The sequence below is a fragment of the Nitrosophilus alvini genome (assembly GCF_015100395.1).
GTDB classification, from domain to species: domain Bacteria; phylum Campylobacterota; class Campylobacteria; order Campylobacterales; family Nitratiruptoraceae; genus Nitrosophilus; species Nitrosophilus alvini.
Genome location: NZ_AP022847.1, coordinates 285,460 through 400,802, shown reverse-complemented (window position 1 = coordinate 400,802; position 115,343 = coordinate 285,460). Strand labels below are relative to the sequence as shown.

Sequence of the window (115,343 nt, the reverse complement as noted above, 5' to 3'; positions counted from 1 at the left end):
TTATATTTGTCAACTACTTTTAAAATCAGCTCGTATTCCCAGTTCTGTTCAAGTGCTATCTCATCTTCGGCAATCTTTTTCGCAATATCCTGAAGGGCCTCGCTTCTTTCGCTTTTTGCCATCGAGTTTATAGCATTATATATACTCTCTTTATATACCTCATCTATATAGACCCAGATATTTTCATTTATCTTTTCATCTTTGAGAGGAACTTCAATCATCTCTTTTGCAGACTCTATAAAAGTAGTTTCATATAGTTTGCAGGCCTCATTCAAAGCCTCTTTTCCGAAAAGAATAGCTTTTAAAAGTTCATCCTCATTGTAACTGTTCGCCTTTTTGACTACCACCACCTCTTCAGCAAGAGTCGGATCAAGCATAGGGTCAACGGCACTTGGAGGAATTATCTGCGGCTCTTCCGAAGAGATAGATCTCATCTCTATCATCAAAAGATCCTCTTTTGTTCCAGCAAGATACAGATCAAGTGTACTGTTTTGCAAATCGCTGAGTTTGGGATTTAAAACCAGTTCTCCGTTAATTTCGGCAACTCTTATACCGCTTACAGCCGTTCTTATAGGAATATCTGACAGATAAAGAGCGGCGGAAGCCGCATTCAGCGCAAGAACCTGCAGGTCGGACTCTTCATCTGCACTCAGAACAAGGACAGTAATTACAACAGGATTCATAAAACCTTTTGGAAACAGGGGTCTTAAAGCTCTGTCTACAATTCTTGATGTAAGTGTCTCAAAATCTCCCGGTTTTTGCTCTCTTTTTACATATCCTCCCGGAATTTTTCCTGCTGCATACGATTTTTCTATATATTGAACCGTTAAAGGGAGAAAATCCTCCTCTACAGGATTTTTATCCATAACTACTGTTGCCAGCAGAACGGTTTTACCGCTTTTAAGCAAAACGGAACCGTTTGCCTGTCTGGCAACTTTTCCGATATCATAACTCTCTTTGAGATTGTTCATCTCAAACTCATAAACACAATGCATCTTTTTCCTTTCAATCGTTTTTCAAAATCTTTTCTACCGCCTCGGCATCAAGTTGCGGCAGCTCTTTATAATAGTGGCTAGTTTCAATATACGCACCGATTTTATGAAGAGAATATATCTCATCGACCACCTCTTTCAAACTCTCTTCCACACTTGCAGGAATTAGAGGTGTGGCGATATATACATTTCTGGCGCCTGCGGCTATGGCTGTTTTTACAGCTGTCATAAACGTCATACCAGTTTCACATCCCTCGTCTAATAGTAAAACATTTTGCTCTTTAAGTGAACTTATCATCTCTCCTTTTCTATATTTGTATATATATTTTAAGATGTTTTCTTCATATTTTCTTCCTGCTTCTCCATATATAAAATCAAGTTTTATATCAAAAGAATCTCTCAATGCCTCATGTATGACTATCTCTTCCGTTTCACTCACCATTGCTATAACACACTCTTCATTATTCGGAGCACTTATGGGCTCAGTAAAGATAAAATCCGGCTTTATACCGACTCTTTTTGATATATATTTTGCAAAATAGACTCCGCCGGGAGAGACAGCGATAGGCTTGAATTTACGTTCTTTCAACTCATCCAGTGGCAATATCTCTATAAGCTTTTTAAGAGCCTCTTCTCTGTCTTCGAAAAATACCCTAGAATCTAAACTTGTCTGCATGATTTTCTCTCGGAAACTGTTTCATTATCTCTTCGTCACTAAATGAGAACCTGTAATTTTCTATATACTCTTTCAAAATTTTATACGCAATATTTATCTCTTCCATTTTTTTATTATTACCGCCCCTGTCAGGATGATATCTTTTTGCAAGCGTATGATACCGTTTTTTTATATCGTGTAAAGAGACCATAACAGGCAATTCAAGAGTTTCAAGAGCTTTCTTTATCTCCTCTTTTTTGCTCATTTCAGATATGTCCCGGCACTGCCAGCAGTTCCTAATAAGGCTTTGAGATCGTTGTCGATAAATCCTATTCCGATACCGAAATAGAAGTTGGCAGCTTTGGAATTCAAGAAATTATCATATCCTAAAACCGCATCAAGATGCTTTAAAAATCTGTATCTGAATCCAAGTTTTAAATGTGCCTTGTCTCCCCTTACATCATTAACGGCATTGAAATCATAAGCATCAAAAGATATTTTCATCTTATCATTGTACATAAAATAATCGATTCCAACTCCTCCCGTACTCTCAATCAGACCAAGACGCATCAAAACATCATCAAACCTTCTCCCGTACTGAGCGGATACAAGAACTTTCTGATCTTCGTGAAGAGTCGGTTCTATAATATTTCCGCTGCTATCTTTTCTCGTATAGTCATCCATAGATACAATATCGAGCATATAATACTTTGTAGGTGACGGAAGATAGTATATACTGGCATAATTTTTATAATAATCATCACTATTCATATATTCGGTCCTAAATGCAACCTGAAGCTGGCTCTGACCTATCGCAGTAAAATACTTATCAAGTTTTTTGAACGTCTCCCCGCCGCTGCTGAAAAAAGTATCTGCAGATTTAATTGCATTCGAAAGAGGTTTTTTGTTCTCTTTTATAATATCTTGAAGATCTTCTTCCAAACTCGCAAATCTTTCCATAATATCCGGCAGTTTTCTCTCTAGATTTTCTCCAACATTTTCCAAAGAAGATGCGATATTTTCAACTTTCTTCATTATTTGAGGCAATCTCTCATTTACGTTATCAGCAGTCAAAGCAAACTTATCAGACATCTCACCAAATTTGCGTCCCGCATCTGAGAGTTCTTTTGCCATGATTTTAAGGTTTCCAATCGACAGTTTCAAATTTTCCCTGTTTTCACCAATAATTGCTTTTATAGAATCGGTAATCTCTCTTAAATTCGCAATACTTTGTTTCAAATCATCCCCGTTGGCTCCTTTCATATCGGCTCTTAACTCTTTTATAAACTCTTTAAACTCTTTTGCCGCCTCATCAATACTGCTGCTTGTCTCATCAAAGGAGGCCATGATTTTTTGTTTTACCAGATTCTCTTCAGGCTTTACATATTCTTGGGAATTTCCTGGAATTATATTGAGATATTTATTGCCTAACATACCTTCTTGCATCAGCTGTAGTGTTGAATCTTTCGGAATTTTTACATTTTCATAGATAAAAAGGTCGGCTTTCACTTTTTTGCCCGCAAGAGACATATCTTTTACATATCCCACTTCCACACCGTTGATTCTGACTTTTGAATTCACTTCAAGGCCTGAAGCATCTTCTAGATATGCATAAACCGTATATCCTTTTTTGCCTAGATTGGCAAATTTGTTAACCTGTGTGCTCAATAAAAAAAGGAAAAGAAGTCCTATCGCTACAAAGACTCCCACTTTGGCTTCAGTTTTCATTAATTATTTCCTTTATCATACTGGGTCGACTCTTTAAATGTATATTCTACTCCACCCAAAGGAATAAGATTTATTTTCAAAAATATTGCCCTGTTGGTAATAGAAGAGCTTCCTGCTGATGTCAAAACAGGCTTGACCTCTTCTGCGTAACTGAATGTATAACTCCAGCATTTTTTAAACATACTCCAGCCGATTTTCCACTCTTTTGTATAACTTTCGCTGAAGTCGTAATCAATTTTAGCAAATAGTTTATATTTTTGGGATAAATTCTTAGAAATATTGGCTGAAACATAATTTGAATCTCCGGAATTGATATTGTCTTTATAAAAATGTGATAATCTAACACTATAATCTTTATCATTATATCTAATAGTAGTAGTCATAGAAGAGACTCTGCTATTCTCATGAGAATAGAATAGATCATTTACAAGACTTAGTGAAGAGTTGATCTTATATCCTATCTCATTTTCCAACTCTCCATATTTGTAATCTCTGCTATAGAAGACCGGTTGGATTATCCTGTGATAAAGAAATTCGTTTCCTTTTATATCGTAGAAATACTGTTTTAAAGAGACTTCCATCCTTTTTTCTTCACTGTTGACCGTTATGAAATCTGCCTTATACCCAATATCTTTTTCATAACTCGGCACAAATAGAGAAGATGTCAGATGCAGAGTATGCAAAAAGTTGTCATACGGCTTTATCAGATCAGAAAAAATGGAAAATTTGTGATAGTTTCTGAAAATCCTGGTATTTTCACGCCATATGTCTGTATTTGAGTAGTCAACATATGTAAAATAGATATTTTCCGAAACAGAAAATCCAAGATAATCATCCAAAATAGAGAAATAAAATCCTACAGGAATGTCAAACTCATGCTGCTGAGCATTTATTCCTTCTTCCCGGTAAAGATTTTTATATTTATAATCCAAAGAGTAGAGAAGATTTTTGAAAAGAAAACTGTTTAGATATTTATGATACTGCAAAGAGGGCAGCATCTGCATTGTATAATCATTGTCCGTTTTTGAGGTATCAATAAAATATTTGCTATAAAATCCTAGATAATGGTCTGCCTTATTATAATAGTAGTTCAATCTGGAAATCACTATATTACCCAAATTTTTATAGCTGTCGCTCTCCTGCAGATTGAGATAATCTATATCGTTCAACCAGTTTATATCGATATAAAGACCATCTTTCCCCCCCATTTTTTTTCTTGAAAAAAGTTCGCTTCTTTCATAGTTTGCTTCAAAACCTACATGATTTTTATATATGAGGTTGTGCTCCTGTTTATAATCGTCATTTTCCCTAAAGCCACCAAATCTGAAATAGCCTTTTGAAACAGGAGAGTCAACAAATCTAAACGTTGTATAGACTCCTTTCCCTCTTGTTGTTCTTATCTGAGGTACAATTTCAAGATCCCACTGCAGATCGGGTGCAAAATATATCGGCTGAAAGTAGAGAAAACCTTCGCTGCCGGACATTCCCATACTGGGTCTTAGAAGTCCGCTTTTTCTTTCTTTGGAAGTAGAAAATCCCAGATAAGGAGTATATAAAAGAGGTATATTACTGGCATACAGTCTCACATTGTAAAGATTGATCCATTTCTTCTTCGTATCGTACTCTCCGCTGCTAAATTCCAGTCTCCAGTCAGGGTCGGCCGGATCACAACTAGATACTATACTATTATCTAGTTCATATATACCTTTTTGAGCACAAGACTCCTCCGCGCTTATCCATAGCCTGCTATCAAGCTCCATATAAAAAAAAGGTTTTGTGTATATCTTTTCATTCGCAAGGTCAAAAAGAGCATAATCGGCGATTGCATGATAGCGTGACCCTTTTATAAAGTCTATATCACCAAAGAGTTCAATAGTAGAACTGTTTTTATCGTATATCGCCTTTTGGGCCTGGATGTAGAAATCCTCATAAAATATCACTACATCTTCCTGGGCTATTATCTTCCCATCAAGAGCAGATATATCTTTAGCAAGAATCTCTACAGGCACATCTTTTGCAAAAACAGCCACAAAAGATAAACATATAAGTACAAAAAATCGCAAACTACGCATCTACCACCAACGTTCCGGCTGTTTTATCGTGAAGTGCCTGATAAAATCTGTCAAAAAACGCCAATAGAAAACCGAGATAGAAAATCATCTCGCTGACTATTCTGAAAACTGCTCTATTGAATGCCTGTACAAAAGAGGGAGTCTCCAAGTCACCGACAGAAATAACTCTTTGTTTCATAAAAAATTTTCCAAGCGTTGCGGAATACTTCCATACAAAAAAAGTATGGTATGCTATTTTTATCGTTACTATTTCTAAAAAAAAAGCATTTGTCAAATTTATCATCTCTTCCACATTCCCGTTTTTGGGAAGCATATCCCATATAATCGCAAGAAATAGAAAAGTGACAATCATCTCATCTATTGCAAAAGCCAAAGAGCGTTTTGTAAGCGAACCTAGCCTAATACCGCTCTTATCAAGCTTTCTTTGCAGATCCGTCAAGATTTGTCTCTTAATGCCTGATATGCTATATCTGTTCTGAATTTTTTGCCAGCAAAGTGAACCTGTCCACAAAGCATATAGGCGTAATCCCTGGCCTCTTTGATACTATCGCCTATTCCTACGCAAACAAGTACTCTGCCTCCTGTTGCGAAAAGTTTCCCCTCTATTAAAGAGACTCCCGCATATGAAATATGCGCATGCTCTTTAAGTTCTTCATGCACTATTTCATCAACAATAATTTCAGCCGGCTTGCTTGATCCGTACGGATAGTTCTCACTTGCCATAACCACGCCCACGGCATATTTGTCATAAAACTCGATATTTAGCTCATCAAGCTTCTTGGTAGCTGCTTTCATAAAAAGCTCACTCGCAGGAGTTTTCATAAGCGGCATAAGAACTTCACATTCCGGATCTCCGAATCTTACATTAAACTCCAGTGTATAAGGTTCATTGTCTACTATCATAAGTCCGGCAAAAAGGACACCTTCAAAAGGGGTACCGTCCTCTTTCATACCTTTGATTGTCGGTGCGATGATGCGTTCTTCTATCTTTCTTGAAAGCTCTTCATTGATAAGAGGAGTAGGTGCATATGCCCCCATCCCGCCGGTATTTGGTCCTTTGTCTCCGTCAAGAAGTCTTTTGTGGTCCTGAGCAGCAGGAAGTATTACATAATTTTCACCGTCACTTATAGCAAAAACAGAAAGCTCAAATCCGTCAAGATACTCTTCCACTACAACTCTTTTGCCGGCTTCGCCAAAACTTTTTCCGCTCAGCATCTCTTCGGCAGCTTTTTTGGCTTCCTCTTTTGTCTGTGCTATTATTACGCCTTTTCCGGCACAAAGACCATCTGCCTTTACAACGACAGGCTCGGAAAGTGAATCTATAAATGCGGATGCCTCTTCAAAACTGTCGGTTTCTATATATCTTGCAGTGGGAATATTGTGACGTGCAAGAAAATTTTTCATGTATATTTTGGACCCCTCAAGAAGCGCTGCTTTTTGTGTAGGGCCAAATATTGTCAATCCTCTCTTTCTGAATATATCCACAATCCCTTCTACCAGAGGCGCTTCGGGACCGACTATCGTCAGATCGATTCCTTTTTCTTCCGCAAAATCCGCCAAAGTTTCGTAATCTTCGGTTTTTACATTCTGTCCAAGCTGAAAAGTTGCCCCGTTTCCCGGTGAAAAATAGATATTATTTACATTTGGGTCTTTTTTGAGGGCAAGTCCTATAGAGTATTCCCTGCCGCCGCTTCCAACTACCAGTACGTCCATCTTGTTCCTTGATTTTATAGTTGATTACCCGGGTTTAGTAGTTAACCCGGCTTTAAAAAGTCCAAGTCAAATAGTTAAACAGTGCATTATAAACCGCTTAACTATTTGACAAAATAAAAAACCCGAGCGGGCGTTCACGCTATGCAATGGTCCCAAATGACCAAAGATGAAGGAATGAGCCCTGCTTTAGGCGGCAGCTTCTCGCCTGGCGTCCCAGGCTCAAACGAAGTCACCGACACACCGCAGAGCTACGCTTCCCTCAAAAGTTCGATTGTCGGACCCCCATATCGCGGGTAGCGCACCGCTCAGGTTTTAAATATATTATATTAGATATTTGCTTAAAAGACAAAAAGAAGTCAACGAAGGGCTTTTTCTTCTCTTAAAAAATCGACGGTTCCCTGCAGAGTTTGAACCGGAGAAACGATACAATCGATATCCTTGGGAATAAATGAGGCCGTCTTTTTGCCGATTGCGACCGCTTTGTAGCTTTTATCCCATTTGAAACATTTGAAAAAGCATCTTATCGTTGAAGGTGAAGAGAAGATAATATAGGAGTTTTTTTCAGGTTTTTTCAGGCTTTTACAATCACTGCATCTCGTTTCATAAACAACCGCCTCCTCTACATAAAATCCATGTTCTCTTAAAACGGCTGTCAAATTCGAAACCACCTCTTTTGCTCTCAAATAGAGAAATTTTCTGTTTTTATCAAATTTTTCTGCAATCTCTTTTGCAAAATCGTCGCCGTAAAATCTTTTAGCGACAAATTCGACCCGGCCACCTAACTCTTCTATCTTTCTGGCAGTAGCGTTTCCAATAGCTAAAGAGGGGATATTTTTCCATTCATTACAAATTTTGTCAATGGCGTAAACACCGTTTTTTGAAGTAAAAATAAGGTAGTCATACTTTTGAAGGTCTACAGAGATTTTTAAAAAATCAATCTTGATAACGGGAAGCTTAACAGCTCCCGTTATCTCGGTATTAGACAAAACATAAACTCTCATCTTTCTTTCGCTGCTCAAAAAGAGGCTACTCCCACTCTATAGTCCCCGGCGGTTTAGAAGTTATATCAAATACGACTCTGTTTATTCCGTCAACTTCATTTATGATTCTGCCGCTGATATCTTCGAGTAGATCATGCGGAAGATGTGCAAAAGTAGCAGTCATTCCGTCGGTACTCTCCACACACCTGATTGCAACGGTATTTTCATAAGTTCTCTTATCTCCCATAACGCCTACACTTTTAACATTGAGTAAAACCGCAAATGCCTGCCAGAGTCTGTTGTAGTATCCTGCTGCCTTTATCTCATCAAGCAAAATGGTATCAGCACGCCTTAGCAATTCCAAAGACTCCTCTGTAACTTCTCCCATAATCCTTATAGCTAGTCCGGGTCCAGGAAACGGATGACGGTTTACCATTTCACTGGGAAGGCCCAGTTCAAGCCCCAGCTTTCTTACCTCATCTTTGAAAAGCTCTCGTAAAGGCTCTATAAGTTCAAACTGCATCCAGTCAGGTAGCCCGCCGACGTTGTGGTGAGACTTTATCGTCTCGCTCGGACCTTTGACGGAAACCGACTCTATTACATCCGGATAGAGGGTTCCTTGCGCAAGATATTTTATTCCTTTGTGTTTTTTTGCTTCCTCTTCAAAAAGTTCTATGAAAGTATGACCTATTCTTTTTCTTTTCTCTTCAGGATCTGTTATCCCTTTCAAAGCTTCCAAAAATCTCTCTTTACCATCAACGGTAATAAGAGGAACATGAAGAATATTTTTGAAAGTATGCTCTACCTTCTCCCTCTCCCCTGCCCTCAGAAGACCATTATCTACAAACACCGGAACAAGCTGATCTCCTATTGCTTCATGCAGCAGTGCCGCAACTACTGAACTGTCAACTCCTCCGCTGAGTGCACACAAAACTTTGTCTTTACCGACTTTTTTTCTTATCTTTTCAATCTGCTCCTTGGCGAAGTGTCCCATATCCCATACATCTTCTACTTTTGCTATCTCTCTTGCAAAGTTTCTGAGGATTTTGGTTCCCTCTTCGGAGTGTGATACCTCGGGATGAAACTGCAAAGCATATATATTTCTTTCCTCGTTTGCAATAGCCGCATAAGGGGAGTTATCGGTATGGGCAATTCTGACAAAACCTTCAGGCAGTTCCTCAACTTTGTCAGCATGGCTCATCCATACAGTCTGACCGTTCTTCGTATCTTTAAAAAGAGGCGAAATATGCCCGTGCACTTCATCAAAATAGAGTTTTGCCTTTCCGTACTCATGTGAAAGGGCTCTTGCCACACTGCCGCCGAAATCGTATGTAATAAGTTGCATACCGTAGCAGATACCCAATATAGGAAGACCAAGTTCATATATTTTTTTGTCAATTTTGGGAGCATCTTTTTCATATACGCTTGAAGGCCCTCCGCTTAGAATTATACCTTTGGGATTTTTCGATTTTATTGTTTCTATATCTTCAAAATAGGGATATATTTCACAATACACTTTCTCTTCTCTGAGCCTTCTGGCTATCAGCTGAGTGTATTGAGAACCGAAATCAAGTATTACAATGGGAACATTCTGCATTAATTTTTCTCCTTACTATCAATTACACATATATTATCAATAAATTCCCAGTATTTCAAACTGCAAATACCAGATTGCTATGGATACGATATATCCTATCGCTATAGTCCAAGCATATCTCATATGTGCACCGAATGTATAGATACCTCTGAGTCTTCCCATAACTCCAACACCCGCTGCACTTCCGAAACTTATCAGACTTCCGCCTATACCTGCAGTCAGAGTTACAAGAAGCCACTGGTCAAGACCCATTTGAGGATCCGCTTTTAAAATTGCACTCATAACCGGAACGTTGTCGACAATCGCCGATATAACACCAACACCTACATTTCCTATACTTGGCCCAATAATATCATAAAGTTTTACAATATACTCCAGATATCCCAAAAAGTGTAAAGCACCGACTGCAGAAAGAATACCGAAAAAGAAAAGAAGTGTATCGTTTTCTACGTGTTTCATATTTACAAAGACATCAAATCCGCCATTTTTATTTTTTCTTTTCAGCTGATATGAGTAGAGTTTTAGAAGCGAAAGTCCAAACATCATTCCCCACATAGCAGGAAAGTGGAAAAACTGATGTCCCATAACGGCGGTAAATATTGTAAAGATTCCCAGCCAGATAACAACTTTGGCTCCGGGTTTCAGTTCCGCTTTAGGCAAAGATGCATCAAAATGCGGCTGTCCGTCTGGAACAACTCTGGCAAGAAGCCATGCAGTAATAAGCCATCCTGCTATAGAAGCTGGAAATAGAAAAAGGAAATCTACAAATTCGCCTTTACCGGCGGTCCAAGCCATAAGTGTGGTAATGTCGCCGAAAGGACTCCATGCACCTCCCGCGTTTGCAGCCACCACTATATTTATAGCGCCAGGGACCAGAAATTGGTTATTTGTTTTATCAATAGTGAAAAGAACTGTAGATAAGATAAGAGCTGTTGTAAGGTTGTCCGCAACCGGCGATATGAAAAATGCCAACACACCTGTTATCCAGAAAAGTTTTCTATAACTGTATCCTTTCGATACAAGTTTGTACTTCAAAACATCAAAAACTTTTCTTTCTATAAGAGTTTCAATATATGTCATCGCTACAAAGAGGAAGAAAAATATCTCGGCAATCTCCAGTATCAGTTTCTCCATCTCATCATGGAGAGGATCCGGATCAAGACCGTTGATTGTAAAATATATTCCAATCAGCATAAATATAAACGTACCTATAAATAAAGCCGGTTTGGCTTTATTCATGTGAAACTTCTCTTCCGCTGCTATAAAGTAATAGCCTATCACAAATATAACTAAAGAAGCGTAACCCACCCAGGTATGGGACATTGCCAACTCATGCATAGAGTTTCCTTTCAATGAATGTTTCTGATTTTAAGCAAAACAATAACACTTTTTTCTTTAATCTTCAATCTTCGATATAATGAGCTCCGATCGATTCTTTTCTGGCAAGTGCGCTTTTTACTATCTCTTTGGCACAAAGCAGTCTCAGCTTCAAAAATCTTCCTATATCTTTTTTTTCACTCTCACATATAAAATCAAAAGCGCTTTGGAGTTTCTCTCTTTTTCTTATAATTCCTACTTTCTCCCACATAACCCGTCTGAGTTCATTTTTTATATCTTTATCATTTTCTTTGATTAGCTTCTCTCTCAAAACCGGAAATTTTTTGCTTTTCGGCTCAAAATTGTTAATTAAAGCAACTTCTACAGCCCTTCTGGAGAAAACTAATCCTTCAAGCAAAGAGTTACTCGCAAGTCTGTTTGCACCGTGCACCCCTGTACATGCCACTTCACCTATAGCATAGAGATTCTCGAAACCGGGAACTTTTCCGTAAAGATCCGTCTTAATGCCTCCCATCGCAAAATGAAAAGCAGGTGAAACCGGCACTTTCTGCCTGGGCACATTAAAACCAAGCTCTTTGAAGTTTTTATAGATAGTAGGAAATCTGTACCTGAAAAACTCCTCTTCAAAATTTTCAAACGAAAGATAGACTTTGTGACCTTTCAGTTTATAATCATATATTGCCCTGCTTACAATATCTCTTGAAGCAAGCTCTCCTTTAGAGTCATAATCGAAAAGAAACCTTCTTCCCTTTTCATCCACAACAGTTGCACCCTCACCTCTGAGAGCTTCTGTCAAAAGAAGCTTTCTTGCTCTGTGGCTGAGTATAAAAACGGTAGGATGAAACTGCAAGAATTCCATATCTGCAAGCTCTATGCCTTTTTCAAGACAGATTCCCTGCAGATCGGCACTTATAGTATTTGCATTGGTATGATATTCATAAAGTGACCCGACTCCTCCGCTGGCAATAAAGACATTTTTTCCGTAGATATTCTTAAGTTTTCCCTCTTTTTTTACAGTAACTCCGTAACACACCCCCTCTTCTACAAGCAGGTCAGCAACTTCAACGCTTTCAAAAACTTTATGGGAACAGTTCTCTATCAAAAATTTGTGTAGTAGTCTTCCAGTTGCATCTCCTCCTGCATGCAGTATCCTGTTTCTGGAGTGTGCAGCTTCTCTGGTAAACAGTAGATTTCCTTCTTCATCTGTATCAAACTCGAAGCCCCTGTTTATCAGGTCATTTATGACAAGGATACTGTTTTGGCTCATTATCTCGACTGCTTCTTTATTACAAAGTCCGCAGCCTGCTTTAAGCGTATCTTCTATATGGTCATTGATATCTTTTTCATCTCTGGCTGTCGCCACACCACCCTGTGCATAAAAAGTGTTGCATTCCCAGAGAGGCTCTTTTGAGAGAACTGCCACTTTTTTATTTTCGGGAATATTCAGTGCTGCATAAAGACCGGCTATACCCGCACCTACAATAATATAATCGTAAATCATTTTTTACCTGCTGTTTCGGTTTTGTCTTTGTCAGCGGGGTAATACGGGTCAGCTTTATATCCGCAGCCTGAAAAACTGAGTATTAGTGCTATAATTACAATATGAAAAATGCAAAATCTGTTGTGTCTCATCTTTTTTCCAAAAATCAAGATAAATTGAACGAACAGAGGTGTTTTAGAAAACTTCTGAATCTTCTTCCAAAAAGATTCAAAGATGCCGTTATATTTGGATACAAAAAACAGAATACCCTTTATATCGCACTAAAACACCCTGGAATGAAAATGGAGTTCAATTATAATCAAACTCTCATAAATGAACTATTAAACAAACTTAAAATATCTGTAGAAGAGTGCAAAAATTTTGATGTAAAACAGATAAAAACATTTGTAACAAACAAAAAACTTCCTGTTAGAGAAGAGAGAGAAACAAAACTGGCAACATATCTTGAAAAATCAAGCGGAAAATTTGAAAATATGGCTAAAACAGACACTGTTTCCGAAATGATAGAAAAAATAAGAGAAACCATCAGAAAAAATGTCGAAAGCAAATGAGAAATTGAAAAACGATATCAAAAACCTTCCTGACAAACCGGGAGTCTATCAGTACTTCAATAAAGAGGGCAGACTTCTTTATATCGGCAAAGCAAAAAGTCTCAAAAAAAGAGTCAAAAGCTATTTCAGATTTTCACCGCACTTCTGCCCCGCACCAAATCTAAGCCCAAGAATTTTCAAAATGGCAAGTGAAGTGGATGCTCTAGAATATATAATCGTTGAAAATGAAAACGATGCACTTATTCTTGAAAACTCCCTCATAAAACAACTTAAACCCAAATACAATATTCTTTTAAGAGACGATAAAACATATCCCTACATCTACATAAATATGAGCGAAGAGTTTCCCAGATTTGAGATAACCAGAAAAGTTATAAAAGGGAAAAATATCAAATACTTCGGGCCTCTTTCCACCGCAGCAAAAGATATACTCGACTCCATATACGAGCTTTTTCCGCTCGTTCAGAAAAAAGGATGCCTCAATCAAAAAAAAGCGTGCCTTTTCTATCAGATAAAAAGATGTTCTGCTCCGTGCGAAGGAAAAATTTCCACAAAAGAGTATAAAAATATAGTAGATGAGGCAAAAAAGTATATTCTGGACAAAAAAACACTCATAAAAAAACTTGAAGCTAAAATGTCCCGGTTATCGGCAGAGTTGAGATTTGAAGAGGCTGCCGAAATCAGGGACAGAATCGAACGGATCTCAAAAAGCGAAATACAGAGCAATATCGATCTTGCACGAGTAGAAGACATCGATATTTTTGCTGTATACAGCGAAAAAGGCAAAGCTTCTATTGTCAGAATGTTTATGCGGGAAGGAAGAGTGATTTCAAGCTCTTCAAATATAATCAGGTACGATGATACAAAAGGATTCGATGTTGATGAGGCCTACAAAAGAGCTATTCTTGATTTCTATTCTGTCGATTCACCTATAACTTCCAAAAAAATCATCACTGCACACGATTTTTCGGATAGAAAAACTGTAGAGTCTTTTCTTTCGCAAAAACTGGGGAAAAAAATAACAATTTCCACCCCAAAAAAAGGCAATAAGTTAAATCTTGCAAAGCTTGCAATACTTAACGCAAAAGAGCTTTTGAAAAAGCAATCCAAAGAAAAAGATGATATCCTGTTGCAGGTTATGAAACTTTTGAAGCTGGAAAATTATCCGTTTAGAATAGAAATTTTCGACAACTCCCATATTAAAGGGTCAATTCCGGTAGGCGCAATGGCTGTATACGAAAACGGAAAGTTCAAAAAAAATGATTACAGACATTACAATCTCTCTTCAAAAGATGAATATTCCCAGATGAGAGAGATACTTACAAAAAGATGCAACAGTTTTTCGAAAAATCCACCTCCCGATCTTTGGGTTATAGACGGCGGAGAGACACTAAGACGTCTGGCACAGGATATTTTACAAAGTTTCGGCGTAGATATTGATGTAGTTGCAATATCTAAAGAGAAAATAGATGCAAAAGCATACAGAGCAAAAGGAAAAGCCAAAGATTTGATATATACTAAAAATGAGCTCTTTAGATTACAACCGACAGACAAAAGACTTCTCTTTTTACAAAAATTGCGGGATGAAGCCCACAGATTCGCCATAAAGTTTCACAGAGAACAGAAACTAAAAGCCGATCGTCGCATTTCTATTCTAAAAGCAAAAGGTATTGGGGAAGCCAAGCTTAAAAAGCTTTTGGACTATTTCGGATCATTTGAAAATATAAAATCGGCCTCCTTTTCTGATCTTTGCAGTATCATCGATGAAAAAAGCGCAAAAAACATAAAAAACGCAGATTTTTAAGAAAAAGTTTTATAATTATATGATATATTAATCCCATCGTATTAAAATTAAATGTTAACTTTTATTTTAAGGCAAGCAGGCTGTCTGTAGCGGCTTTACCGGAGTACTGTCATGAATAGACCAACACCAAAAGATGAAGAGTTTGTTTTTTCTGAAGGTGTCATAATAAGCGAAACCGATCTTAAAGGTGTCATTACCTTTGCAAACAGAAAATTTTGCGAAATCGCCGGCTACGAAAAAAAAGAACTTATAGGAAAACCCCACAACATCATCAGACATCCAGATATGCCCAAAGCTGCATTCAAACAGATGTGGGAAACAATTCAAAATAATAAAGAGTGGCATGGGCTTGTTAAAAATCTTAGAAAAGATGGAAAATATTACTGGGTCGAAACCCATATAAAACCTATTATAAAAGAGGGTCAAAAAGTTGGATATATAGCGGCACGAAAACCTGCCAACAGAAAAGATATAGAAGAGGCTGAAAAACTTTACCGCTCACTTTTGGAAAAAGAGAAGAGAGAATAGTTAAAAGGACAAAAATTGATTTTATATACGAAGAACAGAGAGCTTGTAGGAATTTCAGACTACAGTCTACAACTATTGGGATACTCCTCCCTAGATGAACTGAAAGAAGATATAAAAGATATAGCCGAACTTTTTGAAGTTAGACCCGGATATGTTTACAATTTTGAAAATTTCTCCTGGCTCAATTTTGTACTACACAGCAATATTCAGACTCCAAGAGCAATAATTCACACGAAAAATAATCATGAATTTGAATGCAAAATCACTGTAGACATGCTTTATATGGATAACGGTGAAACATTTTACTCAGTAAGACTCGAAAACATAAAAGGCGTAAGTAACGAATCCTCTCTTTCACAAAATCATGATACGCCACAGCCTGATCTTATTCTTCCAACAGAGTATCAGGATCAAGAAGAAGATAATTTTCGATTACCGGATCAAAACATAGAAGAAAATCCTGAGATATCGGCTTTCCAGACCGATATGCAACCTCAAACAGATGAAGTTTTGATATCTCAGGACAACACGGATACTCCCGAAATATTTAAAACAGAACAAGCGGAAACTTTTGAAAATGAAAAACTGGATATCAATCTAGATTTTGACACTCCTTCTTCTATAGAGGAGGAGGCTCCCCTGTTTTTTGAAGAAAAAGAGGAACCGGCTACTACAAAAATATCCGAATCCCCTATTTTCGATCCGGAAGATGCTGCTAAAGAGCTAGGGCTAACACCGGAACTTATAACAGAATTTGTCAAAGAGTTTATTAACCAGGCGATAGAGTATAAGCCCAAATTCGAAGAACTGCTTTCAAGCGAAAATATTGAAGAGATACGAAACTATTCACACAAACTGAAAGGTGCAGCAGCAAATCTGCGTATCGAAAAAGCCGTCGAAATACTTTCTGTTATCAATAGTTCAAATGATAAAAAAACTCTGGAAGAAAAACTTTCGGAATTTTACGATTTTATAAAAGAGCTGAAAGAGCAACTGCACATTGAAGAAGATGTAGATACAACTATCTCTTTACCTGTGGAAAACGATACTGTTTTTGAAAAAGATATCAGCGACCATACAAATCAAAATGAAGAAGAGATATATCCTTTCGACATCATAAAAGAAACGGAGCCAAAAGAGCAGACAGAGTACGATACGGAAAAAATAGCCAATGAAATAGGTCTTCCAAAAACGCTTATTCACGAACTGATAAAAGATTTCATAAAAGAAGCAAAAAAACAAAAAGAGACAATATACAGCCTCATTTCCGATCAAAAAAAAGAAGAGTTGCAAAAAACGGCAAAAAAACTCAAAGGAATTACAGACAATTTACGACTCGAAGAGTTCAGTGCACAGCTTAGTAAGCTGTGTGACAACAATGAGAGCGAAAATAAAGCAGACGCAGCCGATAAATTTTTTGAAATGTTAGAAAACCTGAGTAAAACTATTGAAATTTAAACAGATAACAAAGGATTGACATTGAAGAAGATATTTTTTTCTCTCGCTTTCGCAGCAATAGCTCTATACGCTTCAAACTTCAGCAACGCAATCAGGGCATATAAAAGCCAAAATTATAAAGAAGCAAAAGAGTTTTTTGAATTGGCTGTAGAAGAAGGATCAGTTCAGGCAAAATATTTTTTAGGACTTTTCTATCTTAACGGTATGGGTACTCAAAAAGATCTTGATAAAGCAGAAAAGTTTTTTCTTGAGGCAAAAAAAATAGGTAATGCAAGAGCTAACTGCTATCTTGCCCAGATCTATCTCGAAAAAGGAAATGCAAACATCAAAAAGATAAAGAAACTTCTAAAAGAAGGTTTACAAAGCGGTGCACGCGAATGCTCCACGATTGCTCAGAAATATAATATAAATCTAAACTAAAAGGATAGATATGCAACTCAGTCTAATAAGAAAAATGCAGCTAATAAGTCTTCTGCCGCTGCTGCTTCTTTTCTCGTTGTCAGGCTACTTCCTGTACGACTCATATCAGACTTATCAAAAAACGCAGACTTTGAAGAAAGAGATAGAATTCAACAGAGTACTAAGCAATTTAATGACACAGGTCGCTAAAGAGAGGGGGATGACATCTATCTATATCGGAAGCCGGGGTCAAATGATAAAAGACTCACTAAAAAAACAGAGAAGCATAGTTGACAAGGCTATTCAAGACCTTAAAAACTATCTGAAAAAAAATCCCGAATTAACGCTAAGAGTCAAAACTGTTTTAACAAATCTAAAAGAGCTTAACTTTATCAGAAAAAAAGTCGACACACTTAAAATCGGCTTTGAAAATGTATTTTTCGGTTTCTATACGGATATGATAAATACTCCAATCCTTAACAACCTGTCAAATCTTGTATATTACTCAATCAATCCAGAGATTACGGCGATATCTTCCGTATATGTGCAGTTTGTTACCGCAAAAGAGTATACCGGTATCGAAAGAGGCTTCGTCTCATTCATACTTGCCAGATATACGCCAGCATCTGACAAAGAGCTTATTTTATGGAACTCTCTTATAGGGAAAGCAGATAATCTATCCTATAATAATCTCTCTTCGTCTGATGTAAAAAAAGCTCTTAACGATATATTTGGTAGCGAAGACGCCAAAGATATTATAAACGAAGTACTTCAGACCAGAGTAAGTATTCAAAGATCCGTAAATGACGGTTTATACCCTGTTGACCCAACACTTTGGTTCAACCTCCAGACTGAAAAAATCGATGTAATAAGAAATGCTGAAAAAGTTGTAAGTAACGCGATAATAAGCAGAGTCGAACAGGTTTCTCAAATACAGACATATGTTTTGATCGCTTCTGCTGTTCTCTTTTCTCTTTCAGTACTGTTGATGATAGGGGGCTACTTTCTTGCCAGAGACATTACAGGCAACATTAAAAGACTCGAAGCTGTCATTAAAAAGGTTGCAGAGTCCAAAACGATTCGTGATGAAAAAGGAAATGTGGCAGCAGATATCAATCTTGATACAACAGAAGGTATCGCTACAGCATATGAACTTCTGGAAACTGCCCTTATCAAAGCCGAAAGCGCAAAAGAGACAGCCGAAGAGGCAAGTAAAGCAAAGAGTATGTTCCTTGCCAACATGTCTCATGAAATTAGAACACCATTGAACGGCATTGTCGGATTTACAGAGCTACTCAAAAGTACGGAACTAAATGAAGAGCAAAAAGAGTTTGTAAATATAATAGAAAAAAGCTCTGAAAATCTTCTTCAGATTATAAATAGTATTCTTGACCTTTCAAAAATCGAAAGTAACAAAATCGAAATCGAAAATATCGTATTTAATCCTATCGAAGAGTTTGAAAGTGCCGTCGAAGTTTACGCACCTAGAGCGGCAGAAAAAGATATAAATTTAGGCCTTTTTGTAGATCCAAGACTCAGCAATCTACTAAAAGGCGATCCTACAAAAATTAAAGAGGTACTTATAAACCTTATCAGTAACGCTATCAAATTTACCGATAACGGCGGCTCCGTTTCAGTAGAAATACGAAAAAATGCTTCAGAAAACGGAAAAGCAAAAATAGATTTTGTTGTAAAAGATACCGGTATAGGAATACCCGCGGAGAAAAAAGCCCAGATTTTTGAAGCTTTTTCCCAAGCCGATATTTCGGTAACAAGAAAATATGGAGGAACCGGACTAGGACTTACAATATCCAGCGAATTTGTCAAACTTATGGGCGGGAAACTCGATCTTGAAAGCGAAATCGGAAAAGGTTCAAAATTTTTCTTTACTCTTGAATTAGAAGAGATTCCAAGCCTTGACGAAACACTCGAGGGAAAATTCAAAGGTCTAAAAGTAGCTTTCCTGGAAATTCCTGGAATGGAAAAAGACCAAAACAGGTATATCCGCGAATATCTCGATTTCTACGGCGCCAAATTCAATATTTTTAACGATCTGGACGAACTGCTAAAAGAGCACAAAAGATACAATTTTGTTCTTCTGGATTTTGACTACACGGATGAAAACAGGCTGAAAGACTTTTTCATCAGAAATATTCCCACCTCATTGATAGCCAAAATCAGTCATCAGAAAACAACAGAGGGATTCGCTAAAAATTTAATAAAACTGATTTACGAACCCGTTAACGTAACTAAAACGAAACAGTTGCTCCTCGATTATGAGCAGAAGAGTAAAACTTCAAGAAAAACGGTTAAAGAGTTCGATTTTTCAAAAATTAAATTCAAAGCCAAAGCTCTTGTAGCAGAAGACAATATGATAAATCAGAAGCTCATACAAAAAACACTGGAAGATATGGGATTGGAAGTTGATCTAGCCAATAACGGTCTGGAAGCTTTTGAAAAGAGAAAAAACGGCGACTACGATATTATATTTATGGATATTCAGATGCCTATAATGGACGGTGTAGAAGCTCTTCATGAAATTCTGGACTATGAAGAGGATTATAAGGTTCCTCATGTTCCGATAGCCGCTTTAACCGCTCATGCACTGAAAGGAGACAGGGAAAAATATCTAAGCGAAGGTTTTGATGAATATGCCACAAAACCTCTTGTCAGAGATGAGATTGCCGCAATATTGGAGAGATTCCTTTCTGATAAAATAGTTGAAGAAGAGATTGAGCATCCGCTGACAAAACGGCTAAAAGAATCGACACAAGAAGACAAAGAGATTCAAAAAACAAGCGAGAAAGAGACTCAGGAGATAAAAACAGTTGATGAGAATATAAAAAAAGATATACTTATTGCGAAAAAAACTCCTGTAGAATCAAAACTATTTGAAAAACTTATAGACGAACTTGATTTTAGTTCCGATATAGCTGGTAGCTTCAATGAACTCCTTGAAAAAATAAAAGAAGGTGGATACAGACTGATTTTGGTCGACAGGGAGCTTGACGGATTTGATCTACAGGAAATCAAAAATACAATAGAGGCATCAAACATGAAAACACCGATTATTCTTTTTATTGATCCCTCAGCTACGGCAACAGAGGAAGAGAAGTCTATATTTAGCGACGTGATAAAAAATGTTGTAAATAAAGATCTTCTGAGGCTTGTTGTAGAAAAATATATCTGAACATTATGAGTTTAAAAATTATTAAATGAGAGGGTAAAATGAAAAAAATAAAAGTATTGGCAGTTGACGACGATTTTATTAATCTAAAACTATTAAAATCCATGTTGATGAAATCTGACAATATAGAAGAGGTTTATGAAGCAAAAAATGGAGCAGAAGCTTTAAATGTACTCAAGGAGCACAATGATATAGATATAATACTGCTTGATATTATAATGCCGGTAATGAACGGAATAGAAATGTTAAAAATATTAAGAAGCGACACAAATTTAAAACAGATACCAGTTATAGTTCTCAGCACCGATGAGACAAAAAGAGTCGAAGCACTTGACAGTGGAGCAAACGACTTTATAAACAAACCTATCAGGGAACAGATTCTTAAAGAGAAAATAAATCAATATACCGCAACCTGATATCATTTTATATAAAGAGAGCCTTCTAAAGTAGGCTCTCTTTAAGTACCTCTTCTACTCTTGTTACAGGTATGATCTCCAGCGCATCAACAACCTCTTTGGGTATATCATCTAAGTCTCTGTCATAATTTTTTTTGGGAATTAAAACTTTTTTGATCTTTGCCTTATATGCTGCGATAAGCTTTTCTTTAAGTCCTCCTATAGGCAATACCCTTCCTGTGAGTGTCAATTCTCCCGTCATAGCTATATCTGACCTTACCTTTCTTTCTGAAAGAATTGAAGATATTGCTGTAGCCATTGTTATACCGGCGCTTGGCCCGTCTTTCGGTGTCGCTCCTTCAGGAATATGCAGATGAAGATCGTATCTTCTATAAACTTCGCTAGGATCTACTTTGATACCCTCATCTCGCTCTTTTGAAGTTTTGGGTATGACACTCTCATCTATAGGCAATTTTCTCTGATCAATCATAACTTTAACTACACTCAAAGCTATCCTTGCAGACTCTTTCATGACCTCTCCAAGGCTACCGGTTAGCTGAAGCATTCCTTTGCCTTTTATCTTTATTGCCTCTATTTTCAGAACATCTCCACCCACAGCCGTCCAAGCAAGTCCGTTTACCACCCCCACTTGAGGAACTTTATCGGCAGTTTCAATCTCAAATACAGGTTTTTCCAGATATTTATCCAGATTTTTGAGTGTAACGGATATCTTTTTGATTTCCGGATTTTCAAGCAGCTCTTTTGCAGCTTTTCTTGCGATATCTGCTATCCTTCTTCTAAGATTTCTAACCCCTGCTTCTCTTGTATATTTTTCTATAATAACCTGTAAGGCTGCATCTGATATGGAGAGTTCACTTCTTTTGAGCCCGTGTTTTTTCAACTCCTGTGGAATCAGATATCTTTTAGCTATTTCAAACTTTTCCTGAGGAGTATAACTGCTAACGAAAATAAACTCCATTCTATCTCTAAGCGGTGCCGGAATAGTGCTTATATCATTTGCCGTCGCTATAAATATAATATTGCTCAAATCTATACTGAAATTGAGATAATAGTCCCTAAAGTGCGTATTTTGTTCAGGATCTAAAATCTCCAGAAGAACAGAAGTAGGGTCTCCTCTGAAACTTCTTCCCACTTTGTCTATTTCGTCAAGAACCATAACCGGATCCATCTCTTTGGCATCGATAATACCCTGTACTATACGCCCCGGCATTGCGCCTATATATGTTCTTCTATGGCCTCTGAGTTCACTTACATCCTCAAGTCCTCCAAGAGCTATCCTTACAAGCGGTCTTTTTAAAGCCTTCGCAATTGAGTTAGCCAAAGAGGTTTTACCCACACCCGGAGGCCCTGCAAAACAGAGTATAGCCCCTTTTCCTTCGCTTTTTTTGAGTCCTCTGAGCTCCAAAAGCTCTTTTACGGCGAAATACTCTACAATTCTTTCTTTAGGCTTTTCCAAAGAGTAATGGTCTTTGTCCAGCTCTTTTTTGACAGCATTTATATCAAGTTTTTTCTTTGAGTATTTTCCGAAAGGAATCTCAAGCACCCACTCAAGGTAGTTTTGCAAAACGTTTGCATCGGCACTTTCCGGATGCATTCTTGCATATCTGTCTATCTGTTTTTTTATCTCTTTGTAAGCCTCTTCGCTCATGTAACGTTTTTTTGATTCTAACTTTCTTCTGTACTCTTCTATCTCCTCTTCCCGCTGAGTATCGACGCCTAACTCTTTTTGTATCTGTTTTAACTGCTCTTTGAGAAAATACTCTTTATTGATCTTCTCTATTCTGCTGTGTACTTTGGTCTTTATCTCACGCTGAAGCTTACTTGCCTCAATCTCTTCTGTTATATAGTCTATAAGCATCATAAAGCGCTGTTCAACGTCCTCTTCTGTAAAAAGTTCGTATGCATCGCTCTTTTTAAGTTTTATAGAACTGCTGATAAGATCGGCTATTCTATTCGGTTCGTGATTTTCTTCTATTGTTTTTAAAAGATCGGGAGGAAAATAGCTACTTACATTTGCCAGTGTTCTTACTTTTTCTCTCAATACTTCTAGTAAAGCTTCCAGTTTTATTTCATTATACGGCTTTGATGTAATCACATCAACAAGCGCAGTTAAAGGATTTTCACCTATTTTTTGAATTATTTTTCCACGCGCCAATCCCTGGAAAAGTATTTTGATTCTTCCATCCGGCAAAGAGACTTTTCTCATAATTGAACCTATAACACCGGCAGGATAGATAGAATCAAAATCCCTTCCGCCTTCTTTTCCTTCTTTGGCCGGACAAACCATCACCAAAGAGTTCTCGTCCAGAGCTTTTGCCGCCGCATTTATATTTTTGTCATCACTTAAAAAAATCGGGGATATCATAAACGGATATAGAAAAATCTCATCTTCCACAATTATCGGTATTGTTGCTGGAAAAGCATTATAATCGCTCAGTTTCATAAAACTCCTTTTGTATTTACCATCTTGCTACCAATCAAGCATCTTCTCATACCATGCACTCTCTGGTCTCAATATCTCATTATCGTTTATCCACGAAGACTTCAGTCTCTCTTCATATATTTTTGCCGCTTCAGGCTTTCCTCTTCTTTTATAAAGAGATACAATCTCCTTATTCAGTATAAACTCTGCCATATAGAGTTTTGTAAGTATTGTCTGAACTAATGGAACAAACTCGGAATCGGGATATTTTTCAAGATATCCGTTTGCATCTTTTATAGTATCCATTAAAAGTTTCTGGTCACGATAGAGATTTTTAAATCCCAAAAAACTTGCTTTTATTTTTAGATACTCTGCAAACTCTCTTTTTCTGTATGTTGCATATCTTTTTATATACTCATCCAGATAAAACTGTGCAAGAAGATATTCTTCATTTTCCATATGCGCTTTGGCCAGCATAAGCATAGCTTCGGCTAAAAAAGGGGAACCTATATGTTCACTCTGAAGTGACGTAAAATACTCGTCAGCCTTGTCAAGATCTCCGACACTTATTTTTTTTATAATTTTTTGATACCAGTAAATGGCCGGTTTGTTGTATTCTACCTCTTTCTTGGTAGAACAACCGGTTATAAATACCAAAGCCGTCAATAATGCAGCAAAACTTTTTTTCATATGCCCTCTTTGATTTGATTTTGTTTCAGATATTTTACCGTAAATATGGTAATATTTGTTTTATAATATTAATCAAGAAGTATGTGGCTCATAATTACCAGTAAAGGCAGAATATGAATCGGATAACAATCATAGGTACAGGAAAAATGGCATTCGCCCTGATAGACGGATTAAAAGATGATTTTGAACTGGAAGTGATAGGAAGAGATAGCGAAAAACTGGAAAATCTCAAAAAGATGGATATTTGCGTTAAAACCTACGAAGAATTCGACTCTTCAGACAAAACAGTCATTCTATGCGTAAAGCCACATGCCATAGAAGATGTCTCGGACTATTTCAAAAGTGAAGCCAATACTCTCATATCGGTACTGGCGGGAACTAAAATCGAAAAATTGAAAAAAGAGATAAAAGCAAAAAAATATGTCAGAGCCATGCCCAACCTTTCGGCAGTTTTCAAAAAGTCTATGACAACACTAACGGGCGACGACAGTACAAAACTGGATGCAATTAAAATATTTGATAAAATTGGCGATGTTTTATGGGTCTCTTCCGAAAAGGAGCTTGATATAGCTACAGCTATAGCGGGCAGCGGTCCTGCATTTTTGGCCGTAATAGCTGAAGCTCTCGCAGACGGCGGCGTAAAAGAGGGATTAAAAAGAGAAGATGCAAAAAAACTGGTCGAAGGTCTTTTTGAGGGATTCGTACCGCTTTTGAAAAACAGAGTCCCTTCTATGATAAAAGATGAAGTAATGAGTCCTGGCGGAACAACCGCCGCAGGATATGCCGTACTTGAAGAAGAGGGGGCAAGAAATGCTTTCATAAAAGCGGTTCAAAAAGCCTTTGAGAAGACACAGAAATAGATATTAAGGATTATTAAAAGAAAATAGTTTTATACTTTAGATATACAGCATATGTCAACAATTAAGGTGGGTGGTTGGGTTGCAAATCTTCAGTATTCTCTGATATTTGCTTTCCCACTCTTTTTTATAGTTCTTGAAGGAACAAAAATATGAGATATACTTTACTTAAAATTATACTTACTCTACTTGTATCCGGTATCTATTCCTTTGCCGCTCAACTGGCATTTGACGACTTTTCATCAGGACTAAACGGCTGGTCCGGTACAGGCGTATCTGTCGTAAATGAAGAGATGCTGATAGAAAGAGACAGTACAGCTACAAAAACCTACAGTTTTTCATCTGCTTATAAAAACACTCAAGTTATACTTGATTTGGATATAAGAACAGAAGGGGGCTGGGAAAACGGGTGGATATTTCAGGATTTTTTTTATATTTATGCAAATAACACTCTTGTAGGAACTTATAGCTATACCGACGGCACATATCATATAACTGTCTCTTTGTACACCGATGCAAATGCCGAACTGAAACTTGAACTCAGGGTCGATTCTACAGCTAATTCAGAAGTTGCATATATTGATAATATATCAATAAAAACACCAGAACCCTCAATTACTATTTATGATGCTGCACAGCCAGAAGGAGATAGTGGACAGACAACTATCTCTTTCAATGTTACAATAGACCCGGCTCCTACAGGAACAGTCACAGTCGACTATAGCACACAAGACGGAACAGCTACAGTTGCAGATAACGATTATGTAGCAAAATCCGGCACTTTGACTTTTGACAACACAAACACTAGCCGCACAATAGATATCACAATAAACGGAGATACAGTTATTGAAAACGATGAACTGTTCTATATAAACCTCTCAAATGTAACAGGTGAAGGCGTTATAGCTGACTCCCAGGCAACAGGAACAATTCTTGATGACGATGGGACAGATTACAATAACGGAGAAAGAGACTTTGAACTTAGAAATCCAGTCGATACAAGAAATATTGTCGGAAATATCACTCCCATAGGAAACACTGTTCAATGTGTTACTGTAAGCTCTAACAGTTTTGATGCCGAATGTACAACAAACCCGGATGCCACAGCCAATAACTATTTTACAAAATATCTCGATATAGATAATAATGCTACCACCTTCAATTCAACAAGCGCTACTTTGAACATTCCTGCAGGCTCTGAAATAGTTTGGGCAGGACTTTATTGGCAAGGATTTTTACATAGTTGCAACACCTATACCAACGACTATTGTAGATACAGAGACGGAGATACCATTGTTGTAACCAGCGATAATATCGACCTTTCCACTCAAACTCTGGATGCAAACAAGATACTTTTCTCTATTCCTAATATTCAAACTTCCGGTTATAAAGAGATAGTTGCTGATCATCTGGATTTTTCCTATTACTCTAGTGCATACGGAACAATATACTCCGCTTTTGCAGATGTTACAAACGAGCTCAATACAACAAATCCAAACGGAGTCTATACAGCCGCAAACATTCAAAGTATGGAAGGTATGAGGGGATATGGGAATTACGGTGCCTGGGCACTATTTGTAATTTATACATATAACGGTGAAAAATTCAGGAACATCTCTGTTTTTGACGGTTTTAAAGTAACTCATAACGAAACTGAAACGATCAATATATCAGGATTCTATACGCCCACTTCAGGTCCCATCGATTCAAAACTTATTACATTTGCCGGCGAAGGTGAAAATCTTTACAAACCGGATTATGTCACCGTAGACGGGAACTATGTTTCTAATGATGATTCTCCTTATGATAATGTATTTAATTCGACCATTTCAGGTTTTACACATGACCCTTCATTGCAAAACAACAACGGTATAGATATTGATATATTCGATACCAGCAGTTTTATGACAAATGGTCAACAAAGTACGGTAGTAAAAATTATTTCAGAAGGGGATGCTTTTTATCCAAATGTTTTGACATTTTCTACTGAACTGTATCAGCCAAAAATATGTTATCTTGAAACACTCTATGACTCCAATGGAAACGAAATAACTTCCGAAAGCACCATAAGCGTCGGCGATACTATCCATGCCAGACTCACTATAAGAAACGATGACAACGAAATAGCCGAAGATGTTAAAATTATGAAAATATTCGATCAAAATATCACATCTTACAACGAAAATACGACTTTAGTACAAAATATTGGAGAAACCTCTCCTATACTGCAGACAGATACCATAGGCGACGATCTTGTTGATTACAACACCACTGGCAAAACTCTTACAATAAGAATCGGAACCGGAGCCAATAGTGTCAACGGCGGTACTTTCAATCCAAACGATACAGCCTATATAGATTTCAATACAACGGTAAATACTGATCAGCCTTTCAGTTTTTCATACCAGACATCATATATTTTCAATATTGCCGGTCAGCAATTCACCTTTGACGGTCCACTTCCTAAATGTGTCGATTTCAACAACACTATAAGTCCTTATTATCCGGCAGCGGGAACATTCAATGTTGTCAATAAAAACTACAGCGGCGAAACGGTTCCTCTCGACTATCAAGACAGTGTCAATTCACTCTATACACAAATATCAGGGAAAGAGTTTCATGTAAAAGCTGTAAAACTGAAAGACGACCTTGTAACTCCGGAAGAGTATGATGGAATAGTCAGACTCTCTCTTATCAACACTCCGGATTTTTCCACAGCCGCTACCGATGATGAGAAAAACCAGATATGCAAGGCAGCAACCTCACTGTTTGAAAAAGATCTTATATTTGATGATGACGAGTATGTTGATACAAATATCACATACGACGCTGCATCAAAAAACTTGACTTTTAGAATAAACTTTTTAAAAAACCAGTATGACAAGCCCATTGACTGGTATTGTACCGATAAAACCTATAATTGTATCTGGGGAATGTTAACCAGCAGAGTATATACCCAGCCTCAATATATCGGTCAATGTACAGGGGTATATGATCCGGCATATTGCCCTTGTGCCGACGTATGTAATCCGGGTGTAGGAGGCGCATCAGAAAATCAGGCCAGCAAAGAGTGTATAGATTGTGTTTTCGGAAGCGAAATAGCAGGTTCAGTCTGCGCCAGAGACAACTTTTCGATAAGGCCCGAAACATATTCCATGGATATGAATGAAACAAATCTTATAGGCGCAAAATGGTACACCTTGGATATCAACGCAACCCTTTACAATCTTGATACCAATACAACCGGATATTCTCAGACCATTGACGGTTCAGCGGATAAAAACGCTACCACACAACTTGTAGTTCCAACAGGTTGCTCCTTGCCAACAGACAAAGAGCTTGTGAGTACCACTATAGCTTTTACGAATGGTCAGACAACAAACACTCTCTTTAGATACATGAATGTTGGAGATGTGAACCTTTCAGTTCACGATAAAGATTGGACGGAAGTTGATCAGGTCACGAAAAGCGACGGCACTTGGGACTGTATAGAGGCTAGCTCATCAAATACACCGGATTCTTTAGGAAAAGTAGGTTGTCTTATAGAGGGAAGTAAAATTTTCAAGTTTAATCCTAAAGAGTTTAGGAACAGTCTAGATCTAAGCAACAATAACGATCAGAATTTTACATATATATCAAACGATTCAGCTATGAGTGCAGAGATTAAAATTGACATAAAGGCTATTCTAGACGACAACTCTACAGCCACAAACTACACAGCAAACTGTTTTTCAAAAGATATAAACTATACGGTAACCCTGATTAATGACAAAAATCTTACCTGGTCCACATCCCAAGATAGAATAGTTTACTTTGACAACAACTCAACTGCAACCCTGATAAATACGAATAATGAAAAAGCAGACTACAATACATCACAGAGCGTTTTTAAAAGCGGTACGGCCAGCATATCTATACAGTTCAACTTTGATAGAAACCTTTCAATACCCGATGAACCATTCAAAATAAGCAAAAACGATTTTAATATAACCGTAAAAGAAACAGATGGAAATACGACAGGAGCAGATTTTAATAGAACGATTGACCAAAACGCCACATTTATTTTCGGAAGAGTACACGCTCCGGACTATAAAACGGATCAGGACAGTCTCAACGCGGTAATATACTATGAAGTATACTGTAAAACCTGCACTAAAAGTAATTATCCCGGAATTTTTGGAAATGAAAGTTTTGATGATGTTTTCTGGTATGTAAATTTACAGCACAATTCGCCAAGCGAAGGAAACGTAACTGCCTTTACTCCAACGATTTCTACAAATATTACAGTAAGTCCTGGAAACACAACAACTGTAAACAATGGAACAGAAAATCAGACATTCACTTATAACGGCTCATCTTATCCGTATAAGGACAGAATAGATATGAACGCATCATCATGGCTTATTTATAACAGATTCGATCCTACCGCCAATGTCAACAGCTTCTATATAGAATTTACAGGAAAACCAAAAGACTGGGCAGGCATAGGATCTACAGGAAAAACCGTAGATCTTAACATCAGTCAGGATAGTGAACGAAGGATTGATTGGTGAAAAAATCTTTTACGATGATCGAACTTATCATAACGATTGTAGTTATGGCTATCGCCATGATGACCGTTCCTCTTATACTGGCACAAGTAATGAAATCAGAAGAGTTCAGTCTGAACCAGGAAGCTCTTTTGGCAGGTGCTACAAAAATCGGAAACGTAATGACATACCAGTGGGATGAAAAAAATGTCGGGGAACTCGATCTTAAACATGTACTTGACGTTGCAGGTGGCGATAGTGAGCTAAACAGATGGCCTGATGCAAACAGCACTCTAAGAATCGGTCATTTCGAGGGAGAAGATAGAAGAAAGTTTTTTTCGACAATCTTAAGCGCTTCTACAATCGGCATAGACGACTCAAACGAAACAAACTTTCCCGATGATATTGATGATTTTAATGGACGAACGAACACTCTTGTAGTAAACTCCGCTTCCGATTCTGATTATGTTAAAAGCTTCACTTTGACTACTACTGTAAAATATGTCAGCGACTCTGCAGACTATAGCCAGTCGACAGTATCTTTTGATTTCAGCACTTCTGGTGCTGCTACAACTACAAATATAAAAATGATAGAGGTTAAGATAACCGATAACCTGAACAACGAAGAGATCGCAGCATTCAGAAGCTTTGCAACAAATATCGGCGGATATAAACTTCTTCAGAGGACATTCAACTGATGAGAAAAGCTTTCACACTCATTGAACTCATATTTGTTATTGTTATATTGGGTATTATAGCGGTCATAGGAAGCGGAATATTTATAAGGATTTACGAAAGCTACATAACAAGCAGGGCTATCAACGAGCTGGAAACAAAAACTGAACTGGTTTTGAGCCAGCTTGCAAAAAGACTTTCATATAGAATAAAAGAGGCCACGATCGCCAGAAAACAGCCAAATGATTCAAACATTACGGCTCTGTCTATGGCAGACCAGAACTATCAGATACTCGAATGGATTGGTTATGATAACGACGGATTCAGAGGTGAATGGGATGGAACAAAATACCAGCCGGGCTGGAGCGGCTTTATAGATCTCGATAGTAATGAAACCAATAAAACAAAAATAAAAACCCCTGGCAGTAAATTAAGTTATGCTAACAGCATAATATCTCAACTTTCAAACGGCGCAGCGGATCTAAATAACACTGGTGCAGCAATAATTTTTAAAGGTTTGCCTCTCGGTTTTGATATAAACAATTATGGATGGAATGAAAATCCCAATTACGGAACCATAGGAAATCATAATTATGTTCTGCGGGTTAAACAAGCTGCAGGACAAGAAGATGTTTTGGAATTTACGGAAAATCTGGGTTCAAAGGATATTGTTGAACAGTACTATCTGGTCTGGAGTGCCTACGCTGTTGTTCCCGAAAACGGAAATCTTTATCTTTATTCCAATTACAGACCATGGTTTGCGGAAAGATATAATGATGGAAATAGAAATCTATTAGCTGAAAATGTTTCTGTTTTCAAATTTAGGCAGATAGACAAAGTGATTAGATTGAAGCTCTGTCTTTTCAAAAATATAACAGACGATTATAATATTTCATTTTGCAAAGAGAAGGTGGTGTTTTAATGAGAAAGGGTTTCAGTCTGATTACAGCTATTATTTTGCTTGTTGCTATTGCAACCCTTATGGCTCTTATGCTCTCATTTTCATCACAGACCGCTAAACAGACAGGAGATATCTATCTTAAAGAAGAAGCCGAACTTCTGGCGAAAAGTGCAACCGAATTTGCTTTACTGGCAATTTCAGGACATGATCATAATTCAAGTTGCGTAGAAAATATAAATATGAGATATCCGGCTGTAAATCCCAGATATGATATAAATATGACTCTGTACTATATCGGAAACAATATGCCGTGCAACTCCTCAAATGAACTTGCAGACAATATTGCCACCGCTGATTCAAATGGAACTGTTATCATTGATACTGTTGTTACAAATACTGACTCGGATGAACCGATAAGATTTCACAGAAGAACAATACAAAAACCATGATACCACACGGTTTTAAAATCTCTTTATATGTGCCTTTTAAGTATATTTTGATAAAATAGCAAAAATTTTCAAAAAGGATGTCTTAATGGATTACTTTCATATTACCGGCAGAAAAGTCGAATTGACCGAACCGATTAAAAACTATATTGAAAGTGCAATTGACTCTCTTGGCAAATATGCTCTGGATATTACCGGTGCAAATGTTGTGGTCTCTGGAGACGAGAGAAACGGGAAAAAAGGCTTTACGGTTGAATTTACGATAAATCTTGCAAAAAAAGGTACTGTTGTTATAAAACAGAAAGATAAAGATATCTATGCGGCAACAGACCTTGCACTCGAGAGAGCCAGAAAAGTTCTTAGAAGATATGCTGACAAGATAAAAGACCATAAGAATATGAGTCTTGAAGAGATTATGGCTATGCCTATGATTGAAGATGAACTGAAAGAGTCTTTAGGATTCACGGAAGAGATAGTGCCTCATAATCTCGATATTGATAAACCCGTCGAAATAGAAGAGGCTTTGGAAGTTTTGAAAAACAGCAAAAAATATTTCATCGTTTTTGAAGACAGAGAAGGAAAAACAAGAGTTCTTTACAAAAGAACAGATGGAAAATTCGGTCTTTATTGATAACAGGTAGAGGCAGAAGGGCTAAGAAAACCTTTTGCCTTCACCTTTTACTTAATCAATCTTTTTGCCTCTTCTATTATATCCTTATCCTCAACTATATCGATCCATCTAAAGCTTTTTCCGCTCTGGTTTTTACCACTTAATATATCACCGCCTTTTCTGAATTTCAGATCTAGCTCTGCTATCTCAAAACCGCTTTTTACTTTCGCAAAAGAGCGCAGTCTTTCACTTTTTTTATTGTTGGTATATAAAAAACAGTATCCTTTGAGTCCGGTTCTGCTCACTCTTCCTCTTAGCTGATGAAGAGTCGCCAAACCCAGATTTTCGGCACCTACTATAACAACGGTACTGAGTCTTGGCAATGAAATCCCTACCTCTATCACAGTTGTAGCAAGCAGTATATCTCCCTTTTCTCTAAACTCTACAAGAATACGCTCTTTTTCTCTATCTTTTCCATGGGTACTATAAACATTTTCAAAATGTTTTTTCCAAAACTCCTGTGCCTCCTCTAAAGATTTGTACCTGAAATTTTCACTCTCTTCTACAAGCGGATAGACTATCAAAACCTGCCGTTTCTGTTCGATCTCACTTTTGATATGCAAAAGCAGACTCCCAAACTCATCTTTTGTTATGATTTTTGTATCTATATCCTTTTTGAAAGGCGTCTCTTTTATCAGTGTGATATCCACCAGAGCTGAATCTATCAAAGCCTGGGTGCGGGGAATGGGAGTGGCTGAAAACTGAAGAAAATGGGGTCTTTTTTTACCAAAGGAAACCATTTTTTCAAGAGCGTGTCTTTGAGAGGTTCCAAATCTATGCTGTTCATCTGTCATGACCAAAACGGCTTCAGGAAGCTTTTGATATAAAAGGGCGTGAGTTCCAATGATAAAATGATACTCCTCAAGATTTTTTGGCTTGTTTGAACCCGTTACAAGAGTACACTTTATCTTTGAAGGTATAAATTTCAAAGCCTCTTCATACAACTGGTTTGCCAAAACGGTAGTAGGCGCCATAAGCAAAGCCCGCTCGGGAAACGCCATAAAAGCTGCGGCAAACATTACTATACTTTTACCGCATCCCACATCGCCTACTATTACTCTCTTTGCCGCCACCTCTTTTTTCAAGTCATTTTCTATATCTTTGATGGCACTTTTCTGATCTGCAGTAAGTTCAAAGGGAAGATTTTTTATAAAATCCTCCGAAGAGCAGTTCAATCTCTTTAAAGCCGGAAAAAATACTCTTTTTTTTCCAAGCTCTTTTAAATGGTTGTAAATTTCCGCAAATTTTAATGCTTCAAGGTATGATTTCGGGAAAGTACGATTTTTTGTAAAATTTTTATAAAATTGAAGTGAGGGATTATGAATATCTTCAAGCCTTGCTGCATAAGTTTCAGGCAAACCCTCCGCTAAAAGGGCGTTTTTTGTTATGTATTTTTTGCAAAGATTTCTAAAAATATCCGCTCTCAGCGCTGTTTTGTATACGGGGACTATTTGTCCGGAGAATGAAACCTTTTTAGGATGAAGCATCTGTAATTTTCCGCTTCCATATACAACTTTTCCGTATAAACTTAATACCGCTCCTGGGAAAAAAAGTTTCTTATGATACGCCTGATATCTGAAAAAAAGAATCTCCAGATCTTTTTCGAAATTCTTTGCGTATGCAAAAATTTTCATATATTTTGGGGTAATAGCTACATCTTTAACTGTAACCTCAACAAAATTCTCTATACCTATAACAGGAAATTTTTGGGGAATGAGATTGAGATATTTTACGGGAGCTATCAAAGAGAGTTCTATGATGTTTTTAGCTCCCGCCTTTTTGAATTTCTCCAGATCTCTCGTTTCAATAAAATTTTTCATAAATACTCTTGATATAAAGAGCTACTTTGTAACAATTGAAAGTGTCAATATGTTTATTTCCGGATGTTTTTTGATAAAACTGTTAAGCTCTTCGAGACTTAAAGCCTCTATTTTTTCAAGCTCTTTTTTATAATATCCCAGAGGTTTGCCCTTATAGTATTCCATAAATGCTCTGCTCAATCTTTGTGAAAGAGTCTCGTTTCTAAGCGGCTCACTTCCTAGCAGAAATTTCTTTGCAGCATCCAGCTCTTTTTGTGTGGCACCTTTTTCCACAAACTCGGCTATAACCTCTTTTACAACTTCTATAGCATCGTTTTGGTTATCTGTTTTCGTCTGAAGATATCCGCTGAAATAACTGTGGGATTTGTTAACTCTGACGGTTGAATAGGCTGAATAAGCAAGTCCTCTTTTTACCCTCACCTCTTCCATCATTCTGCTTCCAAATCCGCTGCTGCCAAGTATAAAAGATGCAACTCTTGCTTTATAGTACTCTTTGTCATCTACTTTCATATAAAAAGGAGAGCCAAAATAGATATAGGCCTGGTCGGTATCTTTTTTCACCACCTTTTTCTCCGGTTTATCGGATGCTTCATAAAAGCCCAGAGATTCATTTTCTCCTATATCAAGACTCACTAGAAGTTCTGAGAGCTTTTTTTGTGCCTCTTCTTTGCTTATATCTCCCCCAATAACCACAATCGCTCTTTTCAATACGATATGATCTTTTAAAAACTTTTCAACATCATCAAGCTTTATCTTCTCTATACTCTCTTTAGTTCCGTCCGCCCTGTGACCTATCGGTGTATTTTTAAAGAGCATCTCTTTGAGATTGGTGCTTGCTATATAGTCATAGTCGTTCTCTCTTCTTAAAAGCACACCCATTGTTACAGTTTTTACCCTTTCAAAAGCTTCGGGTGTCAGATTTGGATCTGAAAAAAGCTCTTTTATGATTTTTAAACCTTTGTCAAACTCTTCTTTGAGCGAACTCATCTCCAAAACAAGCGTCTCGGTTCCGATATTTACACCAAAATGTATGGCTCTTTCTTCAAGTTTTTTCGCAAACCCCACATTTCCAAGTTTTTTTGTACCCTGATTGAGCATTTTCGCACTGAATTTTGCAAGCCCAGGCAATTGGCCATCTTCTATACTGCCGCTCTTTTGAAATACAATCTGCATAGAAACTATCGGAAGATTTGTATCTTTTTCATAAATCACCGGTATTTTAACGCCTTTGACCTCTATACTCTCCAGCACTGCTCCCATTAAAACCCCTTGTATAAAAAATAAAATTGCAAAAAAATTTTTCATCCATTTCTCCGGCTTCTTAATAGTGTGGGTGTGAGTGTGAGTGGCAACTACCATCTATATACTCAAACCCTTTTGTTCTTCGCCCTCTTTCGACAAATCGGCGTAGGCTTCGCCAGCATATTCGCCTCGCCGTGCGAGCCTGAAAAAGCAAAGCAGTTTGCTCAATCTTCAGCCTTCAACCTTCATCCTTATTCGGTGAACTGGCGTCTGTCGGTGCAATCGCTCCACTCTGCACCGTTAGACAGCCGATAAGCAGCAAAGCTGCGTAGCAGTTTACGATTTCTTTACGCGCCTCTTTCTAATACATCTCCAAAATCTCATAGGCAGTGTTGCGTTTTGCGGGTATTTCTCCTATCTCTTTGATAAGTCTTATCATCTCTTCCTGATTCATCCTGTTTTGAGCCCCGGCAGCTTTGACAACATTTTCTTCCATCATTGTAGAACCGAGGTCATTGGCTCCAAATAGAAGAGCCATCTGCCCTATATAACTCCCCTGTGTCACCCAGGAAGACTGAATATTTTTAAAATTGTCCAAAAAGAGTCTGGAAACCGCCAACAGTCTCAGATATCTGTTTGATGAAGTTTTATATTTTACTATTCCATCTTTTTGGAGTTTTGTATGTAGCGGCTGAAAACTCCACATGATAAAAGCTCTAAACCCTCCTGTCTCATCCTGCAATTTTCTCAGTTTTTCCCAATGCTCAACTATCTCTTCATCGCTCTCCACCGTTCCGAACATCATCGTAGCGGTCGTTTTCATACCTATCTTGTGAGCCGTTCTGTGAATATCCAGCCATTCCTCGGAACTCAGTTTTTTGGGACTTATAATCTCTCTTACTCTGTCACTGAGGATCTCGGCACCTGCTCCCGGAATTGAACTCAGACCTTTGGCTTTTAGTCTTTGCAGAGTCTCCTCATAACTGATACGGGAAACTTTGGATATATAGTCAATTTCAACGGCACTGAATCCATGTATTGTAATCTGAGGATATTTTTTGTGAATATGCTCAACAAGCTCCTCATAATAGTCTATTTTCAGTTTGGGATGAACTCCTCCCTGAAAAAGAATCTGGGTACCTCCGATATCAATAAGTTCCTCTATCTTTTTGTCTATCTCTTCAAAACTGAGGATATATGCATCTTCATCTTTGCTATGGCGATAAAAGGCACAAAAATTGCAATCGACCCAGCACACATTGGTATAGTTTATATTTCTGTCAACTATAAAAGTGGTGATTTTTTTCGGATGTAGTTCTCTTTTTTTCTCCAACGCCTTTAACCCAAGTTCTTTCAGGTCCCCTTCTTTTATAAGTCTTACCGCCTCTTCTTTGCTAAGTCTCACTCTTCTCCTTTAAGTCATAACTCGTGATTGGTCAATAAAAATTATCAACTTAACTATCAACCTTCTGTTTCTCTTCTCTCTCCTTGGCGATTGCGTCCAAAACACCATTTACAAATTTTGGAGACTGGTCAGTACCCAGTTTTTTTGACAGCTCTATCGCTTCATTTATTGCTATCGCCTTGTCAAGATCGGTAAACATAAGTTCATATGCACCGAGCCTGAGTATCGCTCTTTCGATATGTCCTACTCTGTCTAGATCCCAGCTTTCAAGATGTTTTTTTATCTCTTTGTCTATCTCTTCCAAATGCTCAACTACGCCTTTAAACAAAGAAAGGGCAAATTCTCTCTGTCTGTTTCTTATCTTTTTCTCTTCCAAAATATCTTCTGCAAATTTTTTGATTTCCGGATTTCCCAGATCGTAAGCATATAAAAGACCTATAATAGCCTCTCTGGCCTGATGTCTTGTCGCCACTTTGTTCCTTTTATTCGTAATTTTAATTCGTGATTCTAATTCGTAATTCGTAATTCGTGAATCGTGATTGGTGGTTAGTGATCGGTTTCACCACACCCACACCCACACATTATTGGTGTTCGGCAAGAGATAACACTCTTTATATCTAACAGATTCCTCTGTAAAGATCTATCATCTCAATAAGCCCCGTCATCGCTTCAAAGCCCTTATTTCCCGCTTTGCTTCCGGCTCTTTCGATTGCCTGTTCTATCGTGTCTGTAGTCAAAACACCGAAAGTTACCGGTTTTTGATACTTTAGCGTGGTATTGGCTATCCCTTTTGTAGCTTCTGCAGCAACATAGTCAAAATGAGGAGTTGCTCCTCTTATGATAGCTCCAAGGCAGCAGACACCGTCATAATCACAGCTGCTTAGTATTTTATCCAGTACAAACGGAAGCTCAAACGCTCCCGGAACCAAAATAAGATCAATGTTTTCCTCTTTTCCTCCGTGTCTTAAAAATGCATCTTTTGCACCCTCTACCAGTCTATCTGTTATGATATGGTTAAACCTGCTCGAGATTATGGCAACTTTTTCATTACCTGTAAGTCTTAGTTTTCCTTCTATAACATTCATTTAAACTCCTATTGCATTTTCTATTTTTCTTATATCTTCAACACATCTTTTCAATTCATCCAATTTTAACATATTCGGCCCATCGCTCAGTGCATTTTCAGGATCGTAATGGGTTTCGAAAAAAAATCCATCAACACCTACCGCAGCTGCTGCACGTGAAAGAGGAGCGACAAACTCTCTTTTACCTCCACTCTTTCCCTGTGCTCCTCCGGGCATCTGAACAGAATGTGTTGCATCAAATATAACCGGCGCAAAATCTCTCATAACAACCAGACTTCTCATATCAACTACCAGATTGCCATATCCGAAAGTAGAACCTCTTTCAGTAAGCCAAATACCCGCTTTTTTACCTGTTTCATAATTTACATTTTCTCTCTCACCAATGTCCAATTTCCAATGTCCCACATCTCTGCTTTTCAATACTTTCAAAACACTGTATTTCATATCGGCAGGATTCATAAACTGCCCTTTCTTGATATTTACAACCCTATCTGTCTTAGCTGCTGCAACCAGTAGATCAGTCTGTCTGCAAAGAAATGCAGGTATCTGTAAAACATCGGCAACTTCGGCAACCTGCTCTACCTGAGAGGTTTCATGAACATCTGTTAATATCTTGTAACCGAACTCTTTTTTGACTTCGCCAAGGATTTCAAGTCCTTTTCTCAGACCAGGCCCTCTGTAGCTCTCTAAACTTGTCCTGTTGGCCTTATCATAACTTGCTTTGAAATAAAAATCTATATCTTCTGCTTCATCGAACTCTTTCAAATCAGCAGCAATTTTAAAAATCTGCTCTTTTGATTCTATCACACATGGGCCGGCTATCAATATCATCCAGTCTCCTCTTTTTCAAATAGTCTTATTATATCCAACTCAAGCTTTTATTTTGCCTTCTTTCGCCACAGCTATCCCGGCTATGACAATCAAAGCTATCCCGGTTGCGGTTACGATATCCGGAAGAAGATCACCCAAAAATAGATATCCCATAATTATGGAAAAAACTATATTCGAATAACTGACAGCCCCTGCAATTCCGGCTTTGGTAACTCCGTAAGCTTTTGTCATAAAAATCTGTGCAAAAGTTGCCAAAAATCCCATACAGACGATATAAACCCACATAATACCTTCAGGCATAACAAATCTTCCGAATACAAAGTCAAGCTCTTTTATCTGAACATATTCTGACAGTGCCATCAGTATCAGAGGGCCTACTGTTCCAACAAGCATAAAAGAGAGTACTATCGCTCTTGTATCGTAATATTTTTTTAGCTCTCTGATAGAGGTATACGCAAGAGCAGCCCCTACCCCGCTTAAAATCCCCAGAATATCATATCTATCAAAGCCTGTTCCGAAAGGTTTTGCAATAAAAACTATTCCCAAAAAACCCAAAAAAAGTGCCAGCCATCCTTTTAAACCCAACTTTTCTTTCAAAAAAAGATATGCAAAAAGTGCGGTAAATATAGGGGAGGTTTTAGAGTACGTCATAGCTTCACCAAGGGGAATATGAGCTATATTGTAAAAAAAACACAGAAGCGCCACAAACCCCATTAATCCTCTGAATATCAAAAGCCAGGGCTTTCCTCCTTCATGCTTCATAGGCTTGCCTAGCAGTGTTGCTGCAACTATAAAAACCCCGAAAATATTTCTGAAAAAAACCACCTCCAGAGAGCTCAGACTCTCACTTAAAAGCTTTGCAAAAACTCCCATCCCCGCAAAAAGAAAGGATGCTAAAAGCATATATAAAATACCCCTGTCAATTCTTGTCAAAAATCCCCCTCTTTTTTTCGTGACTCTTAATTTGCGATTCGTAATTCGTGACTCGTTATATTCACACCAACACTAACACCAACACTCACTCCCCAACTACTCTCTTCCTAACCAGTTTTCCGGTAATATCTCCAAACAGCACTACATCTTTGAGAAGCGCTTTTTTCGTTATACCGTCACTATCCATTACGATAAAAAGCTCTCCTTTTTTACTTGCGAAAATCTTCTGATTTAGAGTGACAGTAAGATATTTTCCTTCTATATTGCCCATGAGTCTGCGCAGTTTCTGTAGTTTTTTACCTTTTGGAATCTCTACATCGACTCTGCCGTCTTTTCTGTTTCCGCCCACGGCAAAAAATGTGTAGTGCTCTTTTTTCTCTTTTTCAAAATATTTTTTAAGATTAAAATATAGGCTAAGCACATCCTCTTTGGCATAATATTTTAAAACCTCTTTTACATCTTTGTCTGTTTTGCCGTTTTTTATATAGATTGTCCTAAGATATATCTTTCTGTTTTCATGGTCAAATTTATATAATTTGGACTCATATTTATTACTAGTTATTTTCTCTTTTTTATATACAAGCGGTACCAATATACCGTCTATAACTTTTCCTCTACTTTCATATATCTCGACTCTTCCTCCGCTCAAAACCTTTGCAAATCCTGTAGCTTTTGCCACAACGCGAATTCGATATATACGGTCTTTTTTTTCAAAAAAAGCCTTAGAATTGCCCACTTTCCCAAACAGACCGTACCCTACACGGTATTCAGCCTCGATTATCTGTGCACTCAAAGAGAGAGATAAAAAAATTATTACTGCAACAAGTCTCATAAAAGCCCCCAAGAAGGATGTTTTTAAAATATTTTTGTTAAAATAGTTATTGATTCAATTAATTATAAAATGTTATTATAGTAAATTATAACAGCAAAAAAGGTATAAATTGTGAAACTGTTTTTGACAATATTTCTATTTTTCGCGACACTCTTTGCAGCGGATATAAATACCACTCTACTTTCGGAGACCAATGCTACAAAAATATATGAATCTTTAATGCAAAATATAGAAAAAAGCTCCTCACCGGAAGCAAAGCTTCAAAAAACTCTGGTTTTGAAAATCAAAAAAATTCCATATGAAAGTTTGAAAATACCTGATTTTTCAAAACTGAAAATCAGAAATCAAAACGAGTTTATAGAAAATTTTTACAAACTTATAGAGATCAGAGCAAAACAGAAAAAACTGTCCAATGAGATCAAAAATTTTAAAAAAGAGATTGAAAATATCAAAAAAGAGATCTCTTCAAAAGATACAAATGCAACAGATCTGTTGACTCTTCAGCTTGAATACGCTTACCATTACAAAAAACTTCAGCAAATAAAAAAAGATATAGAGTATATCGACAAAAACTTTTACTTCTGGCTTGAATATATACTCAAAAAACTCGAAAATATAAAATTTGACGCAAAAAAAGCAAAAAGCAGCATCAGCTATTACAATAAAAAAATATCGTATATCGACAAGCAGCTCGACAAACTGGAAATCGAAAAACAAAGATGGGAACTTTTAGGAAACAAAACAAATCTAGAATCGACCAAAAAACAGATAGCCACATACCTCAAACAAAAGGATATCTATCTCAAAAGAGTTATAAAAAAAGAGCTTATTCTCTTTTTCGATGCGCTAAAGAAAAAAGATGACCCTATTTTCAAATATTCTGCAGATATAGAATTGACTGCAGCAAAATTATCAACACTTGGCAAAGAGATGGAGGAGGCGCTTGCCGAAGGTTTAAATTATGCTATTAAAATCTATCTGGGAGAGACCCAGGCCTATATACATCAAACAAAAGAGCTCGTAAAGAAATTTTTGCAAAAAAACACTCTTTTTGATGTTCCTCTCTACAAATTTGCCTTGGCACTGGGAACTTTTCTTATTTTTCTTGTTTTCAGAAAAATTTTTACTCTCGTCATAATAAAAAGCCTCAAACAGATTGTAGCAAAGACTAAAACAAGCATCGACGACCGTATGCTGGCCATAGTTTCGGAACCTCTCAAATTCGCTTTCATAATAATCGGTTTCTATCTGGCAGTAAAAATAATGGGTATTGAGACTGAAGCTGTTTATAAAATCGTAAGAACTATGGTTATATTTTCTATATTCTGGCTTTTTTACGATTCGGTGCTGGTTTTTGACAAAGCGATATATAACTTTGCAAAAAAATTCGGCAGAGACCTTTACAGAGAGATAGGCAGTTTCTTCGTAAAAACGATAAAGATATTTATAGTAGCCGTAGGTCTTGTAGCTATTCTGCAGGAATGGAATATCAATGTGAGCGCTTTTATCGCCTCTTTGGGTCTTGGGGGCCTTGCATTCGCTCTTGCCGCCAAAGATACGGCCGCAAATCTTTTCGGAGGGCTTACCATACTTGCAGACAAATCACTCAAAATAGACGACTGGATAAAAGTAGGAGATGTTGAGGGAACTGTCGAAGATATAGGGCTTAGAACAACAAAAGTAAGAACATTTGAAAAATCTTTAGTAACGGTTCCAAACCAGATAATTGCGAATAATCCTATAGAGAATTTTTCGAGACGAAATATCAGACGAATAAAGATGCGCATAGGCCTTACATACGACACTTCTGAAAAAACGATGCAAAACATCCTGAAAGATATAAGAAATATGTTAAAATCCCATCCGGGAATTGATAAAAACGCTACAATGCTTATAAATTTCGACCGATTTGAAGACAGCAGTCTCTCTATTTTCATATATACTTTTACTAATACGGCAGTATGGGCCGAGTATATGAATATAAGAGAAGACGTAAATCTGAAGATTATGAAAATTGTAGAAGATAACGGCGCCGAGTTTGCATTCCCAAGCCAATCAATCTATGTAGAAAAACTACCAGAGGAAAAATGAAAAAAATAGCAATAGTAGGAAAACCCAATGTGGGCAAAAGCTCGCTTTTTAACAGAATACTCAAAAGAAGAGACGCCATCATTTCAGAAGTTGCCGGCACAACAAGAGATATCAAAAAAAGAGTTGTAACTATCGGCGAAAAAGAGGCAGAACTTATTGATACAGGCGGTATCGAAGACAGAGATGAACTTTTTGAAAAAGTAAAAGAGAAGGCTTTAAAGAGTGCCGAAGAGGCAGATATCATTCTTTACATGGTAGACGGGCGGGTTGTACCGGATGAAAATGACAAAAAACTGTTCCGATCACTCCAAAAACTCGGTAAAGATATTGCGCTTGTAATAAATAAAATAGATAATGACAGGCTTGAAGAAAATGTATGGGAGTTTTACTCTTTCGGTGCAAAAAATATATTTCCTATTTCCGTATCACACAACAGAAAAGTAAAAAAACTGCTCGACTGGATAGAACAAAAACTTCCGAAAGAAAAAAAACTTGTTCTCGAAGAGGATGAGCTCGACTTCGACTCTTTTCTCGAAGAGTTTGAAACACCTCGAAAAGAAGAGGAATCAAACCTGATAAATGTAGCTATAATAGGGCGTGTAAATGTAGGCAAAAGTTCTCTTCTAAACGCTCTTTTAAAAGAGGAAAGAGCCGTGGTAAGCGATATTGCCGGTACAACGATCGACCCTATCGACGAAGCGGTTGTCTACAACGACAAAATCATAACATTTATAGATACAGCCGGCATCAGAAGAAGAGGAAAAATCCTGGGCATTGAAAAATATGCTCTGAATAGAACTGAAAAAATGTTGGAACGTGCTGATATCGCCCTATTGGTTCTGGATGCAAGCGAGGGTTTTGCAGAACAGGACGAAAAGATCGCCGGTCTCGTAGACAAATACAAGCTTGGATGCATTATAGTTCTCAACAAATGGGATAAAGCTGAAAAAAGTTATGAAGAAGCCGTCAAAGAAGTAAGGAGCAGATTCAAATTCTTAAGCTATGCACCGATAGTAACCGTTTCTGCAAAAACCAAAAAAAGAGTACACAAACTTTTTGACCTAGTTTTGAAAATCTATAAAAACTACTCGCAATGGATACCAACTTCCCAATTGAATCGTGTTATCAAAGAAGCGGTACAAAGACATGCGATTCCGGGGTATTACGGCAAATCTGTAAATATACTTTTTGCAACACAGTTTGATACAAAACCTCCCAAAATCGCACTGATTATGAACAGACCCGAAGGGCTGCACTTCAGTTATAAAAGATACCTGATAAACAAACTGAGAGAAAATTTCGACCTTGAAGGAACACCTGTGATTTTGGTTCCTAGAAAAAGAGGCGAGCGAGAAGAGATAGAAGAAGAGAGTCATCAGTGAGTGTGAGTGTGGGTGTGAGTGAAACCAGTCACTAACCACCAATCACGAATCACGAATTACGAAAAAAGGGAGCAGATGCGGATAGTAAGTGGAATGAGACCTACTGGAAAATTACATCTTGGACACTACCTTGGTGTTTTGAAGAACTGGGTAAAACTTCAAAATGAAAACGACTGTTTTTTCTTTGTAGCAGACTGGCATGCACTTTCAACAAGTTATGAGGACAAACTCAATCTCAAAAAGCTCACTAAAGAGCTTGTCAAAGACTGGATTGCAGCTGGAATAGATCCTGAAAAAAGTGTTCTATTTGTACAAAGTGATATAAAAGAGCATGCGGAACTTTACGTACTTTTAAATATGATAACGCCACTTGGATGGCTTGAGAGAAACCCTACTTATAAAGATCAGCTTCAGCAACTGGAAGGAAAAGATATCCATACGGCAGGTTTCCTCACATATCCTGTTTTGCAGACATCAGACATTATTCTTTACGATGCGCAAGCAGTTCCGATAGGCGAAGATCAAAGACCACATATTGAGATCGCAAGAGAGATAGTCAGACGTTTTCACCATCTCTTTGAGTGTGAAGTTTTTACAGAACCCAAAGAGCTGCTCAGTCCTACTCCTAGACTTCAGGGACTTGACGGCAGAAAAATGAGCAAAAGCTATAACAATGCCATATACCTTACCGATACAAAAGAGGAGATATGGAGTAAACTGAGAACTGCCAAAACAGATCCTCAAAGAGTCAAGAGAACAGACCCTGGAGATCCTGAAGTCTGCCTTGTATACGACTACCACAAAGAGTTCAGCGATGAAGAGATGGTTCAAAAAGTAGCCGAGGGCTGCAAAACTGCGGCTATAGGTTGCGTAGATTGCAAAAAAATGTGTCTTGAATCCATCGAGAGAGTACTGGAACCAATTAGAGAGAGAAGAGAAAAACTGGATGAGGAGTATATCGACTCTGTCATAGAAAATGGAAACAAAAAGGCAAAAATTGTAGCTTCCAAAAAGATGGAAGCAGTCAACAGGGCTGTTTTTGAAATAAAGTGTAATATTGAGAATTGAAAAGGTTTTAACCTTTTTGCATTTTGACATTTTTTTCCAAACAAACTGCAAGGATATCCAATGAAAAGATATATGGGTCCCAGAAAGGTACTGAAGATATATATAGATAACGAAGATACTTATAAGTCAAATCCACTATGGGAGGAGATACTTAAAAGTGCAAAAAAATCAGGTATTGCAGGGGCCACCGTATACAAAGCAGCAGCCGGAATGGGTGCACACTCGACGATTCAGACTTTTAATGTATGGAGTATGAGCCAAAAACTTCCCGTAGTTATAGAGATGATAGACAAAGAGGACAAAATTATGAGTTTCTTAAGAAGTATCGAACACATGATTGAGGAAGGACTCGTTACACTCTCGGATGTTGACGTGATAATGTATAAACATCCAAAGCTTTAAGGAGACCAATGAACTTCCAGATAATACTCGCAGTAGGCATCGGAGGCTTTTTCGGTGCCATCAGCCGTTTTGTCCTATCGACCTGGATTCAGAAACTTAGCGGTTCATTTTTTCCATTTGGTACTTTAAGCGTAAATATTTTGGGAAGTTTTATTATAGGATTTCTGGCAATGTATTTTGAAAATGTGATTTCACCGACACAAAAAGCTCTTGTAATAACAGGGTTTCTGGGTGCGCTCACAACATTTTCTACGTTCAGCTTTGAGACTGTAATGATGCTACAAAGCTCTATGTACAGCAGAGCTTTGTGGAATATCCTTTTAAACGTAACTTTTTGTATAGCGGCAACTGTTGCGGGAATAATCATTTTTAAAAAAATATACGGTTAGGATTTTATCTTTTTTTGATACCAGACTGTTATAACAACAACTACGGATACAGTGAAAACAACAGAAAAAATTTCCCACAATAAAGTATTCATACCATAATTCTTTATTCTTTTTTGTAAATTTGTAAATATGATACTATAATTCTATCACAATGATAAGTAATAAAACGGGGAAAAGATGTCTGAAATATCAAAACAAACATTTATGATGCCGCCTCTTATATATACTGAAGACAATAAACCCAGACACACAGGATTTGAAATAGAATTCAGCGGACTCAAACCAAAAGAGACTGCGGCACTTATAGTACAGACATTTGGCGGCTATATGCACACTGTATCAGATTATATTATAGAAGTCAGAGATACTCCTTATGGCACATTCAGTGTATATCTTGACTACACTTATTTAAGGACTATGGAATTCAAAAAATCTCTTCTTAAACTGGGTTTTGATGAAGATGAAAAAGAACTTAGTGAATTTGTAGAGGATTTTTTAGTATCCATATCCGAAACAGTTGTTCCTTATGAGATAACTACTCCACCGATCCCTTTCAATGATATTCAAAAAATAGAAGTCCTGAAAGAAGCTATGAGAAAAAAAGGAGCACTTGGGACAAAAGCATCTCTGTTCTACGCATTTGGTATGCATATAAACATTCAGACTCCCTCTTTTAAAGCCGGTATTATACTTGATATTTTAAGAGCTTTTATTATTCTGTATGAGTGGATAAAAGAAAAGAGCGAAGTTGACCTTACAAGAAAACTTACATTTTACATAGCACCTTTTAAAAGAGATTATATGCTACTTATTCTGGATAAAGATTACAATCCCGGCATTTCAAGGCTTATAGATGATTATATATTTTACAACCCCACAAGAAAAAGAGCGCTTGATTTGCTTCCGCTCTTTGCCTATTTGGACAGGGATAGAGTATTTTCCATCGATGAGTTAAAAAATCAAAAAATATTACCAAGACCGGCTTTTCATTACAGACTGCCAAACTCTCGTATAGACGAAAAGGAGTGGAGTATAGCAAAAGAGTGGAACTACTGGGTAGAAGTTGAAAAGCTGGCATTCAATAAAGAAAAATTGGCCTTTATGTCAGCAGAGTACAGAAGTTTTCTGGACTCCCCGCTTTATCTGCTGACACCTTTATGGGTAAAAAAGGTAGACGAGTGGCTTGTCGCGTAGCAGTAACTGGCTCTGACAGGGGAAGCGCCATAGCATGGAGTTTTATAAAATTTTTGCTGAGACTTCACAAAACCAGACCTTTTTTCGTTTCACCCTCAAATTTTAAAGAGACTATCGATTTCGATGCACTCGTAATTTCTGGCGGCATAGATATTTCACCCTCTGTTTACGGCAAAAAAACAGAAATTGCAAAAACTGACCCAAAACGCGATGCAATGGAGATGAAACTGCTTGAGAATGCACTAAAAAGAAATATACCTGTTCTGGGTATTTGCAGAGGAATGCAGATGATAAATGTCTTTTACGGCGGAACACTCCATCTTGAGATACATGAGCTTGATCTGAACCGTCCACATCCCAAAACTCCTCTTCCAAAAAAGAAAATTTTCATAAACCCCCATACAAAATTAAGAGAGATCCTAAAGGTAGATGAGTGCAGTGTAAATGCACTCCACCATCAGGCTATAGAAAAGATTGCTCCAAAACTTATAGCTGCTGCACATGATGAAAACGGTATAACCCAGGCTATAGAACACCAAAACGAGAGATTTGTTATGGGAGTTCAATGGCATCCTGAGTTCCTGCCCTACTCGCCTCTTCAACGCCGTATTTTCAAAGCTTTTGTTAAAAATATAAAAGATTTATACAATAAATAGGAAAAATTCATTATACTTTTACATCTTTAATTAAGAATAACGGAGTTGTTTATGCTTGATCTGAAACTTTTGGAAAAAAATTTTGAAGAGGTGGCTTCAAGACTGAAAACAAAAAAAGTGGATGAAAACCTTCTAAAAAAGTTGAAAGATCTTTTCAAAAAATATAAAGAAAAAAAACAGCACATGGAACATCTAAGAGCCGAACAGAACAAAATGAGCAAGCTTTTCGGCGAATATAAAAGAGAAGGAAAAGATATAAGTGAGCTTAAAGCTAAAGTGGACGAGAACAAAAAACTCATATCACAAGCACAGGAAGAGGTAAGAGAGATAGAAAACAAACTTATAACACTTACAATGCAAATTCCTAACATTCCCGATCCGGATGTGCCGATTGGCGAAGATGAAGATGACAATGTGGAGATAAAAAGAGTCCTTGAGCCTAAAAAGTTTGATTTCAAACCGAAAGAACACTGGGAACTGGGAGAAAATCTAGACTGGATAGATTTTGAAAGGGGGGTCAAACTTGCAAAGAGCCGATTCAGTGTTTTAAAAAAAGAGGCTGCGAAAATTGAACGTGCCCTCATTAACTATATGCTCGATTTCAACGCTAAAAGAGGATTTGAAGAGGTGTGCGTACCGTTTCTTGCAAACAGAGATACACTCACAGGCACCGGACAGCTTCCCAAATTTGAAGATGATCTTTTTAAAATAGAAAATGAGGATCTGTATCTCATACCTACTGCAGAAGTCCCTCTTACAAACCTTTTCAGAGATGAAATAATACAAGATCTCAGTAAACCTCTGAAACTTACAGCCTACACTCCCTGTTTCAGAAAAGAGGCAGGAAGCGGAGGAAGAGACGTAAGAGGCATGATAAGACAGCATCAGTTCGACAAGGTGGAAATGGTAGCCATCACAAAACCAGAAGAGAGCGACAAAGTCTTCGAAGAGATGGTGGCGTGCGCAAGCGATCTTCTAACTTCTTTAGGACTTCCGCACAGGCTAGTAATGCTGTGTACCGGGGATCTGGGATTTAGCGCAGCAAAAACGATAGACCTGGAAGTCTGGCTTCCCGGTCAGGGGAAATACCGCGAAATAAGCTCTGTTTCCAACACAAGAGACTTTCAGGCAAGACGTGCCAAAATAAGATACAAAGAGGGTAAAAAAAACCTCCTTGTCCATACCCTCAACGGCTCAAGTCTCGCGGTTGGAAGAACTCTAATAGCTATTATGGAAAACTACCAGACAAAAGAGGGACATATAGAGATACCAAAAGTATTGAGAAAATATTTATAAAAGTATTTTAAACACTTTTTTATTGAATCTGTATCTTTTTTAATCACTATTCTTATTGCTATTTATAAAATTTTTATATAAAATAAAATGTCATGACAATTTTGTGACCGGAATAGACCGGTACAATAGCATTCAAGGTTATGAGATGTACAAAAAAACAGCTAAGAAGAGAAAAAGAGAGAACAAGTCTACAGAATTCACACAGTTTCTCGAGTCTGCCGAACTGAAAAAACTAAATTCCAAAGAAGCGGAAATAATATATAGATACTCCAAACTATGCAACTTTCCGCCATTACACGCTCTTAAAAACAAAAAAACCTTCGAAAAAGTCATTTCTAAATATGTTCATAACGAATACGGATACAGCGATGCTATGGTTGAAGATATAAGAAAAAAACTGGGATTTGAACCTGAACATTTTATAGAACTTTCCATTACTCACGATATCGGTATTGGCAGAAAGGGAAAAATCAAAATTGATGAGGAGCTCATTTTTACAATTTCCTTATTTAAAAAAGACGAAAAGTTTATGCTTTGGAAAATCGACAAATTTTTAAACACTAAAAAAATAAAAGACAAAATGCCGGTTACAATATACCTTGAACCGGAAAAAGGAAAAGGAGTATATAAATTCGATTCTGTAATAGAACAGGTTATCAGAGCCGAGCACTGCTATTTGAAAATTCCTCAATCGCTTGAATTGGAAAAAATAAAAAGAAGAAGAGATAAAAGAATCGATACCGATATAGAAGCCGTTGTCCAGAACATAGAAAAAATTCCTCACTCAAAGCCTTTATACAAATACAGAATATGCAATATATCTAAAGGGGGAATTCAACTCTGTATACACAAAAAAGGACCAAAAGATTTTGTGTTTTCCATAGGAGAGAAAATACTTATAAAGTTTTCTTTGAACAATATAAGTGTCGAAGTCGAGGGTGAAGAAGTCTATAGAATCTCAAATAAATCACTAGGTGTAAAATTTACTAAAATGGACGAGGAATCGAGAGTAGCTATAGAAAAGTTTCTGCTACAAAAAGGTATAAAATAGAGTTTTGTAGGAGGCAAAAAAGCCTCTCTACAGTTTTATATATTTTCTTGCGGCCTCTCTTTTGTTTTTAAAACCTCTTTCATAGAAAGATAGCTGTTTAAAGCATTTACATACGCTTTTGCGCTTGCTATCATAGTATCTATACTTAAACCGTGACCTATAACCGCCGGTTTTGTTTGATCAAATACCACTTTTACGACAACCTTCGCTAAAGCATCTTTGCCTTTGCTGACAGCTTCGACTTTATAGTCATTCAATGTGCCGTTATAACCGCTTATTCTGTCAATGGTTTTAAATATGGCATCTATGGTACCATCACCTATTCCCGCATCAGTTTTTTGCTCTCCTTCATGCTCTATGGTAACTGCTGCACTGGGTACACCTTCACTGCAGTCGCTTATCTGAAGTCTTACAAGTTTGAAAGTTTCCGGAACACTCGTTATTTCGCTCGTTACAAGCATCCTTATGTCGTCATCGACTATCTCTTTCTTTTTATCCGCAAGCATTTTAAATCTCTCAAATGCTTTATTAAGCTCATCTTCGTTCAAATCAAACCCTAGAGCTTTTATCTTCTCCTTAAAAGCGTGACGTCCTGAATGTTTGCCTAAAACTATAGCATTCGTATCCAGTCCTATATCTTCGGCTCTCATTATTTCATACGTCTCTTTATGCTTTAAAACACCGTCCTGATGGATACCGCTCTCATGTGCAAAAGCGTTCTTGCCCACTATCGCCTTGTTTGGCTGGGGCTCGATACCGGTAATAGTAGCTACTAGACGACTTGCAGGATATATCTCTTTGGTATTGATATTTGTATCTATATCTTTAAATATATCCTTTCTCGTTTTTATAGCCATCACTATCTCTTCCAAAGCGGCATTTCCGGCTCTCTCTCCTAGACCGTTTATCGTACACTCTACCTGCCTAGCACCGTTTAGAACACTGTATAACGAATTTGCAACCGCAAGGCCCAAATCATTATGACAATGCACGGATATTACCGCTTTTTCGCCAATAAAGCCGGATAGCTCTTTTATCATCTCTCCCATCTCATGCGGAAGTCTGTATCCTACGGTATCGGGTATATTTATAGTTCCGGCTCCCGCTTCTATAACGGCGGATATTATCTCTTTCAAAAAGCCCATTTCACTTCTGCCGGCATCTTCACAGCTAAACTCAACGTCATCGACAAATGTCTTTGCATATTTTACAGCATCAACAGCCCTTCTTATCACTTCATCCGGACTCATTCTGAGTTTATATTCCATATGTATAGGGCTGGTGGCTATAAAAGTGTGTATCCTCTTTAGTTTCGCTGCACTTACCGCTTCACCGGCAGCTTTTATATCTTTTTCGACTGCTCTTGCAAGTGAGCAGACCCTGCTTTTTTCAACTATATTAGAAATTCTGCTAATAGCCTCAAAATCACCCGGACTAGCCGCTGCAAAACCGGCTTCTATGATATCTACTCCAAGTTTTTCCAACTGCTTGGCAATCTGAATTTTCTCTTCGGTATTCATAGAAGCGCCTGGACTCTGTTCACCGTCTCTTAGTGTAGTATCAAAAATTTTTACTATATCTTTATCTGTGTTCATTTTCTTTCCTTGTATCAAAAATATTTTAAATGGATTATTCTGTTTTGTCTGTATAAAAAAGTCAAAAGTGGATTAGAGGGGCAGCAGGAGGTTTTTGATTTCGATTTTAGGCAAAAATTTTCTTGATTTTATTATTCCTATATCATAGTCATTTTTCACTTTTCACCTCTCAATTCAATGTTGAACTAAATTGTACTATATTTTTCTCTTTTTTCGCAAGAGCACGAAAAAGAGTGCCCTGAAAGGACCATAAAAAAGATAGACTGTTATCAAAATCGCTATTCCTTCGGTAGGATATAGATAAAGCAAGGAAAAAGCCACAATCATCAAAATAAGTATTTTAAGAACATTTGCTTTTTTCAGATCCACTTTTTTAAAACTGGGATATCTTATATTGCTTACCATCAGAAGCGAGACAAAAAGCGTTGAAATCATAATGTAGACAGAATACTCTTTTAAAACAGAGTATTCCTGAAACATCAGTATCCATACAGCTATGAAAACAGCCGCTGTAGGAATAGGCACTCCCACAAAAACAGACGGCTCACTCTGCGGTGCCATAACGTTAAACCTTGCAAGTCTTATTGCACCAAAGACCACAAACATCGCAGAGACCAAAGAGCCAAAGCGGCCGTATTCATGACCGCAACAAAAATAAAGAAGCATTGCAGGCGCCGCTCCGAATGCAATGATATCCGCCAAAGAATCAAACTCTACCCCGAACTTGCTCGTAGTATGCGTGAGTCTGGCAATTCTGCCGTCAAGTCCGTCAAAAATAAGTGATAGGAATATTAACCATGCCGCTTTCTCAAACTCTCCTTTTGAAGCGGCTATCATGCTTATCACTCCGATAAAAGCACTCGATGCTGTAAAAAGATTGGGAAGAACGTATATCAACTGAAAATTGGTCTTGCTCAATTTGTTTCCTACTCTTTTATATATCCTATGACTTTCTCACCGGCTGTTACTCTATCTCCCACCGCCAGCCTTATTTCACTTTGCAGAGGAAGAGATATTTTCGCTCTGCATGCACCGGCAAATCCGATTCTCTCTCCCCTAAAAAAAGAGCCGCTCTTTTTTTCGTACAGAGAAAAACCGACTACACCGCATACATCGGATAAGATCTCCATCTTGATTTTTCTCTTTTCATCTATATTCAAATTAACATATATTTTTTCATTAAGCCTGGATGATAATCTTTTTTTTATATCAAGAAAAGCACCATGAATATGAACGGAGTCTTTGGCATCTCCTGCTATAGGAGACCTAATGACAGAAACATCTTTTATGGATGAAATTATGGTTACCGTAATTTCGTCACTGCCATAGTCTATACTCTCAATCACTCCGTCAACTGGAGAAAGTATCCCTTTTTCGTCAAATTCCTCCGGTATACGCTCAGGATCGCGGTAGAGATAAAGAGTCGCAGCAAAAAGGGATAAAAATATGAGTTTAAGCAAAAACGACTCAAAAAAGAGCATAACAAAGAGCGCTGTACCTCCCGTTGCGGCACTCTTATATATTCCTTCTTTTGCCACTATACCAAAAGGAGCTTTTATCACTTCTCTTCTCCTTCATTCTCCTCTGCTGTTTCAATCTCTTCTTTATTTTTATTTTTTGCCTGTTCTCTGGCTTTTTCAAGTTCACCATTCTCTTCAGACTCTACAAGCTTTGATTTGATTCCCTTTTCCTCTTCATACTCTTTTATTATCTTACGTACCACCTCTCCTTCAATAACCTCTTTTTCGAAAAGGACTTTTACTATCCTTTCAATGGCCTCTTTGTATTCGATGAGTCTATGTTTTACATGTTTGTAGCGCTCGTCAAGAAGTTTTTTGATATATTCGTCAACCTCTTCGGCCATCTTTTCGCTGTACTCTTTTATCTGTCCGAAACCGCCTCCCAAAAACATATTTTTCTGTTTTTCAAGAACCATCAGGCCGGCAACTTCACTCATACCGTACATACTGACCATAGCTTTTACGATATCGGTGGCTCTCTCAAGATCGTTTGCCGCACCAGTCGATATCTCTTTTATAAATACCTCTTCGGCTGCCCGTCCACCAAGCAGTACATCGATCTCAGCTATAAGTTCATGCTTTTGCATAAGGTATTTGTTCTCTTCGGGAGTATTGAGTGTATAACCGAGAGCTGCAAGACCTCTTGGGATAATCGATACTTTTGTAACTTTTCTAGCACCCGGTGTTGTCTCAGCCATAAGAGCATGTCCACACTCGTGATACGCAACAATTTTTTTCTCTTTTGTGGATATTCTTCTGCTTTTCTTCTCAAGACCGGCAATTGCTCTTTCAACCGCCTCTATAAAATCTTCCTGTTCTACTTTTTTCTTGCTTTTTCTACCCGCAAGAAGAGCAGCTTCATTTACAATATTTGCCAGATCGGCACCAGCAAGACCTGCCGTCAATTTTGCAATCTCCTCAAGATCCACATCATCAGCCATTTTTATATGTCTGACATGAACTTTCAGTATATCAAGCCTTCCTTTGAAATCCGGTTTATCAACAAGAACCTGTCTGTCAAATCTACCCGGTCTCAAGAGTGCCGGATCTAGAACTTCCGGCCTGTTTGTAGCAGCTAAAACAATAACAGGCGATTCTGCGCTGTCAAATCCATCCATTTCCGCAAGAAGCTGATTGAGTGTCTGCTCTCTTTCATCATTGCCGCCAATTGGTCCTGCGGCTGCCCTGCTTTTTCCTATCGCATCTATCTCATCTATAAAGATTATAGAGGGTGCCTCTTTCTTTGCCTGTTCAAAAAGATCTCTTACCCTGGCAGCTCCCACCCCTACAAACATCTCAATAAAACTAGATCCGCTCATGGCAAAAAAAGGAACATCTGCTTCACCGGCAACAGCTTTTGCAAGAAGCGTTTTACCTGTTCCCGGAGGTCCCACCAAAAGAACACCTTTTGGAATTTTTGCCCCAAGTCTTATATATCTCTCGGGATGTTTTAAAAACTCTACTATCTCCTGTACTTCCTCTTTTGCCTCTTCCACACCGGCAACATCATCAAATTTGACCTTCGGTTTCTCTGCATTTAGAAGTTTTTTGGCACTGCCCATTCCAAGGATCCCGCCGCCTACACTCTTCTGCATTCTACTTGCGAGGAACATCCATATAGCGAAAAAGATAAATATAGGTATAACCCAGCCAAATATAACCTCTGTGAGCCAATTACTTTCACTGTAACCGCCGTAATCTACCCCGTTTTTCTCAAGAAGAGGGATAAGAGTGTTGTCTTCGGGCACCCTGTTTGCTATATATATTATTTTATAACCGTTTTGTTCAGCTATAGCTTTTATTGTCCTTTGTCCTATTGCAACATATCTTACCTGCCCCTCTTTTATTAGCTGTTTCAACTCCGAATAACTAACCTCTTTTGTTTTCTGAATAGGAGCACCTACCATATGTGTAGTGGCTCCCTCCCCCATATTCCCGCCAGTTGGAGCCAGAATAGATTTGAAAAGAAGTATTACAATTATAGAAAAAATTGCAAAAGTTATAAGCGGATTTTTATTGAAAAAGTTATCCTGTTTATTTTTTTTGTCTCTTTTTTTGTCACCCATTTTTACCTCTCTTTAACTTTCTTGAGTAGAATCGTCACCCACTCCTCATCTTTTATTATTTTTATAGTCTGCATATCAAGATATTTTTCCAATACTTTATCTTTATACTTTTCAACAATTCCGGAAAGTATCAAAAATCCGTCATCTTTCAATGCCTTTTTCAGATCTTTGGAAATATATATCAAAATATCCGCGACTATATTGGCTATTACTATATCATACTTTTCCTTTGCAGCCCCTGCCGAACCTACCCATGCATCACCAAATTCAACTTGGTTTAATCTAAAATTTTTCTTTGCCTCTTTTATTGCTATTTCATCAGTATCGCAAATATCTGGCAAAGCCCCTTTTTTTGCAGCAGCGATAGAGAGTATTCCACTACCGCATCCCACATCAAGCACTCTGTCCCCTTTTTTGACTATCTCGTCCAAAAGTTTAAGGCAATTTAGAGTACTTGGATGATGCCCCGATCCAAAAGCCAGTGCCGGATCAATGATAATATCTATCTTATCTTTTTTCCCTTCATACCAGGTTGGATGTATATAAAATTCTCCCACATTAACCGGAGTTATGCTTTTTTTATAACTCTCTATCCAGTCTCTGTTCTCTTTTTTTTCCTCTCTTATCTCAACATCAATCTTTTGACCAAAAATCTCTTCAAGAATTTTCGTATACTCTTTTGTCTTTTCGATGATTTCGGTCAGTGGCTCTTCACTTCTCAAAATCAAAGCGTTGTCTTTTTCTTCGATACCGTTATAAAAACGATCCATCAAAAAGCTCTCTATCTCATCTTTATGAGAAGATGGAATTATAGTGACTTCATAATAGTATTTTTTCATTCAAACCTTTCTCACAATCAACTGCGCACCAGTTCAAAAGCCTCTTTCAAATCGATTGTTCCTTCATAAAAGGCTTTTCCGACTATCACACCTGCAACTTTTCCTGTTTCAAGCAGTTTTCTTATATCCTCTATATCTCTAACTCCTCCGCTGGCAATAGTCTCTATACCGCTGGCTTCCGCTATGCTAACGGTAAACTCCACATTTACCCCGCTTAGAGTTCCGTCCCGGCCCACATCGGTACATATTATCGCTTCCACACCGCTGTCGGCAAATGCACGTGCCAAATCTGTTGCTTTCATTGTACTGGTTTTTGCCCAGCCTTCTACTGCAACATATCCGTCGATAGCATCTATACCCACAACAATTGGATATTTTTTTGCCATCTCTTTTACAAAACCGGGGTTTTTGACAGCAACAGAGCCCAAGATAACCCTCTGTATTCCCATATCTATATATCTTTTAATGGTATCTTCATCTCTTATACCACCGCCAAGCTGCATTTTCAAAGAGCAGTTTTTTCTTATCTTTTCGATCTGTTCCAGATTCTTCGGCTCTCCGGCAAATGCACCGTTAAGATCGACTAAATGAAGCCACTTCGAACCCATCTCTTCAAATCTTCGGGCAAGCTCCCAGGGTTCGTCACTGTATATTTTTGCACTTTGCATAAGCCCTTTTGTAAGTCTTACGGCTTTTCCGTCTTTCAGATCTATTGCAGGAAATATCTCCATTTAAATCTCCGTAAAATTTTTCAATATCTTAAGCCCGTTATCGTGTGATTTTTCAGGATGGGGCTGAAGTCCGAAAATGTTTTCTCTTTGAACAGCACTTACAAATTCATATCCGTAAATCGTTTTTCCTATAACAAACTCCTCCTCGCATACCGCGTGGTAACTGTGAACAAAATATAGATAGAAAGCTTTCGGCATATCTTTAAAAAGAGGAGTGTCTTTTTGTACAAAAAGCTCGTTCCATCCCATATGCGGAACTTTAAGTCTGTGTTCGAATCTGTTTCTGTCAAATGGCACCACTTCACCCGGGATCAATCCAAGACCGACATGTTCACCAAATTCATAGCTTTTGTCAAACAGTAGCTGCATACCGAGACATATACCAAGTAGAGGTTTTCCGCTTTTGACAAACTCTTTGATCGCCTCATCCATGCCGTACTCTTTGAGATGTTCAACTGCATCTCCAAAAGCCCCTACTCCGGGAAGTATGATTTTGTCATAATTTTTCAGTTTTTCGGCATCTTTTTCAATATTCGACTTTGCGCCTATTTTTATAAAGGCGTTTTTGACACTTGCAAGATTACCCATATTGTAATCTACAATAGCTATCCGCATCTATTTCCTTTAATCAATTAATAATTAATTTTAAATTTTAAGTGTGAAATGTGGGTTCTAAGTTACAGATCAATCCCCCTCTCCTCTAAGCCCTTCTGTAGACTTGAGATAAAAGGAGAGTCCAATAAGAAGCATTGTTACAGCGCCTACAAGATAAACAGCATAGATTATCTTTTCTGGTCCGATCAAAGCAAACTTAAATACCAGCATAAGCGCTTCTATAGATAGTGCTATGATAATAGAACCCAAAAATCGTATCATAGTTTTATGTATATCACTAGACTCTTTTCTTTTTCTGTGTCCAAGAACCTCTTCTTCGAAAATCGTTTTGACAAGATCAAAAATAGCTAAAGAAAGAGTAAGCAAAATGGTAGATTCAAACATCTCTTTTATATCGAGCTTTGCTATGGCAAAACCGTGAATTGCAAGACTCTGAATTCCATTGAAAAAAAGCAAAAACGCCACACTTAGTAAAGCAACAGAAAAAGCTGCATATGCAGCTTTGCTAAAAGCTCCAAAAAGCGAATCAATAGAAGTAGGATGGGCTATTTTAAGTATGTCTTTAAGCGAAATATCTATACATACCACATAATGCAGCTTTTTCTTGTCATCATATATAGGATAGGCCGCAGTTACGGTAAGGTCATTTGTGAGCAAGGAGGGGTATGGATCTGTCAAAATACATCTCTTTTCCCTTACCGCCCTGTAATAATAAGCTCTCATACTTCTGTTTATCCCCTTACCCTTACGATATTCCGGATTTTTGGAAATCGCTTCGATTATCTGCACACCTTTTGCATCAAGTATATATAACGCCTCAAAATTCTCTATCTCTTTTTTTATCTTCTTAAGTCCGGCCACTATCATTTCAAGCTGAGGATCCGGCAGATAGTTCGGAATATTTCTACTCAATATGTAACATAAATATGCTCTTGCCCTCGTTCTGATTTCTGAAAATTCCTGTATCTCTTTAACTACCATTATTTCCCTTTTGGTAAACTATCTGCTCTATTTCATCTTTAAAAACTCTGCTGTAACTTTTGCCCTGTGGAATTTTATCAAACATTTCGCCAAGATAGGAAACATAATCTTCATAAGAGATGTTTCCTTTTAAAAGTTCATATTTTAGATAGAGCCAATAGGTATTTAAAACATCGCTCTCGCAATACTCTTTTATCTTTCGAAATTCGCCTCTGTAGTAAAGTTCAGCCACCTGATCGCCGCTAATGTCGAATTTTCCCGGAATTCCGGCCATCTGGCAGACAAGGTCAAGTTTAAGTCCCCTTACCGCTCCGAAGTGCCCCAGTACTTCCATTAAATCTGTATGAAACTGTTCGCTGTAACGCTGGCGATAATTTTCCCATTTTGTTTTGTTGAGTATTTGATTGTCCGTTTCAAAATATGAAGGACAGGAAAGATTGTATTTTAAAGCTCTCAGAAGCAACATGGGAATATCAAAACTTCTACCATTGAAACTTACCAGTTTCGGATTGTGCCTGTCTATAAAGCGCAGGAAGTTTTCTATCATCTCTTTTTCGTTTTCACCCTCGATGGAGCTCACTTTTTTAAATTTTCCGAAATCATCAGCAATAACTGCAGATATGGCTACCACTTTATGAAAAGGAAGCGGCAGAAAAGTCGTTCCACTTTTTGCTTCATAATCAGCAACAGCCTTTTGCGTCGCTAAAAAATCTTCTTCGATATCCTTAACATCAAAATTTTGTCTTAAAAGATCGATATCAGGTATGGTTTCACAATCAAAAACGCAAATCATAAATAATACCTTTTTGGTCATTAACAATAAAGAAATATAAATCTTTTCATTCATATTATACCTAATATGATAAAATACGGGAAAAAATATTGAGCAGGTTAATGAATATCGCAATAGTCAGACTAAGCGCCCTTGGTGATATTGTCCACAGTATGATTGTACTGCAGTTTATAAAGAGACATTTTCCAAACAGCAATATTACCTGGATAACCGATAAAAGATTTGAAGAGATTTTAAAGCATAATCCTCACCTTGACAGAGTTGCATCAGTTGATATAAAAAATATGAAAAACAACTTTTCGCTTAAACTGCTCAAAAACAGCGTATCATATTTGAAAAATCTAGGCAGCTTCGATATGGTCCTTGACATTCAGGGACTCATAAAATCGGCTCTTATTGCAAAATTTTTGGGAAAAAAAAGATATGGCTTGGAAATTGGCTGCATAAGAGAAAATCTGGCTTCCTTTCTTTACACAAATAAGATTATCGTGCCATGCGAAAACAATGTTATAGACAGAAACATGGGATTCGTATCGAAAGCTCTCGGGTTTGAATATACAAAAAATGAAATTGACAAAAAAGAGCCTTATCTCTTTTTTGATCCCAAAAAAGAGTATAAACATATAGATTGTCTTCTGGAAAAAAAGAGAAAAAACATACTTCTCATAGCAGGTTCGAGCCGCGAAAACAAAAACTATCCTGCCGATAAGTTCGCGAATGTAGCAAAAGCTTTGAACGAAAATATACTGCTTTTATGGGGAAACGAAGAGGAAAAGAGGAAAGCCGAACAGATTGCCCTCAAATCAAATGCAAAAGTGCTTCCGAAGCTCTCTTTGAACGACCTGAAATATCTCATCTCCAAAACAGATCTGGTTATAGGAGGAGATACGGGACCTACACATATTGCGTGGGCCATGAACAAGCCCTCGGTCGTGATATTTGGATATACTCCCACAACACTGATGTATCAGACACCCATAAACATTGCGGTAAAGTCAAACTCAAAACCTGATCTGTGCAGATTTGATAAAAAAGATGACTCGATAAAAAATATAAAAGAAGCCCAGATAATAGAAAAAGCGAAGGAACTTCTTTGAAAGAAAAATTCTATCTTGCACTTTTTAACGCTTTTCAATTTATTGTCAGGTATACGCCCAGATTCATCCAGAATGTTCTGTTTGATTTTCTGGCATGGACAGTGTACAAACTGGATAAAAAACACAGAAAAATAATCAGAATCAATCTTGACTTTGCATTCGGTGACGAACTTGACAGCAAAAAGAAAAAAGAAATTACGAAAAAATGCTATAAAAACATAGTCTATAACCTTGCCGATTTTGTAAGAAATCAAGGAATCTCAAAAGAACAACTCTCAAAAAAAGTAAACTTTGAAAACAGGGAAATTCTGGACCGGGCTCTTAAAAAAGGCGAAAAAGTTATACTCATCACAGCCCACTACGGCAACTGGGAGCTTCTGCCTCTATCGATCGCGGCTTTTTTCGGTCCTTTAACCGGAGTGGGGAGAGCTCTTGATTCAAAAACTATGAATGAAATACTCAAAAGAAACAGAGAACAGTACGATATCAGGATGCTTGATAAAAAAGGGGCTATGAAAGGCCTTATAAATGCTTTGAAAAACGGCAGGATGGTTGGATTGCTTGTAGACCAAAACACTGCCGAAAGCGAAGGCGTTTTAATAGATTTTTTCGGCAAAAAGGCTCGCCATACACCGAGTGCCGCTTTGCTATCAAGAAGATTTAATGCTAAAATTATACCTGCATTTATAAAAACGGAAGATTACAAAAATTATACTATCACCTTTTATGAGCCTATAATCACTCCCAAAACGGACAATGCAGATGAAGACATCCTGAAATCCGTACAAATGCAGGCAAATATCACTGAAAAAGTGATACGCCAAAAACCTGATGAGTGGTTCTGGTTCCATAAAAGATGGAAAAACCAATACGAAGAGATTTATCGTAATTTGTAATTAAAAACCACGATTCACGAATTTAAGTTTAAGTGTGAGTGTGAGTGTGGGTATAACCATTCACGATTCACGAATCACGAGTTACAAACAAAAAGGAAGAGAATGAAACTAAGCATCATAGGTACAGGATATGTGGGACTGGTCACAGGAACGTGCTTTGCTGAAATGGGAAACAGTGTAATATGTGTAGATATTGACAAAAATAAGATAGAAAAACTCAAAAACGGAATTATCCCCATCTATGAACCGGGACTCTCTGAAATGGTTGAGAGAAACTATCAAAAGGGTACTCTAAATTTCACTACCGATATCAAAGAAGCTCTTGAAAAAAGCGATATAGTCTTTATTGCAGTTGGAACTCCGCAGGGAGAAGACGGCAGCGCAGATCTGCAGTATGTACTCGCTGTTGCAAAAGATATCGGTAGACATATGAACCATCCTGTTATAGTCGTAGACAAATCAACCGTTCCGGTCGGAACCGCCGACAAAGTGCGAGAAACGATAAAAAAAGAGTTAGACAAAAGAGTTGAAAACAAAGAGATAACTCCCGGCGAATACGAAGATCTTCTTCAGTTCGATGTAGTCAGCAACCCTGAATTTCTAAAAGAGGGCGATGCGATAGCAGACTTTATGAAACCGGACCGGGTCGTTATAGGTGCAGACAATCACAAATCAATGGGCGTTTTAAAAGAACTCTATGCTCCTTTTACTAGAAATCATGAGAGATTTATCGGTATGGACATCAAAAGTGCCGAAATGACAAAATACGCTGCAAATGCAATGCTTGCAACAAAAATATCCTTTATGAACGAAATTGCCCGTATATGCGAAGCGGTAGGCGCAGATGTAAACAAAGTAAGGGTGGGGATCGGCAGCGACAGCAGAATCGGCTACAGCTTTATATATCCTGGCTGCGGATACGGCGGAAGCTGTTTTCCGAAAGACGTAAAAGCTTTGGAAAAAATTGCCCTAGACAACGGTGTAAAGCCCAAAATAATCAGGGCAGTCGAAGAGGTCAACAAAGAACAAAAACTTATACTGTCTCAAAAGGTTATCAACAGATTCGGGGAAGATTTAAGCGATAAAGTTTTCGCCGTCTGGGGACTGAGCTTTAAACCGGAAACAGATGATATGAGAGAAGCTCCCTCTATCACAATAATAAATGAGCTTACCAAAAGAGGAGCCAAAATCAAAGCATACGACCCCAAAGCGATGGAAGAAGCAAAAAACTTCTATCTAAAAGATAATAAAAACATAGAATATACCGAAAATAAATACGATACACTGAACAAAGCCGATGCTATGCTTCTCATAACCGAATGGAAAGAGTTTAGAAGCCCGGACTTTTACGAAATAAAAAAAAGACTCAAAAATCCGATCATTTTTGACGGCAGAAACCAATATAACAAAGACAAACTCGAAGAGCTTGGCTTCGAGTATCATCAGATTGGAGTTGGTTCGTAATTCGTGACTCGTAAATCGTGATTGGTAAATTGAAGTTGGTTATGATTAAAAGGGTATTAGTGAAAGAACATAAAGATTTGGATGTATGGAATCTCTCTATGGATTTAGTGGAAAAGATATACAAACTTTGTCAGACATTTCCAAAAGAAGAGACATACGGATTAACTTTGCAAATAAAAAGAGCTACAATCTCAATTCCAAGCAATATCGCAGAAGGCGCTTCAAGACAGAGCAATAAAGAATTCATTCAGTTTCTATTTATTTCGCTAGGTTCATTATCCGAACTTGAAACACAATTATTACTGGCAAAAAGGCTCTGTTTTGTTGAAAATATAGATGAGACAATCGAAGATATTGTCAGAATCAAAAAAATGCTCTATGGGCTTATAAATTTTATAAAGGCGAAATAAATGGACAAAAACCATTCACGAATCACGAATCACGAATCACGAAAAAAAATTCTTATAACCGGTACAGCCGGATTTATAGGCTTTCATCTTGCAACTAGACTTCTTGAAAGAGGTGATGAGGTAGTAGGTATAGACAATATCAACGACTACTACGACATCAGAGTAAAATACGGAAGATTGAAAGAGTTGGGTTTTGAAGAGAACGATTTCGAATATGGTAAAAAATACAGAAGTAAAAAATATCCGAACCACACATTTTACAAGATTGATTTGGAAGATAAAGAGGCGATTGATAAACTGTTTATTGAAGAAAAGTTTGACAGAGTATGCAATTTGGCCGCACAGGCAGGAGTACGATACTCTCTAACCAACCCTGATGCATACATCCAAAGCAATATCGTAGGATTTTTAAATATACTCGAAGCCTGCAGACACAATGATATAGAACATCTAGCCTATGCCAGCAGTTCCAGTGTATACGGACTAAACGAGAAGATGCCATTCAGCGTCGAAGACAACGTGGACCATCCCATCAGCTTGTATGCTGCAAGCAAAAAGTCAAATGAACTGATGGCACATACATACAGCCATCTATACAACATTCCTACAACGGGTCTTAGATTTTTTACCGTATATGGCCCATGGGGAAGACCGGATATGGCACTTTTTCTGTTCACCAAAGCGATCATAGAAAATAGACCCATAGATGTATTTAATTATGGCAAAATGAAAAGAGATTTTACATATATAGATGATATCGTGGAAGGTGTGGTCAGGGTTATTGACAATCCCGCAAAGCCAAATCCCGAGTGGAGCGGCAAAAAGCCAAATCCGGCTTCCAGCAAAGCACCTTACAGAGTCTATAACATAGGCAATGGCGCTCCGGTGGAGCTGATGGATTTTATCAAAGCGATAGAGAAGGCTTTGGGCAAAGAGGCAAAGAAAAATATGCTCCCGATTCAACCCGGAGACGTACCTGCCACATGGGCAGATACCAGCGCTTTGGAAAGAGATTTGGGATATAAGCCTGGAACTCCTATAGAGTACGGAGTCGAGCAGTTTGTCAAATGGTATAGAGAGTTTTATGGAGTCTGATTGGAAAAGCTATCTGTAGTTATTATCACTTTTAACAGCGAAAAATATATAAAAGAGGCCGTAGAATCAGCCTCTTTTGCTGATGAAGTATTGGTACTTGACAGCGGTTCAAGCGACAATACCGCAAAAATTGCAAAAGAGCTCGGTGCTAGAGTGGAGTATCAAAAGTGGCTAGGCTTCGGAAAACAGAAACAAAAAGCAGTGGATTTGGCCAAAAACAGATGGGTTTTCGTGCTTGACAGCGATGAGAGAATAACTGAAAATCTGCAAAAAGAGATAAAAGAGATTTTAAAAAATCCGAAGTTTGAAGCCTACGAAGTTCCAAGATTAAACTACTTTTTTGGCAAACCGATAAAACACTGCGGACTCTATCCTGATAAAACTATAAGACTTTTCGACAAAGAAAAAGCGAGATTCACTTCCGACGAAGTTCATGAAAAAGTAGTAACCGAGAGCAAAACTGGCTCTTTAAAAAACCATATGCTACATCTTGCATATGATAGCGTAGAAGAGTTTATAGATAAGCAGAACCGATACTCATCTCTTGGGGCAAAACCAAACAGAATAAAAGCAGTCATAAATCCCCCCTGGACTTTTTTTAAGATCTTTTTTTTAAAACTCGGTTTTCTTGACGGCTGGCACGGTTACCTGATAGCAAAACTCTACAGCCAATATACATTTTGGAAATATATTAAAAAGGGAGGCGCGTAAAGAAATCGTGAACTGCTTCACGATTTTAGCGCCGCACGGCGAGGCGAATATGCGGGCGAAGCCGGCATAGCCTACGACAGTTTACCGATAGATTGCACGGCGATGGCGATGTGCAGAGCGAAGCGATTGCACCGCCAGACGCCAGTTTATAGAATAACAAAGTTGAAGGATAAAGATATCTTGGAAAAAACAGAAAAGATAAAAGTATTACACACAGAGTGGTCAGATGGATGGGGCGGACAGGAAATCAGAATCATAAACGAAATGCTTTCTGTCAGAGAAAGAGGGGTTGAGGTCTTGCTAGTTTGTAGAGATCACGCCAAAATAAAAGAGCAAGCTATTAAATACGGTATCAAAGTATATAGCTTGCCTTTTAGAGGGAATACCGACTTAAAGACTCTTTTTGGTCTGATAAAAATCATAAAAGATGAAAAGATTGACATAGTAAACACCCACAGCGGAAAAGATACCTGGGTGGGAGGATTTGCCGCTAAAATTGCCGGAGCAAAATTTATAAGAACCCGCCATCTTTCAAACAGAATAAACCCTTCAAGACTAAATTTCATAAACGAAATGGCCGATTTTATCATAACGACTGGTGAGGGCGTAAGAGAAGATATGATACGTTTCAACCGTATAAAGCCCAAGCGTATAGCCTCGATACCCACAGGGATTGATGAAAAGATATTTGATCCCGATAAATTCGACAAAGAAAAAAACAGAGAGTTTTTCGGGATAAAAAAAGATCAGATCGCTATAGGAATACTTGCGGTTCTAAGAGGCTTCAAAAGACACGATCTCTTTTTAGAGATGGCAAAAGAGATATCTAAAAAATATCCCCAAACCGTTTTTTTGATAGCGGGAGATGGTCCAGGAAAACATAGAATAAAAAAAATGGTAAAAGAGATGGGACTTAAAGAAAGAGTCAAAATGTTGGGACATGTAAACAAGCCTGCAAAATTTTTATCGACTCTTGATATTTTTACTCTCACTTCCGATTCAAACGAAGGGGTACCACAATCGGTTATGCAGGCACTTATGATGAAACTTCCGGTAATAGCTACAGATGTGGGAAGTACTAAAGATCTGTGGCACAATGACAACTTTATGCTGATTGAGCCTAAAAATATGAAAAGTTTGGTTCAAAACGTAGAAAAAATGATACAAAATCCACAGCTTAGAGAAAATTACGCCAAAAACGCAAGGGATTTTGTGGTGAAAAATTTTTCAAAAAAGGTTATGACAGATAAAATTATAGATATCTATCAAAACCTTCTTAACTGATATGCTCCCACTTTAAAGGGGTTCCTTTTTCAAGATCAGTTGCCGCTCTTTTGCCTAAAATATCTTTTAAATACTTTGGATGAAGCCCGTATCCCGGTCTTACCGAACGGATATTTTTCTCAGTCAAAATTTCACCCTCTCTAATATTTTCCGCTACAAAGAGACTTCTTGAAAACTCTCTGCTTTTTCTCTTTTTATCACTCATAGAATAATCCACTTTTCCAAGAAGCTTTTCGGTATCTCTTACAGCCTTAACCATCTCTTTGAATTCATCTATATCCAGACTGAATGCGGCATCCGGTCCTCCCATACTCTTATCCAAAATAAAGTGTTTTTCAATGACCTTTGCACCCAATGTCACAGCAGCGACAGGGGCTGTAATACCCAGAGTATGGTCTGAAAATCCTGCTATTACGCCAAAAGTTTCGGACAGATTCGGGATTGTTTCAAGGTTCGCATCCTCCAGAGGTGCAGGATATGCAGAAGTACATTTTAAAAGAACAATTTTGTCATTTCCAACTCTTCTGCAGGCATTTACTGCCTCTTCAATATCACAAAGAGTCGCGATACCTGTGGATATGATCATAGGCTTTCCTTTTGAGGCCGCATACTCTATAAGAGGAATGTCTGTTATCTCAAAAGAGGCAATTTTGTAAGCAGGAACGTTCATCTTTTCAAGAAAGTCGACAGCACTTTTGTCAAAAGGGGAAGAAAAAAGAGTAATTCCTATCGAATCGGCATATTTTTTTAGCTCTGGCTGCCACTCCCAAGGTGTGTATGCTTCTTCATAGAGTTCATATAGGGTCTTTCCATCCCAGATGGTTCCTTGTTTTATCTGAAAATATTCATTATCGCACTTTAAAGTTATTGTATCGGGAGTGTAAGTTTGCAGTTTTACCGCATCCGCTCCGGCTTCGTACGCCGCCTTTATCATCTCTTTTGCTATCTCAAAACTTTGATTATGGTTGGCGGAAACTTCGGCAATTATATATACCGGACTGTCATTTGAAACAGTTTTGTTATCTATTCTTATCATTTTTTAGCCTTTTTAAAACAAATGTTGGAATGCTTTTGTAAAGAGTCTCTTCAACTTTTTTAAAACCGCTTTTTTCAAAGCTCTTTATCGAAGCGATATTCTCTTTTTTTATATACGCGTAGATATCGAAATCGCCTACTCTGTTTCGAAACGACTCTACACTTTTTGAAATTATGTCGCTTGCGTATCCACAACCTCTCACTATCGAAGCCAATGATATACTGATAAAATAGTCGTTTTCACTTTTTTCAAATCTAATCTGTCCAAGGACTGTTCCATCTTTTTCAACGATCAGAAAAAGCGTATTTTCGTCTTTTAATTTTTTCAAAAACCACTCTTTATGTCTCTCAAAAGGTATTTTTTCACTGCTGAAAGAGTTTTTTCTGACTATCTCATCGTTCGATATCTCAAAAACGGCGTTTATATCCTTTTCCTCGGCCTCTCTTATCGAAAAATTTTCAAACATTTTACATATGATAGCTTTCGTAACTTTTTCTACTTTTCCAATACGAAGAGTTTTCATCCTTTCCAAAAAGGCTATTCTCAAAGTTTTGTCAAATATCAGGTTTTCAAAACCTCTTTTTATATCATCTGTTTCGTTTTCAACGCACATTGCATACCCGTTTTCACTCAGATATTCATATATCTTTTCCTGATTGTCCGCCAACTTCAAAGCCAAAAAAGGAAGCCTCATATATAAAGCCTCTATACTCGTCGTTCCGCAAGATATCACTGCAATATCCGCTTTGTTCATTAGCTCGGCCATATTCTTTGCATCCGTAATTATTCGGTAACTTTTGTTGCTTTTCTTTGCAAACTTTTGCAGTTCGGGCAAATACTCATTTGCAGCACCCACCACAATATCGGCATGAAATTTGAAACCTTTGCTCTCCTCCAAAGCCTTCATCACTTCAAGCGTTACATTTTTTGGATCCGCACCGCCCAGAGTTACTAGTATTCTGACATTTTGCAGATCGATATGTTTTTTATCTCTGATCTCAATCTCTCTAAACTCTTTTCTGATAAGCGCATATTCTACCCCGCAAAGCAAATAAGCAGATGAGGGAACTAGATTTTTATAATCCTCTTTTTTTGCATATATATTTTGATTTAACAAAATATCGCAAAAATGTTTTTGATATGTATCATCAAATGAGAAAACCAAAATACCGGATCTTTTTTTTATTTCTCTTTCATACTCTTCGTCTATTCCATAATGGTCGAATACAATAAAAGAGGCATTCTTTTGTTTGATAATACGGCTTACTTCATCTATCTCTTGCCTTTTATCGCTACTTTGCAACTCAATAAGCTCAAATCCGCTGTTTTTGATCTTGAAATTTATATTTCCTGGCAAAGATCTTGAAAGATATATAACATTAAAACTTTTTTCTTTTAATTCCTTTACCAAAACAAGCGTTCTTGTTATATGCCCGGTGCCTATATTTTTGGAGCTATCCGCTCTAATCAAAATAGTTTTCATACTTTTTTCTGTTCTATATGCCTGTTTATTTCATATATATGTGGATTTTTTTTCAAAACCTCGAGCAACTCTTCATAACTAAAATCCGTTTTGCATTTTAAAAATCTGTATATCTCTTTTATCGCTTCGAAATCAGCCTCTTCATCCAACGTTAGGCGATATTTTGAATTGTCATCTTTGTCTTTGAAGCTGCATATTTTGAATTCATTTTTGTGCGTCGTATGAATATAGGTCGTTACATGCTCTTTTTCGTAATCCAAGGTAGCATTTTCATAAGCTTTTTTAAGTGCGTCAAAACCGAAAATTTCTATGTCGAATCCTCTTGGAAATGTTCGCTCTATTGTATTTGAGAGATAGTCACATTTTTCTATCTTAAATTCATCTATCATTTTTTTCAAAATATTTTGATCGATCAGAGGACAATCCGATGTAAGTCTTATTATCGTATCACTTTTCTTTGCACCAAAATTCAAAGCCGCTTTGTAGTATCTCTCAAGTACATTGTGCGTATCGCCCCTGAAATATTTCAAGCCTCTTCTTTCACAAAGTTTCACTATAGGTTTTTCGCTTCCGTCATTTGTAGTGGCAATAATTATATTTTTTTCAAAACTTTTTAATCTATCTATCATAATTTCTAAAACAGTTTTGCCGCATAGCGGCAGCATTACTTTTCCAAGGAGCCTTGTTGAAGTCATACGAGCTTGAATGATAATGAATAGATTATTTTCTATTTTCATTGACCAACTTTTTTAGAGTTTTTATTACATACTCTTGCTCCTCTCTTTCCAAAGAGGGATACATAGGTAAAGACAATGCCTCTTTATAGTATCTGTCCATTTTTGGAGTCTCCTCTTTGCCATATCCCAAAGAACGGTAATACGGCTGTTTGTTTATAGGGATATAATGTAGCTGTAGCCCGATGCTCTTCTCTCTCATTTTGTAAAAGAGTTCCGCTTTGGTAATGAAGAGTTTTTCAAAATCTATTCTAACTACATATAGATGGTAAGATGAGCGGCCGTTGTATCCGTATAGCGGCTTTATGAATTCCTCTTTTTCGAACTCTTCATCATACTTCAAAGCTATATCTCTTCTTCTTTTTATGAAAGTATCCAGCTTTTCAAACTGAGAGATTCCAAGTGCACACTGCATATCGGTGATGCGGTAGTTGAATCCCAAAAGCTGCTGTTCGTAGTACCAAGGATTGAGGTTGCCTTTTTCGTCATATGCCATATTCTTATCTAAAAACCTATTTTCATCTTTTGTTATTCCATGGTTTCTAAGCAGAAGAAGTTTTTCATATATCCTTTCATCATTCGTTGTTATCGCTCCGCCCTCTCCTGTTGTCAAATGCTTTACAGGATGAAAAGAAAGAATCGAACAGTCACTATTTTTGCAGCTTCCGGCTTTTATTTCTTTATATTCCGCCCCTATAGAATGGGCGCAATCTTCCAAAATCTTTATACCGTATTTCTCTTTTAAAACTTTTAGTTTTTCCTGTTCTACGGGATTACCGCTAAAATGTACCACATATAAAGCTTTTATAGAAGGGTCATTTTTTAGTATCTCTTCGCAAAGCTCAAAATCTATATTTCCGTCATCTTTTATATCGACAAAAACTGGCTTTGCCCCCGCATATAAAATAGCGTTCGAAGTGGCAACGAATGAGTTTGGAGAGGTCAGCACCTTGTCCCCGGGATTTAAAATAGATAAAGACGCCAGATGAAGCGCAGCCGTACCGTTTGAGACCGCCACGGCATATTTTGCTCCGGTATATTCGTATATTTTTTCTTCAAACTCTTTGATTTTCGGTCCCTGAGTAATAAAAGGGGATTTCAAAACCTCTTTGACGGCTCGTCTGTCTTTTTTGTCTATATACTGCTTTCCATAAGGTATAAAATCCATCAAATATTTCCTATCATATCAAGAAGTTCATTTTCCGTAAGCCACCAGTCGTTTTTGTCGGAGCTGTACTCAAAACCCACTTCGACAGGCTCGCCTTTTTCACCCAAAGCATTTGTCTCAAACTCTACTTTGTGGGCAAACTGAATGGTCGGTTTTATAACATAATGATCTTTAAACTCCAATGTCAGATGGCTGTCATCTTTCGGGCACATCACCTCATGCAGTTTCTCTCCCGGTCTTATGCCTATGATCTTTATAGGCAGATCAGGAGCCATGGCCTTTGCAAGATCAATTACTCTCATAGAAGGAATTTTGGGTACGAATATCTCTCCCCCCTTCATCCTCTCAAAATTTTTAAGAACAAAGTTTACACCCTGTTCAAGTGTTATCCAAAATCTTGTCATTCTCTCATCTGTTATGGGTAGCTCTTTTGCACCGTTTTTTATAAGTTTTTTGAAAAAGGGAACAACGCTTCCTCGTGAGCCCACTACATTTCCGTATCTTACAACACCAAATCTCGTCTCTCTTTTTCCCACTATATTGTTTGCCGCAACAAACATCTTGTCGCTTGCAAGCTTAGTAGCTCCGTAGAGATTGATAGGATTTGCCGCTTTGTCGGTTGAAAGAGCCATAACCTTTTTTACATTGTTCGCAATAGCCGCCTGTATAACGTTCTCGGCCCCGTGGATATTTGTCTTTATGCACTCCATAGGATTGTATTCTGCAACCGGAACATGTTTAAGTGCCGCAGCATGGATAACGAAATCCACATCCTGCATAGCCGTCATCAGTCTCTCTTTATCTCTTACATCTCCTATGAAGTATCTCATACAAGGCTCGTTAAACTCCTGAGCCATCTCAAACTGTTTCAGTTCATCTCGCGAATAGATAATTATCTTATTTGGTTTATAGTTTTTCAGAAGTATCTCGGTATATTTTTTACCAAAGCTTCCTGTCCCGCCTGTTATTAGTATGTTTTTGTCGGTGAACATATTTATTCCTAATAAGTACTTTTATGTTAAAACTTTATTATTATATAATACCAATTTAATTTTTTGGAGAAATTATATGAAGATATTATTGATAAAGTTTAGAAATATTGGCGACGTTTTATTGATGACACCTTTGATAAAAAACTTAAAATTAATTTTTCCAAATTCGACTATAGATATAGTTATCAACAAAGAGAGCGAAACGATATTAAAAAATAATGTAAATATTAACAAACTTTTTTTGTATGATAGAAGTTTAATCAAAAAACAAAACTTATTAAACAAAATCAAATTTGAGATTGAATTTGCAAGAAACATAATTCGAAATAGATACGATTTAATAATCAATCTTACAGAAGGCGACAGAGGTACGATAATATCTTTGCTTACAAAAGCTAAAAAAAAGTTTGGTTATTTACCTAAAAACAAACTTTTAAAAGCATTAAGCCCATATAATAGATATAAAACACATTTTGAACAGATACATGCAGTAGAAAGAGATTTAAGCTTTTTAGAATTTTTAGATAAAAAACCGATTGAAAAAAGAATAGAAATTTACTTTTCAAAGCAGGATCTTGAAAAAACAAAAAAGTTTAAAAAAAACTTTATAGTTTTACATCCTGTTGCTAAATGGCAATATAAATTTTGGGAAATCGATAGGTTTGCAAAAATTATAGACTATTTAATTGAAAATAATCAAAAGGTGATTATTACAGGCAGTCCAAATCCAAAAGAGTTGGCTATAATTGACGAAATAATTTCTATTGCTAAACACAAACCTGTCAATCTTGCCGGACAACTGACACTTAAAGAGACAGCGGCCCTTTATTCCAAAGCCAAGTTATTTATAGGGTTAGATACAGCACCAATGCATATGGCAGCTGCAGTAGATATTCCTGTTATAACTCTTTTTGGTCTCTCTGATCCGGTTGTATGGGGTCCTTGGGAAAATAGTTTGCAAACATCATGCTATAAAGACATAAGAAAAACACAATATTGCGGTAAACATGTAGTAATACAATATGAAAGCAATAAAATAATTTACCAAAAAGGCATAAAAAAAAGTGAAGCAATGTTGAAAATAACTCCAGAAGATGTAATCAAGGAAATAAAGAAAAAAATATGAATATTTTTTACAATCATACCTTAGAATTAAAATTTTCTTCTGCACAAACTCTTCAGGTGATTAAAGATTATTGTTACCTTTCAAAACTTGGATATAAAATATACTTATATGGCAAGTTTGTTTCAATAAAAGATTTAAAAAATATAAACGAATTTATTCAAAATTACAATGTTCATATATTTGTAAATAAAATGCAATTTTGGAAAACATTTTTTACTACAAAACAAAAGTTTGTAATAACTAGACATCACAAAAAGTTAAAAGAAACTCTCTTTTTAAAAAAGTTTGTAAATTTTAAAAATATTCATGAAATGCATGAAGAATCTTTTTTTTATATATTCAAACCCAAGTATTCAAAAAAGTACTTTGAAAAACTCTTAAATAGTTCTGATGGAATAATATTTACTAACTATTCACAAGTAGAGTTTTTTAAAAAGGAATTTGGATATTATCCAAAATTTAAATATACAGTTCTTCCTAATGGAGTAGAAATTGAAAAATTTAAAAATGTTAAAATGTGCCAAAATAGAGTATTGACATACACCGGACAATTTAACAAATGGAAAAATGTCGAACTTATATTTGCAGCTTTAAAGTTGCTTCCAAAAGAGTATAAACTTAGAATTGCTGGTGGACAAAGCAAAAAAGATGTTGAATATATCAATTTTTTAGTAAAAAAATATAATCTTGAAGGAAGAATAGACTACAGGGGTTTTGTTGATAATAATGAAATTCCAAAAATTTTAGAGTGCTCTAATATATTGCTCGTTCCTCTAGGAGACAATGTTCAATCAAAATACTTAACTTCACCTATGAAACTTTTTGAATATATGGCTACAAATATTCCTATAGTAACTTTGAACCACCCAAGTGTTACAAATATAGTTAAAGAGTGCAAAAATATTTTTTTATCGAAAAACAACCCAAAAGATTTTGCCTATAAAATAATTGTAGCAACTAATAAAAAACCGGTAAAACAGAGTGATTGCATTAATAAATACACATATGAAGCAAGGAGCATAAATGCTGACAACTTCTTTAAAAAATTATAATTTTTGGTTCAAATTTTTAATATTTATTTTTATTATCTCTCTTCCACTGACAGAGGCTGTTAAAAATATCTCTCTTAGCATTTTATTTTTGCTTTTTTTATATGAATTGTTTTTGAAAAAAATCTATCTTAAGTTTAATATTGTTGATATTTTTATACTACTGCATTTGTTAGTAGCCTTTACTGGAATATTATTTGGAGTAAATACACAAGAAACTTTAAAACAGTTTCCAAACTTACTATTTATAACTTTTATTTATTTCTTTTTTAGATGGTTGCCGTATAAAAAATTTGAGATTTCAGAAAAATTTATTTTTAATACAATTTTTATTTCTTTCATCATTGCTGGACTATATGGATTTTATGAATATTTTATCGAACATTATAGGTATATGTCTTTAAACTCAGTTGGTTCCGTAAACAGATCTGCTACATATGCAATGTTTATTTTCGTCATTTCATTTGGCTATTGGCTATATAATAAAAACAACCTTGCTTTAGTTACATTTATATTTACAATAGTCTTTATATTTCTTACCGGAAGCCGAATGGCAATATATACACTTCCTATAATGATAATTTTCCTATTATATGTTTTCAATAGAATCACAATAAAAAATATTTTAATATCAATTATTGCTATAGCACTTCTTGCAATGATTTTTTTATATTTCTTTCCTGATAGTAGAGTCGCAATTAAAATAAAAAAAGGATTTAATGATCCAGCAAGAATACAAATATGGATAAGTTGTATATATATTTGGCTTTCACATAATATTTTTTTTGGAATAGGTATGGGAAATTCCATCTTTTTCTCTACAAAAACATTTTTTGGGAAAAATGCTATAGAAGGATATATAAATAATGCACATAACACATATTTGGATATGCTTTTAGAAAGAGGATTATTTGGACTCTTTACCTATTTAGGTTTTCTTTTATCAGCTTTATATAAATTTTGGGAAACAAAAGATTTCTATCTATCTAAAATCAGTATGGCTTTGATTGTTTCATCCTTAATAATGTCATTTATGAATATTACTTTTAGATATGAATTTGCTATGCTTTTTGTTATAATTTTAGGACTTACTTTAAATAAAATAGAATATGAAAAAAATTAGTTTCATACGCCAAAAATATACTCCATATGGAGGAGCCGAAAGGTATCTTGAGAGAGTTGCGAATGTTTTAAAAGAAAAAAATATCGATTATGAAATCATACATGCAGATTTTCCAAAATGGCTTCCATCCTGGCTTAAAGCTCTTCTTTTTAACAAACAGGTATGCGGCAAAAAAGAGAAAAAATTCTATTTCTCGCTCGATCGCATCATCTGCCCCGATATCTACAGAGCGGGTGACGGAGTACATAAAGCCTTCTTAAAGTCCAAAGGTATATCTTTAAATCCCCTGCATTTAACATATCTTTATCTTGAAAAAAAATGTTTCCGTAACGCAAAAAAGATAATTGCAAACTCCAAACAGGTAAAAAATCAGATTGTTGAGTATTACAAAATCGACGCTGATAAAATAGCGGTTATTTATAACGGTATAGAGATAAAAGAGTTTGACAAAGAACAATCAAAAATGAAAATCGGCCAAGAATTTGGAATAAAAGAAGATTCAAAAATCATTCTTTTTGCCGGAAGCGGTTTTGAAAGAAAAGGAGTGGCAGAGTTTTTGCAGATATTGGCGCTTTTAAACAGCGACTATCACGCTTTTATACTGGGCAAAGAGAAAAAAATATCTAAATATAAACAGATGGCAAAGGCTATGGGACTTGAGGGAAAAGTGACTTTTACAGGCCCAAGAAATGATATAGACCACTTCTATGCAGCTTCGGATATATTTCTGTTTCCTACACGATACGAACCATTTTCAAACGTAGTTTTGGAAGCGATGAGTTTTGAAAATGTGGTATTTACAACAGCACAAAACGGTGCGGCAGAAATACTTCCAAAAGAGCTTGTAATGAAAAATCCAAAAGATCTTTCGGTAGTCAAAAAGATAGATACCCTTTTGCAAAATAATGATAAACTTGTCAAAATACAAAAAGAGATGAGAGAGATTTCAAAAGAGTACACCATAGAAAAAAATGTCCAAAAAACTTTAGAGGTTATCTATGAACTCATCTAACCCTTCAGCCGTCAACCTTCGACCTTCCACCTTCGACCTTCCACCTTCAACCTTGCTTATAGAACTTCCCACATGGCTGGGTGATACCATCATGGCGACTCCCGCCATTCAAAACCTCATAAAAACTTTGAATCCCGGAGAAATAACCCTGGTCGGAAGCTATGTATCAACAGAAGCTTTAAAAAACTATCCCAAAGTCAAAAGAGTCTTTGTGGACGATACAAAAAAGAGCAAAAACCGCCTTTTTGCCGCCTATAAACTTGCAAAAGAGATAGGTACGCATGATATTGCCGTCACTTTTAGAAGCCACTTTTTCTCTAAACTTCTTCTGTTTTTAACCGGCTCAAAAAAACGCTATCAATATAACCCTTCAGCCTTCAAACTTCTTCCTTCTACCTCTCTTCATCAGGTAGAAAAATACAACACATTTATCAACAAGATTTTAAATACAAACCTGCCGGCAGGCGACCTGAAACTCTATTTTCCCAAAATTCCCCCTTCAACCTTCAACCTTCGACCTCTGCTTGGAATAAACCCAGGTGCCACCTACGGAAGCGCAAAGAGATGGTATCCTGACAGATTTGCAAAAACAGCAGCCGCACTCTCAGATAAGTACAATATACTGATATTCGGTGGGCCGGGTGAAGTTAAAATAGCAAAAGATATAGAAAATGAACTTTTAAAACTGGGAGTAAAAAACTATAAAAATCTTGCAGGAAAGACAAACATTGCAAAGCTTATATCGAGTATCGCCGCTCTTGATCTTTTCATCACAAACGACAGCGGTCCTATGCATATCGCAGCCGCCTACAAAGTGCCAACAGTGGCAATATTCGGCCCCACCGACTACACTTCCACATCCCAGTGGAAAAATCCGAAAAGCAAAGTAATCTCACTGAACCTAGAATGCGCCCCCTGTATGAAAAGGGTATGCCCGCTGAAACATCATGAATGTATGAAAGGAATATCCGCACAAATGGTTATAGAAGCGGCAAAAGAGCTGACCGGATAGTTTTATCCCTGTATCAAAAAGCCTCGTCTACCGCTGCACAGATAATATGTCCTATCAAAATATGCATCTCCTGAATACGGGCAGTTTCATTTGAAGGCACTACTATATTTGCATCGCAAAGAGATGCCATTTTGCCTCCCTCTTTTCCGCTAAGTCCTATCGTCTTGCATCCCATCGTTTTTGCCACTTCAAGACCTCTGAGGACATTTTCGCTGTTTCCGCTTGTAGATATTCCTATACAGAGGTCGCCATTTTGTGCCAGAGCCTCAACCTGTCTTGCGAACACCTGTTCATACCCGTAGTCATTGGCAATGGCGGTAAGCGCAGAAGTATCCGTAGTAAGCGCAATAGCAGGCAAACCTTTTCTTTCCTTTTTGAACCTACCGGTAAGCTCCGCTGCTATATGCTGTGCATCTGCAGCACTGCCACCGTTTCCGAAAATCAGTATCTTTTTACCGTTTTTCAAAGTCTCGACTGTTATTATACATGCGGTATATATATGAAACTTCATATCCTCTATCACTTTTGCAGCAGTCTCAAGGTGGGAATGCAGATCCCTTTCGACTATTTCCATCATTTGCAGTTCCTTTTTTGTAAGTGTTAGTGTTGGTGATAGTTTCTATCTCCTATAAACTATCAACCATAAATTAAAAACTAATTTTTTCTTACTTTTTCTATAATTCCTGTAGTGCTTTTTCCCTCTACAAAATCTATAAGCTTAACCTCTTTTGCAATGTCACTTCCCACAACTTCCTTGTCTTTGTAGTCTCCCCCTTTTACAAGAACATCGGGTTTTACTCTCTTTATCAGTTCATAAGGAGTGTCTTCGTCAAATATAACAACATAGTCAACTGCTTCAAGCGCTGCAAGCAGATATGCACGGTCATACTGCTCATTTACCGGTCTATTTTCTCCTTTGAGTCTTTTGACAGAATTATCAGAATTGAGTCCTACTATCAAAACGTCACCCAAAGCTTTCGCTTTTTCGAGATATTTGACATGCCCTATATGCAATATATCAAAACAGCCGTTTGTAAAGACAACTTTTTTTCCTTTCTCTTTCAATAAACCGGCAATTTTTTCTATCTCATCGAAACTTTTTATATGGCTGTCGCTGCTGCTTTTGTGCAAAGAACTCTCATACTCCTCTATCTCCTCTATCGTTGCTGTAGCGCATCCCACTTTTCCCACAACAACTCCGGCTGCCAGGTTTGCAAATCTTGCAGCCTCTTTCAAACCCTTTCCGACAGATACAGCAAATCCCAAAGCTGCCAAAACAGTATCACCGGCCCCGGTCACATCATATACCTCACGTGCCGCGGTCGGAATCTTTGTCATTTCATCTTCAAATATGGCCATTCCCTCTTCAGATAGAGTAATAATCACATTATCAAGTTTTAGTTCGTTTTTCAGTTTGAATCCCGCTTTTCTCAGACTCTCTTCATCTTTTATATCTATGCCTGTCGCAAGGGAAGCCTCTTTTTTATTTGGAGTTATCAAAGTGGCACCGGTATATTTCGAGTAGTCAGTGCCTTTTGGATCGACAAAAACCTTTACGCCGGCATCTCTTGCCGCATCTATTATCTCTTTTGTAACATTTTCGGTCAAAATCCCTTTACCGTAATCGGAAAGCAGTATCAAATCAAAATCATCTATGTTTCTCTTGACACTCCCCACAAGCTCTTTTTGTGAATTTTCATTTATATCCTCTTTGCTCTCTTTGTCAAATCTCACAATCTGCTGATGCGAAGCGATAACTCTTGTTTTTTTGCTTGTTTTTCTTCCATCTTCTTTTATAAGCACAAGCTTTTTGACACCTCTGTCTGAGAGTCTCTTCTCGAGCCACTCTCCGTTTTCATCATCACCTACCACACTCGCAACGTTTACATCCGCCCCGAATGCCAACAGGTTATTTAGAACATTACCAGCACCCCCCAAAACGAGGCTTTCATTTTTGATATCCACAACCTGGACCGGAGCTTCGGGAGAGATCCTCTCACACCTGCCCCATAGGTAATGATCTATCATCAGATCCCCAACAACGAGGATTTTTGGTTTTGATTTTTTCAAAATTTCCATCTATTTTATCTCTTCTTCAAAAATCTTTTTTATATACGGGATATCCGCTTTTATACCTTCTTCCAAAGTGTATCTTGGCTCATATCCCAAAAACTCGCGAGTCGGCTCTATATCGGCTTCGGTAAAAAACTGATACTGTTTTACGTATGGATTTGGGATATATTCACAAGGCATATCGGTACCGAGCTCTTGCTGCAAAATATCGACAATATCCTGAAAGCTCCTGGCCAGTCCCGTTCCCACATTATATACACCACTCTTTTTTGGATTGCAGGCAAGTATATTTGCCTGAATGACATCCTCTACAAAGATAAAGTCTCTTTTTATTTTGTCGCTACCAACAAAAAGTTTCGGATTTTGGCCGCTCAGTATTTGCAGACCAAACTGAAGTACCATTGAAGCTGTTTTGTTTTTAAAGTATTCTCTCGGACCGTATACATTAAAATATCTAAGTCCTACAATCGGCAAATCTATCTTTTTCATATAGTCATAGGCCAAATGATCCATTGCAAGTTTGCTAAACCCGTATATATTGGCAGGAGCCTCCGTTCCTACTTTATGTGGAGCCGGAAGTTTCCCGTATGTTGCGCCACTGGAAGCATATACCATAACGGCTCTCATTTCGGCTGCCATATCCAAAAGATCTTTAAAGGCATTTACATTTGTATCTATCATGATTTTCTGATCTTGAACCGTAGTGTCACTGATAGCAGCTTCATGGAATATATAATCAAACCGAAAATCAAGAAGCCTTTTTAAATCCTCTTTATTATTGATATCACCGCTTATTATTTCACCCTTGAAACCAAGAAGATTTTTAAAATGACCGAAACTTTTAAGATTGCCGTTTGAAAACCTCTCTTCCGTTCTGAAAAGATCAAAAACGACGACTTTTGCTTCCGGATAATTTTCCTGAAAATAAAAAGCCAGATTGCTTCCTATAAACCCCGCTCCACCGGTTATCAAAATGGTTTTATTGTTAAAGTCTATTTCACCGTATTTCATATAAGCTTCCTTTCGGCCTTCTATACTTTAATAATTGAAATTGTATCCAAAATCGAATTAACTTTGAATTTCGCTGAAGTGTCGATATCCCCAATCAATATGGTATTTTCTATCCCCGCTCTGTGTGCAGCTTCGATATCCCTCTCTTTATCGCCGATCATCCATGATTTTTTAAGGTCTATATCAAAATCTTCGGCAGCTTTTTTTATCATACCAGGTTCCGGTTTTCTGCATATGCAACCATCTTCCGGTTTATGAGGGCAAAAATAGACTCCATCGATTTTTACCCCTTTTTTTTCAAACTCTCCAAGCATCCATTCTGTCAGCTTTTCAAAATCTTTTTGAGTATAGTAGCATCTCCCTATTCCGGATTGGTTTGTTACGATAATTAACAGATATCCCAATTTCCTAAAATGCTTCAACGCTTTGAAAACACCTTTGGAAAACTCGAAATCCTCTTTTTTATATACATAGCTCTTATCTATATTTATAACCCCGTCTCTATCTAAAAAAACCGCTTTTCTCACTGTTTCTCCATCTTTTTTTAATTGATTTTGCCTTAATCTTTCTTACTTTGATTTTAAAATTTCAACAAATTTAGATATTGAAATAGTTAAGAAAAATTATCTACGATAAAGAATTCTTTACCTATAATTAGGACGTAATTAATCCAAATTGTACAAAAATTTTGTACAAAACAATCAAGGAGACACAATGAAAAAATTGGCAATCGTTGGACTAATCGCCGCTGGCGCAATGTCACTAATGGCAGCTGACGGAGCAGCTCTTTACAAAAAATGTGCCGGATGCCACGGTGCTAAAGGTGAGAAAAAAGCTCTTGGAAAATCTGCGCCTATCGGTGGATGGGATGTTGCAAAGCTTGTTGAAGACCTAAAAGGATATAAAGCTGGAACTAGAAATGTTTACGGAATGGGCGCTCTTATGAAGGGACAGGTTGCATCTTATAGTGATGCAGATATTCAGGCTGTAGCTGAATATATCCACGGTCTTAAGTAATTTTTCCCCGGGCTTTCTGCCCGGAAAACCTCTTTAAAAATATTAATCAGGCATTATCCTTTTATCTTTTCTTCTTTTTTCAAGTGCTTTTTTCTTTTTTTCTTCCATCATAACAGCATCTTTAAGTTCCTCTTCCCCGTCAAATCTCGCACCGTCAAGAAACTTACCATAATCATCAAACTGACCGGTTCTAAGTCCCCACAAAAGCGCAGCCAGCCCCAACGCCCCCAACAGGGTGGAAACGACAAGCATCATAACAACTACGCCACTACTCATAATTTTCCTTTAAATTCGTAATTCATTATTCGTGATTTGTGATTCGTGATTCGTGATTCGTAATTGGCAATCAGTATTCACTCACACTCACACTAACTCTCTTTATCCTGATCGAATTTCCCACTACAAGCAAGGAACTCAGCGACATAGAAATAGCTGCTATCAGAGGATTCACAAAACCCGCTACAGCCAAAGGCAAAGCTATTGAGTTATATATCAAAGAGAGAGCAAGATTTTGTTTCACAAATTTATAGACTCTTCTGCTTATAACATAAGCATTATAAAGGGTCTTGGGCTCTTCGTCAAGAAGGACAACATCACTTACACTTATTGCGATATCCGCTCCGCTGCCCATAGCTATGGATATATCACTCAAAGACAAAGCCACTGTGTCATTTATACCATCTCCTGCCATCACTATGATATGCCCTTCTTTACGAAACTCCTCTATCTTCATAGCTTTTTCCTGCGGCAGAAGTTTTGCGTAAAACTCCTCTATACCAACCTCTTTTGCAACTCTTTTTGCAGCTTTTTCATTGTCTCCTGTAAGCATTACAACTCTAATGCCTATCTCTTTTATTTTCTTTACAGCTTCTGCAGCTCCGCTTCTTGGTGTGTCTCTAAGTTCAAACAGGGCACACACTTTATCATCTATGGCAAAAATAAAAACGGAATCTTCCCCTTCATACTCAAATTTTATACCCTTTTCTTTAAGTAGTTCCGGATTTCCTCCTATTAGTCTCTTTCCTTTATATTCCGCTACTACTCCTTTTGCTTCTATAGATTCTATATTTTCCAGCTCCAGCGTTTTTACTCCTTCATCCTTTATAAAATCCGCAACTCCCCGGCTTATAGGATGATTTGAAGTCAAAACAAGCGAGTAAAGAAACGAGCGGTCAAACTCTTTCAAAAATGAGGCGTCAACAACTTTCGGTTTTCCTTCGGTAATCGTTCCGGTTTTATCCAAAACAAGCATATCACTTTTAGCCATTGTCTCAATAAAACCGGCTTCTTTAAATAAAATCCCGTGTTTTGCCGCCCAATTTATCCCCACAAGTGTAGCCATAGGAGTGGCCAGACTCAATGCGCATGGGCATGCTATTACAATGGCTGAAATTGCAACAATCAACGCTTTTTCAAAAGAGCCTGTATATATATACCATGCTATAAGAGTCAATACCGCTATACTCAAAACCGTTACGGAAAAATATCTCGATATCCGGTTTACAAGTTTCTCAATACGAGGTTTTTTGGTGATAGAGTCTTCAAGAAGTGTTATTATATTTGAAAGTAAAGAGGTATTGAAATCTTTTTTGGCTTCATATCTAACTACGCCATCAAGGCATATTGAACCGCTAAGAACCTCGTCACCCTCTTTTTTAAAAACAGGTTCGCTCTCTCCTGTAAGCGAGCTTTCATCAAAAGATGCCGAACCAGTAACTATAGTCCCATCTATCGCAACTTTTTCGCCCGGCTTTAACTCTATCAAATCCCCCGGGCGAACGGCTTCTATACTTACAAGAGCTTTTTCATTGTCTTTTATCACAGTTACTTCCGTGGGAACAGTTCCCAGGAGCTTATCTATGGTATCTACAGCATTCTTCTTACTTAAAACTTCAAGATATTTGCCAACCAGCACGAAAGTTACTATCATGGTAACAGAGTCAAAATATACTTCTCCTGTTCTCGTTATCATTGCATAGATAGAGTAAACGTATGCAAGTGTCGCACCGGTCGCTACAAGAAGATCCATAGTAACAAAACCGTTTTTAAGACCGTAATATGCACCCCTAAAATATACCCATCCGCTATAGAAAAGGGCGGGAGTCGCGAGTATAAATTCTGCAACATTCAATATATCTTTAATATCGCGATTCATACCCGTGAAAAAGCCTACATATTTAGCAATAGCAATCCACATTATGTTCATTGTGGCAAAAACTGCAACTAATATCCTGGCATAATAGTCCCGTCTTGCTTTAACGGCTCTCTCTTCTTGCAGTTGTGCATCGTAAGGATAGGCATTGTAACCGATTGATCTTATTTTTCTTATAATTTCAGAGAGTTTTATTTCATCAGGATCCCAGACAATTTTTGCTTTGTTGTTTGAGTAGTTTATCGAAGCTTCTATGATACCGGGAGTCTGATGCAAAACTTTTTCATTTAGCCATACACAAGCTGCACAGTGAATTCCTTCTATAATAAGATTGATTTCATTTAGTCCCTCTTTGCTTTTTTTGACATATTTTTTTTCAAAACCATCAAGATCAAACTTTTCCAGATCATCCTTTTCTGTAGCCGCAACAGCAGGTTCTAGTTTGTTATCCCCGAGTTTGTCATAGAAAGTATCAAGTCCCTCCTCTTTGAGAAGATGATATACCCCCTGGCACCCTTTGCAGCAAAAATATCTTTTTTCGCCGCCTAAATCATCTTCTATCATAACTTTTTCATCAAACTCCAGATGGCAATGGTCACATTTGATTTTCGACAACTATTTTCCTTTTGATTCGTAATTGGTGACTCGTGATTCGTGATTCGTAACTCGTGATTGGCGATTGGTGATCCGTATTCGCCCACACCCACACTAACACTAACATTCATAATCTTTCGGCTTTTCTAAAAGCTCCCTCTTTTTTGTCCTTGAAAATCTTATCGTATGGCAATACAAGGCCGTGCATAGCTATAAAAACTCCCGGCTGGGGATCCAAAATCAGTTTTGAGAGCGCAAGGGAAAAATTTGCAGCCGCTTCGGTTGGATCCATGCCAAACGGTATCATTGAACCGGTAAATATGATACATCTATCTTTTACTCTTTTTGATACATATGCGGCACTTTTATCCATAGTATCGGTACCATGTACTACAATGACCAAATCATTGTCTCTTTTTTCTATTTCATCTGCAATTTGCTCTCTGTCGCTCTCATTCATTTCAAGACTGTCTTTAAAAATAATCCCTTCCAGAATATAGTCTATGTTATCCTTATAGCAGGAGAGTATTTTCTCGACAGCGATATTGCTCTTTGGAACGATTAGTCTGCCTGTTTTCGGTTCATATATCTTATTAAACGTACCGCCGGTATTCAAAATCAAAATCTCTTTCAACATCCGCTCCATTTTTATATAACTGTTTAATATTATTGTAGTGGAATTATATTAAAATAACGGATAATTTTTGAGGTGTTTTATGGAAAATATAATAATTTATGTTACGATTTTGTTACTTTTGGAACTTTATGAGGCATCCTGGCAGAAAGGCACAAATTTTGCCGAAATTTTTTCAAATATCTACAACAGATACCAGAAAGGTATTTTTCAGTTCTTTTTATCACATCCCAGTTTCTATTTTGTTCTTTTCGTAAGCATAAAATATAATATCTATAATTTCTGGATGATGACTATACTGTTTTTGAAATTTCTTGATATTGTCTTTAAACTCTCAATTATAGGCAAACTTGAAAAAGGTGAAAAGATTTGGGAAATTCTGCCTGTTCCCGCAGAAACACAAGTAAATCCCGCTATGTTTTATATCGGAGCGATTGTATATCCAGTGATGCTTTATGCAGCGTTTGTTTCGTGATTGGTGATTGGTGAGCAGTTTGCTCAACCTTCAACCTTCGTCCTTCTTCCTTATTCTTTCGTCCTTATTCGGTGAACTGGCGTCTGGCGGTGCAATCGCTCCGCTCTGCACATCGCCATCGCCGTGCATTCTATAGGTAAACTGGCGTAGGCTATGCAGGCTTCGCCCGCATATTCGCCTCGCCGTGCGAGCCTGAAAAAGCAAAGCAGTTTGCTTTTTCTTTACGGCTCTCCCTTCAACCTTCGTCCTTCAGCCTTCTTCGGTAAACTGGCGTAGGCTATGCAGGCTTCGCCCGCATATTCGCCTCGCCGTGCGAGCCTGAAAAAGCAAAGCAGTTTGCTTTTTCTTTACGGCTCTCCCTTGACATACTGTAGCTGTTTATAATAAAATAACACCATAAATCAAAACCTGATGCTCTTTTTTATATCTACCATCACATTCTTCACTGCAAGAAATTCTAAAAATCACAAGAGGACGCAATGAGCGAAAACACACAGCAAAAATCCAAAAGTAGAACGCATATCCCGGTGGAGGGGTATACAATCGAAGAACTTCGAACCAAAACACTCGATGAACTTGTCGAAATAGCAAGCCAATTGGGAATAGAAAACCCGCAGGAATACAAAAGACAGGATTTGATGTTTGAAATACTCAAATCCCAGGTAAGCAAAGGCGGTTATATACTTTTTACCGGTATTTTGGAAATCACTCCGGAAGGCTACGGTTTTTTAAGAGCTATAAATGCAAACTTCAGCGACACGGTTAATGATGCATATGTAAGCAGTACGCAAATCAGAAGATTTGCACTCAGAACCGGTGATATCGTTACGGGACAGGTAAGGCCTCCGAAAGATCAGGAGAGATACTACGCACTTCTTAAAATTGAAGCAATAAACTATCTTCCACCGGAAGAGAGCAAAAAAAGACCGCTTTTTGACAATCTTACACCACTTTATCCGACTGAAAAATTAAAACTCGAATATGACCCTATGAGGCTTACAGGACGTGTACTGGATCTTTTTACACCAATCGGCAAAGGCCAAAGAGCACTTATAGTGGCACCGCCAAGAAGCGGTAAAACCGAACTTATGAAAGAGCTTGCCCACGGTATCGCAAAAAACCATCCGGAAGTGGAGCTTATAGTTCTTTTGGTGGATGAAAGGCCGGAAGAAGTTACCGATATGGAAAGAAGCGTCAAAGGCGAAGTATACAGTTCGACTTTTGATATGCCTGCAAAAAACCACGTGCGCGTTGCCGAACTTGTCATAGAAAAGGCGAAAAGACGTGTAGAGATGGGGAAGGATGTGGTTATTCTTCTTGATTCCATTACAAGACTTGCCCGTGCGTACAACACAGTTACACCTTCGAGCGGAAAGGTACTATCAGGCGGTGTGGATGCAAACGCACTTCATAAACCAAAAAGATTTTTTGGTGCCGCAAGGAACATAGAAGAAGGCGGAAGCCTTACTATCATATCCACAGCACTTATCGATACCGGAAGCAGAATGGACGAGGTTATCTTTGAAGAGTTCAAAGGAACCGGTAACAGCGAAATTGTTCTTGACAGAAGAATAGCAGACAGAAGAATCTATCCGGCCATCGATATCCTAAAATCCGGAACAAGAAAAGAAGAACTCCTCATCGATCCAAATACCCTGCAAAAAGTCTGGGCTCTAAGAAATGCTATGCAGCAGATGGATGAAATCGAAGCACTCAAATTCCTGTACTCCAAAATGCTTAAAACTAAAAACAACGAAGAGTTTCTTTCGATAATGAATGAAGGAGCGTAGCTCCTTTTTACTCGTTAATTATCACTCTTTGTCGATAGTAAAGGATATATGTGAAAGCCGGAGTTTTTGACAGCGGAATCGGAGGACTCACCGTCGTAAAAAGCCTCATCAGACACAAAATATTTGAGGAGATCGTCTATTTTGGAGATACCGCCCGGGTTCCGTATGGAATAAAAGACAAAAACACCATCATCAGATACTCTTTGGAGGCTCTGGAGTTTTTCAAAAATTTCGACATAGATATTCTTATTACCGCTTGCAACTCGGTTAGTGCATATGCCATACCGGAACTGAGAGAAAATGCTTCTTATCCTGTAGTAGGTGTCATTGAACCGGGAGTTATAGCTCTGGAACGATATGATATAAAAAAAGATGAAAAGATTTTGATTATTGGCACAAAAGCCACTATTTCAAGTGGTAAGTATCAAAGGCTTTTGAAAGAAAAAGGCTATAAAAACATCCTTGCCAAACCGACAGGACTCTTTGTCCCTATCGTCGAAGAGGGGATATTTGAAGGCGCAGTACTTGACAGTTCGATAACCCACTATTTCAATGACATCGAAAAACCTTCAGCGGTAATTTTGGGCTGCACCCATTTCCCTCTGATTGCCGATAAAATAGGCAATTATTTTGATAATAATACTTTTTTGATACATTCCGGAGAAGCAATAGTCGAATATCTGCAGGAAAACTTCGACTGTAATGGAAATTTCAACGAAACGAAGCTTTCGCTGTTCGCCTCTGAAAATCCCGATTATCTTAAAAATGTGGCAAAAAAATGGCTTGGAAAAAATTGTGTATAATAGTGTAACGATTTATGTTTATCCGTTCACGAGTCATAAGCCACGAATCACGAATCAAAAAGGATAAAAGTGTCTGAAGTTTTAGCGCTGAAATACCGTCCGAAACGTTTTGAAGACCTCATCGGACAAAACTCTATATCACAGACTCTCTCTCTTGCACTCGATTCGAAACATCTCTCACATGCATACCTCTTTTCAGGACTAAGAGGCAGCGGAAAAACATCTACGGCAAGAATTTTCTCAAAAGCTCTAATTTGCGAAAACGGACCTACAAGCAAGCCTTGCGAAGTTTGCGAACATTGCAAAGCGGCAAATGAAAACAGGCATATAGATATAATTGAAATGGATGCTGCAAGCAGCAGGAAAATAGATGACATAAGAGATTTGATAGAACAGACAAAATACAAACCGGCATCAGCAAGATATAAAATATTTATCATAGACGAAGTCCATATGCTGACACGCGAAGCATTCAACGCTCTTTTGAAAACTCTTGAAGAGCCGCCCGAATTTGTAAAGTTTATCCTTGCAACAACTGATCCTTTAAAATTGCCTCCCACGATTTTGAGTAGAACACAGCATTTCAGATTTAAAAAAATTTCTGATACAGATATCGTAAATCATCTGACGCATATACTAAATCTCGAAAAAGTGGATTTTGAACCGGAGGCCCTGCAGATACTTGCCAGAAGCGGCTCTGGTTCACTCAGAGATACTCTCACACTGCTTGACCAGGCTATTATCTACTCCAAAGGGGTTGTAAGTGTTCAGACTGTTACTGATATGCTGGGGCTTGTTGACCCTAAAGTAATTGAAAGAATTTATGAAAATATTCTCTCAAGAGACAAAAAAGCGATAAAAGAGAGTGTAGAAACGCTTAGGGACTACGAAGCCGATATGATCATAGATCAGATGATTATTTTTTTAAAAGAGAGACTTTTTGAAGAGGATATCCGGTTTACTCCTATCATTCATGAGAGATTTTTCAGAATACTCAGCGATGCGAAATCTCTTCTTTCGATCAATGCAGATGAAAATTTTGTTTTGACTTTGACTCTTTTGAAAATGAGCGAATCTCTCAAAATAAAAGAGATAGAAGAGCTGATAGAGAGTTTTCAAAACGAGTATGATTTGCCACCTGTGTTGCCTGACACCAAAGATGAGCCAAAAAACAGGCATGTTTCTCCACCTAGACCCCAGTCATCCAAACAGATTTCACCCCAAGCGCTTTTTGAAAAGCTGAAAGAAAAACTGTATGACAGAAATTACGAACTTGGCAAATGCTTTGAAGAGAGCATAAAGTTTATCTCTTTTGAAAATTCCGTTTTGACCTGGGAAAGCGATGCAAAAGGCGAGTGCAGAGAAAAACTGAAAATCTCATATGGAATCATTCGCCATTTCGTTCAGGAAATCTTCGGAATCGATACGAAGATATCCAAAAAAGACCCTGTAAAAAAAAAGAGTGAAGAGCAAAAAATTGAAGCAAATGCCCAGTGCAGCTCTATGATAGAAGAGATAGAAGGAGGAGGAAGCTGTGTAAGCGCACAAGCCGGGCTTGCCGCAAAAGAGATAGATTCCCGGGATATTTTGCAAGAGCCGATGGTTCAAAAAGCAAAAGAGCTTTTTGACGCAAAAAAGATAGTTGTAAAGTCAAAAGTCTGAGAAAATCGATAGATTAGATTTTCTCACTCTCTGCCTGACTCCACAAACTCTTCGTAGTTTCCTCTGAAATCAACAATATTCCCATCATCACCTATATGAATAATCCTGTTTGCAAAAGCATCTATCAGCTCTCTGTCGTGAGTTACGCAGACAACTCCGCCGTCGTATCTGTGCAAAGCTTCTCCGAGAGCAACGATAGCTTCAAGATCAAGATGGTTATCCGGTTCGTCAAGAACAAGAAAATTGGACTTTTCCATCATGATTTTGCCAAGCATCATTCGATGTTTTTCGCCGCCGCTGCAGTTTTGTATATTTTTTTCCTGCTCTTCACCGCTAAATAGCATTCGCCCCAAACACTTTCTTATCTCATCTATATGCCATTTGTGATCAAAGTTTTGTATCCAGTCATATAGTTTCATATCCCCCGTTATTATATCCGTGGTGTTCTGCGGAAAATAGCTCACACTCACCGTTTCGCCCCACTTGACGCTTCCGCTGTCGGGCTCTAGATTTCCCATAATGATCTCAAGAAGTGTAGTTTTACCTGCTCCGTTGTTTCCTATAACAGCTATTTTATCCCCTTTTTCAAACTTAAAAGCAAAATTTTCAAATACTTTTCTTTCGCCATAGCTTTTTGAGATATCGTTTACCTCAAGTATCTCTTTGCCAAGCTCTCTGTGCGTCCTGAAAACTATGCTGGGATCTCTTCTGCTTGATATCTTTATCTCTTCGAGATTCAGTTTTTCGAGCTGTTTTTGTCTGCTTGTAGCCTGTTTCGCTTTTGAAGCGTTTGCACTGAAACGTCTGATGAAATTTTCCAGCTCCTCTTTTTCTTTGAGTTTCTTGTTTCTTTCCGCTTCTGCCTGTTTTGCCAACAGGTTTGCAGCTATATACCATTCGTCATAGTTTCCGGTAAATTCCCTGATAGTTTTAAAGTCCAGGTCAAGTATATGCGTCACAACCGCATTTAGAAAATGCCTGTCATGAGAGATAACAACCATAGTACCCTCATGCCTTTTGAGCTCGTTTTCAAGCCAAGCTATCGTCTCGATATCAAGATTGTTGGTAGGCTCATCGAGCAGAAGAATATCGGGCTTCAAAAAAAGCACCTGCGCCAGCAGTATTTTGAACTTGTCGCCTCCGGTAAGAGAGCTCATAAGGTCATTGTGCCGTGAAGTAGGAAAACCGAGGGCTTCAAGTAGTTTTTCTATATGCACCTCACTCTCGTATGTGGGGTCTTCTTCCGCGCATATCATCTCAAGCTCTGCAAGGCGGTTATTTACCTCATCACTTTCAAAATCACCCTCCATATAAAGCTTCTCTTTCTCTTTTTGCGCCTCATATAGTCTCTTGTTGCCGAAAAGTACTGCATCTTTTAGAGTGAAGTCTTCAAAAGCGTATTGATTTTGGCCGAGAACTCCGAGTTTCAATCCAGGCTGTATCTGTACTTCACCATCCGTAGGCTCAATCTGCCCTGCCAAAATTTTCAGAAAAGTACTCTTTCCTGCTCCATTGGCACCTATGAGACCATATCTTTTGCCTTTGTCCAGTTTTATATTAATATTGTCAAACAAAACTTTTTTGCCGTATCTTTGAGTCAGTTTTTGTGTCGTAAGCATTAACACCCTTTCTTTTTTATACTATTTGCATCTTCTATCTTAAACCTCTTTTCGTTTTTGGCTATCTTTTTCTTCGAAGCCTCATAAAGGTCTATATCCATTACGGAAGAGAGCCTGAGAAGAAAATGAAGGACATCAGCCATCTCTTCTCCTATCTCTTCTCTTTCCTCTTTACTAAACTCTGAAGCATTTTTTTCACACCATAGAAAATGCTCCATAAGTTCTGACGCTTCTATGCTTATAGCCATTGAGAGATTTTTAGGAGAATGATACTTTTGCCAATTCCTCTTTTCTATAAATTCGTCCAAAAGCTTCTGAAGCTCATATATGTTCCCTTTCATGAAAGCAGCCTTTTTATCTTCTCATTTTTGTTCTTTCCTTTGCAGTTCTCCTTGCAAAACTCCACAATCTTTCCGTGAAACCTTGCATATATCATATGAAGCGGCATCTCTTTGCCATAAAGCTCATATATTTTGTCAAGATTTGCATATATACCCTCTATTAACCACTCCTGTATCTCATCATACTCTTCAAACTCGTATCCAAAAGCTCTAAGCAACCGGGAAGTATAGCTGTCTACCACCATAAAATTTTTATAGCAGGCATAGCATAAAATAGAGTCTGCCGTCTCTTTGCCGATACCTTTTTGCTCCAAAAGCCAACGTCTGCTAGGTTTTGCCCTGAATGCTTCGAAACTGCCGAAATCTTTGAGCATATTGATTGCCAGCTTTTTGAGTCTGAATGATTTGGTATTGTAAAATCCGGCCGGTCTTACAGCCTCGGCCAATAGCTTCTGGTCAGCCTCGGCTAACTTTTCAAGACTCAGCAAATCAAGGTTTTTAAGATTTTTCAGTGCCACTTCCACCTTTTCCCATTTGGTGTTTTGCGTTAGAACCGCACCCACAACAACTTCAAAAGTTCCGCTGCCCGGCCACCAGTAAGGGTCTCTCTCTTCTTTGATGAATCCCAGCTTTTTCAGTTTAGCCAAAAGCTCAAAACTGTTGTCTAACATCTGCACCCCTGCAATCAATCACTGACCAGCGCCTTCTGGGAAACAAAATACCCTTCATCATCATATGCCTTTATTTTGTATGTATCTTTGCAGATTCCATCTTCAAGTTCCAAAACGACCATCTGGAAAATCTTTTTACATTTATCGGGAACATCGAACCGTCCCGGAAGTCCCGTCAAAAATCTCTCTATCGGAACTTTTTCATCCACTCCTATTACATTGTCACGACAACCGGTAAGTCCAACATCTGTTATATATCCGGTACCTTTATATATCTCAAGATCATCTGTTCCCACATGCGTATGAGTTCCCGCTATATACGATACTCTACCTCTAAGCATCATCAGAAGCGTTCTCTTTTCACTTGTGGATTCCGCATGAAAATCTATAAAGATATTTTTTATTCCATCCTTTTCGAGTCTCTCTACTTCTTTTAAAACGGTTACAAAAGGATTGTCCACCATAGGCATTGTAAAATGGCCCATAAGATTTATAACAGCAAACTTCTCTCCTGCAATTTCGACAATTTCAACTCCTCTTCCCGGAACGCCTTCAGGATAGTTTACTGGTCTTAAAAGCGCCATAGAATCAAGAAGAGGAACGATCTCTTTTTTATCCCACGTATGATTTCCGCCTGTCATAAGATTTATACCGCATTCAAAAAGTTCAATTGCATTTTTGTGCGTAAGTCCGAAACCGTGACTTACATTTTCATAATTTGCCATTACAAAATCGAGTTCTTCTTCTTTAATAATCCGAGGAAGATAGCTTTTCACCATTTTTCTCCCCGGTTTTCCCACAATATCGCCAATAAATCCTATCTTCATACTTTCTCCCTGCTTTGAGGTGATTTAAGTTCAGACCCGGAAGTTTTTCTCAAATATCTTAGTACCGTGTCGACAATATCGTCATCATCTTTGCTTCTTGCTTTCAAGTGCTCTTTTTTCTCATCCGTATACAGAATAGTAATGTTTTCATTGTAGTTTGAGATCGATTTTATGTTGTTCTGTATAGCGAGGATTTTCATAATCACTATATCTATAAACTGTTTTGTAATATTGTCGAGTCTGCCGAATCTGTCCTCCATCTCCTCTTCAATTTCATATACCTCTTCTACGTTTTCGCAATGGCTGAGTCTTCTGTAGAGTTCGAGTCTGAGCCTGTCTTCTTTTACTGTCTCTTTTGAAATATAGGCGTTGATACTAAGTTTTATCTCTACTTTTTGCTTCTCTTCTTCATTTTTGGTAAGAGCGTTTATAGCATCTTCGAGCATTCTCAGATATAAAGAATATCCGATATTTTTTATATGACCGCTTTGCTGAGCGCCTATGAGGTTTCCCCCGCCTCTTATTTCAAGATCGTGGTATGCAAGCACCTGCCCGCTTCCAAGATATGAATTTGACTCAAGTGCAATCAGTCTCTTTTTGGCTTCATCGGTTATTTTTTCTTTGTTTTCAACCAAAAAGTAGCAATATCCCTCTTTTTTGCCTCTTCCTACACGACCTCTGAGCTGATGAAGGTCCGCTATACCAAACCTGTCCGCTCCGTCTACTATGATGGTATTGACATTTGGCATATGAAGACCTGACTCTACTATCGATGTTGAAAGCAAAACGTCGTATTCTCCCTTCTCAAATCTCAAAAGCTCTTTTTCGCTTACAGTCGCACTCACCCTGGAGTGTAAAACCAATATTTTAAGATCAGCGACAATATTTAAAAGTTCTCTCTTTTTGTCCTCTATTGCGGCAATGGAGTTATATATATAAAAAACCTGTCCGCCTCTTCTTCTCTCTCTTAAAATTACCTCTTTTATGAGTTTTTCATCATACTCTTTTACATATGTTCTTACACCCATTTTGCTCTCGGGAGGAGTTCGAAGTTCACTCAACTCTTTTAGTCGGCTTAGTGCCATGTTCAGACTTCTTGGTATAGGAGTCGCACTCATGGATAGAATATGAACGTCAGTTCTAAGCTCTTTGAGTTTTTCTTTCTGTTTTACACCGAACTTGTGCTCTTCGTCGATAACAACAAGAGCAAGATTCGAAAATTTTGCCCCCAAAATAGTATGTGTTCCGACCACTACATCTATAGTACCTTTTTCAAGCCCTTCCAAAACGGCTTTTTTCTCCTTTTGGCTGACAAATCTGTCAAGTTTCGCTGTCTTTATGCCGTATTTTTCAAATCTATGTACCAAAGTTTTGTAGTGCTGTGAGCTAAGAAGCGTAGTAGGAGCAATCATGGCCGCCTGGTATCCGTTTTTAACTACTGCAAATATGGCATTCATTGCGACTTCCGTTTTCCCAAAACCTACATCGCCGCTTAGAAGCCTGTCCATAACTCTTCCGCTACCAAGGTCGCAAAAGATATCTTCAATGCTTTTTATCTGGTCTTCGGTATATATAAAACCTGCATCATTTTGAAAAAGTTTTATCTCCTCAACTTCGGTATTGCAGACAACACCTTTGGAAATCTCCCTTTTTGCAGCAATTTTGACAATCTCAGAGGCAATTTCGAAAAGTCTCTCTTTCGCTTTTTTCTTAAGTCTGTTAAAACTGCCGCTGCCAAGTCTGTCAAGAACTGCAACCGAACCGCTGTCAGCTATATATCTATCTATGAGATCAAGATTTTCGACAGGAACCAGGAGTTTGTCATCTCCTTGGTATCTCAGGGTCACAAAATCTTTTGTCGCTCCCAGCACCGTAACTGGGGAAATTCCTTCAAATATTCCGATACCGTGGTTTTCATGCACTACATAATCACCTGGTTGCAGTTCATCAAGAATAATGGAAGTTTTTTTGACTCTTCTTTTTTTGACCGGTCTGTTCAGCGATAATATAAGCTCTTCATCCGTGAGGATATTTAAAACGATATCTTTATACACAAATCTCAGATTTTCAAAACTTTTCAGATGCGAACGTCTTATCATAGATTCGTTTTTCGCAAGAACAGTGATTTTTTTCTCTTTGTGGATATCTATAAGAGTGTTTAAGTCGATAGGCTCGATCTCTTTGCAAACGGTGGGTTCGCCTATAGTTTCAAAACAAAGGCTCTTTTTTGGAACAAAACCTTCTGTATTGGCTTGATAAAGATCATCTATTTCGTTTTGCATATCTTTTGCAAAAAAAGCTCTCTTACCCTGCAGCAGCGGTTTTTTGTCCTCAATGTACCAAAAACCCAATGAATCTATATCTTTGATAAAAGCGTCACTCTCGCTCTCAAGAATTTTGGCTTCAAGCTTTTCATACTCCTCTTTTTCCAAAGCCAGAAATGCCGGAATTATACTTATCTTTTCTATCTCCTCTTTTATACTCTTCTGAGTTTCCGGTTCAAAATGCCTTATACTTTCTATTTCATCATCAAAAAGAGAGATTCTGTAAGGCATAGCCGAATCTATGGGAAATATATCGATGATATCCCCTCTGAATGAAACTTCGCCTTTCTCTTCTACGATATCAACAAAACTGTATCCCCAATACAGAAGCCTCTCTTTGATTTCGGCCAGATTCAAAGTTCCGGCAAACTCTATATCGAATTTTTTAAAATATCTTCTTGAGGGCATAAGTCTTGCAGCAGTATCAAGAGGAACAACGGCTAAAGTATCCTTCGTATAAAAATTCCAAAGAGCAGCAAAAAGTTCATCTCTTTCCTCTTTGAAACTTCTTAAATCATCAGGATATCTTGCCCTGAAATCAGGAAAAGGTGTGAAGTCCAGTTCAAAATACTCAGCAACATCACAAACCTCTTTTGCCTCTTTCTCATTCGAGACAATAATCACATCAGCTTTGTTATTTTTCAGAAATTCAAATATCTTCGCCTGAATCACCCACTTCCTTCCTATTTTTTCTGATTTTGCTCTCACCTTCAAACAGACCTTTTGGTTCTATCACTATCTCATCGGTCACTATTTCGCCAAAAACACGTCCTTCGCTCATAATTTCAACACTTCTGGCATCTATCATGCCTTTTAACTCTCCGTTTATTATAATTTTATCGGCATAAACCTCTCCTGTGACTTTTCCCTTTTTCCCGATCACTACAGAGCTGCTTGATTCAATTTTGCCTTCGTATACACCATCGAGATAAAGAGCGCACTCTATCTTCATCTCCCCTCTGATGTGAGTTCCTTCGATGATAATTGTTTTTTGGGAAGGCTGCTTCGCGTTACTGTTTTTACCAAAGAATCCCATGGCACTCTCCTAACTTTTTTAAATATATACTCAAAATCGCTCCTGTTCCATTTGATAAAATAGTAGGGATTGAGCACTCTTTCAATAAACCTTATCTCATAATGCAGGTGCGGACCATTGCTAAGACCTGTATTTCCCGTATACCCTATAATATCGCCCTTCTTCACAAAGTCACCCGGTTTGACTGCAAACTTGTTCAGATGTCCGTAAAATGTCCTGAAACCGTAGTTATGATCAAGTATAACAAGTTTGCCGAATCCGCTTTTTTTATGCTTTGCCGCATACTCTACAACAGCGTCAGCAGGTGCATATACAGGTGTATTCATAGGCGCTCTGAGATCTATGCCTCTGTGAAACTCTTTTGTTTTTTTTATGGGGTGTTTTCTCCAGCCGAAACTCCCGCTTATACCTCTATACTCTACCGGCGAGCCGTTGGGAATATTTGCAAATATAAGCGCAAGTTCCCTTGATGTCAGTGCAGCTGTATCTATCCTTTCGACGATACTGCTTTCAGGAAGGGGTTTTAGTCCTATCAATTTTTCTATATCTTCCAGTTTGTCGCCGATCTCATCGAGCTTTTTTGTTTTATCTTCTATGCTCTTTTTAAGAACTTCATTTTCAAGCAAAAGCTCTTTTTTCTTGTATTCAAGCCTGTCTACCTCTTTTAAAAGGTAAAAAATAGTAATACCGCCTATTAAAATTATCGCAAGCAGTCCGCCCAACAAATACAGGGCAATTTTTTTTATTATCTGATGCAGCGTATACTGTTTTACACCATGAACATCACTGATTGTTATTGTAAATCTTCTTTTCATATATCCTCAAAAATTCCTCTACCACACTGAATGATCCAAATACCAGGTAGTTCTCTTTTTCATCAATTTTATCAAACAGGCAAAAATCTATATCCAACTCATTCAATACAGAAACAAGTAACTCTTTGTCAACCGCACGCTCGTTTGGAATTTCCAGAATTTCAACTCTTTTTATAACAGGTTTCAGTATAGAAAGCACTTTTTTACAATCTTTGTCTTCAAAACTGTTATAAACAAGAATACTGTTTTTTTTAACTGCGGTTTTTATCGCTTCGGCTGCAAGCGGATTATGTCCTACATCTATCGTTATATTGGGGGCAATTTTTTCCATTCTGCCTCTTATTTTAACATCTTTTAGAAGCTCTTTTTCGAAATCCTCACCCAAGGCCTTGAAAGCAGCCGCGGCCAACTGACAATTTTGTGCAAAAAAAGGGGCAAAGCCGGTTTCTTTTATAAACTCTTCGATCTCTTTTTTTTCACTCTCTGTTAAAAAATCGTCTATTTTTTTAAGCTCAGTACCTTTTTGCTTTGCTATATCTTCAGCAATATCATAAATTTTTTTATACTTTTGATAGCCGATGATTGCCCTTTTATCCATACTTCTCAGTTTAGTTTTCGCAATGGATTCTATATCCTCTCCCAAAAATGCCTGATGGTCATAGGCTATAGGTGTAAAGAGAGACAAAACTTTTCTAAATACATTTGTTGCGTCATACTCTCCTCCAAGACCTGCCTCAAGAACTACATAATCACAATCTTCGAAAACTTTCATTGCAAGAAAAGTGGTGTACTCAAAATAGCTAAGACTTTCGACAACCTTTTTAGGAAAAGTTTTTTGAAGTTGGATGTGGGCATTTTCGAGAGTCTCATCCGATACATCTTTGCCCTCAAGCCAGATGCGTTCATTGAATCTTACTATATGAGGTGAGGTATAATGGCCTGTTTTGAATCCTTTTTTATGAAGCATATGCGCTAAAAAGCGGCCTGTACTTCCTTTGCCGTTGGTTCCGACTATATGAATTATTTTGGGAATTACAAGAATATCTTTAACCGACTCATAGGCTTTTGGCATTCTTGTCAGATCGATTTTTTTATAATAAAGAGGTTTTTGTGCGAGGAAATCTTGAAGATTTTTCATATATTTCTGTTTTTAAGATATCCGGTTATTGTTATTTTTGATATAAACTGATCCAAAGCTTTTTTTGAACTCTCTCTAATTGCTTCAAATCTTTTGGAATCGGAAATAACCGCATTTGGCTCTATCGGAAAGTCATAGGTTCCAGTGACTGTAAAACTCTTTGTCTCTTCTTTGTTTGTATATTTTATATTGAGACTGACTCTTGCTCTGTAATATACAACATATCCGTTTTTATCATACTGCAAAGGAGAAAAACTTACACCTCTGAGTTTTACGGAAAGTATAGTATCAGCTTTCTCTTTTTCCGTTAGTTTTCCCTTAAAACGGCTGACTATCGCCTCATTTACAGCATCTTTTATCAATACGGAGTTTTCGGGATCTCTTAGATAAATCTCCACATCGGTATATATTTTATCCCCTAAAACCTTTTTCGCATGCACCGATGCGGGCTTGTAACCGCATCCGGTAAAAATATTTAAAAAAAGCAGATTTGTAATCAAAATTACAAAATATTTTTTCATCTGTTTATCCTGAAATTTAAATGGATACAGCCGATAGTTCTCAATCGACAGTTTTTTGTCCAGTGACAACTTCTATTCTGTTTTTACATCTCATTTGACTACAAAATTTACCAGTCTTCCCGGGACCACTATCTCTTTTACCACTGTTTTGCCTTCTATCCACTTGGCGACTGTCTCTTTCGCTTGTGCAATTATATCCTCTTTTGAGGCATCTTTTGAAACTTCTATCTCGGCTCTTCTTTTTCCGTTTACCGTAACTGCAAGAGTGATATTGGCCTCTTCAAAAACCTCCTCTTTTACAGCTATCTCTTTAAAGTTATTGCGTCCGAAAAGCTCTTCACTGAGCTCCCAGCATATATGCGGAATTATCGGTTCAAGAATATTGAGCAATACAAAATACCCTTCCGTCCAGACATCCTCGTTTTTCTGTGCATTCAAAGCGTTCATAGCTTCCATAGAAGCGGCAATAAGGGTATTGAACGCAAAGTTTTTCTCATAAACATCTTTTGACTTTTTAAGCGCTTCATACACTTTTTTTCTCGCCTCTTTCTCCTCTTTTGACAAAGAAGAGTGATCGATTTGAGGCAAAGAGTCACATTTTCTTGCTTCTGATGATTTTTCATAGAATCTTTTTATAAACCTGTAAGCTCCCTCGACCGCACTGTCATTCCATTCGAGTTCCTTTGAAGGAGGAGCTGCAAAAAGGATAAAGAGTCTAGCTGTATCGGCACCGTATTTTTCTATAATGGAATCGGGGTCTACCACATTCCCTTTCGATTTACTCATCTTTGCGCCGTCTTTAAGTACCATTCCCTGTGTAAGAAGTCTTTTAAAAGGTTCGTCTATATCGATATATCCAAGGTCTCTTAGTGCTTTTGTAAAAAACCTTGCATATAATAGATGCAGTATGGCATGTTCGATTCCCCCTATATACTGGTCTACTTCCATCCAGTAATCGATATCTTTTTTCGTAAAAGGCACCCTTTCCCAATCGTTTTCATTTGTGGTAAATCTCAGAAAATACCAGCTTGACTCGACAAATGTATCAAGAGTATCTGTCTCCCTTATAGCATCGCTGCCGCATTTCGGACATTTGGTATATTTCCATGTTGGATGAATTTCGAGAGGATTTCCTTCACCGGTTATTTCCACATCTTCCGGTAGAGCCACCGGGAGATTCTCTTTCTTCTCCGGAACGATTCCGCATTTTTCACATTTTATCAAAGGAATAGGAGTTCCCCAATATCTTTGGCGGCTCACTCCCCAGTCTTTGAGTTTGAAATTTACTGTTTTTTTCCCTAGTGAGTTTTTTTCGAAATATTCTATAATTCTGTTTTTTGCCTCTTCGCTTGAAAGGCCGCTAAATTCACCACTGTCAAAAAGTATTCCCGGTTCAATGTAGGCTTTTGAGGTATCAATTTCTCCATTCTTTGGTTTAATGACATATTTTATGGGAAGGTTGTATTTTAAAGCAAACTCATAGTCTCTCTGGTCATGAGCCGGAACGGCCATAACAGCACCGCTTCCGTACTCTGTAAGAACAAAGTTTGCAACCCATACCGGAATCTTTTTATGAGTAATAGGATGTGTGACGTAAAGTCCCAGAAACAGCCCCTCTTTTTCAGCCTGTGCTCTCTCCTTTGCAGGAGTATTTTGCATCTTCTTGATTTTTTCTACCGCCTCTTTATCCAATAAAGAGTGTTCGACAAGATACTTTACGATATCGTGTTCAGGAGCAAGGGCTGTATAGCTCACGCCGTATATCGTATCGGGCCTTGTGGTAAATACTTCAAACCCTTCAAATTTAAAATTGAGTTTTTCCATGCTCTCTTTATCGAAATGAAACATGAACTCTAGCCCTTCACTTCTGCCTATCCAGTTTCTCTGCATAGCTATGACCTGTTTCGGCCAGCCGTTTTCAAGCTTTTCTAAACTGTCCAGAAGCTCCTGGGCATAATCGGTTATCTTAATATAGTACTGATCCATCTCTTTTTGGACAACTTCGGTATCACATCTCCAGCATCTACCTTCAATAACCTGTTCATTTGCGAGAACAGTAAGGTCATGGGGACACCAATTGACTGTCCCTTTTTTTCTATACATCAGACCTTTTTCCCACATATCTATGATAAATGCCTGTTCAAACTTCGTATAAAGCTCATCACATGTGGCGAACTCTCTTTTTTTCGAAAAGGAAAAACCCAAAGCGTCAAGCTCTTTTCTCATATATTCAATATTTTCATATGTCCATTTCTTCGGATGTACTCTGTTTTTTATAGCAGCATTTTCCGCCGGCATGCCAAATGCATCCCACCCGATGGGATGCAAAACATTTTTGCCGCTTTTTCTGTAATATCTGGCTATAGCATCGCCTATACAGTAGTTTCTTACATGTCCCATATGTATTCTTCCACTGGGATAGGGAAACATACTCAAAATATATCTCTTCTCTTTTCTATAATCGTTTTGCGGTTCAAAAGAGTCGTTTTCAATCCAGTATTTCTGCCATTTTTGTTCAATCTCTTTGGGATTGTAACTCATTACACTCCTTTTGTCAGTTCACATTATTATCAAATAGATTGATAATTTTAGGTCTAAATATATTAAAATTTTTCTTCGCTCTTCATCGCTTCTACAAGAACAAGCGCAAGTGAAAACACGTTTGCTACTATCGCTCCTATTGCAAGAGCAATCGCGGCTTTATCATCACCGGCAAATTCAAGAAAGAAAAAAGCTGGTATCAAATGAAGATCGGCCACAAGAGAACTTGCCAACAGTTCAGCAGAAAGAAGGCTTCTTACACCTATTTTCAAAATAGTTGATGCAAGATTTATACTTGCAGCGATAAAAAGAGAGACTTCATTGTTTTCGTATAAAAATCCCGCGGTTGTTGTAAGGCTCATAAGAGCAAAAAACATATATACGACTTTACCCCAATCCATTGGTGCTCCTTTTTAAAAGAGAGGAAACTTGAACATCTTTACACAACCCCTTGCTCATACATAGCTCTCATTCTCTCTTTTTCCTGTTTTCTTTTAAGCTTTTCGGCCAGTTTCTTCTTATAATTTGCAAGGTCAAATCCAAGCCACATCAACAATGGAGAAGCTACGAAAATAGAGCTGTACGTACCTACTACTATACCTATCAGCAAAGTAAAACTGAATCCTTTTATTATCTCTCCTCCAAAAAGATAGAGTGTCATAACGACAAAAAATGTTGTCAGTGAAGTGAGTGTGGTTCTTGATAAAGTTTTTGTAATGGAATCGTTTATAACATTTGACAAAACAGCCTCTTTTGTTTTTGTAATACCCTCTCTAATCCTGTCAAAAACGATTATCGTATCATTCAGGGAGTATCCCAAAATAGTCAGAAGTGCCGCTAGAATATCCAGATTTACCGGCACCTGAAAAAGGCTTATAGCACCAAGTGCAATAGAGACATCGTGAACTAGAGCAAAAACCGCAGCCAGTGCAAATCTCCACTCAAATCTTATCGATACATATATCAAAATACCGATAACAGCTATAACCATAGCCATAATACCTTTTTCCCTGAGCTCTCCGCCTACTTTGGGACCTACGATATCTACTCTTCTGATCTCGAAATTTCCCGTATCTTTTAATATCTCTCTGGCTATATCGCCTATATCGCTTCCAAGTTTTTTTGTGGATGTTTTAACTCTTATGATGACCTCTTCTTCACTTCCAAATTTAGTAATAGAAGCACCTTTAAAAAGGTCACTCTTTTTTATAGCTTCCCTGATATCTTTTATAGGTGCCGCTTTGTCATACTTGACCTGAATTATAGTACCTCCGGCAAAATCTATCCCGAAATTTAGTCCTTTTGTAAAAAGAAGGACATATGATCCTATTATAAGAAGAAGGGACAGAGATATAAATACCTTGCTTTTCCCCATAAAATCGAAGGTTTTCGTTGTTTTGAAAAATTCCATCAGTCTCTCCTGATTTTGATACCGAACCACAGAGAGAGGTTTTTAGACCTTTCTATTTTCGGCAATATAGCTTCATAAATACCGTGGGTTCCGAGTATCGCAGTTAACATCGAAGCCAAAATACCTATGCTTATAGTTATCGCAAACCCTTTTATCGGGCCTGTACCGTATGCATACAGAACCACTGCTGCTATAAGAGTTGTGATATTTGCATCCAGAATCGCACTCATCGCATTTTTGTATCCCTGCTCTATCGCTTTTCTGATACTGAGTCCCTCTCTGAGAAGCTCCCTGATACGCTCGTTTATAATAACGTTGGCATCAACAGCCATACCTACGGTAAGAACAATACCCGCCATTCCCGGCAGGGTAAGAGTAGCTCCGAAAAGCGCCATGATACCGATAATGAGAAATAGGTTTGCTATCAGAGCGATATCGGCTATAACACCCGCAGCTCCATAATAGACTATCATAAACAGAACAACTATCACAAAACCACTTATCAGGGCTATCATACTGGCTTTTATACTGTCTGCTCCGAGACTAGGTCCTACACTTCTTTTCTCAAGCATAAACACCGGTGCAAGAAGCGCACCGCTTCTAAGGGCAATTGCTACATCATGAGCTTCCTGAACACTGAACCCTCCGCTTATCTGACCGCTCCCGCCCCCTATTCTCTCTCTGATCACTGGAGCAGAATATACTTTGTTGTCCAGAACGATAGCCAGATGTTTTCCCACATTTTTTGCCGTAAAGTCACCGAATATTTTTGCACCGGCACTGTTAAGCGTAAAATTTATAACAGGCTGGTTATTCTGATCAAATGCTACCTTCGCATCCACAATCATTGAACCGTCAAGAATCGGTATCTCTTTAAGCAGATATTTTACATTTGGATTTTTCGCATCACTGAGTATCACATCACCATATTCCGCAGCCTCTTCCGGTGTCATCTGATACACTCTAGCAAACCTCTCTTCATCTACGGCCATCAGTTGAAGATGCGCCGCTTTGGCTATAAGAGAACGAACTCTTTGTTCTTCTTGCGGAGTTTTTATCCCGGGAAGCTCGACAAGTATCTTCTCTTTGCCCTGCTTTGCTACGTTCGGTTCGGCAAGACCGAACTGGTCAAGTCTGTTCCTGATAGTATCAACCGCCTGATTTATTGCATACTCTTTTACCGATTCTATCTCTTGAGGAGTAAGAGTTACACTATATTTTAGCCCCTCTTTTTTTATCTCCAGTCCCGGTATTTTGCTCAGCATTTCATCGATTTTCGGCTGGTCATCTTTGTCAAGTAGCGTAAAGGTGACAGTTTTGTCTTCAATTTTCAGATCATCTATCAAAATATCTTCCGCTTCCGCATAATATTTGATATTGGACGCTATCGATTTTATTTTTGAATGTATTGCAGCATCGGTATCGACTCCAAGTAGCATATGCAGACCGCCCTGCAGATCAAGGCCAAGCGTTATTTTGGGTCCCTCTTTTAAGTTAAATATGGAAGGAACCGACAAAGCGATCCCTCCTACAAGAGCAATTATAAAGATTACCAATCTGTAATTAAGCAGCTTCATTTCAGCTCTCTAATTTTTTGGCTACATAATCTTTATGAATTTTAACAACAACCTCATCATTAAGCTTTACTTTGATAAAATCCTCTTCAGGCTTTATCACTTCGGCAACAATACCCCCGGTAGTGATAATTTTATCGCCTTTTTTGAGAGATTCAACCATCTCTTTATGTTTCTTGGCCTGCTGCTGCTGCGGCCTGATGATCAAAAAATAGAATATTACAAAGATAATGATGAGTGGAAACAAAGAACCCAAAATCCCTGCTGCACCGCCTTGTCCTTCCATTGCTTTCCTTTGTGTGGAGTTTATGAGGCGATATTTTAACATCAATTTACTAATAAAAGCCTTTTTTACAGCAGTAATTTTTTCCTCTTTTATATATTTGGCATATTTTGATATAAATATGCCTTATCTGGAATCTTTTTTCGGATTGCTAAGTTTTTATGTGGTACTCAAAGCCGGAAAAAAAGAGCTTTTCTGGACAGGCTTTTTTACAGGAGTTCTCTGGTTTTACTGGATAGCTCTGAGTTTTAGATACTACGGTCTATCCTGGATGATACCGATTATGATTCTGTTTATAGGTTTTGTCTACGGAATACTTTTTTGGACTATGGGATATTTGAGTGAAAAAGCGGTTTTAGGGATTTTAAAAAAAGTATTCAAAAAAGAAAAAGAGACTATTTTTTTATTTTTTCAAGTATTGATTAAATCTCTTTTTCTGCTTCTGCTCAGCCACATACATCCTTTCGGTTTTAACTGGTTTGTTCCCGAGTTGGTATTTATAAATTCGATTTTTGATACCACAAAAATCTCTTTTGCCGTAATACTTCTAGCTCTCCTTACTCTCTTTGTGCTCCCCAAAAAAGTAAAATTTCTGGCCTTTTTGCCTCTTGTTTTTGCTTTGAAAGGTGAAACTTCCCAACCCACAATGCCGCCTCTGAAAATCTATCTGAGCCAGACAAAAATTCCTCAGGACAAAAAGTGGGACCCACGGTATCTAAACGGTATCATTAAAGAGAATTTTTCCATCATAGACAGAGCCATAGAGAAAAATTATGATCTTGTTGTTCTGCCGGAAAGCGCTTTTCCTCTCTTTTTGAACAGAGAGGAAAATATTATCAATCTTTTAAAAAAAAGAAGTTTAAAAATAGCTATTGTAACAGGAGCACTTCATCTAAAAGGCAAGCTTGTATACAACTCCTCGTTTTTCTTCAATAAAGGAGAGATGACAATTGCCGACAAGGTTGTACTTGTACCTTTCGGCGAAGAGATACCGCTACCCTCTTTTTTAGGAAAATGGATAAACGAAAAATTTTATAACGGTGCGGAAGATTATCAAAAAGCCTCTAAACCGACAGACTTTGTGGTGAAAGGTATAAATTTCAGAAATGCAATATGCTATGAGGCCACACACCCAAAACTCTATGCGGGCGATCCTAAATATATGATAGCGATAAGCAACAACGCATGGTTTATACCCTCCATTGAACCGGTACTGCAAAATCTTCTTATTAAATATTATGCCGAAAAGCACGGTACAGTAGTTTTTCACTCAACAAACATTGCAAAAACTGATATTATTTGGTAATATCGATTTTTGTTATATTTCTATTATTATTGAGGGGAAAAAAATGAAAATAGCTGCTAACGTTACAGGACTTATAGGAAATACCCCGCTTGTGATGATAAACTCACTCAGTTCCGAATATGGGGCCAAGATAATAGGAAAATGCGAATTTATGAATCCTACCGGTTCTGTTAAAGACAGGATAGGTTTCAATATGATTAGAAGAGCTATTGAAAAAGGCCTGATAGACAACGAAACAACAATAATAGAACCCACCAGCGGAAACACAGGTATTGCACTTGCAAGCGTCTGTGCGGCCATGGGGCTCAAACTGATACTTACGATGCCGGAATCTATGAGTATGGAAAGACGCAAACTACTGGTGGCGCTCGGAGCCAAATTAGAACTCACACCTGCAGATAAAGGAATGAAAGGAGCAGTTGACAAGGCATATGAACTCCTGGAGAAGATAAAAAACTCATATATGCCAAATCAGTTTGACAATCCTTTCAATCCGGAAATTCACAGGCTCACAACTGCCAAAGAGATTTTGGAAGATACCGAGGGGAATATAGATATATTTATAGCTGCAGTAGGGACCGGAGGAACTCTGACAGGTGTGGGCGAAGAACTTAAAAAGCATAATCCAGATATCAAAATATTTGCCGTAGAACCTCAAAAGTCGGCTGTACTTTCGGGTGGTGAACCGGGACCTCACAAAATACAGGGTATCGGGGCCGGATTTGTACCAAAAATCCTGAATACTAAAATATACGGTGAAGTTATAAGAGTAAAAGACGAAGATGCGATAGAGGTTTCCAGAGAAATCGCAAAAAAAGAGGGGCTACTGGTAGGAATATCTTCAGGTGCAAACCTCTGGGCGGCGTGCCAGGTTGCAAAAAGATACCCAGGTTCCAATATTGTTACAATTCTTTGCGATACAGGAGAGAGATATCTTAGCACAGAACTTTTTGCTGTTTGAGACGATAAAAATCGAAAACGGCCGGATTTTCCATATCGATTATCACAACAAAAGAGCAAATAGATCTAGACTTGAGCTCTTCGGCTCAAAAGAGGCTCTGAATCTTTCTGATTATATAGAGCCTCCTAAAAACGGTCTTTTCAGATGCAAAATCTGGTATGGAGAAAGTTTCGGTAAAACTGAATATTTCAGATACTCCCCACGAGTTGTAAAAGTCCTCAAAATCATAGAGTCCGATATAGAGTATCCATATAAATACAGTGACAGGAAAGAGATCGACAGACTCTTTGCAAAAAGAGAGAGTGCGGACGATATTCTGATAGTAAAAAACGGATATATAAGAGATACTTCTATAGCAAATATCGCATTTTTCGACTCGGAAAAATGGATTACACCAAATACGCCTTTACTAAAAGGAATCTGCAGAGAAAGACTCATTGACGAGGGAAAAATTATCGAAGAAGAGATAAAAACAACGGATCTGAAATTTTTTAAAAAATATGCACTTCTAAACGCAATGACAGAGTTCAAAATCATCGAAAATGGTATAATTTTGCAATAACAGCCTTAAAAGGAATTTTATGCTTTACGACATCATACAAGATGACAAATTTGAAAAAATAATGTGTGAACATATAGAAAAGACTATAAATTATCTTTTTGAAAAGGACCAGCCTTTTGCGATACTGGCAAATATAGAACTTGTAGATTTCAAGCCGCTTTTGCCTGAAGAGATCATGTCAAATCTGCCACAATTTACTCTGTTTATGCTTGCAAACTATACATATGAAAGTGCTACTTTAAAAGATGAAATATTATCCTTCGAAGCCGGATTCGGAAAAGATAATTTCGGAAGCGTGGTATCAGTACCTGTCAATTCCATCATGCAAATTATCGTAGAAGACACCCCGATAGCTGTCAATCTCTCAGCATCTGTAGCAAAAAAACGTGAAGAAAAAAAAGGAGATATAGAAACGTCAATGGACGCACTGCTATCAAATCCGGAAAATCTCAGACTTTTGAAAAAAAGGAAAAAAAAGTAAGAGATTTCCGCACTCTCTTACTTTTTAAGTTTTAAAAGAAAATCTACGACTTTCTCGATAAATGCATCATGTTTTCTCTCTTTGAGATAGGCGATATAAAACTTTCTTTTTATTCTAAAACCTTTTATTCTTGCTTCATACAGTTTACCCTGCTCAACCTCTTCGGCTATAACATATCTTGACATAATCGATACAGTAGGCCTCTCCACACTTTTTGGGCTTTTTAGTATAGTCAACTTAACAGCGGTTGAACTGCTCACTTCACTTTTTACATTGAAACTTTTACACTCGACTCCCATAGATTCGAAAACTTCCGACACGAGTTTTCTCGTATGGCTTCCCTCTTCACGACAGATCCAGTCAAAGTTGTAAAGATCCTCTTTTCTTACATACTTTGGCAAAGGCGAATTGGAAAAAAGTACCAGCTCGTCTTCCATCCACTCTCTGTATATAAGTCCCTCTTTAAATATCGGTGACTCTATAAGTCCTATATCGTATTTCTTTTCAAGAACCTGATTGATAACATTTTCGGATACATCGACTTTTATCAAAACATCATTTTTTATAGCCTCTTTTATATTGTTCAATACATCAGGAAGAACATAGTTCCCTATAGTAAAAGAGGCGCCTATTACGAAAGTGACCTCTTTGTTTATTATTTTGAAAAGGTCCTTTTCCGCATTCATAATGGCACGTTCAAGCTTTTGTGCTATTCTATAGACCTCTTCTCCCTCTTTGGTGAGCTTTATACCGTTTTTCTTTCTTTCAACTATCTTTGTATCAAGATAATCCTCAAGAAATTTTATCTGCTGTGTGACTGCAGGCTGTGAAATCCCTAGTTTGGCAGATGCTTTTGAAAAACTTTTTTCTCTGACAACGGTCAGAAAGGTCTCTAGTTTTGAAAAATCTCTCAACATTTCAATCCTTTGATTCTATAGATTATTAAAAAAACTGAATATATTAAAACTATTATAACAAATAATAATAAACTTTTCAATAATTTTTTTTAATACATTAAATTTTCTTCGATATTGTTTCATATATATTTTGATATAATAGAATACTAAATTACAAAGCACAGGCTTGATATGGACAAGATTTTCGAAAACCTTAACGAAGCACAGATAGAAGCGGTAAAAAAGATAGACGGTCCTCTCTTGATACTAGCAGGGGCGGGAAGCGGCAAAACAAAAACAATTACGAGCAGATTGGCATATCTTCTTGCGGCAGGTATCGACCCGGCAAACACTTTGACTCTGACTTTTACCAACAAAGCGGCAAAAGAGATGAGAGACAGAGCTCTTTCTTTGATTGACAACTCCATCTACCCTCCTCTTCTTTGCACTTTTCATAAGTTCGGACTTCTTTTTCTGAAATTTCATATAGAGGAGATAGGACGAAAAAACAGTTTTGTCATAATAGATACAGATGACAAAAAGAGAGTTCTGAAATCCTTCGAACCCGATCTTCCCATATCACTGATTGCCAGCGAAATATCAAGATACAAAAACTCTCTTATAGAACCTGAAATTGCCCTGGAAAAAGCGCAGTTGCCCAACTATAAAAAGATAGCCTCCTTGTATCAGAAATATCAGAACTATCTCAAAGAGAACAATCTTGTAGATTTTGACGATCTGCTGGCGCTTACATACAAAATACTCGACAAAAACGAAGATTTGTGTCGCGATACCAGCCAAAGATACCAGTATATAATGATTGACGAATATCAGGACACCAATGAGCTACAGTATAAAATAGTAAAAAAACTCTGCTGTACACACAACAATATTTGCGTAGTAGGCGATGACGATCAGAGTATATACGGCTGGAGAGGTGCAAATATAAAAAACATTCTCGAATTTCCAAACTCTTTCGAAAACACAACCGTTATAAAGTTAGAGACCAACTACCGTTCCACCGAAGAGATACTCAAAGCCGCAAATATGCTGATAGAACACAACAGAAACCGTCTTGGGAAAAACCTCAAAAGCGTGGCCGGACCCGGAAAAAAGATAGAGGTTTACGAATCGAAAGATGAAACGGAAGAGTCTTACAAGATAGCAAAAAAGATAAGAGAACTTCTTGACCAGGGTGCAGACCCCAACGAAATAGCCGTACTTTTCAGAATAAACGCACTCAGCCGCTCTTTAGAAGAAGGTCTTAACAAAGCAGGAGTTCCCTATAAACTGGTGGGAGCCATAAGATTTTACGAACGTGCCGAGATAAAAGACCTTATAAGTTATCTGAGAATCATAGCAAATCCTCATGACGACTTCTCACTCAAAAGAATCATCAACAAACCCAAAAGAGGTATCGGAAAAGTAACTTTTGAAAAGATGCAAAAAGCCGCCTTTTTGAATAAAACTCCCATAATACAATATCTTGCCGAGGCAAATGAGGAAGAGCTTATATCATTGATAGGAAAGAAAAACTATAAAACAATCAATGAGTTTATAGAAAATATCAAATATCTAAGAAAAATCTCTTCGCAATCTCTGTACAACTTTGTAGATGAGATCGAAAAAGTTTTTGAAATAAGAAAATTTTACGAGTCTCTGCCGGACGGTTTTGAAAGAGTTCTCAATATAGACGAATTTTACGGATACTTTAGAGATTTCATAAAACAAAATCCGGAGAGTTCCCTTGATGAGTTTTTAAACGAACTCTCTCTTCAAAGTGATCAGGACCAGATAGACGCAGAAACCATATCCATTATGAGTATTCATGCAAGCAAGGGACTTGAATTCAGATATCTATTCGTAATAGGTATGGAAGAGGGATTTTTCCCGCTTATAGGAGACGGCAGCGATATCGAGGAGGAGAGACGTCTTGGATATGTAGCGATTACCCGGGCAAAAGAGGAACTGGTACTCAGCCATGTAAAAAGCAGATTTTACAAAGGAAGAAGAACCGAGCTTCAAAAGAGCAGATTCTTAAAAGAGGCAGGTCTTTGTAAAGGAAGTCTCACTATAGAAAAATCGACTTCTTTCAAAAAAGGCGACCTTGTAAAACATAAAATATTCGGCATGGGAAGAGTAACGGGGGTCAGCAAGGTGGGAAGGGAATTCAAACTGTCCATAAATTTCGGCGGCCAGAAGAGAGAGATTTTGGCATCTTTTGTTGAAAAAATATAACAAAAGGTATAATTTGACAATAAACGAAGGAAAAAAAACAGAAAAACAGAAAAAATCTTTTACCTTCGCTCTTGATTCTTCATCACGGTTGTTTGTTGCCTATAAACCTCCGTTTATAAGTTCAAACAGTTTTCTTCATCGTATCAAAAAAAAATATAGAGTCAAAAAAGCCGGATTTTCCGGTACACTCGATCCTTTTGCAAAGGGTGTGCTAATTATCGCTTTTGGAAGCTATACTAAACTTTTCAGATTTTTGGATAAAACACCGAAAGTCTACAGAGCAACTCTCTGGCTCGGGACCCACAGCCCAACCCTGGATATAGAAAATATAGAAAAAATTGATCAGCTGCTCCCGTTTGCGGAAGAAAAAATAAAAAATGTTGTAGAGGAACTGAAAGGAGAAATAGAGTATATACCGCCTAAATATTCCGCAAAAAAGATCGAAGGCGTTCGTTCATATGAACTTGCGAGACAAAATGCCGAGTTTTCCTTAAAGCCTGTAAAATCATATATATACGATATAAAACTTTTAAGATATTCCCACCCTTTCCTCACTTTCGAAGCCGAAGTATCCGAAGGAACATACATAAGAAGTATCGGTAAAATGATCGCGGAAAAATTGGGAACAACAGGCGCTTTGAGTATGCTTGATAGAATCAGAGAGGGAAAGTTTGTCTATGAAAACGAAATTGCTCTTGATCCTCTCAAATATCTCAAAATTCCAAAAAACAGGTGTGCTCTCAGCGATAATGAGGTATGGGACGGCAAAAAAATAGAACCGGACGACCTTGAAATAAGAGACGATGGATACTACTATATCGAATATAAAAATTTCTTCTCCATAATCAAAGTTGAAAAAGATAAAGTTTCATATGAAATAAACAGATTGCCGAAAACAGAAAAGTTAAAACAGGAAAATTGAAAAATGAAAGCAAAATCCTACGCAAAAGTTAATATATTTTTAAAAATTGTTGGAACTAGAGGAGATTATCACGAACTGATTTCCAGATTTGTTCTTGTCAAAAATCTTTACGATATTGTCAGTTTCGAGGAAAAAGAGACAAAGGGTTTCGAGCTTGAGGGAGATTTCGGGTGCGATACAAAAGAAAACACCATATATAAAGCATATAAACTTCTCTGCGATCTGGACAAAAGAGTCGAAATATTTTTTCGGTCCCACAAAGTTACTGTCCAAAAACAGATACCATCTTTTGCAGGACTGGGCGGCGGAAGCTCCAATGCAGCCGTTTTTATAACTATGGCCAATGATGCCATAGGTCTTGGTCTCTCAAAAAAGCAAATGGCAGAACTCGGCAAAAGAGTCGGCGCAGATGTTCCCTTTTTCATACATGGATACAATAGTGCAAATGTAAGCGGCATTGGAGAGATAGTAGAGCCGTTTGAAGAAGAGACGCTTGAATTTGATATAATTACACCCCGGATAAAATGCGATACAAAAGAGATCTACGCGGTTTTCAGAAAGAGATTTTTAAAGCATACAGATATTGCCTTTGCAAAAAAACTGGCGTCAATGAAAAGCAAATATATTATGGAAAATTATGAAGCAACGGAAGTAAATGACCTTTTAAAAGCGGCTCTTGTTGTAAAACCGGAACTAAAAGAATATCTACAGCCTGGCTGGTTTATGAGCGGCAGCGGCAGCAGCTTTTTCAGACTCAAATATATGAAGGAAAAACACAAAAATGAAAGTCATAGCAAGAAACAAAAAAGCTTTTCACGATTTTGAGATACTGGAGAGGTTTGAAGCCGGCATCGTTCTTGAAGGAAGCGAAGTAAAAGCTATAAGAGCCGGTCGTGTAAACCTGAAGGACAGTTTTATAAAAATAGTAAAAGGCGAGCCTTTTATATTTGGTATGCATATCTCTCATCTAAGCACTTCTGCCGCACACTTCAGGCCGGATGAAAAGAGACCAAGAAAACTTCTTCTTCACAAAAAAGAGATAAACAAGCTCATAGGAAAAACTTCAGAAAAAGGGCTTACCATAGTTCCTTTGAAGCTATATTTTAACAATAGAAATATTGCCAAACTTGAAATTGCCCTTGCAAAAGGGAAGACTTTGCATGATAAAAGAGAAGCCATCAAGAAAAAGATGATGGATAAAGAAGCCAGAGCCGCTATGAAGAACTACTGAATCATCTATCCTTTATAATACAGATTTTATCAGTTTTCAACTATACTCTTCTATATTTAAAATTTTTTAGAGGAGTTTTCATGTCAAAAAGAGTAGCGCTCTATATCGCTTGTGCCGTTTTGTCAACTTCACTTTATGCACAAAGTGACAATGACTACCGTTTGGACTCTTTCGAAATCGGTCTGCAAACTTTGAAAATGGACTATAAAGAGTATGATACAGGTGGAAATTTTCTTGACGGAGATTCTACCGATCTGTTTGGCGATATGAACGGTATAAATGCAAAGGCCCTTTTTCATTTGAAAGATGTATATTACATAGGCGCATCTATAGAATATACAAAAGGTAAAAGCCATTATGAGGGTTCTACCTGGGGAGGTACACCTCTGAGTCTGACCAAAGACAACGTCTCAATTCTGCAGCCTGAAATCTCTTTAATAGGCAAGAAAGAGTATAATTACGGCACTTTGCACTCGAAAATTGCATTTGGTTACAGAGAGTGGAAAAGAGGAAAATCGGATTATTCAGGGGATTACGACGAAACGTACAAATGGAAATATTTCTATATAGGCGCAGGCTATAAAAAAGAGATTGCAAAGAGAGTGTCACTTGGATTCTCACTGGGATATCAAAAAGCTCTCTCACCTGAAATGAAAGCATATCTCTACGATGGTGCAACATTCAAGCTTGGTAACACGGAAGGCTTCAAAATCGAAATTCCTCTTGAATACACCCTGACAGAGAGAATAGATATTATCGGTTTTTACAGATACGACTATTGGGAAATCAACCATAGCGATACAGTTGCACTTACAAGCGGTGGCTCGTTTGTCACTTATGCCTATGAGCCGGACAGCAAAACAAAAAACAGTTATTTGGGAATAAAATTGAAGTACAGTTTTAGATAGAAAACAGAAGAAAAAGAGCTTATTTTCTAAGCTCTTTTATTCTTGCAGCTTTTCCTGTTCTTCCTCTTAGATAGAACAGTTTGGCTCTTCTTACACGTCCCCTTCTTACAACTTTTATATCAACGATACTGTCACTGTAAATAGGGAAAATTCTTTCTACGCCTACATTGTTGGCGCCGATTTTTCTTACGGTGAATGTTTTGCCTGTTCCTTCGCCTTTTATAGCAATACATATGCCTTCAAAATTCTGGACTCTTGTTTTATTGCCCTCTTTAATATTTACGGCAACTCTTACGGTATCACCCGCTTTAAACTCAGGAACACTCTTTTCAGAAATCTGAGACTTTTCAAAATGCTCTATATATTTATTTCTCATTTTATATCCTTTATCGTAGAATCTCTCAAAAGATCCGGTCTGTAAAACTTTGTTTTACACAGTGACATTCTATATTTTAAGGCGCTAATTTTACTATGATTTCCCTTTAATAACTCTGAAGGGATAAAACTGCCTCTAAATTCAACCGGCTTACAAAATGCCGGTGCTTCAAGAAGATTTTCCTCGAAACTCTCCTCTTCCAAAGAGCTGATATTGCCCAAAACGCCTTCAATGTTACGGCTTATGGCATCACACATTGCCAAAGCGGCAAGCTCCCCTCCGGTCAGAACAAAATCTCCTATGGAAAAAACCTCGTCCGCTTCGATTTCCACAACCCGTTCATCAAAACCTTCATACCTTCCGGTAACAAAAATTATATGCTCTTTTTTTGAGAGTCTCTTTGCATCTTTTTGATTGAATCTTTTTGCAGCCGGAGTAAGGAAAACAACCCAGCTTTTTTTCTCTTTTACGCTCTCTATTGCATCGCAGAGTGGCTGGGGAGTCATAAGCATACCGGCCCCTCCCCCTGCTTTATAATGATCGACTTTTTTGTGTCTCTCTTTTGAAAATTCTCTTGGGTTGACAAAGTCTATTTTTATGAGCCCATTAGCTTTCGCTCTTTTTAGTATGGAATCCTCAAAATAAAAATCGATCAGGTTTTTAAAAAGTGTTACAAAAGTAAATCTCATGAAGCTTCCAGAATCTCCATAGCACCGCTGCTTTCTATCCGTTCTTCGGAAATGTTCACATCTTTTATATATCTGTCCAAAAAAGGAACCAGAAAAGATTTGGGATGCCCTTTTTCAACAAGTGCATCATCTGTTTTTATTTCAAGATAGTCGCCACCGGGAAATCTGTGAATATCTTTAACCTTTCCGAGTCTGACACCATTTTCAAAAACTTCGCACCCTATAATATCAAACCAGAAAAACTCGCCTTCATCAAGCTGGCAGTTTTTTCTGGTCTGCTCTTCGGTAGTGGAAAGCAGAAGATTTGTAAGTCTTTTTGCATCTTCGGGAGTATCAACACCTTCAAATTTTACAACTCCTCTTTTGGAGTCGTAATACTCTATAGTTAAACTACCCCTTTTAGTAGAAAACTTTGCACCTTTTTTAAACTGTTCGGGAAAATCCGTAAAAAGATGGAGTTTTAGTTCTCCTTTCAAGCCGACTGCCTTTCCTATCCTGGCTACATCGACCTTTTCCAACATCACTCCTCTATCGCTTTTACGTTTACTTTATAGCTTATCCCATCCTTTGCTTTGCATCCGGATATGACGGTTTTGATAGCGCCTATCATTTTGCCGTCTTTGCCTATCAGTTTACCCGCATCGGCTCTGTTGGCATATATGATTATCTCGGCAAAAGTATCATCTTTGTCGATTCTCTCTACTCTAATATCTTCCGGAACCGTGGCAATCAGCTTTGCATACGATTCTACAAACTTTTCGATCATATTATTTACCGGTGATTTTTTTCACTCTGTCGCTCATTTTGGCACCCACACCAAGCCAATACTCAAGTCTCTCTTCG

General features: G+C 37.6%; 110 protein-coding genes (2 of these 110 only partly in view). 48 read left to right on the top strand and 62 right to left on the bottom strand.

Going from position 1 to position 115,343, the window contains the following annotated elements:
• From EPR_RS02180 to nadB, 11 genes are all read right to left on the bottom strand, one after another.
• Window positions 1–995, bottom strand: the start of a protein-coding gene (locus EPR_RS02180) for a polyribonucleotide nucleotidyltransferase (RefSeq protein ID WP_200763624.1). It extends 1,201 nt beyond the left edge of the window; the window shows 995 of its 2,196 coding nt (coding positions 1–995); its start codon is at window positions 993–995; its stop codon lies beyond the left edge, outside the window.
• A gap of 10 nt (window positions 996–1,005) precedes the next feature.
• On the bottom strand, window positions 1,006–1,668 hold the full coding sequence (locus EPR_RS02175; protein WP_200763623.1) for a phosphoribosyltransferase family protein: 663 nt from the start codon (window positions 1,666–1,668) through the stop codon (window positions 1,006–1,008).
• The gene (locus EPR_RS02170) at window positions 1,646–1,912 is read right to left on the bottom strand and encodes a J domain-containing protein (protein ID WP_200763622.1); all 267 of its coding nucleotides are present in this window, start codon (window positions 1,910–1,912) and stop codon (window positions 1,646–1,648) included. Before EPR_RS02170 ends, EPR_RS02175 begins: the two co-directional genes overlap by 23 nt.
• Window positions 1,909–3,375, bottom strand: a complete 1,467-nt coding sequence (locus EPR_RS02165) for an MlaD family protein (RefSeq protein ID WP_200763621.1) — start codon at window positions 3,373–3,375, stop codon at window positions 1,909–1,911. The genes EPR_RS02170 and EPR_RS02165 overlap by 4 nt, the downstream gene beginning before the upstream one ends.
• Complete coding sequence (locus EPR_RS02160) at window positions 3,375–5,438, bottom strand: LPS-assembly protein LptD (RefSeq protein WP_200763616.1); 2,064 nt, start codon at window positions 5,436–5,438, stop codon at window positions 3,375–3,377. Before EPR_RS02160 ends, EPR_RS02165 begins: the two co-directional genes overlap by 1 nt.
• Before the next feature lies 1 nt (window position 5,439).
• On the bottom strand, window positions 5,440–5,886 hold the full coding sequence (locus EPR_RS02155) for an RDD family protein (RefSeq protein WP_200763614.1): 447 nt from the start codon (window positions 5,884–5,886) through the stop codon (window positions 5,440–5,442).
• Entirely contained in the window at window positions 5,883–7,160 is a 1,278-nt protein-coding gene (purD, locus tag EPR_RS02150) for a phosphoribosylamine--glycine ligase (protein WP_200763612.1), read from the bottom strand. Before purD ends, EPR_RS02155 begins: the two co-directional genes overlap by 4 nt.
• Before the next feature lie 356 nt (window positions 7,161–7,516).
• Window positions 7,517–8,179 carry a uroporphyrinogen-III synthase gene (locus EPR_RS02145; protein WP_200763611.1) on the bottom strand — a complete coding sequence of 221 codons (663 nt, stop codon included), beginning with the start codon at window positions 8,177–8,179 and terminating at the stop codon, window positions 7,517–7,519.
• A 7-nt stretch (window positions 8,180–8,186) separates the two neighbouring features.
• Complete coding sequence (guaA, locus tag EPR_RS02140) at window positions 8,187–9,737, bottom strand: glutamine-hydrolyzing GMP synthase (protein ID WP_200763610.1); 1,551 nt, start codon at window positions 9,735–9,737, stop codon at window positions 8,187–8,189.
• 36 nt (window positions 9,738–9,773) lie between these two features.
• Window positions 9,774–11,075: a sodium:proton antiporter NhaD gene (gene nhaD / locus EPR_RS02135; RefSeq protein WP_200763609.1), complete on the bottom strand. Its 1,302-nt coding sequence runs from the start codon at window positions 11,073–11,075 to the stop codon at window positions 9,774–9,776.
• Window positions 11,076–11,139: 64 nt separating this feature from the next.
• Window positions 11,140–12,576: an L-aspartate oxidase gene (nadB, locus tag EPR_RS02130; RefSeq protein WP_200763608.1), complete on the bottom strand. Its 1,437-nt coding sequence runs from the start codon at window positions 12,574–12,576 to the stop codon at window positions 11,140–11,142.
• A 122-nt stretch (window positions 12,577–12,698) separates the two neighbouring features.
• Between nadB and EPR_RS02125 the strand changes: the two genes are divergently transcribed.
• The 7 genes from EPR_RS02125 (at window position 12,699) to EPR_RS02095 (ending at window position 20,919) form a co-directional block, all read left to right on the top strand.
• On the top strand, window positions 12,699–13,127 hold the full coding sequence (locus EPR_RS02125; RefSeq protein ID WP_200763606.1) for a hypothetical protein: 429 nt from the start codon (window positions 12,699–12,701) through the stop codon (window positions 13,125–13,127).
• Window positions 13,111–14,931 carry an excinuclease ABC subunit UvrC gene (uvrC, locus tag EPR_RS02120; protein WP_200763604.1) on the top strand — a complete coding sequence of 607 codons (1,821 nt, stop codon included), beginning with the start codon at window positions 13,111–13,113 and terminating at the stop codon, window positions 14,929–14,931. Before EPR_RS02125 ends, uvrC begins: the two co-directional genes overlap by 17 nt.
• A gap of 111 nt (window positions 14,932–15,042) precedes the next feature.
• Window positions 15,043–15,459 (top strand): PAS domain-containing protein, encoded by a 417-nt coding sequence (locus EPR_RS02115; RefSeq protein ID WP_200763602.1) that lies wholly within the window; start codon window positions 15,043–15,045, stop codon window positions 15,457–15,459.
• Between the two features lie 15 nt (window positions 15,460–15,474).
• Window positions 15,475–16,917 (top strand): Hpt domain-containing protein, encoded by a 1,443-nt coding sequence (locus EPR_RS02110; RefSeq protein WP_200763601.1) that lies wholly within the window; start codon window positions 15,475–15,477, stop codon window positions 16,915–16,917.
• A 21-nt stretch (window positions 16,918–16,938) separates the two neighbouring features.
• Window positions 16,939–17,337, top strand: a complete 399-nt coding sequence (locus EPR_RS02105; protein ID WP_200763599.1) for a tetratricopeptide repeat protein — start codon at window positions 16,939–16,941, stop codon at window positions 17,335–17,337.
• Between the two features lie 10 nt (window positions 17,338–17,347).
• Window positions 17,348–20,506, top strand: a complete 3,159-nt coding sequence (locus EPR_RS02100; RefSeq protein WP_200763597.1) for a nitrate- and nitrite sensing domain-containing protein — start codon at window positions 17,348–17,350, stop codon at window positions 20,504–20,506.
• Window positions 20,507–20,544: 38 nt separating this feature from the next.
• A complete protein-coding gene (locus tag EPR_RS02095; RefSeq protein ID WP_200763595.1) occupies window positions 20,545–20,919 on the top strand; it encodes a response regulator in 375 nt (124 codons plus the stop codon).
• A gap of 25 nt (window positions 20,920–20,944) precedes the next feature.
• Here the strand turns inward: EPR_RS02095 and lon are convergent, their stop codons facing one another.
• Both lon and EPR_RS02085 read right to left on the bottom strand, forming a co-directional pair.
• Window positions 20,945–23,362, bottom strand: coding sequence for an endopeptidase La (lon, locus tag EPR_RS02090; protein WP_200763593.1), 2,418 nt, complete (start codon window positions 23,360–23,362; stop codon window positions 20,945–20,947).
• Window positions 23,363–23,389: 27 nt separating this feature from the next.
• Window positions 23,390–24,031: an outer membrane protein assembly factor BamD gene (locus EPR_RS02085; RefSeq protein WP_200763591.1), complete on the bottom strand. Its 642-nt coding sequence runs from the start codon at window positions 24,029–24,031 to the stop codon at window positions 23,390–23,392.
• 113 nt (window positions 24,032–24,144) lie between these two features.
• On the opposite strand from EPR_RS02085, the gene EPR_RS02080 reads away from it, so the two are divergent.
• From EPR_RS02080 to hpf, 6 genes are all read left to right on the top strand, one after another.
• Window positions 24,145–24,891 (top strand): pyrroline-5-carboxylate reductase, encoded by a 747-nt coding sequence (locus EPR_RS02080; RefSeq protein ID WP_200763589.1) that lies wholly within the window; start codon window positions 24,145–24,147, stop codon window positions 24,889–24,891.
• 149 nt (window positions 24,892–25,040) lie between these two features.
• Window positions 25,041–29,441 carry a Calx-beta domain-containing protein gene (locus EPR_RS02075; RefSeq protein ID WP_200763587.1) on the top strand — a complete coding sequence of 1,467 codons (4,401 nt, stop codon included), beginning with the start codon at window positions 25,041–25,043 and terminating at the stop codon, window positions 29,439–29,441.
• The gene (locus EPR_RS02070) at window positions 29,438–30,115 is read left to right on the top strand and encodes a type II secretion system protein (RefSeq protein ID WP_200763586.1); all 678 of its coding nucleotides are present in this window, start codon (window positions 29,438–29,440) and stop codon (window positions 30,113–30,115) included. Before EPR_RS02075 ends, EPR_RS02070 begins: the two co-directional genes overlap by 4 nt.
• Window positions 30,115–31,014 carry a type II secretion system protein gene (locus EPR_RS02065; protein ID WP_200763584.1) on the top strand — a complete coding sequence of 300 codons (900 nt, stop codon included), beginning with the start codon at window positions 30,115–30,117 and terminating at the stop codon, window positions 31,012–31,014. The genes EPR_RS02070 and EPR_RS02065 overlap by 1 nt, the downstream gene beginning before the upstream one ends.
• Complete coding sequence (locus tag EPR_RS02060) at window positions 31,014–31,442, top strand: hypothetical protein (protein ID WP_200763582.1); 429 nt, start codon at window positions 31,014–31,016, stop codon at window positions 31,440–31,442. The genes EPR_RS02065 and EPR_RS02060 overlap by 1 nt, the downstream gene beginning before the upstream one ends.
• 85 nt (window positions 31,443–31,527) lie before the next feature.
• Window positions 31,528–32,070 carry a ribosome hibernation-promoting factor, HPF/YfiA family gene (hpf, locus tag EPR_RS02055; protein WP_200763580.1) on the top strand — a complete coding sequence of 181 codons (543 nt, stop codon included), beginning with the start codon at window positions 31,528–31,530 and terminating at the stop codon, window positions 32,068–32,070.
• 47 nt (window positions 32,071–32,117) lie between these two features.
• Here the strand turns inward: hpf and recG are convergent, their stop codons facing one another.
• The 8 genes from recG to EPR_RS02015 all read right to left on the bottom strand — a co-directional run bounded on the left by recG (window position 32,118) and on the right by EPR_RS02015 (window position 40,257).
• Window positions 32,118–33,929, bottom strand: coding sequence for an ATP-dependent DNA helicase RecG (gene recG, locus EPR_RS02050; protein ID WP_234697155.1), 1,812 nt, complete (start codon window positions 33,927–33,929; stop codon window positions 32,118–32,120).
• 21 nt (window positions 33,930–33,950) lie between these two features.
• On the bottom strand, window positions 33,951–35,189 hold the full coding sequence (locus tag EPR_RS02045; protein WP_200763578.1) for a M16 family metallopeptidase: 1,239 nt from the start codon (window positions 35,187–35,189) through the stop codon (window positions 33,951–33,953).
• Window positions 35,190–35,532: 343 nt separating this feature from the next.
• The gene (locus tag EPR_RS02040) at window positions 35,533–36,576 is read right to left on the bottom strand and encodes a dehypoxanthine futalosine cyclase (RefSeq protein ID WP_200763576.1); all 1,044 of its coding nucleotides are present in this window, start codon (window positions 36,574–36,576) and stop codon (window positions 35,533–35,535) included.
• A 49-nt stretch (window positions 36,577–36,625) separates the two neighbouring features.
• Complete coding sequence (gene nusB / locus EPR_RS02035) at window positions 36,626–37,048, bottom strand: transcription antitermination factor NusB (protein WP_200763574.1); 423 nt, start codon at window positions 37,046–37,048, stop codon at window positions 36,626–36,628.
• 145 nt (window positions 37,049–37,193) lie between these two features.
• The gene (gene ribH, locus EPR_RS02030; RefSeq protein ID WP_200763573.1) at window positions 37,194–37,661 is read right to left on the bottom strand and encodes a 6,7-dimethyl-8-ribityllumazine synthase; all 468 of its coding nucleotides are present in this window, start codon (window positions 37,659–37,661) and stop codon (window positions 37,194–37,196) included.
• Window positions 37,662–38,492: a 3-deoxy-8-phosphooctulonate synthase gene (gene kdsA, locus EPR_RS02025; protein ID WP_200763572.1), complete on the bottom strand. Its 831-nt coding sequence runs from the start codon at window positions 38,490–38,492 to the stop codon at window positions 37,662–37,664.
• A gap of 39 nt (window positions 38,493–38,531) precedes the next feature.
• Window positions 38,532–39,425: a DMT family transporter gene (locus tag EPR_RS02020; RefSeq protein WP_200763571.1), complete on the bottom strand. Its 894-nt coding sequence runs from the start codon at window positions 39,423–39,425 to the stop codon at window positions 38,532–38,534.
• 85 nt (window positions 39,426–39,510) lie between these two features.
• A complete protein-coding gene (locus tag EPR_RS02015) occupies window positions 39,511–40,257 on the bottom strand; it encodes a DUF3108 domain-containing protein (protein WP_200763570.1) in 747 nt (248 codons plus the stop codon).
• Between the two features lie 111 nt (window positions 40,258–40,368).
• Here EPR_RS02015 and EPR_RS09180 point away from each other — a divergent pair, with 111 nt between their 5' ends.
• The 9 genes from EPR_RS09180 to EPR_RS01970 all read left to right on the top strand — a co-directional run bounded on the left by EPR_RS09180 (window position 40,369) and on the right by EPR_RS01970 (window position 49,786).
• Window positions 40,369–42,348, top strand: coding sequence for a mechanosensitive ion channel domain-containing protein (locus tag EPR_RS09180; protein WP_234697154.1), 1,980 nt, complete (start codon window positions 40,369–40,371; stop codon window positions 42,346–42,348).
• Entirely contained in the window at window positions 42,345–43,730 is a 1,386-nt protein-coding gene (der, locus tag EPR_RS02005) for a ribosome biogenesis GTPase Der (protein WP_200763569.1), read from the top strand. Before EPR_RS09180 ends, der begins: the two co-directional genes overlap by 4 nt.
• Window positions 43,731–43,805: 75 nt before the next feature.
• Window positions 43,806–44,798, top strand: a complete 993-nt coding sequence (gene trpS / locus EPR_RS02000; protein WP_200763568.1) for a tryptophan--tRNA ligase — start codon at window positions 43,806–43,808, stop codon at window positions 44,796–44,798.
• A gap of 60 nt (window positions 44,799–44,858) precedes the next feature.
• Complete coding sequence (locus tag EPR_RS01995; protein ID WP_200763567.1) at window positions 44,859–45,200, top strand: DUF190 domain-containing protein; 342 nt, start codon at window positions 44,859–44,861, stop codon at window positions 45,198–45,200.
• 8 nt (window positions 45,201–45,208) lie between these two features.
• A complete protein-coding gene (gene crcB, locus EPR_RS01990) occupies window positions 45,209–45,589 on the top strand; it encodes a fluoride efflux transporter CrcB (RefSeq protein WP_200763565.1) in 381 nt (126 codons plus the stop codon).
• A 177-nt stretch (window positions 45,590–45,766) separates the two neighbouring features.
• Window positions 45,767–46,783: an amidoligase family protein gene (locus EPR_RS01985; protein ID WP_200763564.1), complete on the top strand. Its 1,017-nt coding sequence runs from the start codon at window positions 45,767–45,769 to the stop codon at window positions 46,781–46,783.
• On the top strand, window positions 46,768–47,439 hold the full coding sequence (locus EPR_RS01980; RefSeq protein ID WP_200763563.1) for a gamma-glutamyl-gamma-aminobutyrate hydrolase family protein: 672 nt from the start codon (window positions 46,768–46,770) through the stop codon (window positions 47,437–47,439). The genes EPR_RS01985 and EPR_RS01980 overlap by 16 nt, the downstream gene beginning before the upstream one ends.
• A gap of 51 nt (window positions 47,440–47,490) precedes the next feature.
• Complete coding sequence (gene serS / locus EPR_RS01975) at window positions 47,491–48,735, top strand: serine--tRNA ligase (RefSeq protein ID WP_200763562.1); 1,245 nt, start codon at window positions 47,491–47,493, stop codon at window positions 48,733–48,735.
• Between the two features lie 145 nt (window positions 48,736–48,880).
• Entirely contained in the window at window positions 48,881–49,786 is a 906-nt protein-coding gene (locus EPR_RS01970; RefSeq protein ID WP_200763561.1) for a PilZ domain-containing protein, read from the top strand.
• 35 nt (window positions 49,787–49,821) lie between these two features.
• Here the strand turns inward: EPR_RS01970 and EPR_RS01965 are convergent, their stop codons facing one another.
• From EPR_RS01965 to EPR_RS01925, 9 genes are all read right to left on the bottom strand, one after another.
• Complete coding sequence (locus tag EPR_RS01965; RefSeq protein WP_200763560.1) at window positions 49,822–51,381, bottom strand: 2-isopropylmalate synthase; 1,560 nt, start codon at window positions 51,379–51,381, stop codon at window positions 49,822–49,824.
• 195 nt (window positions 51,382–51,576) lie between these two features.
• Complete coding sequence (gene pssA / locus EPR_RS01960; protein WP_200763559.1) at window positions 51,577–52,299, bottom strand: CDP-diacylglycerol--serine O-phosphatidyltransferase; 723 nt, start codon at window positions 52,297–52,299, stop codon at window positions 51,577–51,579.
• 8 nt (window positions 52,300–52,307) lie between these two features.
• Window positions 52,308–52,943, bottom strand: coding sequence for a phosphatidylserine decarboxylase (locus tag EPR_RS01955; protein WP_200763558.1), 636 nt, complete (start codon window positions 52,941–52,943; stop codon window positions 52,308–52,310).
• On the bottom strand, window positions 52,940–54,967 hold the full coding sequence (gene ftsH, locus EPR_RS01950; RefSeq protein ID WP_234697153.1) for an ATP-dependent zinc metalloprotease FtsH: 2,028 nt from the start codon (window positions 54,965–54,967) through the stop codon (window positions 52,940–52,942). Before ftsH ends, EPR_RS01955 begins: the two co-directional genes overlap by 4 nt.
• Window positions 54,968–54,969: 2 nt before the next feature.
• Window positions 54,970–55,806, bottom strand: coding sequence for a 50S ribosomal protein L11 methyltransferase (locus EPR_RS01945; protein WP_200763557.1), 837 nt, complete (start codon window positions 55,804–55,806; stop codon window positions 54,970–54,972).
• 17 nt (window positions 55,807–55,823) lie between these two features.
• A complete protein-coding gene (gene hisA / locus EPR_RS01940) occupies window positions 55,824–56,537 on the bottom strand; it encodes a 1-(5-phosphoribosyl)-5-[(5-phosphoribosylamino)methylideneamino]imidazole-4-carboxamide isomerase (protein ID WP_200763555.1) in 714 nt (237 codons plus the stop codon).
• Window positions 56,538–57,152 carry an imidazole glycerol phosphate synthase subunit HisH gene (hisH, locus tag EPR_RS01935; protein ID WP_200763552.1) on the bottom strand — a complete coding sequence of 205 codons (615 nt, stop codon included), beginning with the start codon at window positions 57,150–57,152 and terminating at the stop codon, window positions 56,538–56,540.
• Between the two features lie 69 nt (window positions 57,153–57,221).
• Window positions 57,222–58,133, bottom strand: a complete 912-nt coding sequence (locus EPR_RS01930) for a PDC sensor domain-containing protein (RefSeq protein ID WP_200763551.1) — start codon at window positions 58,131–58,133, stop codon at window positions 57,222–57,224.
• Window positions 58,123–58,926 (bottom strand): 3'-5' exonuclease, encoded by an 804-nt coding sequence (locus EPR_RS01925; RefSeq protein WP_200763549.1) that lies wholly within the window; start codon window positions 58,924–58,926, stop codon window positions 58,123–58,125. The genes EPR_RS01930 and EPR_RS01925 overlap by 11 nt, the downstream gene beginning before the upstream one ends.
• Window positions 58,927–59,027: 101 nt before the next feature.
• Between EPR_RS01925 and waaC the strand changes: the two genes are divergently transcribed.
• The 7 genes from waaC to EPR_RS01890 all read left to right on the top strand — a co-directional run bounded on the left by waaC (window position 59,028) and on the right by EPR_RS01890 (window position 65,883).
• Window positions 59,028–60,023 (top strand): lipopolysaccharide heptosyltransferase I, encoded by a 996-nt coding sequence (gene waaC / locus EPR_RS01920; RefSeq protein WP_200763547.1) that lies wholly within the window; start codon window positions 59,028–59,030, stop codon window positions 60,021–60,023.
• A complete protein-coding gene (locus EPR_RS01915; RefSeq protein ID WP_200763545.1) occupies window positions 60,020–60,919 on the top strand; it encodes a lipid A biosynthesis lauroyl acyltransferase in 900 nt (299 codons plus the stop codon). Before waaC ends, EPR_RS01915 begins: the two co-directional genes overlap by 4 nt.
• Before the next feature lie 102 nt (window positions 60,920–61,021).
• Complete coding sequence (locus tag EPR_RS01910; protein ID WP_200763544.1) at window positions 61,022–62,383, top strand: UDP-glucose dehydrogenase family protein; 1,362 nt, start codon at window positions 61,022–61,024, stop codon at window positions 62,381–62,383.
• A 59-nt stretch (window positions 62,384–62,442) separates the two neighbouring features.
• Window positions 62,443–62,793: a four helix bundle protein gene (locus EPR_RS01905; protein WP_200763542.1), complete on the top strand. Its 351-nt coding sequence runs from the start codon at window positions 62,443–62,445 to the stop codon at window positions 62,791–62,793.
• Window positions 62,794–63,888, top strand: a complete 1,095-nt coding sequence (locus tag EPR_RS01900) for an NAD-dependent epimerase (RefSeq protein WP_200763540.1) — start codon at window positions 62,794–62,796, stop codon at window positions 63,886–63,888.
• Window positions 63,889–64,599, top strand: coding sequence for a glycosyltransferase family 2 protein (locus tag EPR_RS01895; protein WP_200763538.1), 711 nt, complete (start codon window positions 63,889–63,891; stop codon window positions 64,597–64,599).
• A gap of 180 nt (window positions 64,600–64,779) precedes the next feature.
• Window positions 64,780–65,883 carry a glycosyltransferase gene (locus tag EPR_RS01890; RefSeq protein ID WP_234697152.1) on the top strand — a complete coding sequence of 368 codons (1,104 nt, stop codon included), beginning with the start codon at window positions 64,780–64,782 and terminating at the stop codon, window positions 65,881–65,883.
• Here EPR_RS01890 and pseI read toward each other — a convergent pair.
• Genes pseI through pseB form a run of 5 tightly spaced genes read right to left on the bottom strand, consistent with a single transcriptional unit; the run spans window position 65,876 to window position 71,296 of the window.
• Entirely contained in the window at window positions 65,876–66,919 is a 1,044-nt protein-coding gene (pseI, locus tag EPR_RS01885; protein ID WP_200763536.1) for a pseudaminic acid synthase, read from the bottom strand. The two genes, EPR_RS01890 and pseI, sit on opposite strands and share 8 nt — an antisense overlap.
• Window positions 66,903–68,402 (bottom strand): UDP-2,4-diacetamido-2,4,6-trideoxy-beta-L-altropyranose hydrolase, encoded by a 1,500-nt coding sequence (gene pseG / locus EPR_RS01880; protein ID WP_200763535.1) that lies wholly within the window; start codon window positions 68,400–68,402, stop codon window positions 66,903–66,905. Before pseG ends, pseI begins: the two co-directional genes overlap by 17 nt.
• Window positions 68,399–69,139, bottom strand: a complete 741-nt coding sequence (locus tag EPR_RS01875; RefSeq protein ID WP_200763519.1) for a cytidylyltransferase domain-containing protein — start codon at window positions 69,137–69,139, stop codon at window positions 68,399–68,401. Before EPR_RS01875 ends, pseG begins: the two co-directional genes overlap by 4 nt.
• Window positions 69,123–70,304 carry a UDP-4-amino-4,6-dideoxy-N-acetyl-beta-L-altrosamine transaminase gene (gene pseC, locus EPR_RS01870; protein WP_200763517.1) on the bottom strand — a complete coding sequence of 394 codons (1,182 nt, stop codon included), beginning with the start codon at window positions 70,302–70,304 and terminating at the stop codon, window positions 69,123–69,125. The genes EPR_RS01875 and pseC overlap by 17 nt, the downstream gene beginning before the upstream one ends.
• Window positions 70,304–71,296: a UDP-N-acetylglucosamine 4,6-dehydratase (inverting) gene (pseB, locus tag EPR_RS01865; RefSeq protein WP_200763507.1), complete on the bottom strand. Its 993-nt coding sequence runs from the start codon at window positions 71,294–71,296 to the stop codon at window positions 70,304–70,306. The genes pseC and pseB overlap by 1 nt, the downstream gene beginning before the upstream one ends.
• 76 nt (window positions 71,297–71,372) lie before the next feature.
• On the opposite strand from pseB, the gene rfaQ reads away from it, so the two are divergent.
• From rfaQ to waaF, 5 genes are read left to right on the top strand one after another with little or no spacing between them, the layout of a single operon-like run.
• Window positions 71,373–72,422, top strand: coding sequence for a putative lipopolysaccharide heptosyltransferase III (rfaQ, locus tag EPR_RS01860; protein ID WP_200763505.1), 1,050 nt, complete (start codon window positions 71,373–71,375; stop codon window positions 72,420–72,422).
• On the top strand, window positions 72,419–73,474 hold the full coding sequence (locus EPR_RS01855) for a glycosyltransferase (RefSeq protein WP_200763504.1): 1,056 nt from the start codon (window positions 72,419–72,421) through the stop codon (window positions 73,472–73,474). Before rfaQ ends, EPR_RS01855 begins: the two co-directional genes overlap by 4 nt.
• The gene (locus EPR_RS01850; protein ID WP_200763502.1) at window positions 73,446–74,594 is read left to right on the top strand and encodes an O-antigen ligase family protein; all 1,149 of its coding nucleotides are present in this window, start codon (window positions 73,446–73,448) and stop codon (window positions 74,592–74,594) included. The genes EPR_RS01855 and EPR_RS01850 overlap by 29 nt, the downstream gene beginning before the upstream one ends.
• Window positions 74,581–75,606, top strand: a complete 1,026-nt coding sequence (locus EPR_RS01845) for a glycosyltransferase family 4 protein (RefSeq protein WP_200763500.1) — start codon at window positions 74,581–74,583, stop codon at window positions 75,604–75,606. The genes EPR_RS01850 and EPR_RS01845 overlap by 14 nt, the downstream gene beginning before the upstream one ends.
• A complete protein-coding gene (gene waaF / locus EPR_RS01840; RefSeq protein ID WP_200763498.1) occupies window positions 75,593–76,618 on the top strand; it encodes a lipopolysaccharide heptosyltransferase II in 1,026 nt (341 codons plus the stop codon). The genes EPR_RS01845 and waaF overlap by 14 nt, the downstream gene beginning before the upstream one ends.
• Window positions 76,619–76,631: 13 nt before the next feature.
• On the opposite strand, the gene gmhA is transcribed toward waaF, so the two are convergent.
• The 4 genes from gmhA to gmhB form a co-directional block, all read right to left on the bottom strand.
• A complete protein-coding gene (gmhA, locus tag EPR_RS01835; RefSeq protein ID WP_200763496.1) occupies window positions 76,632–77,195 on the bottom strand; it encodes a D-sedoheptulose 7-phosphate isomerase in 564 nt (187 codons plus the stop codon).
• A gap of 77 nt (window positions 77,196–77,272) precedes the next feature.
• Window positions 77,273–78,697 (bottom strand): D-glycero-beta-D-manno-heptose-7-phosphate kinase, encoded by a 1,425-nt coding sequence (rfaE1, locus tag EPR_RS01830; RefSeq protein WP_200763494.1) that lies wholly within the window; start codon window positions 78,695–78,697, stop codon window positions 77,273–77,275.
• Entirely contained in the window at window positions 78,698–79,702 is a 1,005-nt protein-coding gene (rfaD, locus tag EPR_RS01825) for an ADP-glyceromanno-heptose 6-epimerase (protein ID WP_200763492.1), read from the bottom strand.
• A 20-nt stretch (window positions 79,703–79,722) separates the two neighbouring features.
• The gene (gmhB, locus tag EPR_RS01820) at window positions 79,723–80,229 is read right to left on the bottom strand and encodes a D-glycero-beta-D-manno-heptose 1,7-bisphosphate 7-phosphatase (RefSeq protein ID WP_200763490.1); all 507 of its coding nucleotides are present in this window, start codon (window positions 80,227–80,229) and stop codon (window positions 79,723–79,725) included.
• A 187-nt stretch (window positions 80,230–80,416) separates the two neighbouring features.
• Here gmhB and EPR_RS01815 point away from each other — a divergent pair, with 187 nt between their 5' ends.
• Window positions 80,417–80,719: a c-type cytochrome gene (locus tag EPR_RS01815; protein WP_200763488.1), complete on the top strand. Its 303-nt coding sequence runs from the start codon at window positions 80,417–80,419 to the stop codon at window positions 80,717–80,719.
• Window positions 80,720–80,761: 42 nt separating this feature from the next.
• Here the strand turns inward: EPR_RS01815 and ccoS are convergent, their stop codons facing one another.
• The 3 genes from ccoS to EPR_RS01800 form a co-directional block, all read right to left on the bottom strand.
• Entirely contained in the window at window positions 80,762–80,995 is a 234-nt protein-coding gene (ccoS, locus tag EPR_RS01810) for a cbb3-type cytochrome oxidase assembly protein CcoS (protein WP_200763486.1), read from the bottom strand.
• Between the two features lie 70 nt (window positions 80,996–81,065).
• On the bottom strand, window positions 81,066–83,486 hold the full coding sequence (locus EPR_RS01805; RefSeq protein ID WP_200763484.1) for a heavy metal translocating P-type ATPase: 2,421 nt from the start codon (window positions 83,484–83,486) through the stop codon (window positions 81,066–81,068).
• A gap of 106 nt (window positions 83,487–83,592) precedes the next feature.
• Window positions 83,593–84,102: an asparaginase domain-containing protein gene (locus EPR_RS01800; protein ID WP_234697150.1), complete on the bottom strand. Its 510-nt coding sequence runs from the start codon at window positions 84,100–84,102 to the stop codon at window positions 83,593–83,595.
• Between the two features lie 79 nt (window positions 84,103–84,181).
• Here EPR_RS01800 and EPR_RS01795 point away from each other — a divergent pair, with 79 nt between their 5' ends.
• The 4 genes from EPR_RS01795 (at window position 84,182) to EPR_RS01780 (ending at window position 88,829) form a co-directional block, all read left to right on the top strand.
• Window positions 84,182–84,574, top strand: coding sequence for a hypothetical protein (locus tag EPR_RS01795; RefSeq protein ID WP_200763482.1), 393 nt, complete (start codon window positions 84,182–84,184; stop codon window positions 84,572–84,574).
• A 479-nt stretch (window positions 84,575–85,053) separates the two neighbouring features.
• Entirely contained in the window at window positions 85,054–86,364 is a 1,311-nt protein-coding gene (rho, locus tag EPR_RS01790; protein ID WP_234697149.1) for a transcription termination factor Rho, read from the top strand.
• Window positions 86,365–86,414: 50 nt separating this feature from the next.
• Entirely contained in the window at window positions 86,415–87,167 is a 753-nt protein-coding gene (murI, locus tag EPR_RS01785) for a glutamate racemase (protein WP_200763480.1), read from the top strand.
• A 63-nt stretch (window positions 87,168–87,230) separates the two neighbouring features.
• Complete coding sequence (locus tag EPR_RS01780; RefSeq protein WP_420827465.1) at window positions 87,231–88,829, top strand: DNA polymerase III subunit gamma/tau; 1,599 nt, start codon at window positions 87,231–87,233, stop codon at window positions 88,827–88,829.
• Between the two features lie 23 nt (window positions 88,830–88,852).
• Here EPR_RS01780 and EPR_RS01775 read toward each other — a convergent pair whose 3' ends face one another.
• From EPR_RS01775 to yajC, 14 genes are all read right to left on the bottom strand, one after another.
• Window positions 88,853–90,448, bottom strand: coding sequence for an ABC-F family ATP-binding cassette domain-containing protein (locus EPR_RS01775; RefSeq protein WP_200763477.1), 1,596 nt, complete (start codon window positions 90,446–90,448; stop codon window positions 88,853–88,855).
• Complete coding sequence (locus tag EPR_RS01770; RefSeq protein WP_200763475.1) at window positions 90,448–90,789, bottom strand: nucleotide pyrophosphohydrolase; 342 nt, start codon at window positions 90,787–90,789, stop codon at window positions 90,448–90,450. The genes EPR_RS01775 and EPR_RS01770 overlap by 1 nt, the downstream gene beginning before the upstream one ends.
• Entirely contained in the window at window positions 90,786–91,460 is a 675-nt protein-coding gene (locus tag EPR_RS01765) for a 3-methyladenine DNA glycosylase (RefSeq protein WP_200763474.1), read from the bottom strand. Before EPR_RS01765 ends, EPR_RS01770 begins: the two co-directional genes overlap by 4 nt.
• A gap of 14 nt (window positions 91,461–91,474) precedes the next feature.
• Window positions 91,475–92,287 (bottom strand): TIGR00282 family metallophosphoesterase, encoded by an 813-nt coding sequence (locus EPR_RS01760; RefSeq protein ID WP_200763472.1) that lies wholly within the window; start codon window positions 92,285–92,287, stop codon window positions 91,475–91,477.
• Window positions 92,284–95,283, bottom strand: coding sequence for a transcription-repair coupling factor (gene mfd, locus EPR_RS01755; RefSeq protein WP_234697148.1), 3,000 nt, complete (start codon window positions 95,281–95,283; stop codon window positions 92,284–92,286). Before mfd ends, EPR_RS01760 begins: the two co-directional genes overlap by 4 nt.
• Window positions 95,261–95,563 carry a bactofilin family protein gene (locus EPR_RS01750; RefSeq protein ID WP_200763470.1) on the bottom strand — a complete coding sequence of 101 codons (303 nt, stop codon included), beginning with the start codon at window positions 95,561–95,563 and terminating at the stop codon, window positions 95,261–95,263. The genes mfd and EPR_RS01750 overlap by 23 nt, the downstream gene beginning before the upstream one ends.
• Window positions 95,560–96,462 carry a M23 family metallopeptidase gene (locus EPR_RS01745; RefSeq protein WP_200763468.1) on the bottom strand — a complete coding sequence of 301 codons (903 nt, stop codon included), beginning with the start codon at window positions 96,460–96,462 and terminating at the stop codon, window positions 95,560–95,562. Before EPR_RS01745 ends, EPR_RS01750 begins: the two co-directional genes overlap by 4 nt.
• The gene (locus tag EPR_RS01740) at window positions 96,431–97,600 is read right to left on the bottom strand and encodes a bifunctional folylpolyglutamate synthase/dihydrofolate synthase (protein WP_200763466.1); all 1,170 of its coding nucleotides are present in this window, start codon (window positions 97,598–97,600) and stop codon (window positions 96,431–96,433) included. The genes EPR_RS01745 and EPR_RS01740 overlap by 32 nt, the downstream gene beginning before the upstream one ends.
• A complete protein-coding gene (gene lptE / locus EPR_RS01735; protein WP_200763464.1) occupies window positions 97,597–98,121 on the bottom strand; it encodes an LPS assembly lipoprotein LptE in 525 nt (174 codons plus the stop codon). The genes EPR_RS01740 and lptE overlap by 4 nt, the downstream gene beginning before the upstream one ends.
• A gap of 90 nt (window positions 98,122–98,211) precedes the next feature.
• A complete protein-coding gene (gene leuS / locus EPR_RS01730; protein ID WP_200763462.1) occupies window positions 98,212–100,662 on the bottom strand; it encodes a leucine--tRNA ligase in 2,451 nt (816 codons plus the stop codon).
• Between the two features lie 62 nt (window positions 100,663–100,724).
• Complete coding sequence (locus tag EPR_RS01725) at window positions 100,725–101,063, bottom strand: DUF6394 family protein (protein WP_200763452.1); 339 nt, start codon at window positions 101,061–101,063, stop codon at window positions 100,725–100,727.
• A gap of 38 nt (window positions 101,064–101,101) precedes the next feature.
• Entirely contained in the window at window positions 101,102–102,073 is a 972-nt protein-coding gene (gene secF, locus EPR_RS01720) for a protein translocase subunit SecF (RefSeq protein WP_200763450.1), read from the bottom strand.
• Complete coding sequence (secD, locus tag EPR_RS01715; RefSeq protein WP_200763447.1) at window positions 102,073–103,650, bottom strand: protein translocase subunit SecD; 1,578 nt, start codon at window positions 103,648–103,650, stop codon at window positions 102,073–102,075. The genes secF and secD overlap by 1 nt, the downstream gene beginning before the upstream one ends.
• A gap of 1 nt (window position 103,651) precedes the next feature.
• A complete protein-coding gene (yajC, locus tag EPR_RS01710; protein ID WP_200763445.1) occupies window positions 103,652–103,933 on the bottom strand; it encodes a preprotein translocase subunit YajC in 282 nt (93 codons plus the stop codon).
• 22 nt (window positions 103,934–103,955) lie between these two features.
• Here yajC and EPR_RS01705 point away from each other — a divergent pair, with 22 nt between their 5' ends.
• The 4 genes from EPR_RS01705 to EPR_RS01690 are packed head-to-tail and all read left to right on the top strand — an operon-like array spanning window position 103,956 to window position 107,240.
• Window positions 103,956–105,236 carry an apolipoprotein N-acyltransferase gene (locus EPR_RS01705; RefSeq protein ID WP_200763443.1) on the top strand — a complete coding sequence of 427 codons (1,281 nt, stop codon included), beginning with the start codon at window positions 103,956–103,958 and terminating at the stop codon, window positions 105,234–105,236.
• Between the two features lie 43 nt (window positions 105,237–105,279).
• Complete coding sequence (gene cysK / locus EPR_RS01700) at window positions 105,280–106,197, top strand: cysteine synthase A (RefSeq protein WP_200763442.1); 918 nt, start codon at window positions 105,280–105,282, stop codon at window positions 106,195–106,197.
• Entirely contained in the window at window positions 106,187–106,759 is a 573-nt protein-coding gene (locus tag EPR_RS01695) for an aminotransferase class IV family protein (RefSeq protein ID WP_200763440.1), read from the top strand. The genes cysK and EPR_RS01695 overlap by 11 nt, the downstream gene beginning before the upstream one ends.
• Before the next feature lie 19 nt (window positions 106,760–106,778).
• Window positions 106,779–107,240, top strand: a complete 462-nt coding sequence (locus EPR_RS01690; RefSeq protein ID WP_200763438.1) for a hypothetical protein — start codon at window positions 106,779–106,781, stop codon at window positions 107,238–107,240.
• 17 nt (window positions 107,241–107,257) lie between these two features.
• On the opposite strand, the gene EPR_RS01685 is transcribed toward EPR_RS01690, so the two are convergent.
• Window positions 107,258–108,157: a LysR family transcriptional regulator gene (locus tag EPR_RS01685; protein ID WP_200763436.1), complete on the bottom strand. Its 900-nt coding sequence runs from the start codon at window positions 108,155–108,157 to the stop codon at window positions 107,258–107,260.
• A gap of 171 nt (window positions 108,158–108,328) precedes the next feature.
• On the opposite strand from EPR_RS01685, the gene EPR_RS01680 reads away from it, so the two are divergent.
• The 5 genes from EPR_RS01680 (at window position 108,329) to EPR_RS01660 (ending at window position 113,435) form a co-directional block, all read left to right on the top strand.
• Window positions 108,329–110,374, top strand: a complete 2,046-nt coding sequence (locus tag EPR_RS01680) for an ATP-dependent helicase (RefSeq protein WP_200763434.1) — start codon at window positions 108,329–108,331, stop codon at window positions 110,372–110,374.
• A gap of 13 nt (window positions 110,375–110,387) precedes the next feature.
• Window positions 110,388–111,296: a tRNA pseudouridine(55) synthase TruB gene (gene truB / locus EPR_RS01675; protein WP_234697147.1), complete on the top strand. Its 909-nt coding sequence runs from the start codon at window positions 110,388–110,390 to the stop codon at window positions 111,294–111,296.
• Between the two features lie 3 nt (window positions 111,297–111,299).
• Window positions 111,300–112,121, top strand: a complete 822-nt coding sequence (locus EPR_RS01670) for a 4-(cytidine 5'-diphospho)-2-C-methyl-D-erythritol kinase (protein WP_200763432.1) — start codon at window positions 111,300–111,302, stop codon at window positions 112,119–112,121.
• The gene (gene smpB / locus EPR_RS01665) at window positions 112,078–112,527 is read left to right on the top strand and encodes an SsrA-binding protein SmpB (protein ID WP_200763430.1); all 450 of its coding nucleotides are present in this window, start codon (window positions 112,078–112,080) and stop codon (window positions 112,525–112,527) included. Before EPR_RS01670 ends, smpB begins: the two co-directional genes overlap by 44 nt.
• Before the next feature lie 80 nt (window positions 112,528–112,607).
• Window positions 112,608–113,435 carry a hypothetical protein gene (locus tag EPR_RS01660; RefSeq protein ID WP_200763427.1) on the top strand — a complete coding sequence of 276 codons (828 nt, stop codon included), beginning with the start codon at window positions 112,608–112,610 and terminating at the stop codon, window positions 113,433–113,435.
• 19 nt (window positions 113,436–113,454) lie between these two features.
• On the opposite strand, the gene rplS is transcribed toward EPR_RS01660, so the two are convergent.
• The 5 genes in view from rplS to rpsP are tightly spaced (at most 1 nt apart) and all read right to left on the bottom strand, a layout consistent with a single transcriptional unit that may run on beyond the window.
• Window positions 113,455–113,811 (bottom strand): 50S ribosomal protein L19, encoded by a 357-nt coding sequence (gene rplS / locus EPR_RS01655; protein ID WP_200763426.1) that lies wholly within the window; start codon window positions 113,809–113,811, stop codon window positions 113,455–113,457.
• A complete protein-coding gene (gene trmD / locus EPR_RS01650) occupies window positions 113,808–114,500 on the bottom strand; it encodes a tRNA (guanosine(37)-N1)-methyltransferase TrmD (RefSeq protein ID WP_200763425.1) in 693 nt (230 codons plus the stop codon). The genes rplS and trmD overlap by 4 nt, the downstream gene beginning before the upstream one ends.
• Window positions 114,497–115,021 (bottom strand): ribosome maturation factor RimM, encoded by a 525-nt coding sequence (gene rimM / locus EPR_RS01645; RefSeq protein ID WP_234697146.1) that lies wholly within the window; start codon window positions 115,019–115,021, stop codon window positions 114,497–114,499. Before rimM ends, trmD begins: the two co-directional genes overlap by 4 nt.
• Complete coding sequence (locus tag EPR_RS01640; protein WP_200763422.1) at window positions 115,021–115,266, bottom strand: KH domain-containing protein; 246 nt, start codon at window positions 115,264–115,266, stop codon at window positions 115,021–115,023. The genes rimM and EPR_RS01640 overlap by 1 nt, the downstream gene beginning before the upstream one ends.
• 1 nt (window position 115,267) lies before the next feature.
• A protein-coding gene (gene rpsP, locus EPR_RS01635; protein ID WP_200763421.1) for a 30S ribosomal protein S16 crosses the window boundary here: on the bottom strand, window positions 115,268–115,343 show its end. 152 nt of this gene lie beyond the right edge of the window; the window shows 76 of its 228 coding nt (coding positions 153–228); its start codon lies off the right edge, out of view; its stop codon occupies window positions 115,268–115,270.

Bases quoted from the DNA above. Each gene is read 5' to 3' on its own strand.
- EPR_RS02175 (WP_200763623.1), bottom strand. From the start codon at position 1,668: ATGCAGACAAGTTTAGATTCTAGGGTATTTTTCGAAGACAGAGAAGAG.
- EPR_RS02170 (WP_200763622.1), bottom strand. From the start codon at position 1,912: ATGAGCAAAAAAGAGGAGATAAAGAAAGCTCTTGAAACTCTTGAATTG.
- EPR_RS02165 (WP_200763621.1), bottom strand. From the start codon at position 3,375: ATGAAAACTGAAGCCAAAGTGGGAGTCTTTGTAGCGATAGGACTTCTT.
- purD (WP_200763612.1), bottom strand. From the start codon at position 7,160: ATGGACGTACTGGTAGTTGGAAGCGGCGGCAGGGAATACTCTATAGGA.
- guaA (WP_200763610.1), bottom strand. From the start codon at position 9,737: ATGCAGAATGTTCCCATTGTAATACTTGATTTCGGTTCTCAATACACT.
- nhaD (WP_200763609.1), bottom strand. From the start codon at position 11,075: ATGCATGAGTTGGCAATGTCCCATACCTGGGTGGGTTACGCTTCTTTA.
- nadB (WP_200763608.1), bottom strand. From the start codon at position 12,576: ATGATTTACGATTATATTATTGTAGGTGCGGGTATAGCCGGTCTTTAT.
- uvrC (WP_200763604.1), top strand. From the start codon at position 13,111: ATGTCGAAAGCAAATGAGAAATTGAAAAACGATATCAAAAACCTTCCT.
- EPR_RS02115 (WP_200763602.1), top strand. From the start codon at position 15,043: ATGAATAGACCAACACCAAAAGATGAAGAGTTTGTTTTTTCTGAAGGT.
- EPR_RS02100 (WP_200763597.1), top strand. From the start codon at position 17,348: ATGCAACTCAGTCTAATAAGAAAAATGCAGCTAATAAGTCTTCTGCCG.
- EPR_RS02095 (WP_200763595.1), top strand. From the start codon at position 20,545: ATGAAAAAAATAAAAGTATTGGCAGTTGACGACGATTTTATTAATCTA.
- lon (WP_200763593.1), bottom strand. From the start codon at position 23,362: ATGAAACTGAGCGATTATAATGCTTTTCCAGCAACAATACCGATAATT.
- EPR_RS02085 (WP_200763591.1), bottom strand. From the start codon at position 24,031: ATGAAAAAAAGTTTTGCTGCATTATTGACGGCTTTGGTATTTATAACC.
- EPR_RS02080 (WP_200763589.1), top strand. From the start codon at position 24,145: ATGAATCGGATAACAATCATAGGTACAGGAAAAATGGCATTCGCCCTG.
- EPR_RS02075 (WP_200763587.1), top strand. From the start codon at position 25,041: ATGAGATATACTTTACTTAAAATTATACTTACTCTACTTGTATCCGGT.
- EPR_RS02065 (WP_200763584.1), top strand. From the start codon at position 30,115: ATGAGAAAAGCTTTCACACTCATTGAACTCATATTTGTTATTGTTATA.
- EPR_RS02060 (WP_200763582.1), top strand. From the start codon at position 31,014: ATGAGAAAGGGTTTCAGTCTGATTACAGCTATTATTTTGCTTGTTGCT.
- hpf (WP_200763580.1), top strand. From the start codon at position 31,528: ATGGATTACTTTCATATTACCGGCAGAAAAGTCGAATTGACCGAACCG.
- recG (WP_234697155.1), bottom strand. From the start codon at position 33,929: ATGAAAAATTTTATTGAAACGAGAGATCTGGAGAAATTCAAAAAGGCG.
- EPR_RS02045 (WP_200763578.1), bottom strand. From the start codon at position 35,189: ATGGGAGCAGTGCTGGAGAGTATAGAGGTCAAAGGCGTTAAAATACCG.
- ribH (WP_200763573.1), bottom strand. From the start codon at position 37,661: ATGAATGTTATAGAAGGAAAACTAAGACTTACAGGTAATGAAAAAGTT.
- kdsA (WP_200763572.1), bottom strand. From the start codon at position 38,492: ATGATATTGATAGCCGGCCCATGTGTGATAGAATCAAAAGAGCAGATT.
- EPR_RS02015 (WP_200763570.1), bottom strand. From the start codon at position 40,257: ATGAGACTTGTTGCAGTAATAATTTTTTTATCTCTCTCTTTGAGTGCA.
- der (WP_200763569.1), top strand. From the start codon at position 42,345: ATGAAAAAAATAGCAATAGTAGGAAAACCCAATGTGGGCAAAAGCTCG.
- trpS (WP_200763568.1), top strand. From the start codon at position 43,806: ATGCGGATAGTAAGTGGAATGAGACCTACTGGAAAATTACATCTTGGA.
- EPR_RS01995 (WP_200763567.1), top strand. From the start codon at position 44,859: ATGAAAAGATATATGGGTCCCAGAAAGGTACTGAAGATATATATAGAT.
- crcB (WP_200763565.1), top strand. From the start codon at position 45,209: ATGAACTTCCAGATAATACTCGCAGTAGGCATCGGAGGCTTTTTCGGT.
- EPR_RS01985 (WP_200763564.1), top strand. From the start codon at position 45,767: ATGTCTGAAATATCAAAACAAACATTTATGATGCCGCCTCTTATATAT.
- serS (WP_200763562.1), top strand. From the start codon at position 47,491: ATGCTTGATCTGAAACTTTTGGAAAAAAATTTTGAAGAGGTGGCTTCA.
- EPR_RS01970 (WP_200763561.1), top strand. From the start codon at position 48,881: ATGTACAAAAAAACAGCTAAGAAGAGAAAAAGAGAGAACAAGTCTACA.
- EPR_RS01965 (WP_200763560.1), bottom strand. From the start codon at position 51,381: ATGAACACAGATAAAGATATAGTAAAAATTTTTGATACTACACTAAGA.
- ftsH (WP_234697153.1), bottom strand. From the start codon at position 54,967: ATGGGTGACAAAAAAAGAGACAAAAAAAATAAACAGGATAACTTTTTC.
- EPR_RS01945 (WP_200763557.1), bottom strand. From the start codon at position 55,806: ATGAAAAAATACTATTATGAAGTCACTATAATTCCATCTTCTCATAAA.
- hisA (WP_200763555.1), bottom strand. From the start codon at position 56,537: ATGGAGATATTTCCTGCAATAGATCTGAAAGACGGAAAAGCCGTAAGA.
- hisH (WP_200763552.1), bottom strand. From the start codon at position 57,152: ATGCGGATAGCTATTGTAGATTACAATATGGGTAATCTTGCAAGTGTC.
- EPR_RS01930 (WP_200763551.1), bottom strand. From the start codon at position 58,133: ATGGTAGTTAAAGAGATACAGGAATTTTCAGAAATCAGAACGAGGGCA.
- EPR_RS01925 (WP_200763549.1), bottom strand. From the start codon at position 58,926: ATGATTTGCGTTTTTGATTGTGAAACCATACCTGATATCGATCTTTTA.
- waaC (WP_200763547.1), top strand. From the start codon at position 59,028: ATGAATATCGCAATAGTCAGACTAAGCGCCCTTGGTGATATTGTCCAC.
- EPR_RS01910 (WP_200763544.1), top strand. From the start codon at position 61,022: ATGAAACTAAGCATCATAGGTACAGGATATGTGGGACTGGTCACAGGA.
- EPR_RS01900 (WP_200763540.1), top strand. From the start codon at position 62,794: ATGGACAAAAACCATTCACGAATCACGAATCACGAATCACGAAAAAAA.
- pseI (WP_200763536.1), bottom strand. From the start codon at position 66,919: ATGATAAGAATAGATAACAAAACTGTTTCAAATGACAGTCCGGTATAT.
- pseG (WP_200763535.1), bottom strand. From the start codon at position 68,402: ATGAAAACTATTTTGATTAGAGCGGATAGCTCCAAAAATATAGGCACC.
- EPR_RS01875 (WP_200763519.1), bottom strand. From the start codon at position 69,139: ATGAAAATAGAAAATAATCTATTCATTATCATTCAAGCTCGTATGACT.
- pseC (WP_200763517.1), bottom strand. From the start codon at position 70,304: ATGGATTTTATACCTTATGGAAAGCAGTATATAGACAAAAAAGACAGA.
- pseB (WP_200763507.1), bottom strand. From the start codon at position 71,296: ATGTTCACCGACAAAAACATACTAATAACAGGCGGGACAGGAAGCTTT.
- rfaQ (WP_200763505.1), top strand. From the start codon at position 71,373: ATGAAGATATTATTGATAAAGTTTAGAAATATTGGCGACGTTTTATTG.
- EPR_RS01855 (WP_200763504.1), top strand. From the start codon at position 72,419: ATGAATATTTTTTACAATCATACCTTAGAATTAAAATTTTCTTCTGCA.
- EPR_RS01850 (WP_200763502.1), top strand. From the start codon at position 73,446: ATGCTGACAACTTCTTTAAAAAATTATAATTTTTGGTTCAAATTTTTA.
- EPR_RS01845 (WP_200763500.1), top strand. From the start codon at position 74,581: ATGAAAAAAATTAGTTTCATACGCCAAAAATATACTCCATATGGAGGA.
- waaF (WP_200763498.1), top strand. From the start codon at position 75,593: ATGAACTCATCTAACCCTTCAGCCGTCAACCTTCGACCTTCCACCTTC.
- gmhA (WP_200763496.1), bottom strand. From the start codon at position 77,195: ATGATGGAAATAGTCGAAAGGGATCTGCATTCCCACCTTGAGACTGCT.
- rfaE1 (WP_200763494.1), bottom strand. From the start codon at position 78,697: ATGGAAATTTTGAAAAAATCAAAACCAAAAATCCTCGTTGTTGGGGAT.
- rfaD (WP_200763492.1), bottom strand. From the start codon at position 79,702: ATGAAATACGGTGAAATAGACTTTAACAATAAAACCATTTTGATAACC.
- EPR_RS01815 (WP_200763488.1), top strand. From the start codon at position 80,417: ATGAAAAAATTGGCAATCGTTGGACTAATCGCCGCTGGCGCAATGTCA.
- ccoS (WP_200763486.1), bottom strand. From the start codon at position 80,995: ATGAGTAGTGGCGTAGTTGTTATGATGCTTGTCGTTTCCACCCTGTTG.
- EPR_RS01800 (WP_234697150.1), bottom strand. From the start codon at position 84,102: ATGTTGAAAGAGATTTTGATTTTGAATACCGGCGGTACGTTTAATAAG.
- EPR_RS01795 (WP_200763482.1), top strand. From the start codon at position 84,182: ATGGAAAATATAATAATTTATGTTACGATTTTGTTACTTTTGGAACTT.
- rho (WP_234697149.1), top strand. From the start codon at position 85,054: ATGAGCGAAAACACACAGCAAAAATCCAAAAGTAGAACGCATATCCCG.
- EPR_RS01775 (WP_200763477.1), bottom strand. From the start codon at position 90,448: ATGCTTACGACACAAAAACTGACTCAAAGATACGGCAAAAAAGTTTTG.
- EPR_RS01770 (WP_200763475.1), bottom strand. From the start codon at position 90,789: ATGAAAGGGAACATATATGAGCTTCAGAAGCTTTTGGACGAATTTATA.
- EPR_RS01765 (WP_200763474.1), bottom strand. From the start codon at position 91,460: ATGTTAGACAACAGTTTTGAGCTTTTGGCTAAACTGAAAAAGCTGGGA.
- EPR_RS01760 (WP_200763472.1), bottom strand. From the start codon at position 92,287: ATGAAGATAGGATTTATTGGCGATATTGTGGGAAAACCGGGGAGAAAA.
- EPR_RS01750 (WP_200763470.1), bottom strand. From the start codon at position 95,563: ATGAAGATAGAGTGCGCTCTTTATCTCGATGGTGTATACGAAGGCAAA.
- EPR_RS01745 (WP_200763468.1), bottom strand. From the start codon at position 96,462: ATGAAAAGAAGATTTACAATAACAATCAGTGATGTTCATGGTGTAAAA.
- EPR_RS01740 (WP_200763466.1), bottom strand. From the start codon at position 97,600: ATGAAAAATCTTCAAGATTTCCTCGCACAAAAACCTCTTTATTATAAA.
- lptE (WP_200763464.1), bottom strand. From the start codon at position 98,121: ATGAAAAAATATTTTGTAATTTTGATTACAAATCTGCTTTTTTTAAAT.
- leuS (WP_200763462.1), bottom strand. From the start codon at position 100,662: ATGAGTTACAATCCCAAAGAGATTGAACAAAAATGGCAGAAATACTGG.
- EPR_RS01725 (WP_200763452.1), bottom strand. From the start codon at position 101,063: ATGGATTGGGGTAAAGTCGTATATATGTTTTTTGCTCTTATGAGCCTT.
- secF (WP_200763450.1), bottom strand. From the start codon at position 102,073: ATGGAATTTTTCAAAACAACGAAAACCTTCGATTTTATGGGGAAAAGC.
- secD (WP_200763447.1), bottom strand. From the start codon at position 103,650: ATGAAGCTGCTTAATTACAGATTGGTAATCTTTATAATTGCTCTTGTA.
- yajC (WP_200763445.1), bottom strand. From the start codon at position 103,933: ATGGAAGGACAAGGCGGTGCAGCAGGGATTTTGGGTTCTTTGTTTCCA.
- EPR_RS01705 (WP_200763443.1), top strand. From the start codon at position 103,956: ATGAGGCGATATTTTAACATCAATTTACTAATAAAAGCCTTTTTTACA.
- cysK (WP_200763442.1), top strand. From the start codon at position 105,280: ATGAAAATAGCTGCTAACGTTACAGGACTTATAGGAAATACCCCGCTT.
- EPR_RS01690 (WP_200763438.1), top strand. From the start codon at position 106,779: ATGCTTTACGACATCATACAAGATGACAAATTTGAAAAAATAATGTGT.
- EPR_RS01685 (WP_200763436.1), bottom strand. From the start codon at position 108,157: ATGTTGAGAGATTTTTCAAAACTAGAGACCTTTCTGACCGTTGTCAGA.
- EPR_RS01680 (WP_200763434.1), top strand. From the start codon at position 108,329: ATGGACAAGATTTTCGAAAACCTTAACGAAGCACAGATAGAAGCGGTA.
- EPR_RS01670 (WP_200763432.1), top strand. From the start codon at position 111,300: ATGAAAGCAAAATCCTACGCAAAAGTTAATATATTTTTAAAAATTGTT.
- smpB (WP_200763430.1), top strand. From the start codon at position 112,078: ATGAAAGTCATAGCAAGAAACAAAAAAGCTTTTCACGATTTTGAGATA.
- EPR_RS01660 (WP_200763427.1), top strand. From the start codon at position 112,608: ATGTCAAAAAGAGTAGCGCTCTATATCGCTTGTGCCGTTTTGTCAACT.
- rplS (WP_200763426.1), bottom strand. From the start codon at position 113,811: ATGAGAAATAAATATATAGAGCATTTTGAAAAGTCTCAGATTTCTGAA.
- trmD (WP_200763425.1), bottom strand. From the start codon at position 114,500: ATGAGATTTACTTTTGTAACACTTTTTAAAAACCTGATCGATTTTTAT.
- rimM (WP_234697146.1), bottom strand. From the start codon at position 115,021: ATGTTGGAAAAGGTCGATGTAGCCAGGATAGGAAAGGCAGTCGGCTTG.
- EPR_RS01640 (WP_200763422.1), bottom strand. From the start codon at position 115,266: ATGATCGAAAAGTTTGTAGAATCGTATGCAAAGCTGATTGCCACGGTT.